The 86,428-nt window shown below is 72.1% G+C and carries 72 protein-coding genes, 2 pseudogenes and 1 riboswitch (1 of these 75 cut by a window edge); of the genes and pseudogenes, 61 read left to right on the top strand and 13 right to left on the bottom strand.

Annotated features, from left to right (window positions below; translation table 11 throughout):
• Positions 1–302 precede the first annotated feature (302 nt).
• From ruvC to relA, 8 genes are all read left to right on the top strand, one after another.
• A complete protein-coding gene (gene ruvC / locus ACH4NX_RS31930) occupies positions 303–869 on the top strand; it encodes a crossover junction endodeoxyribonuclease RuvC (protein ID WP_351394250.1) in 567 nt (188 codons plus the stop codon).
• Positions 866–1,471 (top strand): Holliday junction branch migration protein RuvA, encoded by a 606-nt coding sequence (gene ruvA / locus ACH4NX_RS31925; protein WP_351394253.1) that lies wholly within the window; start codon positions 866–868, stop codon positions 1,469–1,471. The genes ruvC and ruvA overlap by 4 nt, the downstream gene beginning before the upstream one ends.
• 27 nt (positions 1,472–1,498) lie before the next feature.
• Entirely contained in the window at positions 1,499–2,572 is a 1,074-nt protein-coding gene (gene ruvB, locus ACH4NX_RS31920; RefSeq protein WP_351394256.1) for a Holliday junction branch migration DNA helicase RuvB, read from the top strand.
• 175 nt (positions 2,573–2,747) lie between these two features.
• On the top strand, positions 2,748–3,263 hold the full coding sequence (gene yajC, locus ACH4NX_RS31915) for a preprotein translocase subunit YajC (protein WP_351394259.1): 516 nt from the start codon (positions 2,748–2,750) through the stop codon (positions 3,261–3,263).
• A gap of 135 nt (positions 3,264–3,398) precedes the next feature.
• Positions 3,399–5,171 carry a protein translocase subunit SecD gene (gene secD, locus ACH4NX_RS31910; protein ID WP_351394262.1) on the top strand — a complete coding sequence of 591 codons (1,773 nt, stop codon included), beginning with the start codon at positions 3,399–3,401 and terminating at the stop codon, positions 5,169–5,171.
• A 1-nt stretch (position 5,172) separates the two neighbouring features.
• Positions 5,173–6,312: a protein translocase subunit SecF gene (gene secF / locus ACH4NX_RS31905; RefSeq protein ID WP_351394265.1), complete on the top strand. Its 1,140-nt coding sequence runs from the start codon at positions 5,173–5,175 to the stop codon at positions 6,310–6,312.
• Positions 6,309–6,857, top strand: a complete 549-nt coding sequence (locus ACH4NX_RS31900; protein ID WP_398128387.1) for an adenine phosphoribosyltransferase — start codon at positions 6,309–6,311, stop codon at positions 6,855–6,857. Before secF ends, ACH4NX_RS31900 begins: the two co-directional genes overlap by 4 nt.
• A 172-nt stretch (positions 6,858–7,029) precedes the next feature.
• On the top strand, positions 7,030–9,567 hold the full coding sequence (gene relA, locus ACH4NX_RS31895; RefSeq protein WP_398128386.1) for a GTP pyrophosphokinase: 2,538 nt from the start codon (positions 7,030–7,032) through the stop codon (positions 9,565–9,567).
• 127 nt (positions 9,568–9,694) lie between these two features.
• On the opposite strand, the gene ACH4NX_RS31890 is transcribed toward relA, so the two are convergent.
• Positions 9,695–10,924, bottom strand: coding sequence for a DUF349 domain-containing protein (locus ACH4NX_RS31890; RefSeq protein WP_351394274.1), 1,230 nt, complete (start codon positions 10,922–10,924; stop codon positions 9,695–9,697).
• A 134-nt stretch (positions 10,925–11,058) separates the two neighbouring features.
• Positions 11,059–11,889 carry a peptidylprolyl isomerase gene (locus ACH4NX_RS31885; RefSeq protein WP_351394277.1) on the bottom strand — a complete coding sequence of 277 codons (831 nt, stop codon included), beginning with the start codon at positions 11,887–11,889 and terminating at the stop codon, positions 11,059–11,061.
• Positions 11,890–12,072: 183 nt separating this feature from the next.
• Here ACH4NX_RS31885 and ACH4NX_RS31880 point away from each other — a divergent pair, with 183 nt between their 5' ends.
• The 5 genes from ACH4NX_RS31880 to rpsD all read left to right on the top strand — a co-directional run bounded on the left by ACH4NX_RS31880 (position 12,073) and on the right by rpsD (position 17,315).
• Positions 12,073–12,789, top strand: coding sequence for an MBL fold metallo-hydrolase (locus ACH4NX_RS31880; RefSeq protein ID WP_351394279.1), 717 nt, complete (start codon positions 12,073–12,075; stop codon positions 12,787–12,789).
• Positions 12,790–12,802: 13 nt separating this feature from the next.
• Positions 12,803–14,065 (top strand): histidine--tRNA ligase, encoded by a 1,263-nt coding sequence (gene hisS / locus ACH4NX_RS31875; RefSeq protein WP_398128385.1) that lies wholly within the window; start codon positions 12,803–12,805, stop codon positions 14,063–14,065.
• A 204-nt stretch (positions 14,066–14,269) separates the two neighbouring features.
• On the top strand, positions 14,270–14,932 hold the full coding sequence (locus ACH4NX_RS31870) for a vitamin K epoxide reductase family protein (protein ID WP_351394285.1): 663 nt from the start codon (positions 14,270–14,272) through the stop codon (positions 14,930–14,932).
• A gap of 117 nt (positions 14,933–15,049) precedes the next feature.
• Complete coding sequence (locus ACH4NX_RS31865; protein WP_398128384.1) at positions 15,050–16,405, top strand: replication-associated recombination protein A; 1,356 nt, start codon at positions 15,050–15,052, stop codon at positions 16,403–16,405.
• A gap of 295 nt (positions 16,406–16,700) precedes the next feature.
• Positions 16,701–17,315 carry a 30S ribosomal protein S4 gene (gene rpsD, locus ACH4NX_RS31860; RefSeq protein WP_279566393.1) on the top strand — a complete coding sequence of 205 codons (615 nt, stop codon included), beginning with the start codon at positions 16,701–16,703 and terminating at the stop codon, positions 17,313–17,315.
• Positions 17,316–17,361: 46 nt separating this feature from the next.
• Here rpsD and ACH4NX_RS31855 read toward each other — a convergent pair whose 3' ends face one another.
• Positions 17,362–19,548 (bottom strand): regulator, encoded by a 2,187-nt coding sequence (locus tag ACH4NX_RS31855; protein WP_351394292.1) that lies wholly within the window; start codon positions 19,546–19,548, stop codon positions 17,362–17,364.
• A 172-nt stretch (positions 19,549–19,720) separates the two neighbouring features.
• Between ACH4NX_RS31855 and ACH4NX_RS31850 the strand changes: the two genes are divergently transcribed.
• The 13 genes from ACH4NX_RS31850 (at position 19,721) to nusB (ending at position 32,976) form a co-directional block, all read left to right on the top strand.
• Entirely contained in the window at positions 19,721–20,164 is a 444-nt protein-coding gene (locus tag ACH4NX_RS31850; RefSeq protein WP_351394294.1) for a DUF948 domain-containing protein, read from the top strand.
• 7 nt (positions 20,165–20,171) lie between these two features.
• Positions 20,172–20,522 carry a hypothetical protein gene (locus ACH4NX_RS31845; RefSeq protein WP_351394297.1) on the top strand — a complete coding sequence of 117 codons (351 nt, stop codon included), beginning with the start codon at positions 20,172–20,174 and terminating at the stop codon, positions 20,520–20,522.
• Entirely contained in the window at positions 20,522–23,194 is a 2,673-nt protein-coding gene (alaS, locus tag ACH4NX_RS31840; RefSeq protein WP_351394300.1) for an alanine--tRNA ligase, read from the top strand. The genes ACH4NX_RS31845 and alaS overlap by 1 nt, the downstream gene beginning before the upstream one ends.
• Positions 23,195–23,277: 83 nt before the next feature.
• On the top strand, positions 23,278–23,742 hold the full coding sequence (gene ruvX, locus ACH4NX_RS31835; protein ID WP_351394517.1) for a Holliday junction resolvase RuvX: 465 nt from the start codon (positions 23,278–23,280) through the stop codon (positions 23,740–23,742).
• 129 nt (positions 23,743–23,871) lie between these two features.
• Entirely contained in the window at positions 23,872–25,650 is a 1,779-nt protein-coding gene (gene mltG / locus ACH4NX_RS31830) for an endolytic transglycosylase MltG (RefSeq protein ID WP_398128383.1), read from the top strand.
• Positions 25,631–26,470 carry a shikimate dehydrogenase gene (locus ACH4NX_RS31825; RefSeq protein ID WP_398128382.1) on the top strand — a complete coding sequence of 280 codons (840 nt, stop codon included), beginning with the start codon at positions 25,631–25,633 and terminating at the stop codon, positions 26,468–26,470. The genes mltG and ACH4NX_RS31825 overlap by 20 nt, the downstream gene beginning before the upstream one ends.
• Before the next feature lie 208 nt (positions 26,471–26,678).
• Positions 26,679–27,863 carry a chorismate synthase gene (gene aroC, locus ACH4NX_RS31820; RefSeq protein WP_398128381.1) on the top strand — a complete coding sequence of 395 codons (1,185 nt, stop codon included), beginning with the start codon at positions 26,679–26,681 and terminating at the stop codon, positions 27,861–27,863.
• A complete protein-coding gene (locus ACH4NX_RS31815; RefSeq protein ID WP_351394312.1) occupies positions 27,860–28,408 on the top strand; it encodes a shikimate kinase in 549 nt (182 codons plus the stop codon). Before aroC ends, ACH4NX_RS31815 begins: the two co-directional genes overlap by 4 nt.
• Entirely contained in the window at positions 28,408–29,496 is a 1,089-nt protein-coding gene (gene aroB, locus ACH4NX_RS31810) for a 3-dehydroquinate synthase (protein ID WP_398128380.1), read from the top strand. The genes ACH4NX_RS31815 and aroB overlap by 1 nt, the downstream gene beginning before the upstream one ends.
• Positions 29,497–29,694: 198 nt before the next feature.
• Positions 29,695–30,591, top strand: coding sequence for a Pro-rich N-terminal domain-containing protein (locus ACH4NX_RS31805; protein WP_398128379.1), 897 nt, complete (start codon positions 29,695–29,697; stop codon positions 30,589–30,591).
• Between the two features lie 203 nt (positions 30,592–30,794).
• Positions 30,795–31,904, top strand: coding sequence for an aminopeptidase P family protein (locus ACH4NX_RS31800; protein ID WP_351394320.1), 1,110 nt, complete (start codon positions 30,795–30,797; stop codon positions 31,902–31,904).
• A 68-nt stretch (positions 31,905–31,972) separates the two neighbouring features.
• A complete protein-coding gene (efp, locus tag ACH4NX_RS31795; protein WP_351394323.1) occupies positions 31,973–32,539 on the top strand; it encodes an elongation factor P in 567 nt (188 codons plus the stop codon).
• 2 nt (positions 32,540–32,541) lie between these two features.
• Complete coding sequence (gene nusB / locus ACH4NX_RS31790; protein WP_345594773.1) at positions 32,542–32,976, top strand: transcription antitermination factor NusB; 435 nt, start codon at positions 32,542–32,544, stop codon at positions 32,974–32,976.
• A 354-nt stretch (positions 32,977–33,330) separates the two neighbouring features.
• On the opposite strand, the gene bldD is transcribed toward nusB, so the two are convergent.
• A complete protein-coding gene (gene bldD, locus ACH4NX_RS31785) occupies positions 33,331–33,834 on the bottom strand; it encodes a transcriptional regulator BldD (RefSeq protein WP_279565701.1) in 504 nt (167 codons plus the stop codon).
• Between the two features lie 297 nt (positions 33,835–34,131).
• On the opposite strand from bldD, the gene pyrR reads away from it, so the two are divergent.
• The 14 genes from pyrR to ACH4NX_RS31715 all read left to right on the top strand — a co-directional run bounded on the left by pyrR (position 34,132) and on the right by ACH4NX_RS31715 (position 51,159).
• Positions 34,132–34,761 (top strand): bifunctional pyr operon transcriptional regulator/uracil phosphoribosyltransferase PyrR, encoded by a 630-nt coding sequence (pyrR, locus tag ACH4NX_RS31780; protein ID WP_351394328.1) that lies wholly within the window; start codon positions 34,132–34,134, stop codon positions 34,759–34,761.
• 111 nt (positions 34,762–34,872) lie between these two features.
• Positions 34,873–35,853, top strand: coding sequence for an aspartate carbamoyltransferase catalytic subunit (locus ACH4NX_RS31775; protein ID WP_351394331.1), 981 nt, complete (start codon positions 34,873–34,875; stop codon positions 35,851–35,853).
• A 4-nt stretch (positions 35,854–35,857) separates the two neighbouring features.
• Positions 35,858–37,171 (top strand): dihydroorotase, encoded by a 1,314-nt coding sequence (locus ACH4NX_RS31770; protein WP_398128378.1) that lies wholly within the window; start codon positions 35,858–35,860, stop codon positions 37,169–37,171.
• A complete protein-coding gene (locus ACH4NX_RS31765) occupies positions 37,168–37,734 on the top strand; it encodes a hypothetical protein (protein ID WP_351394337.1) in 567 nt (188 codons plus the stop codon). Before ACH4NX_RS31770 ends, ACH4NX_RS31765 begins: the two co-directional genes overlap by 4 nt.
• Positions 37,731–38,888, top strand: a complete 1,158-nt coding sequence (carA, locus tag ACH4NX_RS31760) for a glutamine-hydrolyzing carbamoyl-phosphate synthase small subunit (protein WP_351394340.1) — start codon at positions 37,731–37,733, stop codon at positions 38,886–38,888. The genes ACH4NX_RS31765 and carA overlap by 4 nt, the downstream gene beginning before the upstream one ends.
• Positions 38,881–42,189 (top strand): carbamoyl-phosphate synthase large subunit, encoded by a 3,309-nt coding sequence (carB, locus tag ACH4NX_RS31755; protein WP_398128377.1) that lies wholly within the window; start codon positions 38,881–38,883, stop codon positions 42,187–42,189. The genes carA and carB overlap by 8 nt, the downstream gene beginning before the upstream one ends.
• Before the next feature lie 98 nt (positions 42,190–42,287).
• A complete protein-coding gene (locus ACH4NX_RS31750) occupies positions 42,288–43,394 on the top strand; it encodes a quinone-dependent dihydroorotate dehydrogenase (protein ID WP_398128376.1) in 1,107 nt (368 codons plus the stop codon).
• The gene (pyrF, locus tag ACH4NX_RS31745) at positions 43,391–44,245 is read left to right on the top strand and encodes an orotidine-5'-phosphate decarboxylase (protein ID WP_398128375.1); all 855 of its coding nucleotides are present in this window, start codon (positions 43,391–43,393) and stop codon (positions 44,243–44,245) included. The genes ACH4NX_RS31750 and pyrF overlap by 4 nt, the downstream gene beginning before the upstream one ends.
• A 223-nt stretch (positions 44,246–44,468) precedes the next feature.
• Positions 44,469–44,792, top strand: a complete 324-nt coding sequence (locus ACH4NX_RS31740) for an integration host factor (protein WP_003977346.1) — start codon at positions 44,469–44,471, stop codon at positions 44,790–44,792.
• A gap of 37 nt (positions 44,793–44,829) precedes the next feature.
• Positions 44,830–45,423 carry a guanylate kinase gene (gene gmk, locus ACH4NX_RS31735; protein WP_210961445.1) on the top strand — a complete coding sequence of 198 codons (594 nt, stop codon included), beginning with the start codon at positions 44,830–44,832 and terminating at the stop codon, positions 45,421–45,423.
• 381 nt (positions 45,424–45,804) lie between these two features.
• A complete protein-coding gene (rpoZ, locus tag ACH4NX_RS31730) occupies positions 45,805–46,077 on the top strand; it encodes a DNA-directed RNA polymerase subunit omega (protein ID WP_018570191.1) in 273 nt (90 codons plus the stop codon).
• A 123-nt stretch (positions 46,078–46,200) separates the two neighbouring features.
• On the top strand, positions 46,201–47,403 hold the full coding sequence (gene coaBC / locus ACH4NX_RS31725) for a bifunctional phosphopantothenoylcysteine decarboxylase/phosphopantothenate--cysteine ligase CoaBC (RefSeq protein WP_398128374.1): 1,203 nt from the start codon (positions 46,201–46,203) through the stop codon (positions 47,401–47,403).
• A gap of 240 nt (positions 47,404–47,643) precedes the next feature.
• Complete coding sequence (metK, locus tag ACH4NX_RS31720; RefSeq protein ID WP_398128373.1) at positions 47,644–48,852, top strand: methionine adenosyltransferase; 1,209 nt, start codon at positions 47,644–47,646, stop codon at positions 48,850–48,852.
• Positions 48,853–49,008: 156 nt separating this feature from the next.
• Positions 49,009–51,159 carry a primosomal protein N' gene (locus ACH4NX_RS31715; protein ID WP_398128372.1) on the top strand — a complete coding sequence of 717 codons (2,151 nt, stop codon included), beginning with the start codon at positions 49,009–49,011 and terminating at the stop codon, positions 51,157–51,159.
• A gap of 118 nt (positions 51,160–51,277) precedes the next feature.
• On the opposite strand, the gene ACH4NX_RS31710 is transcribed toward ACH4NX_RS31715, so the two are convergent.
• Positions 51,278–51,829 carry a hypothetical protein gene (locus ACH4NX_RS31710; RefSeq protein WP_351394363.1) on the bottom strand — a complete coding sequence of 184 codons (552 nt, stop codon included), beginning with the start codon at positions 51,827–51,829 and terminating at the stop codon, positions 51,278–51,280.
• A gap of 304 nt (positions 51,830–52,133) precedes the next feature.
• Between ACH4NX_RS31710 and fmt the strand changes: the two genes are divergently transcribed.
• Together fmt and ACH4NX_RS31700 are read left to right on the top strand one after the other, a co-directional pair.
• Positions 52,134–53,066, top strand: coding sequence for a methionyl-tRNA formyltransferase (fmt, locus tag ACH4NX_RS31705; protein ID WP_351394365.1), 933 nt, complete (start codon positions 52,134–52,136; stop codon positions 53,064–53,066).
• A gap of 110 nt (positions 53,067–53,176) precedes the next feature.
• The gene (locus tag ACH4NX_RS31700) at positions 53,177–54,604 is read left to right on the top strand and encodes a transcription antitermination factor NusB (protein ID WP_351394368.1); all 1,428 of its coding nucleotides are present in this window, start codon (positions 53,177–53,179) and stop codon (positions 54,602–54,604) included.
• Positions 54,605–54,728: 124 nt separating this feature from the next.
• Here ACH4NX_RS31700 and ACH4NX_RS31695 read toward each other — a convergent pair whose 3' ends face one another.
• A complete protein-coding gene (locus ACH4NX_RS31695) occupies positions 54,729–55,025 on the bottom strand; it encodes a trypco2 family protein (protein WP_351394371.1) in 297 nt (98 codons plus the stop codon).
• 77 nt (positions 55,026–55,102) lie between these two features.
• On the opposite strand from ACH4NX_RS31695, the gene ACH4NX_RS31690 reads away from it, so the two are divergent.
• The 12 genes from ACH4NX_RS31690 (at position 55,103) to ACH4NX_RS31635 (ending at position 70,879) form a co-directional block, all read left to right on the top strand.
• Complete coding sequence (locus ACH4NX_RS31690; protein WP_398128371.1) at positions 55,103–56,788, top strand: serine protease; 1,686 nt, start codon at positions 55,103–55,105, stop codon at positions 56,786–56,788.
• A 170-nt stretch (positions 56,789–56,958) separates the two neighbouring features.
• Positions 56,959–59,424 carry a tetratricopeptide repeat protein gene (locus tag ACH4NX_RS31685; RefSeq protein WP_398128370.1) on the top strand — a complete coding sequence of 822 codons (2,466 nt, stop codon included), beginning with the start codon at positions 56,959–56,961 and terminating at the stop codon, positions 59,422–59,424.
• Between the two features lie 52 nt (positions 59,425–59,476).
• The gene (locus ACH4NX_RS31680) at positions 59,477–60,946 is read left to right on the top strand and encodes a VWA domain-containing protein (RefSeq protein ID WP_398128369.1); all 1,470 of its coding nucleotides are present in this window, start codon (positions 59,477–59,479) and stop codon (positions 60,944–60,946) included.
• Positions 60,943–61,881 (top strand): hypothetical protein, encoded by a 939-nt coding sequence (locus ACH4NX_RS31675; RefSeq protein ID WP_351394383.1) that lies wholly within the window; start codon positions 60,943–60,945, stop codon positions 61,879–61,881. Before ACH4NX_RS31680 ends, ACH4NX_RS31675 begins: the two co-directional genes overlap by 4 nt.
• Entirely contained in the window at positions 61,878–63,083 is a 1,206-nt protein-coding gene (locus tag ACH4NX_RS31670) for an ABC transporter substrate-binding protein (RefSeq protein WP_398128368.1), read from the top strand. Before ACH4NX_RS31675 ends, ACH4NX_RS31670 begins: the two co-directional genes overlap by 4 nt.
• Before the next feature lie 146 nt (positions 63,084–63,229).
• Positions 63,230–63,916: a ribulose-phosphate 3-epimerase gene (rpe, locus tag ACH4NX_RS31665; RefSeq protein WP_351394389.1), complete on the top strand. Its 687-nt coding sequence runs from the start codon at positions 63,230–63,232 to the stop codon at positions 63,914–63,916.
• Between the two features lie 78 nt (positions 63,917–63,994).
• Positions 63,995–65,038: a sugar-binding domain-containing protein gene (locus ACH4NX_RS31660; RefSeq protein ID WP_351394392.1), complete on the top strand. Its 1,044-nt coding sequence runs from the start codon at positions 63,995–63,997 to the stop codon at positions 65,036–65,038.
• A 56-nt stretch (positions 65,039–65,094) separates the two neighbouring features.
• The gene (locus tag ACH4NX_RS31655) at positions 65,095–65,448 is read left to right on the top strand and encodes a barstar family protein (RefSeq protein ID WP_351394395.1); all 354 of its coding nucleotides are present in this window, start codon (positions 65,095–65,097) and stop codon (positions 65,446–65,448) included.
• A gap of 108 nt (positions 65,449–65,556) precedes the next feature.
• Entirely contained in the window at positions 65,557–66,999 is a 1,443-nt protein-coding gene (locus ACH4NX_RS31650) for a GuaB1 family IMP dehydrogenase-related protein (RefSeq protein WP_351394397.1), read from the top strand.
• A 504-nt stretch (positions 67,000–67,503) separates the two neighbouring features.
• A complete protein-coding gene (locus ACH4NX_RS31645) occupies positions 67,504–68,991 on the top strand; it encodes an amino acid permease (protein WP_398128367.1) in 1,488 nt (495 codons plus the stop codon).
• A gap of 63 nt (positions 68,992–69,054) precedes the next feature.
• Positions 69,055–69,507, top strand: coding sequence for an Lrp/AsnC family transcriptional regulator (locus ACH4NX_RS31640; protein ID WP_003977367.1), 453 nt, complete (start codon positions 69,055–69,057; stop codon positions 69,505–69,507).
• A gap of 139 nt (positions 69,508–69,646) precedes the next feature.
• Positions 69,647–70,879 carry an MFS transporter gene (locus ACH4NX_RS31635; protein ID WP_398128366.1) on the top strand — a complete coding sequence of 411 codons (1,233 nt, stop codon included), beginning with the start codon at positions 69,647–69,649 and terminating at the stop codon, positions 70,877–70,879.
• Here ACH4NX_RS31635 and ACH4NX_RS31630 read toward each other — a convergent pair.
• Positions 70,827–71,372, bottom strand: coding sequence for a Repetin (locus tag ACH4NX_RS31630; protein WP_351394407.1), 546 nt, complete (start codon positions 71,370–71,372; stop codon positions 70,827–70,829). The two genes, ACH4NX_RS31635 and ACH4NX_RS31630, sit on opposite strands and share 53 nt — an antisense overlap.
• A gap of 404 nt (positions 71,373–71,776) precedes the next feature.
• Between ACH4NX_RS31630 and ACH4NX_RS31625 the strand changes: the two genes are divergently transcribed.
• Both ACH4NX_RS31625 and ACH4NX_RS31620 read left to right on the top strand, forming a co-directional pair.
• Positions 71,777–72,565 carry a carbon-nitrogen hydrolase family protein gene (locus ACH4NX_RS31625; RefSeq protein WP_351394410.1) on the top strand — a complete coding sequence of 263 codons (789 nt, stop codon included), beginning with the start codon at positions 71,777–71,779 and terminating at the stop codon, positions 72,563–72,565.
• 49 nt (positions 72,566–72,614) lie between these two features.
• Entirely contained in the window at positions 72,615–74,312 is a 1,698-nt protein-coding gene (locus ACH4NX_RS31620) for an NAD(P)/FAD-dependent oxidoreductase (protein WP_351394413.1), read from the top strand.
• Positions 74,313–74,351: 39 nt separating this feature from the next.
• Here ACH4NX_RS31620 and ACH4NX_RS31615 read toward each other — a convergent pair.
• Positions 74,352–75,270: pseudogene (locus tag ACH4NX_RS31615) on the bottom strand (TIGR03619 family F420-dependent LLM class oxidoreductase); the annotation flags it as partial.
• A 103-nt stretch (positions 75,271–75,373) separates the two neighbouring features.
• A complete protein-coding gene (locus ACH4NX_RS31610; protein WP_351394419.1) occupies positions 75,374–76,069 on the bottom strand; it encodes a DUF5995 family protein in 696 nt (231 codons plus the stop codon).
• Positions 76,070–76,243: 174 nt separating this feature from the next.
• On the opposite strand from ACH4NX_RS31610, the gene ACH4NX_RS31605 reads away from it, so the two are divergent.
• Positions 76,244–77,398, top strand: a complete 1,155-nt coding sequence (locus ACH4NX_RS31605) for a glycoside hydrolase family 6 protein (protein WP_398128439.1) — start codon at positions 76,244–76,246, stop codon at positions 77,396–77,398.
• Here ACH4NX_RS31605 and ACH4NX_RS31600 read toward each other — a convergent pair.
• Entirely contained in the window at positions 77,380–78,792 is a 1,413-nt protein-coding gene (locus ACH4NX_RS31600) for a uracil-xanthine permease family protein (protein WP_398128365.1), read from the bottom strand. The two genes, ACH4NX_RS31605 and ACH4NX_RS31600, sit on opposite strands and share 19 nt — an antisense overlap.
• Before the next feature lie 121 nt (positions 78,793–78,913).
• On the opposite strand from ACH4NX_RS31600, the pseudogene ACH4NX_RS31595 reads away from it, so the two are divergent.
• Positions 78,914–79,252 (top strand): annotated as a pseudogene (locus tag ACH4NX_RS31595) (acyl-CoA thioesterase); the annotation flags it as partial.
• Here the strand turns inward: ACH4NX_RS31595 and ACH4NX_RS31590 are convergent.
• Positions 79,221–80,432, bottom strand: coding sequence for an MFS transporter (locus ACH4NX_RS31590; protein ID WP_351394424.1), 1,212 nt, complete (start codon positions 80,430–80,432; stop codon positions 79,221–79,223). The pseudogene ACH4NX_RS31595 and the gene ACH4NX_RS31590 sit on opposite strands and share 32 nt — an antisense overlap.
• A gap of 133 nt (positions 80,433–80,565) precedes the next feature.
• Between ACH4NX_RS31590 and ACH4NX_RS31585 the strand changes: the two genes are divergently transcribed.
• Positions 80,566–81,777: an ROK family transcriptional regulator gene (locus ACH4NX_RS31585; protein WP_351394427.1), complete on the top strand. Its 1,212-nt coding sequence runs from the start codon at positions 80,566–80,568 to the stop codon at positions 81,775–81,777.
• A gap of 120 nt (positions 81,778–81,897) precedes the next feature.
• Here the strand turns inward: ACH4NX_RS31585 and ACH4NX_RS31580 are convergent, their stop codons facing one another.
• A complete protein-coding gene (locus tag ACH4NX_RS31580) occupies positions 81,898–82,332 on the bottom strand; it encodes a hypothetical protein (RefSeq protein ID WP_351394430.1) in 435 nt (144 codons plus the stop codon).
• 299 nt (positions 82,333–82,631) lie between these two features.
• On the bottom strand, positions 82,632–85,007 hold the full coding sequence (locus ACH4NX_RS31575) for a chitinase C-terminal domain-containing protein (RefSeq protein WP_398128364.1): 2,376 nt from the start codon (positions 85,005–85,007) through the stop codon (positions 82,632–82,634).
• 216 nt (positions 85,008–85,223) lie between these two features.
• Positions 85,224–85,354: riboswitch (FMN riboswitch) on the top strand.
• Positions 85,355–85,505: 151 nt separating this feature from the next.
• Here ACH4NX_RS31575 and ACH4NX_RS31570 point away from each other — a divergent pair.
• Positions 85,506–86,117, top strand: coding sequence for a riboflavin synthase (locus ACH4NX_RS31570; RefSeq protein ID WP_351394436.1), 612 nt, complete (start codon positions 85,506–85,508; stop codon positions 86,115–86,117).
• Positions 86,114–86,428 carry the start of a nicotinamide riboside transporter PnuC gene (locus ACH4NX_RS31565; protein ID WP_398128363.1) on the top strand. It continues 330 nt past the right edge of the window, so the window shows 315 of its 645 coding nt (coding positions 1–315); its start codon is at positions 86,114–86,116; the stop codon falls past the right edge of the window. The genes ACH4NX_RS31570 and ACH4NX_RS31565 overlap by 4 nt, the downstream gene beginning before the upstream one ends.

Below are 86,428 nucleotides of genomic sequence, written 5' to 3'. Positions count from 1 at the left end.
GGCGGGAGACCTCTGCCCGCGGCAGCGATCGGTGACAGCCGCTTCCGTCCCCGCAGGCGCACGCCCGAGGCGCCTGCGAGTCGAACAGTGGCGTGGGGGCCCCCCCCCCCCCCCCCCCCCGGGGGGGGGGGCGCCCCCCCGCCCCCCCCCCCCCCCCCCCCCGCCGCTCCTGTCAGTGGCAGCCGATAGCCTGGCGTACGTCAAAGATCACCGTCCACGGACCGCAACCATCGATTGAGGATCCCGACGGCGATCAGCCAGGTCCGCGAGAGCGGCGGCGGTTCAGCCGCGAAGGGGTGCACGTGCGCGTACTGGGGGTGGACCCGGGACTGACCCGTTGCGGGGTCGGCGTCGTCGAAGGGGTCGCGGGCAGACCGCTCACCATGATCGGGGTCGGCGTCGTCCGTACGTCCGCCGACGCCGACCTCGGCCACCGCCTCGTCGCCGTCGAGCAGGGCATCGAGCAGTGGCTGGACGAGTACCGGCCTCAGTACGTCGCCGTGGAACGCGTCTTCAGCCAGCACAACGTCCGTACGGTGATGGGCACCGCCCAGGCCAGCGCCGTCGCCATCCTGTGCGCGTCCCGGCGGGGCATCCCGGTCGCCCTGCACACCCCCAGCGAGGTCAAGGCCGCCGTCACCGGCAGCGGACGCGCCGACAAGGCGCAGGTCGGTGCCATGGTCACCCGCCTGCTGCGGCTCGCCGCGCCGCCCAGGCCCGCCGACGCGGCGGACGCCCTCGCGCTCGCCATCTGCCACATCTGGCGCGCTCCCGCGCAGAACCGCCTCCAGCAGGCCGTGGCCCTGCACACCTCGAAAGCCCCGCGGACCCCCAAGGCCCCGCCCGCACCGAAAGGCCGTACGGCATGATCGCCTTCGTCAGCGGCACGGTCGCCGCCCTCGCCCCCGACACCGCGGTGGTCGAGGTCGGCGGCGTCGGCATGGCCGTCCAGTGCACGCCGAACACGCTCTCCACCCTCCGCCTCGGCAAGCCCGCCAAGCTCGCCACCTCGCTCGTCGTGCGCGAGGACTCGCTCACTCTGTACGGCTTCGCCGACGACGACGAGCGCCAGGTCTTCGTACTGCTCCAGACGGCCAGTGGCGTCGGCCCCCGGCTGGCCCAGGCCATGCTCGCCGTGCACAGCCCCGACGCCCTGCGCAGAGCCGTCTCCACCGGCGACGAGAAGGCGCTCACCGCCGTCCCCGGCATCGGCAAGAAGGGCGCGCAGAAGCTGCTCCTGGAACTGAGGGACCGCCTCGGCGAGCCGCTCGGGGCGCCCGCCGTCGGCGCGCCGGTCAGCACCGGCTGGCGCGACCAGCTGCACGCGGCCCTGATCGGCCTCGGGTACGCGACCCGCGAGGCCGACGAGGCCGTCTCCGCCGTGACACCCCAGGCCGAGGCCGCCGCGGGGACGCCCCAGGTGGGGCAGCTGCTGAAGGCGGCCCTGCAGACACTGAACCGCGCCCGATAGCCCGTACCGAGAGCCGAGGCACACCTGATGAACTGGGACGACACGACCGACACGGACGCCGCGGGCGAACGGCTGGTGGGTGCGTCCGCCGACGGCGAGGAGCAGGCCGTTGAGGCCGCCCTGCGCCCCAAGGACCTGGGCGAGTTCATCGGCCAGGAGAAGGTCCGCGAGCAGCTCGACCTCGTGCTGCGCGCCGCACGCGCGCGCGGCGCGACCGCCGACCACGTGCTGCTCTCCGGCGCTCCCGGCCTGGGCAAGACCACCCTCTCGATGATCATCGCGGCCGAGATGGAAGCCCCCATCCGCATCACCTCCGGCCCCGCCATCCAGCACGCCGGCGACCTCGCGGCGATCCTCTCCTCCCTCCAGGAGGGCGAGGTCCTCTTCCTCGACGAGATCCACCGCATGTCGCGGCCCGCCGAGGAGATGCTCTACATGGCGATGGAGGACTTCCGCGTCGACGTCATCGTCGGCAAGGGCCCCGGCGCCACCGCCATCCCCCTGGAGCTGCCGCCCTTCACCCTGGTCGGCGCCACCACGCGCGCGGGACTGCTGCCGCCCCCGCTGCGCGACCGCTTCGGCTTCACCGCGCACATGGAGTTCTACGGACCGGCCGAACTGGAACGCGTCATCCACCGCTCGGCGGGTCTGCTCGACGTGGAGATCGACACCGTCGGCGCCGCCGAGATCGCCGGCCGCTCCCGCGGCACACCCCGCATCGCCAACCGTCTGCTGCGCCGGGTCCGTGACTACGCCCAGGTCAAGTCCGACGGTCGGATCACCCAGGAGACCGCCGCGGCGGCCCTCGCGGTCTACGAGGTCGACGAGCGGGGCCTGGACCGCCTGGACCGGGGTGTGCTGGAGGCCCTCCTCAAGCTGTTCGGCGGCGGGCCCGTGGGCCTGTCCACGCTCGCCGTCGCCGTGGGGGAGGAGCGTGAGACAGTGGAAGAGGTCGCCGAACCCTTCCTCGTACGGGAGGGCCTGCTCGCCCGCACCCCACGCGGACGGGTGGCGACCCCCGCCGCATGGGCGCATCTCGGCCTCACCCCGCCGCGTTCGCAGAGTTCGGGAAACGGACAACGGGACTTGTTCGGGGCGTGACGATCCCGTCACGAAGAGGACATTCGCCGGAGCAGGAACCCCGGTGCCACGCTGAGCGTTGTTCCATGCGCGCGGACTCGCTTAGACTCCGCCGATGCCGTCCTTGTCGGCGGCGCACACACCCCCAACCATCAGGCCGCTCACCATCGCGGTCGTGTGAAGGAAGTACCGACCCGTGAGTCTCGTGACCCTCCTCCCGTTCATCGTGCTCATCGGGGCCATGTTCCTGATGACGCGGTCGGCGAAGAAGAAGCAGCAGCAGGCCGCCGACATGCGGAACCAGATGCAGCCCGGTTCGGGCGTCCGCACCATCGGGGGCATGTACGCCACGGTCAAGGAGGTCAGCGAGGACACGGTCCTCCTCGACGCCGGTCCGGGCGTCGAGCTGCTCTTCGCCAAGAACTCCATCGGTGCTGTCCTGACCGACGAGGAGTACAACCGCATCGTCCACGGCATCGAGCACGACCTGAAGTCCGATGCCGACGTCGTCCCGGACGACGCCTCCTCCCTCACCGAAACCGACGCCTCCGCCGCCGACGCCGCCGTCTCCTCCGACGACCGGCCCGTCGACCTCGGCAAGAAGGACGCGGACGACGAGCCGGCCGACGAGCCGACCGCCGACGCCGCGCCCGCCGAGGCGAAGACGGACGAGCAGGCGAAGAAGTCCGACGGCGGTTCCGACGCGAAGTAGCCGCGCCCCGGTGGGCGCGGGCCGTGCCCGCGCCCACCGTGTGCCGCGCGGCGGCTCGCACGGATGCCGACACCAGGTGATGGCCGCCGGTGACGCCTACCCGGCGCGAAGCGGCACGAGAGGGAGTACACAAAGGTGGCAGCACTTAAAAAGGGAAACAACGCGAGCGCCCAGAGTAAGCCCGGGCGCTCGCTGGCCCTGATCGTGATCGCCATCGTGGCGCTCACGGGAGGCATGTTCGCCTCCGGACACACGACTCCGCGTCTCGGCATCGACCTGGCCGGCGGCACGAGCATCACGCTCCGGGCCGTGCCGGAGGCCGGCCAGGAGTCGGCGATCAACAAGACGAACATGGCCACGGCCGTCGAGATCATGGAACGCCGTGTCAACGGGCTCGGTGTCCAGGAGTCCGAGGTTCAGACCCAGGGCGACCGGAACATCATCGTCAACATCCCCAAGGGGACGGACTCCGAGGAAGCCCGGGAGCAGGTGGGCACGACGGCGAAGCTCTACTTCCGCCCGGTCCTCACCACCGAGCTGTCCGGCCCCGCCGCGACGGGCAGCCCCTCGCCGAGCGCCACCGGTGGCGCCACCGACAAGGCCACCGACGGGGCGACCGACAAGGCCACGGACAAGGGCGAGGCGAGTTCGTCGCCGTCCGGCTCCCCCTCGGCGAGCGCCACCACCCAGGGCCGCGCCCTCACCGACGCCCTGAAGGCCGACCCCAGTCCCTCCGCCACGGCACCCGGCGACGCGTCGCCTCCCCCGAGCGCCCCCGCGAACGACGCCGACAGCGAACTCCAGGCCCAGTACGCGGCACTGGACTGCACCGACGAGGCGGCGCGGGCCAAGGTCGGCGAAGGGGCGAAGCCGAGCGACTCGACGCTCGCCTGCGGTCAGAACGCGCAGGGTCAGTGGCAGAAGTACATCCTCGGCCCCGCAGCGGTCGACGGTACGGACGTCGACGAGTCCGAGGCCGTCTACAACACGCAGACCGCCGCCGGCTGGACCGTCACGATGAAGTTCACGGACGGTGGCGCCAAGAAGTTCGCCGACATCACCGGCAAGCTCGCGCAGAACCAGTCCCCGCAGAACCAGTTCGCCATCGTCCTGGACAACGAGGTCGTCTCCGACCCGTACGTGAGCCAGACGCTCACCGGCGGCAACGCGGAGATCTCCGGCAATTTCGACCAGGAAGAGGCCCAGGGCCTCGCCAACATGCTGTCCTACGGCGCCCTGCCGCTGACCTTCGAGGAGGACAGCGTCACCACCGTCACCGCCGCGCTCGGCGGTGAGCAGCTCGAAGCAGGCCTCATCGCAGGCGCGATCGGCCTCGCTCTGGTCATCCTCTACCTGCTGGTCTACTACCGCGGTCTGTCGTTCATCGCCATCGCCTCGCTGTTCGTCTCCGCGGGCCTCACGTACGTGATCATGTCGCTCCTCGGTCCGGCCATCGGCTTCGCGCTGAACCTGCCGGCCGTGTGCGGTGCCATCGTCGCCATCGGCATCACCGCGGACTCGTTCATCGTCTACTTCGAACGCGTCCGCGACGAGATCCGCGAGGGCCGGTCGCTGCGTCCCGCGGTCGAGCGGGGCTGGCCGCGCGCCCGGCGGACCATCCTGGTCTCCGACTTCGTCTCCTTCCTCGCCGCCGCGGTGCTCTTCGCCGTCACGGTCGGCAAGGTGCAGGGCTTCGCGTTCACCCTGGGTCTGACCACGCTGCTCGACGTGGTGGTGGTGTTCCTCTTCACCAAGCCGCTGCTGACGCTGATGGCCCGGCGCAAGTTCTTCGCGAGCGGTCACAAGTGGTCCGGTCTCGATCCGAAGAGCCTGGGTGCCAAGCCGCCGCTGCGCCGCACCCGCCGCCCCGCCCGTCCCGCCGGCCACGTCGACCCGAAGGAGGCGTGAGATGGGGAAGCTCGGCAACCTCGGCGCCCGACTGCACCACGGTGAGATCGGTTACGACTTCGTCAAGAACCGCAAGCTCTGGTACGGCATCTCCATCCTCATCACCATCACGGCCATCGTCGGCCTGGCGGTGCGCGGCCTGCACATGGGCATCGAGTTCCAGGGCGGCGCGGTCTTCACCACCCCGAAGAACATGAGCGCCTCGGTCTCCCAGGCCGAGACCTACGCGGAAGAGGCCTCCGGCCACGACGCGATCGTCCAGAAGCTCGGCGACGGCAGCCTCCGCATCCAGATCTCGGGCACCGACACCGCCAAGTCGGACCAGATCAAGGGCCAGCTCTCGAAGGACCTGGACGTCCCGGCGGAGAAGATCAACGCCGACCTGGTCGGCCCCAGCTGGGGCGACCAGATCGCGAACAAGGCCTGGCAGGGCCTGGGGATCTTCATGGTCCTCGTGGTGATCTACCTGGCGATCGCGTTCGAGTGGCGCATGGCGGCCGCCGCGTTCATCGCCCTGGTCCACGACATCACCATCACCGTCGGTATCTACGCCCTCGTCGGCTTCGAGGTCACACCGGGCACGGTGATCGGTCTGCTGACCATTCTCGGATACTCGCTCTACGACACGGTCGTCGTCTTCGACAGTCTCAAGGAGCAGACCAAGGACATCACGAAACAGACCCGCTGGACCTACGCCGAGATCGCCAACCGGTCGATCAACAGCACCCTGGTCCGCTCCATCAACACCACGGTGGTCGCGCTGCTGCCGGTGGGCGGTCTGCTGTTCATCGGTGGCGGTGTCCTCGGCGCCGGCATGCTCAACGACATCTCGCTGTCGCTGTTCGTCGGTCTCGCCGCGGGCGCGTACTCGTCGATCTTCATCGCCACGCCGCTGGTCGCCGACCTCAAGGAGGCCGAGCCGCAGATGAAGGCGCTCAAGAAGCGCGTCCTCGCCAAGCGTGCCCAGGCCGCGGCGAAGGGCGAGCCGGCGGAGTCCGCCGTCGACGAGGAGCGATACGCCGACGACGAGGCCGACGAGGTCGACGAGGTCGACGACGCGGCCCCCGCGGTCGTCGGCCCCCGCAACCAGCCCGCGTCCCGTACCAGGGGCCGCGGCCGACCCTCGGGGAAGCGCCGATGACCGGGACGACCGACATCACGCGGCTGCTGCTCAGCCGCATCCGGGACGTGGCCGACTACCCGGAGCCCGGAGTGGTGTTCAAGGACATCACCCCACTCCTGGCCGACCCGGCCGCGTTCACCGCCCTGACCGACGCGCTCGCCGAGGTCGCCGAGCACACCGGCGCCACCAAGATCGTCGGCCTGGAGGCCCGCGGCTTCATCCTCGGCGCCCCGGTGGCCCTGCGGGCGGGCCTGGGCTTCATCCCCGTACGCAAGGCGGGCAAGCTCCCCGGAGCCACCCTCAGCCAGGCGTACCACCTGGAGTACGGCTCGGCCGAGATCGAGGTGCACGCCGAGGACCTGGCCGTCGGCGACCGGGTGCTGGTCGTCGACGACGTCCTCGCCACCGGCGGCACCGCCGAGGCCTCGCTGGAGCTCATCCGCCGGGCCGGCGCCGAGGTCGCCGGGCTCGCCGTCCTGATGGAGCTGGGCTTTCTCGGCGGGAGGGCCCGTCTGGAGCCGGCTCTGGCCGGGGCACCGCTGAAGGCGCTGCTCACGGTCTGACAGCTCTCGTCGCACAGCGGAGGCGGGCCCGGAGGAATCCGGCGCCCGCCTCAGGCGTTTCCCGGGTTGACGGCCCTCACAGTGGCCTGAAGGCGATCCTGGGGTGCAGGATCGCTACCATGGGGTTTCCGGAGCCTGACCGGGGGACCCGGATCGCGCACGAGGAGTCCTCTTGCCAGACGAGGCCCAGCCACTGACCGCCGCAAAGCCCGAGTCCGCCTCGGCGCCCGCGGCGAAGCCCGCACCGAGCGCGCCGCAGGCGAAGAACGACACGCGCGGGCCGATCCAGAACGCTCCGGCCGCGCCCGTCGACAAGCCGGCCGAGCGGCAGCCGCGCCCGGAGGCGATCCCGCCCGAGCGCGACCGGAACGCGCCCGTCGTCCGCACGCCGTCCGGCCAGCCCGCCCGCTCCGGCTCCTCCAACCGCGTCCGCGCCCGCCTGGCCCGCCTCGGCGTGCAGCGCGCCAACCCGTACAACCCGGTTCTGGAGCCGCTGCTGCGGATAGTGCGCGGCAACGACCCCAAGATCGAGACGGCGACCCTGCGCCAGATCGAGCGCGCCTACCAGGTCGCCGAACGCTGGCACCGCGGCCAGAAGCGCAAGAGCGGCGACCCGTACATCACGCACCCGCTCGCCGTCACCACCATCCTCGCCGAGCTCGGCATGGACCCGGCCACGCTGATGGCCGGGCTGCTGCACGACACCGTCGAGGACACCGAGTACGGCCTGGAGGACCTGCGCCGCGACTTCGGCGACGTGGTCACCCTCCTCGTCGACGGCGTCACCAAGCTCGACAAGGTCAAGTTCGGTGAGGCCGCGCAGGCCGAGACCGTCCGCAAGATGGTCGTCGCCATGGCCAAGGACCCCCGCGTCCTGGTCATCAAGCTCGCCGACCGCCTGCACAACATGCGCACCATGCGCTACCTCAAGCGCGAGAAGCAGGAGAAGAAGGCCCGCGAGACCCTCGAGATCTACGCGCCGCTGGCCCATCGCCTCGGCATGAACACCATCAAGTGGGAGCTGGAGGACCTCGCCTTCGCGATCCTCTACCCCAAGATGTACGACGAGATCGTCCGCCTGGTCGCCGAGCGCGCTCCCAAGCGCGACGAGTACCTCGCCGTCGTCACCGACGAGGTCCAGCAGGACCTGCGCTCGGCCCGCATCAAGGCGACCGTCACCGGCCGCCCCAAGCACTACTACAGCGTCTACCAGAAGATGATCGTCCGCGGCCGTGACTTCGCGGAGATCTACGACCTGGTGGGCATCCGCGTCCTCGTGGACACCGTCCGCGACTGCTACGCGGCGCTCGGCACCGTGCACGCGCGATGGAACCCGGTCCCCGGCCGGTTCAAGGACTACATCGCGATGCCCAAGTTCAACATGTACCAGTCGCTGCACACGACGGTCATCGGGCCCAACGGCAAGCCGGTCGAGCTGCAGATCCGCACCTTCGACATGCACCGCCGCGCCGAGTACGGCATCGCCGCGCACTGGAAGTACAAGCAGGAGGCCGTCGCCGGCGCCTCCAAGGTCCGCACCGACGCGCCCAGGTCGTCCGGCAAGGGCAAGGACGACCACCTCAACGACATGGCGTGGCTGCGGCAGTTGCTGGACTGGCAGAAGGAGACCGAGGACCCGGGGGAGTTCCTGGAGTCCCTGCGCTTCGACCTCTCCCGCAACGAGGTCTTCGTCTTCACCCCCAAGGGCGACGTCATAGCGCTGCCCGCGAGCGCCACCCCCGTCGACTTCGCGTACGCGGTGCACACCGAGGTCGGCCACCGCACCATAGGAGCACGGGTCAACGGCCGACTCGTCCCGCTGGAGTCCATCCTGGACAACGGCGACCTGGTGGAGGTCTTCACCTCCAAGGCGGCCGGCGCGGGCCCCTCCCGCGACTGGCTCGGCTTCGTGAAGTCGCCGCGCGCCCGCAACAAGATCCGCGCCTGGTTCTCCAAGGAGCGCCGCGACGAGGCGATCGAACAGGGCAAGGACTCCATCGTCCGCGCCATGCGCAAGCAGAACCTGCCGATCCAGCGCATCCTGACCGGCGACTCCCTGGTCACGCTCGCCCACGAGATGCGCTACTCGGACATCTCCGCGCTGTACGCGGCGATCGGCGAGGGCCATGTCTCCGCGCAGAACATCGTGCAGAAGCTGGTGCAGGCGCTCGGCGGGGAGGAGGCCGCCACCGAGGAGATCGACGAGTCGGTCCCGCCGGCCCGCGGCCGCAAACGCAGGACCAACGCCGACCCGGGCGTCGTGGTCAAGGGCGTCGAGGACGTGTGGATCAAGCTGGCCCGCTGCTGTACGCCCGTTCCCGGCGACCCCATCATCGGCTTCGTCACCCGGGGCAGCGGCGTATCCGTTCACCGCAGCGACTGTGTGAACGTGGACTCGCTCTCCCGTGAGCCCGAGCGCATCCTCGAGGTCGAGTGGGCCCCCAGCCAGTCCTCCGTCTTCCTGGTCGCCATCCAGGTCGAGGCGCTGGACCGCTCCCGGCTGCTGTCGGACGTCACGCGCGTGCTGTCCGACCAGCACGTCAACATCCTCTCCGCGGCCGTCCAGACCTCCCGCGACCGCGTCGCCACCTCCCGCTTCACCTTCGAGATGGGCGACCCCAAGCACCTGGGGCACGTCCTGAAGGCCGTACGGGGCGTGGAGGGCGTGTACGACGTGTACCGGGTGACGTCGGCCCGCAGGCCCTCGTAGCGGCCCGCACAGACGCAGCGGCCCGCACCGGCTCCCGTGGTGCGGCGCCGCACGGGCGCACACGAAAGGGGCTCCCCGTACGACGCGTACGGGGGAGCCCCTTTCATGCGTGGGCGTGGGCGGGTGTTCAGCCGCCGAACTCGTGCAGGCCCTTCAGCGCCTGGTCCAGCAGCGCCTGCCGGCCCTCCAGCTCACGCGCCAGCTTGTCGGCCTTGGCGTTGTTGCCCTGGGCGCGTGCCTGCTCGATCTGGGAGCGCAGTTTGTCCACGGCGGCCTGGAGCTGACCGGTCAGCCCCGCGGCACGCGCGCGTGCCTCCGGGTTGGTCCGGCGCCACTCGGTCTCCTCGACCTCCTGGAGTGCCCGCTCGACCGCGTGCATCCGGCCCTCGACCTTCGGCCGGGCGTCGCGCGGCACGTGGCCGATGGCCTCCCAGCGCTCGTTCACCGAGCGGAACGCGGCGCGGGCCGCCTTCAGGTCGGTGACCGGCAGGAGCTTCTCGGCCTCCCCGGCCAGCTCCTCCTTGAGCTTGAGGTTCTCCGTCTGCTCGGCGTCCCGCTCGGCGAAGACCGAGCTGCGGGCGGCGAAGAACACGTCCTGGGCGCCGCGGAAGCGGTTCCACAGGTCGTCCTCGTGCTCGCGCTGGGCGCGGCCGGCGGCCTTCCACTCGGACATCAGGTCGCGGTAGCGGGCGGCCGTCGGCCCCCAGTCCGTCGACTTCGACAGCGCCTCGGCCTCGCCGACCAGCCGTTCCTTGGTGCGGCGGGCTTCCTCGCGCTGCGCGTCCAGCTGCGCGAAGTGCTGCTTGCGGCGCTTGGAGAACGCCGAGCGGGCGTGCGAGAAGCGGTGCCACAGCTCGTCGTCGGACTTGCGGTCCAGACGCGGCAGCCCCTTCCAGGTGTCCACCAGGGACCGCAGCCGCTCACCGGCCGCCCGCCACTGGTCGGACGCCGCCAGCTCCTCGGCCTCGGCGACCAGCGCCTCCTTGGCGCCGCGCGCCTCGTCGGACTGCTTCGCCCGCTGGGCCTTGCGCTCCTCGCGGCGCGTCTCCACCAGCGCGACGAGCTTGTCCAGCCGGGCCCGCAGCGCCTCCAGGTCGCCCACCGCGTGGTGCGCGTCGACCTGCTCCCGCAGGTGCTCCACGGCGGCCATGGCGTCCTTCGCCGACAGGTCGGTGGTCTTCACCCGCTTTTCGAGGAGGCCGATCTCGACAACCAGGCCTTCGTACTTGCGTTCGAAATAGGCCAGCGCCTCCTCGGGGGAGCCTGCCTGCCAGGAGCCGACGACCTTCTCGCCGTCGGCCGTACGCACGTACACGGTCCCCGTCTCGTCGACGCGGCCCCACGGGTCGCTGCTCACAGCGCCTCCTCCACATGATGCCGACGGAGGGCTTCGCTACCCCCGGGCATCGTCCACAGTTTCGTCACGGCCAACATAGGCGACCGGCGGGGGGCCTGTCCGCATCCCGCGCGACCGAACTTCGCTGATGAGGGTCAGGATTTCGTGACGGTGGCCTTGTCGATCACGACCGTCGCGTTGGGTGCTCCGTCGCCCGCACCGGTGCTCTCGCCGACGGCGGCGATCTTCTTCAGCACCGTCATCCCCTCGTCCGAGATGGTGCCGAACGGCGTGTAGCTGGGGGGCAACGGGCTGTTCTGGTACACGAGGAAGAACTGGCTGCCGCCGGAGTCCGGCTGGCCGGTGTTCGCCATCGCGATCGTGCCCGCCGGGTACGTGTTCTCCTTCAGGCTCTCGTCCTTCAGGTTCTCGTCCGGGATGTTGTAGCCGGGACCGCCGTTGCCCTGGCCCGTCGGGTCCCCGCACTGGAGCACGTAGATCCCGTTGGTGGTCAGCCGGTGGCACGGCGTGTGGTCGAAGAAGCCCTTGCCGGCCAGGAAGCCGAACGAGTTGACGGTGTGCGGCGCCGCCTTCGCCTTCAGCGCGATGTCGATGTCGCCGCAGGTCGTGGCCAACTTCATCGTGTACTTCGCCGACTTGTCGATGGTCATCGCAGGTTCCTTCTCCCAGGTCTGCGTCTTGACCTTGCCCTCGGCCGGCTTCTCGCACGGGTCCTTCGGCGGCTCACTGCTCGCCGCGGCGCTCGGGGTGACCTCCGCGCCCGCGTTCGTCTTGCTGTCGTCGTCGTCCCCGAGGACCACGCCGGTCGTGTACAGCGCGACACTGCCGATCAGAATCACGCCGAGCACCGACGCGATCGCGGCGTTGCGCATGCGCGCCTTGCGTCGCGCGGAGGTACGTCGCTGCTGCTGCCGCAAGAACTTCTCCCGGGCGAGCTGACGCCGCCGCTGCTCCTGGGTGACCACCGGGTTCTCTCCTCATGCGTCTTCGTGTGCCGACCGGTACGCGTGGGTGCGATGAGCCGACCGTGGGCGTGTAGCCCCGTACCGTATATGGGTTCGCTGAGGAATCGGCACCGCCGGTAGGCTCTGACCATGGGCGCGGCCCGTTCGCAAGCCCACCCGAACCGACACAAACGAAGGACGATCGTGCTCATTGCCGGGTTCCCCGCCGGGGCCTGGGGGACGAACTGTTATCTCGTCGCCCCCGCCGCCGGTGAGGAGTGCGTGATCATCGACCCTGGCCATCAGGCGGCCCCGGGAGTCGAGGAAGCGATCAGGAAGCATCGGCTCAAGCCCGTCGCCGTCGTCCTCACCCACGGCCACATCGACCATGTGGCCTCGGTCGTCCCGGTCTGCGGCGCACACGACGTGCCGGCCTGGATCCACCCCGACGACCGCTTCATGATGAGCGACCCCGAGAAGGGGATCGGCCGCACCATCGGCATGCCGCTCATGGGCGAGCTGACCGTCGGGGAGCCGGACGACGTCAGGGAGCTGACCGACGGCGCGAAGCTCGAGCTGGCGGGGATGGAACTGACCGTCGCGCACGCCCCGGGCCATACCAAGGGGTCGGTGACCTTCGGCCTGCCCGAGGCGGCGGACATCCCGCCGGTCATGTTCTCGGGCGACCTGCTGTTCGCCGGCTCCATCGGACGTACCGACTTCCCCGGTGGCTCCATGGACGACATGCTCGAATCGCTGGCACGCGTGTGCCTGCCGCTCGACGACTCGACCGTGGTGCTGTCCGGACACGGCCCCCAGACGACCATCGGCCAGGAGCGCGCCACCAACCCGTATCTGCGGCAGGTGGCGGCGGGCCGCCAGGAAAACGGCGCCCCCGAGGCTCCCCGACGAGGAATGTGACGAGAGACCTTCCGTGAGCACCTTCAAGGCCCCCAAGGGCACGTACGACCTGCTGCCGCCCGACTCCGCGAAGTTCCTGGCGGTCCGCGAGGCGATCGCCGCCCCCCTGCGCAACTCCGGTTACGGCTACATCGAGACGCCCGGTTTCGAGAACGTCGAGCTCTTCGCGCGCGGTGTCGGCGAGTCGACCGACATCGTGACCAAGGAGATGTACGTCTTCGAGACCAAGGGCGGCGACCGGCTCGCCCTGCGCCCGGAGACGACGGCCCCCGTGCTGCGCGCGGTCCTGGAGGCCAACCTGCACAAGGCGGGCAACCTGCCGGTGAAGGTCTGGTACTCGGGCTCGCAGTACCGCTACGAGCGCCCCCAGAAGGGCCGTTACCGTCACTTCTCCCAGGTCGGCGCCGAGGCGATCGGCGCCGAGGACCCGGCGCTGGACGCCGAACTGATCATCCTCGCCGACCAGTCGTACCGCGCGCTGGGCCTGCGCGACTTCCGCATCCTGCTCAACAGCCTCGGCGACCAGGAGTGCCGCCCCGTCTACCGGGACGCCCTGCAGGACTTCCTGCGCGGCCTGGACCTGGACGAGGAGACGCTGCGCCGCGCGGAGATCAACCCGCTGCGTGTCCTGGACGACAAGCGCCAGGACGTGCAGAAGCAGCTCACCGGCGCCCCGCTGCTGCGCGACTACCTGTGCGACGCCTGCAAGGCGTACCACGAGGAGGTGCGCGAGCTGATCACGGCGGCGGGCGTGGTCTTCGAGGACGACCCGAAGCTGGTGCGCGGCCTGGACTACTACACCCGCACGACCTTCGAGTTCGTCCACGACGGACTGGGCTCCCAGTCCGCGGTCGGCGGCGGCGGCCGCTACGACGGACTGTCCGAGATGATCGGCGGCCCGTCCCTGCCGTCCGTGGGCTGGGCCCTCGGTGTCGACCGCACCGTCCTCGCCCTGGAGGCGGAGGGCATCGAACTGGATATTCCGTCCGCCACCTCCGTCTTCGCCGTCCCGCTCGGCGAGGAGGCCCGGCGGATCCTGTTCGCCAAGGTCACCGAGCTGCGCAAGAACGGCGTCGCCGCCGACTTCTCCTACGGCGGCAAGGGCCTCAAGGCCGCGATGAAGGCGGCCAACCGCTCCGGTGCCCGCTACGCCCTGGTCCTGGGCGAGCGCGATCTGGCCGAGGGCGTCGTCCAGCTCAAGGACATGGAGTCCGGCGAGCAGGCGGCGATCGGCGTCAACGAGATCGTGGCGGAGCTGGAGTCGAGGCTCGGCTAGCGGGCCTTCCGGCAGGTCCCGTCGGCTCCGGGGGCGCGCGTGTTCGTTCACGTGTGCCCCCGGGGAACGGGAATCGGCCGGAACACAACCCTCCGGAGCGACCACCGGTGCGTTCTTATGTTCATCGAACGGTGGTCATACGGGTCCGTGCGGCACAATGGCCCTGCCCGAAGCAGGTCGGACTCAAGTGACGGAATCGGCGTGATGAGCAAGACGACAGTGAAGGACGTCTCCACCGTGGCAGAGCCCGCGCCGGGACCCACCGCCGGAGCATCGCGCGCCGAGGGCGGCAGCCGTGCCCTCGCCCTGCTGCTGGTGATCACGGGCGCGGCCGGAGTGCTCGCCGCGTGGGTCATCACGCTCGACAAGTTCAAGCTGCTCGAGGCCAAGGTCGCGGGTACGACGTTCACGCCCGGGTGCAGTCTCAACCCCGTCGTCTCCTGCGGCAGCGTCATGGAGAGCGACCAGGCGGCCGTCTTCGGCTTCCCCAACCCGATGCTGGGCCTGGTCACCTACGGCATCGTCGTCTGCGCCGGGATGAGCCTGCTCGCCGGGGCGCGCTTCCCGCGCTGGTACTGGCTCACCTTCAACGCCGGCTGCCTGTTCGGTGTCGGGTTCGTCACCTGGCTGCAGTTCGAGTCCCTGTACCGGATCAACGCGCTGTGCCTGTGGTGCTGCCTGGCCTGGGTCGCCACGATCCTGATGTTCTGGTACGTGACGTCCTTCAACGTCCGCAAGGGATTCCTGCCCGCGCCGGGCTGGCTCAAGGGCTTCTTCGGCGAGTTCACCTGGGTGCTGCCGGTGGTGCACATCGGCATCATCGGCATGCTGGTCCTGACCCGCTGGTGGGACTTCTGGACCAGCTGACGGACAGGCCGGCGGGAGCGGGTCGACGAGGGCCCCCGGTCACCGCGCCCGCCGTGTTGTCAGTGCCGTGCTGTGCCCTCTGGGGATGACCCCCGGACCCCCCGGTAGGGTGCAACCGTGGAGCCCGATCTGTTCACCGCCGCAGCCGAAGAACGCCAGGAGAAGGACCCGACCGGCAGCCCCCTCGCCGTGCGGATGCGCCCGCGCACGCTCGACGAGGTCGTCGGCCAGCAGCACCTGCTCAAGCCCGGATCCCCCCTGCGCCGCCTGGTCGGCGAGGGCGGCTCCGGCCCCGCCGGCCCCTCCTCGGTCATCCTCTGGGGCCCGCCGGGCACCGGCAAGACCACCCTGGCGTACGTCGTCTCCAAGGCCACCAACAAGCGCTTCGTGGAGCTGTCCGCGATCACCGCGGGCGTCAAGGAGGTCCGCGCGGTCATCGACGGCGCCCGCCGCGCGGTCGGAGGGTACGGCAAGGAGACCGTCCTCTTCCTCGACGAGATCCACCGCTTCAGCAAGGCCCAGCAGGACTCCCTGCTCCCGGCCGTCGAGAACCGCTGGGTCACCCTGATCGCCGCCACCACCGAGAACCCGTACTTCTCGATCATCTCCCCCCTGCTCTCCCGCTCCCTCCTGCTCACCCTCGAACCCCTCACCGACGACGACGTCCGCGCCCTGACCCGCCGGGCCCTGACCGACGAGCGGGGCCTGGGAGAGGCCGTCGGCCTGGCCGAGGACACCGAGGAGCACCTGCTGCGCATCGCCGGCGGCGACGCCCGCCGTGCCCTGACCGCGCTGGAGGCCGCCGCCGGGGCCGCGCTGGACAAGGGCGAGACGGAGATCGGCCTGACCACGCTGGAGGAGACGGTCGACCGCGCCGCGGTGAAGTACGACCGCGACGGCGACCAGCACTACGACGTCGCCAGCGCCCTGATCAAGTCCATCCGCGGCTCCGACGTGGACGCCGCCCTCCACTACCTGGCCCGGATGATCGAGGCCGGCGAGGACCCCCGCTTCATCGCCCGCCGCCTGATGATCTCCGCCAGCGAGGACATCGGCCTGGCCGACCCGAACGCCCTGCCGATCGCCGTCGCCGCCGCCCAGGCCGTCGCCATGATCGGCTTCCCCGAGGCGGGCCTCACCCTCAGCCACGCCACCATCGCCCTGGCCCTCGCCCCCAAGTCCAACGCCGCGACCACCGCCATCGGCGCCGCCCTGGACGACGTACGCAAGGGCCACGCCGGACCGGTCCCCCCGCACCTGCGCGACAGCCACTACAAGGGCGCGGGCAAACTCGGCCACGGGCAGGGATACGTGTACCCGCACGACCTGCCGGAGGGCATCGCCGCCCAGCAGTACGCCCCGGACGAGCTGAGGGACCGCGCGTACTACACCCCGACCCGGCACGGCGCCGAGGCCAGATACGCGGACGCGGTGGAGTGGACCCGCGGGCACCTCGGTCGCAAGCGGTCCTGAGCAGCCTGTAGAATCCACCGGAGCGCCGAGTCCCGTGCAGTCAGAACGGGACAACCGGCCGGAACCCCCAGCGGGTTCCAGGAGCGTCGCGCACCGTCGACAGGTGTCGCGGGCAGCCCACCACCACCCGGAGCTCCGGGAGCGGTCGGTGGGCCACTCGCGTGCTGCACGTATGTGCCCAGACCAGGGAGCGGCTGCCCGGCAGGTCCCACGCGGACCAGGCGGGTTTCCCCGGCTGCGGATTGCGACCTCCCTCAACCCTGACAAGCCGGAAACCAGGAAAGAGACACAGACAGTGGCGAACCAGCCCCGTCCCAAGGTCAAGAAGTCGCGTGCCCTCGGCATCGCGCTGACCCCGAAGGCCGTCAAGTACTTCGAGGCCCGCCCCTACCCGCCGGGTGAGCACGGCCGCGGCCGCAAGCAGAACTCGGACTACAAGGTCCGTCTGCTCGAGAAGCAGCGTCTGCGCGCGCAGTACGACCTCAGCGAGCGTCAGCTCGTCCGCGCCTACGAGCGTGCCTCCAAGACCAACATGAAGACCGGCGAGGCCCTGGTCATCGAGCTGGAGCGTCGCCTCGACGCGCTGGTCCTGCGTTCGGGCATCGCCCGCACGATCTACCAGGCCCGCCAGATGGTCGTCCACGGCCACATCCAGGTCAACGGCCAGAAGGTCGACAAGCCGTCCTTCCGTGTCCGTCCGGACGACGTCGTGCAGGTGCGCGAGCGCTCCAAGGAGAAGACGCTCTTCACGATCGCCCGTGAAGGCGGCTTCGCCCCCGACGGCGAGACCCCGCGCTACCTCCAGGTGAACCTGAAGGCCCTGGCCTTCCGCCTGGACCGCGACCCGAACCGCAAGGAAATCCCGGTCATCTGCGACGAGCAGCTCGTCGTCGAGTACTACGCCCGCTGATCCCAGCAGACGCCGCTTCGGCAAGGCGCGGTACCTCCGCGGTACCTCAGCCCGCCGTCTCTCCGCCCTTCCGGGTGGGCGAGGCGGCGGGTTTCGCCGTCCGCGCGCCCGCCGTGGCACGCCGCCCGGCCCCGCGCGGCGCCGGCAGCGAGGCCGGCACCCCGGGCCGCCGCAGCGCCCGCGACACCGCTTCCCCGCGGCCCAGCCGTGCCCCGTGCCGTACGCACTCCTCGTACCGCTCGTCGCCCAGCTGCTCCCGGGCCGCCGCCTCGCACAGCTCGTGCGGCGCGTTGTAGTGCGCCGAGCCGAACAACGGCAGCCCCACCGACGGCCACATCCGCCCCGCCGCGCCCTGCAGCACCGCGGCCTCCGCCGCGTCGCCGTCCGCCACCGTGACCAGGGCCAGCAGCTCCACCGCCAGCACCGAGCCGAGCTGGTCCCGGAACCGGTGGGCACTGGCCAGGCAGTCGGCCAGCAACTCGCGGGCGCGGCCCGGCTCACCCTCGCTCCAGGCCGCGTAGGCCAGCACATACAGGGCGTAGCCCCGGGTCCAGCGCTCGCCGTGGTCCTCGCACACCTGCCGGACGTCCTCGCACAGGCGCACCGCGTCCGGCATGTCACCCTGGAACGCACGCGTCATCGCCAGTTCCACCTGGCCCATCAGAACGTTGCTGTTGAGCTCGCCGATCTCCCGGTAGCGCCGCAACGCGGAACGCAGCAGTGTCTCCGCGCGCGGCATGTCGTCCGTGACCAGGGCCAGACAGCCGGTGCGGTGCTCCGCGTACGCCACCGCCGTGGGATTGGCCGACAGCTCGGCCTCCTCCCGGCACTCCTGGAGCGCCGCCAGCGCGGGCACCATGTCGCCCTGCAGGATCGCCACGTAGGCGAGCACCCACAGCGCCTTCAGCCGGGACTGCTCGCCCGCCGTGCGTTCCGGGTCCAGCCGCACCGCCTGCTCCAGCCAGCGCCGCCCCTCCGAGAGCCGTCCGCAGCCGACCCAGTGGAACCACAGGGCACCCGCCAGATACTGGCCCAGGTGCGCCTCGTCGGGCTCGGTCAGGCAGTGCTCCAGGGCGCTGCGCAGATTCGGCAGCTCCGCGTCCACCCGCGCGGTGACCTGGTGCTGGCGCGGCGAGAACCACTCCAGCTCGCACCAGGTCGCCAGACCCACATACCAGTCCCGGTGCCGCCGCCGCAGCCGCGCCGCGTCGCCGGTCGCCTCCAGCCAGTCGGCGCCGTACGCCCGCACCGTGTCGAGCATCCGGTAGCGCACCCCTGCCGGGGTCTCCTCGCGGGTCAGCACGGACTGCGCGAGCAGCGCGGAGACCACGTCGAGCACGTCGTCGGCCGGCAGCCCGTCGCCGCTGCACACGTACTCGGCGGCCTCCAGGTCGAACGGCCCCGCGAACACCGACAGCCGTGCCCACAGCAGCCGCTCCGGCGGTGTGCACAGCTCGTGGCTCCAGCCGATCGCCGTACGCAGTGTCCGGTGCCGGGGCAGCGCGGTGCGGTCCCCGCCGGTCAGCAGGCGGAAGCGGTCGTCCAGCCGTTGCAGCACCTGCCCCGGCGACAGCGCGCCCAGCCGCCCCGCCGCCAGCTCGATCGCCAGCGGGATCCCGTCCAGGCGCCGGCACAGCTCCCGTACCTCCCCGTGCCCCTCGTCCAGGTCGGCGTCGTACCCGTACGACAGGTGCCGCTGCCCCGCCCGGACGGTCAGCAGCTCCACCGCCTCCTCCGAACTCAGCGGCGCCAGCGGAAGCAGTTGCTCCCCGGCCACGCCCAGCGGTCTGCGTCCGACCGACAGGACCCGCAGCCCCGGGACGCGGCCCAGCAGGTCGGCCACCAGCGCGGCACAGGCGTCCACCACGTGCTCGATCCCGTCGAGGACCAGGAGCAGTTCCCGCTCGGCGAGGTGTGCGAGCAGCGTCTCGCGCGGCAGCCGTCTCGTGTGGTCGGTCAGGCCCAGCGCCTCCACGACCGCGTAGTCGACGAACTCCGCGTCGCGCACCGGCGCCAGTTCCACCCGCCACACCCCGTCCCGAGGTGCGCGCCGTCCGGCCGCCCGCGCCGCCAGCCGCGACTTCCCGACCCCGCCGGTACCGGTCACGGTCACCAGTCGCCCGGAGCCCAGCGCCCGGGCCAGCTCCGCGAGTTCCGTCGCTCTGCCCACGAAGGTGTCGAGCTCCAGCGGGAGGTTGCCCTGCGGGATGCCGTCGCGCCGATGGTCTCGCATGAAACACGGAGCGTACTGAACCGAATTCACTCCGTACAATCGCTTCCCGGGACTTCACCGCGTCGCGCCGCGCGCGGACGGTAATCCGGTACGGAGCCCCGCGCCCGGCGCGATAGGCTCGGTGCACGACTTTCCCGATGTTCAGGCACGTCTTTCAGGGAGCGGGTGCACAGTGTCCGGTGGCGAGGTGGCCGGAATCCTGGTGGCCGTCTTCTGGGCGATCCTGGTCTCCTTCCTCGCCGTCGCACTGGCGAGGCTGGCCCAGACGCTCAGGGCGACCACCAAGCTCGTGGCGGACGTCACCGACCAGGCCGTCCCGCTGCTGTCCGACGCCTCCTCGGCGGTGCGCTCCGCGCAGACCCAGATCGACCGGGTCGACGCGATCGCCTCCGACGTCCAGGAGGTCACGTCGAACGCCTCCGCGCTCTCCACCACCGTGGCCTCGACCTTCGGCGGCCCCCTGGTCAAGGTCGCCGCGTTCGGCTACGGCGTACGGCGGGCACTCGGCGGTCGCAAGGAGGGCGAGCCCGCGGGCCCGGCCAAGCAGCCGCGGCGTACCGTGATCGTCGGCCGTACGATCCCGGGCGCGCGGCGGACGAAGCGGAAGAAGGACTGATCCAGCGATGTTCCGCCGTACGTTCTGGTTCGGCACCGGCGTCGCCGCCGGTGTGTGGGCCACCACCAAGGTCAACCGGAAGCTCAGGCAGCTGACCCCCGAGAGTCTCGCCGCGACCGCGGCCAACAAGGCGCTCGACGCGGGCACCCGGCTCAAGGAGCGCGCGGTGGGTTTCGCGGTCGACGTGCGCGACAACATGGCCCAGCGGGAGGCCGAGCTGGACGACGCGCTCGGGCTGAAGGCCCCCGTCGACGGTGAACTCCCCGCACCCCGGCGGTACACCGCCATCGAGAACCGCAGCAACCCGACGTACGTCGACAGGACGACGTACTCGTACAACCGGAATGAGGACCACTGATGGAGTCGGCCGAGATTCGTCGCCGCTGGTTGAGCTTCTTCGAGGAGCGCGGTCACACCGTCGTCCCTTCGGCGTCGCTCATCGCGGACGACCCGACTCTGCTGCTGGTCCCGGCCGGCATGGTGCCCTTCAAGCCCTACTTCCTGGGTGAGGTCAAGCCGCCCTTCGACCGCGCCACGAGCGTGCAGAAGTGTGTGCGCACGCCGGACATCGAAGAGGTCGGCAAGACCACGCGGCACGGCACGTTCTTCCAGATGTGCGGCAACTTCTCCTTCGGGGACTACTTCAAGGAAGGCGCCATCAAGTACGCCTGGGAGCTGCTCACCAGCCCCCAGGACAAGGGCGGTTACGGCCTCGACCCCGAGCGCCTGTGGATCACCGTGTACAAGGACGACGACGAGGCCGAGCGCATCTGGCACGACGTCGTAGGCGTCCCCTCCGAGCGCATCCAGCGCCTCGGCAAGAAGGACAACTACTGGTCCATGGGCGTCCCCGGCCCCTGCGGCCCGTGCTCCGAGATCAACTACGACCGCGGCCCCGAGTTCGGCGTCGAGGGCGGCCCCGCCGTCAACGACGAGCGGTACGTGGAGATCTGGAACCTCGTCTTCATGCAGTACGAGCGGGGCGAGGGCATCGGCAAGGAGGACTTCGAGATCCTCGGGGACCTGCCGAGCCAGAACATCGACACGGGTCTCGGCCTGGAGCGGCTCGCCATGATTCTGCAGGGCGTGCAGAACATGTACGAGATCGACACCTCCATGGCCGTCATCAGGAAGGCCACCGAGCTGACCGGCGTGGCCTACGGCGACGCCCACGCCTCGGACGTCTCCCTGCGCGTGGTCACCGACCACATGCGCACCTCCGTCATGCTCATCGGCGACGGCGTCACCCCCGGCAACGAGGGCCGCGGCTACGTACTGCGCCGCATCATGCGTCGCGCCGTCCGCAACATGCGGCTGCTCGGTGCCACCGGTCCGGTCGTCAAGGACCTGGTCGACGTCGTGATCGCGATGATGGGGCAGCAGTACCCCGAGCTGATCACCGACCGCGAGCGGATCGAGAAGGTGGCCCTCGCCGAGGAGAACGCCTTCCTGAAGACGCTGAAGGCCGGCACCAACATCCTCGACACCGCCGTCAGCGACACCAAGGCCACCGGCGGCACCGTCCTCGCCGGCGACAAGGCCTTCCTGCTCCACGACACCTGGGGCTTCCCGATCGACCTCACCCTGGAGATGGCCGCCGAGCAGGGGCTGTCCGTGGACGAGGACGGCTTCCGGCGCCTGATGAAGGAGCAGCGGGAGCGCGCCAAGGCCGACGCCCAGGCCAAGAAGACCGGCCACGCCGGTACCGGCGCCTACCGCGAGATCGCCGACAAGGCCGGTGCCACCGACTTCGTCGGCTACAGCGACACCGAGAGCGAGTCCCGGATCGTCGGCATCCTCGTCGACGGCGTCTCCTCCCCGGCCGCCACCGAGGGCGACGAGGTCGAGATCGTCCTCGACCGCACCCCGTTCTACGCCGAGGGCGGCGGCCAGATCGGCGACACCGGCCGGATCAGGGTCGACACCGGTGCCGTCATCGAGATCCGCGACTGCCAGAAGCCGGTGCCGGGCGTGTACGTCCACAAGGGCGTCGTCCAGGTCGGTGAGGTCACCGTCGGTGCCAAGGCCCTGGCCTCCATCGACGACCGGCGCCGCACGGCCATCGCCCGCGCCCACTCGGCCACCCACCTCACCCACCAGGCCCTGCGCGACGCCCTCGGCCCGACGGCCGCCCAGGCCGGTTCCGAGAACCAGCCCGGCCGCTTCCGCTTCGACTTCGGCTCGCCGTCCGCCGTGCCGACGGTCGTGATGACCGATGTCGAGCAGAAGATCAACGAGGTGCTCGCCCGCGACCTCGACGTGCGCGCCGACGTCATGGGCATCGACGAGGCCAAGAAGCAGGGCGCCATCGCCGAGTTCGGCGAGAAGTACGGCGAGCGCGTGCGTGTCGTGACCATCGGCGACTTCTCCAAGGAGCTGTGCGGCGGCACCCACGTGCACAACACCGCCCAGCTCGGCCTGGTCAAGCTGCTCGGCGAGTCGTCCATCGGCTCCGGTGTGCGCCGTATCGAGGCCTTGGTCGGCGTGGACGCCTACAACTTCCTCGCCCGTGAGCACACGGTCGTCGCCCAGCTCCAGGAGCTGATCAAGGGCCGCCCGGAGGAGCTTCCGGAGAAGGTCTCCGCCATGCTCGGCAAGCTCAAGGACGCCGAGAAGGAGATCGAGAAGTTCCGCGCCGAGAAGGTCCTCCAGGCCGCCGGCTCGCTCGCCGACTCCGCCAAGGACGTGCGCGGCGTGGCCCTGGTGACCGGGCAGGTGCCGGACGGCACCACCGCCGACGACCTGCGCAGGCTGGTCCTCGACGTGCGCGGCCGCATCCAGGGCGGCCGGGCCGCGGTCGTCGCCCTGTTCACCACGGTGAACGGCAAGCCCCTCACCGTCATCGCCACCAACGAGGCCGCCCGCGAGCGCGGTCTCAAGGCCGGTGACCTGGTGCGCTCCGCCGCCAAGACGCTCGGCGGTGGCGGTGGCGGCAAGCCGGACGTCGCCCAGGGCGGCGGCCAGAACCCGGCCGCCATCGGTGACGCCGTCGACGCCGTCGAGCGGCTCGTGGCGGACACTGCCAAGTGAGCGACTCGACGAACGGCCGGATCGACGGCCCGACACAGGGGCAGGCGGGGGGCCGGGCGGACGACCGGCCCCAGGGCCCGGTCATGCGCCGCGGCCGCCGGCTGGCGATCGACGTCGGGGACGCCCGTATCGGGGTCGCCTCCTGCGACCCCGACGGAATCCTCGCCACGCCGGTGGAGACCGTCCCCGGACGCGACATCCCGGCGGCCCACCGCCGCCTGCGGCAGCTGGTCGAGGAGTACGAACCGATCGAGGTCGTCGTCGGTCTCCCTCGCTCCCTCAAGGGGGGCGAGGGCCCGGCCGCGGTCAAGGTCAGGGGCTTCGCACAGGAACTGGCCCGCGGTATCGCGCCGTTGCCGGTCAGGCTCGTCGACGAGCGGATGACGACGGTGTCCGCCAGTCAGGGACTGCGCGCCTCGGGAGTGAAGTCGAAGAAGGGCCGTTCCGTCATCGACCAGGCAGCCGCTGTGATCATTCTCCAGCAGGCACTTGAATCCGAACGGGTGTCAGGCAGGGCACCTGGTGAGGGCGTCGAAGCGGTCGTCTGATCGCGGTACGGTAACGTTCCGCGCGATGCGGAGGCATTCGAACAGCCACCGCACAGCAAGAGGCGGAACGGAAGACGGCCCTCCATGACAGGCCGCGTGGACCCGTCGCCTCGCGGCTCTAGGGGATCGATGACTGAGTATGGCCGGGGCCCAGGCTCCGAACCGTGGCATCCGGAGGACCCGTTGTACGGGGACGGCGGATGGGGCGGACAGCAGGCCCACGCGGGTCAGCAGTCCCCCTACGGCGGCCAGCCGCAGCAGTATCCGGAGCAGTCGCAGTCGCAGCAGTACGGCGACTGGGGCAACGGTGGCCAGCCCGCCCATGGTCAGCAGCCGCAGTACGACCAGTACGGTCAGCAGCACCCCGAGCCGCAGTACAGCCAGAATCCGCAGTACGACCAGTACGGTCAGCAGCACCCCGAGCCGCAGTACAGCCAGAACCCGCAGTACGACGAGTACGGCCGGCAGCAGTACGACCAGAGGTACGCGGCCCAGGGACAGCCCCAGCAGGGCTACGACAACGGTGGCTGGGACACCGGAGCGAATCCCCACGCGCAGTACCCCGCCGACCCGTCGGATCCCTACGGCCAGCAGGCCGCCTACGGGCCCGAGCAGCCCGACCTCTACGGCACCCCGGAGGCGTACCCGCCCCCGGAACCGCCGAGCCGTCGGCGCGCCGAGCCCGAACCGCGGAGCACCGACTGGGACCCGGGCCCCGACGAGGGGGAACACGCCTTCTTCGCGGGCGGCGACGCCGACGAGGAAGAGGGCGGCGGCGAGGGCGACAGGGAGCGGGGCGACCGCAAGAGCCGAGGCGGCAAACCCAAGAAGGGCCGCAGCGGAGTCGCGTGCCTCGTGGTCTGCCTGGTGCTGGGCGGCGGCGTGGCGGGGATCGGGTATTTCGGCTTCCAGTTCTACCAGGATCGTTTCGGCGCGGCCCCGGACTACTCGGGTGAGGGCAACGGCGAGCAGGTGACCGTCGCCATCCCCAAGGGCGCGGGCGGCTCGGTCATCGGCCAGGAGCTCAAGCGGAAGGGCGTGGTGAAGAGCGTCGACGCCTTCATCGCCGCTCAGCAGAGCAACCCCCAGGGCAAGAGCATCCAGGACGGCGTGTACACGCTGGAGAAGGAGATGTCGGCCGAGAGCGCCATCGAGATGCTGCTCGATCCCAAGAGCCGCAGCAACCTGATCATCTCCGAGGGCAAACGCAACGCCAACATCTACAAGGACATCGACAAGCGCCTCGAACTGGACGAGGGCACCACCGCCAAGGTCGCCAAGGCCGAGTGGAAGAACCTCGGCCTGCCCGACTGGGCGATGAACCACGAGAACGTCAAGGACCCGCTGGAGGGCTTCCTCTACCCGTCGAGCTACTCGGCGGCCAAGGGCCAGAAGCCCGAGGAAGTGCTGAAGCAGATGGTGGCGCGGGCCACCGAGCGGTACGAGGAGATCGGCCTGGAGGCCAAGGCGGAAGGCCTCGGCCTCGACGGACCGTGGCAGCTGCTCACCGTGGCGAGTCTGGTGCAGGCGGAGGGCAAGACGCACGACGACTTCCGCATGATGTCCGAAGTCGTCTACAACCGGCTCAAGCCCACCAACACCGAGACCAACCAGGAACTGCAGTTCGACTCGACCTTCAACTACCTGATGGGTCAGAGCAAGATCCACATCAGTGAGTCCGAGATCAACAGCAATCCGGACCTGTACAACACCTATACCAACAAGGGGCTGCCGCCCGGACCCATCGGCAACCCCGGCGAAGACGCCCTGAAGGCGGCGCTCGATCCCACGAACGACGGCTGGATGTACTTCGTGGCGACCGACGGCGTCAGCAAGACGGAGTTCGCCAAGACGCACGACGAGTTCCTGAAGCTGAAGGACAAGTTCGATGCCAGCTCGGGCAACTGACCGTCGCCGGGCAGCCGTCCTCGGCTCCCCGATCGCCCACTCCCTCTCCCCGGTCCTGCACCGCACCGCCTACGCGGAGCTGGGCCTGGAGGGCTGGACGTACGACCGCTTCGACGTCGACGAGGAGGCGCTGCCCGGCTTCTTCGGGCAGCTGGGTCCCGAGTGGGCCGGGCTCTCGCTGACCATGCCGCTCAAGCGGGCGGTCATCCCCCTGCTCGACGGGATCAGCGAGACGGCGGCCTCCGTCGACGCGGTGAACACCGTGGTCCTCACCGAGGACGGCCGCAGGACGGGTGACAACACCGACATCCCTGGCATGGTCGACGCCCTGCGCGAGCACGGCGTCGAGAAGGTCGAGACCGCGGCCGTCCTCGGCGCCGGCGCCACCGCCTCCTCCGCGCTGGCCGCGCTGGCCCGTATCTGCACCGGCGAGATCGCCGTCTACGTACGCAGCCGGGCGCGCGCCGCCGAGATGCGGGGCTGGGCCGAGCGGCTGGACGTCGACGTGCGCGTCGCGGACTGGGCGGACGCCGAGGAGGCGCTGCGCGTCCCGCTGGTGGTGGCCACCACCCCGGCCGGTACCACGGACGCCCTCGCCGCCGCCGTCCCGGAGATGCCCGCGACCCTCTTCGACGTGCTCTACGACCCTTGGCCGACCGCACTGGCCGCCCGCTGGTCGGCGTACGGCGGCGCCGTCGTCGGCGGACTCGACCTGCTGCTCCACCAGGCGGTGCTCCAGGTGGAGCAGATGACGGGCCGGTCTCCGGCCCCGCTCGCCGCCATGCGAACGGCCGGGGAGCGAGTCCTCGCGGACCGCTAGCCCCCCTCGGCCCCGGCAGGTGGGCCCCGGGTGTCCGCCTGCGTCCGCGCACCCGTCCGCCAGATGGACCGGCGGCCGGGTCCGGCGCCCGGACGTGGGAGGATCGGAGGTGGCGGACCGGGGCCCGCGCACCCGGACCCGCCGTCGCCGTACGTGGAGAAGACGCGTGCGCAGGGCATATCCGGGGCGCGAGCACTGAGGAGCACCGTTGAGCAGGTTGCGCTGGCTGACCGCGGGGGAGTCCCACGGTCCCGCACTCGTCGCGACGCTGGAGGGTCTGCCCGCCGGCGTGCCGATCACCACGGACATGGTGGCGGACCATCTCGCGAGGCGGCGGCTCGGCTACGGTCGCGGTGCGCGCATGAAGTTCGAGCGGGACGAGGTGACCTTCCTCGGCGGTGTCCGGCACGGGCTCACCCTCGGTTCCCCGGTCGCGGTCATGGTCGGCAACACCGAGTGGCCCAAGTGGGAGCAGGTCATGGCGGCCGACCCGGTGGATCCTGAGGTGCTGGCCGGCCTGGCCCGCAACGCCCCGCTGACCCGCCCCCGTCCCGGCCACGCCGACCTCGCCGGCATGCAGAAGTACGGCTTCGACGAGGCCCGGCCGATCCTGGAGCGCGCCTCCGCGCGGGAGACGGCCGCCCGGGTGGCCCTGGGCGCCGTGGCGCGGTCGTACCTGAAGGAGACGGCCGGCATCGAGATCGTCAGCCACGTCGTCGAACTGGCGGCGGCCAAGGCGCCGTACGGGGTGTACCCGTCCCCCGCCGATGTGGAGAGGCTGGACGCCGACCCGGTGCGCTGCCTGGACGCGGAGGCCTCACAGGCGATGGTCGCGGAGATCGACCAGGCCCACAAGGACGGCGACACCCTCGGTGGCGTGGTCGAGGTGCTGGCGTACGACGTCCCGGTCGGGCTCGGCTCGCACGTGCACTGGGACCGCAGGCTGGACGCCCGGCTGGCCGCCGCCCTCATGGGCATCCAGGCCATCAAGGGCGTGGAGGTCGGCGACGGCTTCGGGCTGGCCCGCGTGCCCGGTTCCCAGGCGCACGACGAGATCCTGGCCGGCCCCGACGGCATCAGGCGCGCCTCGGGCCGCTCCGGTGGCACCGAGGGCGGTCTGAGCACCGGCGAGCTGCTGCGCGTGAGGGCTGCGATGAAGCCCATCGCGACCGTGCCACGGGCGCTGGCGACCGTGGACGTCGCCACCGGAGAGGCCACGCAGGCCCACCACCAGCGCTCCGACGTGTGCGCGGTGCCGGCGGCCGGCATCGTCGCCGAGGCGATGGTGGCCCTGGTGCTGGCGGACGCGGTGGCGGAGAAGTTCGGCGGCGACAGCGTCACCGAGACCCGCCGCAACGTCACCTCGTACCTCGACCACCTGGCCATCCGATGACCGCGGCCCCGCCGATCGTCCTCGTCGGCCCGATGGGCGTCGGCAAGTCGACCGTCGGCCAGCTCCTGGCCGAGCGGCTGGGCGTCGGGTACCGGGACACGGACGACGACATCGTCACCGGTCAGGGGCGCGCCATCGCCGACATCTTCGTCGACGAGGGCGAGGCGGCGTTCCGGGCCCTGGAGAAGCAGGCCGTGCGCCGCGCGCTCGCCGAGCACGACGGCGTCCTCGCCCTCGGCGGCGGCGCGGTCCTGGACGCGGACACCCGCGGCCTGCTCGCCGGGCAGCGCGTCGTCTATCTCTCGATGGAGGTCGAGGAGGCCGTCCGGCGCACCGGTCTGAACGCCGCTCGCCCGCTTCTCGCGGTCAACCCGCGCAGACAGTGGCGCGAGCTGATGGAGGCCCGCCGCCATCTGTACGAGGAGGTGGCCACGGCTGTCGTGACCACCGACGGACGTACGCCAGAAGAGGTCGCCCAAGCCGCCCTGGACGCGTTGGAGTCGACTGTGATTTCCGGGGGCGACCCCGGCCGGAGGACGCTGTAGTGAACGATGTGACGAAGATCCGGATCGACGGCACCGCGGGGTCCGACCCCTACGACGTCCTGGTGGGACGTCAGCTCCTGGGTGAGCTCGGCGCCCTGATCGGCCCGAAGGCCAAGCGGGTCGCGGTGATCCACCCGGAGGCCCTGGCCGAGACCGGCGACGCGCTGCGCGCCGACCTCGCCGAGCAGGGCTACGAGGCGGTCGCCATCCAGGTGCCCAACGCCGAGGAGGCGAAGACCGCGGAGGTCGCCGCCTACTGCTGGAAGGCGCTGGGTCAGTCCGGCTTCACCCGTACCGACGTCGTCGTCGGCGTCGGCGGCGGTGCCAGCACCGACCTGGCCGGTTTCGTGGCCGCCACCTGGCTGCGCGGCGTGCGCTGGATCGCCGTTCCCACCACCGTGCTGGCCATGGTGGACGCGGCCGTCGGCGGCAAGACCGGCATCAACACCGCCGAGGGCAAGAACCTCGTCGGCTCCTTCCACCCGCCCGCCGGTGTCCTGTGCGACCTGGCCGCCCTGGACTCGCTCCCGGTCAACGACTACGTCTCCGGACTCGCCGAGGTCATCAAGGCCGGTTTCATCGCCGACCCGGTGATCCTGGACCTGATCGAGTCCGACCCCCAGGCCGCGCGCACCCCGGCCGGACCGCACACCGCCGAGCTGATCGTGCGCTCCATCAAGGTCAAGGCCGAGGTCGTCTCCGCCGACCTGAAGGAAGCGAATCTGCGCGAGATCCTCAACTACGGCCACACGCTCGGCCACGCCATCGAGAAGAACGAGCGCTACAAGTGGCGGCACGGCGCCGCCGTCTCCGTAGGTATGCACTTCGCCGCCGAACTGGGCCGCCTCGCGGGCCGCCTGGACGACGCCACCGCCGACCGCCACCGCAGCATCCTCGAATCGGTCGGTCTGCCGCTGCACTACCGCCACGACCAGTGGCCCAAGCTCGTCGAGAACATGAAGGTCGACAAGAAGTCCCGCGGCGACCTGCTGCGCTTCATCGTCCTGGACGGCCTCGCCAGGCCCACCGTCCTCGAGGGCCCCGACCCGGCCGTGCTCCTCGCCGCCTACGGCGAGGTGGGCGAGTAGTACCCCGGCGCCCCTTTCCGTCCGATTCGCCTTGCGCGGCGCGCACTTCGGACCGCCCCCGGCCGTTCACCAAACGACGACCGGGGGCGGTACCGTTCGGCTGGGGGTCCTCCCACGCCCTTTAGGCTGTGGGGGACAGCGGGCGGGCACCGGTCCGCTGTCAGCGCCCATCGCCTGTACGAGACGGAGTGGCACCGGATGCAGCACGCAGTGGGTTCTCCGCTGCCGCCGCCCCATCAGCCGGGGCACGGACCGGCCGTCGGCTGGTCCCCGGCCGCACACCCCCCGGGCCCGCACCAGGGCCCCGCCCCCGTACCGCCGCCCGCGGCGGCGGGCTATCCCATGCGGTCCCCACACCCCGCGGCCTCCCAGCAGGCTCCGGGCCCGCACCCGGCCCCGGGCCCGCACCCGGCTCCGCGTCAGGCGGCTCCCGCCCCGCCCCCGCCGGACACCACCGGTCATGTACCGCTGCCGCCCGGCGGCCCCGTGGCCGTGCCCAGCGTGCCCCCCGCCGCGGCCGCCGCGCCCGATCCCACCACGACCACCCTCGCGGTGCTGCTCATCGGCCCCGCGGGAGCCGGCAAGACCAGCGTCGCCAAGTACTGGGCCGACCACCGCGGGGTCCCCACCGCCCACATCAGCCTCGACGACGTCCGCGAATGGGTCCGCTCCGGCTTCGCCGACCCCCAGACCGGGTGGAACGAGCACTCCGAGGCCCAGTACCGCCTGGCCCGCCGCACCTGCGGCTTCTCCGCGCGCAACTTCCTCGCCAACGGCATCTCCTGCATCCTCGACGACGCGGTCTTCCCGGACCGCCCGGTCGTCGGCCTCGGCGGCTGGAAGCGGCACGTCGGCCCCGGCCTGCTCCCGGTCGTCCTCCTGCCGGGCCTGGACATCGTCCTGGAGCGCAACGCCGAACGCAGCGGCAACCGGCGGCTCACCGACGAGGAGGTCGCCCGCATCCACGGCCGTATGGCCGGCTGGTACGGCTCCGGCCTCCCCATCATCGACAACTCGCAGCTCGGCATACCGGAAACGGCCCAGGTCCTGAACGAGGTCCTGACCCGGTCCATAGCAAGCCCACCGAGTTGGTGACACGGGACACCGTGGCGGCGTGGAGCGCGGGGCGGTGTCCACTCGCGGCTCCGCCGAGGGGGCGTGCCCAGCCCCCACTGGCGGTCGGACGCCACGCGACGACAAGCCCCCGTCCCGGCCCGCGCGTCCGGCGTACCCACGCGCACCGCCCACTCGGCGTCTCCCGAGCGGCGCCCCCCGAGTGGAGCTCATACGCTCGGCTCATGTCAGAGGTGTACGCGGCCCGCCGGACGCGCCTACGAGAACGCTGCAACGCGGGCGGCAGCGCGGCGGCGCTCGTCTCCCGGCCCGCCAACGTGCGCTATCTCGCGGGCGCCGCCCCGCACGGCGCCGTGCTGCTGCTGGGCAAGACCGAGGATCTGCTGGTCTGCTCGGGCCCTTGGGACGACCGTCAGTCGGGCGGCGTCCGGCCCGACGACTCCCTGCCGGTGCGGGCGCTGCCCGGACCCGGCGGCGATCCGGCCGTCGCGGCCACCGGCCTCGCCGCGGCCCAGGGCGCCGAGTCCCTCGCCGCCGAGGACCACCACCTCACCGTGGTCCGGCACCGCGCCATGCGCTCGGTCGCACCCCGGCTGCGCCTGGCCGACCTCGGCCAGGCGGTCGAGCAGCTCCGAGTGGTCAAGGACGAGGAGGAGATCTCCTGCCTGCGCATCGGCGCCGAGATCGCCGACCAGGCCCTCGGTGAACTCCTGGAATCCATTCTGGTCGGCCGCACCGAGCGGCACCTCGCCCTGGAGCTGGAGCGCCGGCTGGTCGACCACGGTGCCGACGGCCCCGCCTTCTCCACCTCCGTCGGCACCGGACCGAACTCCGGGCGCCGCGGTCACCGGCCCACCGACCGGCGGGTGGAGGAGGGCGACTTCCTCTCCGTCTGTCTGGGCGCCACCTACCGCGGCTACCGCTGCGAGATCGGCCGCACGTTCGTCATCGGCACCTCGCCGGCCGACTGGCAGATCGAGTTGTACGACCTCGTGTTCTCCGCCCAGCGGGCCGGCCGGGAGGCGCTCGCACCCGGCGCCGCCTGCCGCGATGTGGACCGCGCCGCCCGCCAGGCACTGGACTGCGCCGGGTACGCGGAGAACCTTCCGACCCTCACGGGTCACGGTGTCGGACTGGAAATCGACGAGGACCCGCAGTTGGCTCCCGCGGCCATGGGTAAACTGGACGCTTGTGTGCCGGTCACCGTCGAACCGGGGGTCCACCTCCCGGGCCGGGGCGGGGTCCGGATCGATGACACGCTCGTCGTGCGCCCCGAGGCGGACGGCGGACCCGAGCTACTCACCATCACGACCAAGGAGCTGCTCGCGCTCTAGCCTTCGCGCTGTGCGCATGCCGGCCCCGAGGTCGTCCACGTCAGTCCATTCCAGGAGATTCCGCAACCGTGGCTTCCACGAACGACCTCAAGAACGGCATGGTGCTCAAGCTCGAAGGCGGCCAGCTCTGGTCCGTCGTCGAGTTCCAGCACGTCAAGCCCGGCAAGGGCCCGGCCTTCGTGCGCACCAAGCTGAAGAACGTGCTCTCCGGCAAGACCGTCGACAAGACCTTCAACGCCGGCGTCAAGGTCGAGACGGCCACCGTCGACAAGCGTGACATGCAGTTCTCCTACATGGACGGCGACTACTTCGTCTTCATGGACATGGAGACCTACGACCAGCTGCACGTCGACCGCAAGGCCGTCGGCGACGCCGCCAACTTCCTGGTGGAGGGCTTCACCGCCACCGTCGCGCAGCACGAGGGCGAGGTGCTCTTCGTCGAGCTGCCCGCCGCCGTCGAGCTGACGATCCAGGAGACCGAGCCCGGCGTCCAGGGCGACCGCTCCACCGGTGGCACCAAGCCCGCCACGCTGGAGACCGGCTACCAGATCCAGGTCCCGCTCTTCATCACCACCGGTGAGAAGATCAAGGTCGACACCCGCTCGAGCGACTACCTCGGCCGGGTGAACAGCTAACCGTGGCTGCCCGCAACACGGCCCGCAAGCGCGCCTTCCAGATCCTCTTCGAGAGTGATCAGCGAGGCGCCGACGTCCTGACGGTCCTCGCCGACTGGGTCCGGCACTCCCGGTCCGACACCCGGCAGCCGCCGGTGAGCGAGTACACGATGGAGCTGGTCGAGGGCTACGCCGAGCGCGCGCGGCGCATCGACGAGCTCATCGCCCAGTACTCGGTCGGCTGGACGCTCGACCGCATGCCGGTCGTCGACCGCAACGTCCTTCGTCTGGGCGCGTACGAGCTGATCTGGGTCGACGCGACCCCGGACGCCGTCGTCCTGGACGAGATGGTGCAGCTGGCGAAGGAATTCTCCACGGACGAGTCTCCCGCGTTCGTCAACGGCCTGCTCGGCCGGCTGAAGGAGCTCAAGCCCTCGCTGCGTCGCGACGAGAGCTGAGACTGAGACGGCCCGAGAGCCCGGCAGAGAGAGCCACCACGCCGGAGGGCCCGCAGCGGGTGCGCTGCGGGCCCTCCGGCGCGTCGGTCCGCGTGCCTGCTGGTGCACGAGGCACAGGAAGTGGCACAGAGGCACATGAGAAAGCCGCCGTGGGGGGGGGGGGGGGGGGGGGGGGGGGCCCCCCCCCCGGCGGGGGGGGCCCCGGGGGGGGGGGGGGCCGGGGGGCCGGGGGGGGGGGGCCCCCCGCCCCCCCCCCCCCCCCCACCCCCCCCCCCCCCCCCCGGGGGGGGGCCCCCCCCGGGGGGGCCCCCCCCCCCCCCCCGGGCGCCACGTTTCTGCTGGGGCGGGTGCGCCTCAGGCGTCCTCGTGGGACGCCACCGCGCGGCGCGCGTCCGCGTCCAGGACACCCCAGCTGATCAGCTGCTCGGTGAGGACCGAGGGCGACTGGTCGTAGATGACGGCGAGCGTGCGCAGGTCGTCCTGACGGATCGAGAGCACCTTGCCGTTGTAGTCACCGCGCTGCGACTGGATCGTGGCCGCGTAACGCTGCAGCGGGCCCGCCTTCTCGGCCGGCACCGTGGCCAGCTGCTCCAGGTCCAGGACCAGCTTCGGCGGCGGCTCGGCGGCGCCGCCCGGAGTGGTGCCGGGCAGCAGCTCCTGCACGGGAACGCCGTAGAAGTCCGCCAGCTCGGCGAGGCGCTGCACGGTCACGGCACGGTCGCCGCGCTCGTACGAACCGACCACGACGGCCTTCCAGCGGCCCTGGGACTTCTCCTCGACACCATGGAGGGAAAGGCCCTGCTGGGTGCGGATGGCCCGGAGCTTGGCCCCGAGCTGTTTGGCGTATTCGCTGGACATATGGCTCCCCGGACAAGGTGTCGACGCGACCTGCTGTGTTGCGTGCCGCGCGGCTGGTAACTCACTGTGAGGTTACGCAGCGTTACTCTCCTGCGTCAAGCCGAATGGTCCGCACCGACGCTTCCGTGGTATCCGGGATCCGTTACTCCGAGCGGGTGACGCGGATGCGGCGCGAGGGTGACGGGGGAGTGTCGCGGGTGCCGTCGGAGCGCCTCTGTGAGCCTGATACCGTAGGTGGCGCATATTCGACGTCCTTTAACGTCCGTCCCGTGAGGCGGAGAAGGAGGTCCGTTTCTTATGGACAAGCAGCAGGACGAACAGCACGACGCGCGACCGGACGCGCTCCGGAGCGACCCCCGGGACACGCGGTCCGACGCGCGGCCCGTTCTCGAAGGGCCCGACATCGCGCGGGTCCTGACCCGTATCGCCCACGAGATCGTCGAACGCGCCAAGGGCGCCGACGACGTGGTGCTCCTCGGCATCCCGACCCGGGGCGTCTTCCTCGCCCGCCGGCTCGCCGACAAGCTCGAGCAGATCACCGAGCGCAAGATTCCGGTCGGCTCGCTCGACATCACCATGTACCGCGACGACCTGCGCATGCACCCGCCGCGAGCCCTGGCCCGCACGGAGATCCCCGGTGACGGCATCGACGGCCGCCTGGTCGTCCTCGTCGACGACGTGCTCTTCTCCGGCCGCACCATCCGCGCCGCCCTCGACGCGCTGAACGACATCGGCCGCCCGCGCGCGGTGCAGCTGGCGGTCCTCGTCGACCGGGGCCACCGCGAACTGCCCATCCGCGCCGACTACGTCGGCAAGAACCTCCCCACGTCGCTGCGGGAGACGGTCAAGGTCCAGCTCGCCGAGGAGGACGGTCGCGACACCGTGCTGCTCGGTGCCAAGCCGGCCACCCCGGGCGCCCACCCCTAGCACGCGTACGCGTCCAGCCGTGCCGTACGCCCGCTCGGTGCGCCCGCACGTGCGCCCGGCCGCCCGAATTATCCCGCTCTTCCGCATGAATCGCCTTACGGAGCCTGACAGATGCAGCGTCATCTCATCTCGGCCGCCGACCTCACCCGCGACGACGCCGTCCTGATCCTCGACACCGCCGAGGAGATGGCCCGGGTCGCCGACCGGCCGATCAAGAAACTGCCGACCCTGCGCGGCCGTACCGTCGTCAACCTCTTCTTCGAGGACTCGACGAGGACCCGGATCTCCTTCGAGGCCGCGGAGAAGCGGCTGTCCGCGGACGTCATCAACTTCACCGCCAAGGGATCGAGCGTCTCCAAGGGCGAGTCCCTCAAGGACACCGCCCAGACCCTGGAGGCCATGGGCGTCGACGCCGTCGTCATCCGGCACGGCGCCTCCGGCGCCCCCTACCGCCTGGCCACCTCCGGCTGGATCGACGCCCACGTCATCAACGCCGGCGACGGCACCCACCAGCACCCCACCCAGGCCCTGCTGGACGCCTTCACCATGCGCCGCCGCCTGGTCGGCCGCGACACCGGCCTCGGCAGGGACCTGGACGGGCGCCGGATCACGCTCGTCGGCGACATCCTGCACAGCAGGGTCGCCCGCTCCAACGTCGACCTGCTGCACACCCTGGGTGCCGAGGTGACCCTCGTCGCCCCGCCCACCCTGCTGCCGGTCGGCGTCGAGACCTGGCCCTGCGAGGTCTCCTACGACCTCGACTCGACCCTGACCAAGTCCGACGCGGTGATGCTGCTGCGCGTGCAGCGCGAGCGCATGAACGCCGCGTTCTTCCCGACCGAGCGCGAGTACTCCCGCCGCTACGGCCTCGACGGCGACCGCATGGCGAAGATGCCCGACCACGCCATCGTGATGCACCCCGGCCCGATGGTCCGCGGCATGGAGATCACCGCCGAGGTCGCCGACTCCGACCGCTGCACCGCCGTCGAGCAGGTCACCAACGGCGTCTCCATCCGGATGGCCGTCCTGTACCTGCTGCTCGGCGGCAACGAACCCGCCGTCTCCCACGCCCGCCCCACCGAGGAGAAGTAAGAACATGAGCAAGACCCTGATCCGCGGTGCGAAGGTGCTCGGCGGCGAGCCGCAGGACGTGCTGATCGACGGCACCGTCATCGAGGCGGTCGGCCGGAACCTCTCCGCCGAGGGCGCCGAGGGCGCCGAGGGCGCCGAGGGCGCCGAGGTCGTCGAGGCCGGCGGCAAGGTGCTGCTGCCCGGCCTGGTCGACCTGCACACCCACCTGCGCGAGCCCGGCCGTGAGGACTCCGAGACCGTCCTGACCGGCACCCGCGCGGCGGCGAGCGGCGGCTACACCAACGTCTTCGCCATGGCCAACACCTTCCCGGTCGCCGACACCGCCGGCGTCGTCGAGCAGGTCTGGCGGCTCGGCAAGGAGTCCGGCTACTGCGACGTGCAGCCCATCGGCGCCGTCACCGTCGGCCTGGAGGGCGCCAAGCTCGCCGAGCTGGGCGCCATGCACGAGTCCGCGGCCGGCGTCACCGTCTTCTCCGACGACGGCAAGTGTGTCCACGACGCCGTGATCATGCGCCGCGCCCTGGAGTACGTGAAGGCCTTCAACGGCGTCGTCGCCCAGCACGCCCAGGAGCCCCGGCTCACCGAGGGCGCCCAGATGAACGAGGGCGTCGTCTCCGCCGAGCTGGGTCTCGGCGGCTGGCCCGCCGTCGCCGAGGAGTCGGTCATCGCCCGGGACGTGCTGCTCGCCGAGCACGTCGGCTCCCGCGTCCACATCTGCCACCTGTCGACGGCCGGCAGCGTCGAGATCGTCCGCTGGGCCAAGTCCCGCGGCATCGACGTCACCGCCGAGGTCACCCCGCACCACCTGCTCCTCACCGACGAGCTGGTCCGGTCGTACAACCCGGTCTACAAGGTCAACCCGCCGCTGCGCACGGAGCGCGACGTGATGGCGCTGCGCGAGGCGCTCGCCGACGGCACGATCGACATCGTCGCCACCGACCACGCCCCGCACCCGCACGAGGACAAGGACTGCGAGTGGGCCGCCGCCGCCATGGGAATGGTCGGCCTGGAGACCGCGCTGTCGGTGGTGCAGGAGACCATGGTGGAAACGGGCCTGCTGGACTGGGCCGGCGTCGCCGACCGGATGTCCTCCAAGCCCGCGCAGATCGGACAGGCCACCGGACACGGCCGTCCCGTCTCGGCCGGTGAGCCCGCCAACCTCACCCTCGTCGACACGGAATACCGTGGTCGGGTGGACCCCGCGGGCTTCGCCTCGCGCAGCCGCAACACCCCCTACGAGGGTCGTGAGCTGCCGGGCCGTGTGACACACACGTGGCTGCGGGGCAAGGCCACGCTCGTCGACGGGAAGCTCACGTGACACCTCTCATCCTGCTGGCCGCCGAGAAGGAATCGGCGGAAGTGACCGACTGGGCCGCCCGCATCGGCTGGGTCATCGGCCTCGGCCTGTTCGTCGCCCTCGTCTACTGGCTGATGCGCGAGGGCTGGAAGTGGCGCAGCACCCTCCAGGGCGACCTGCCGGAGCTGCCCACCGCGCCGGACGCCCCCGGCCCGGCGAGACTGAGCCTGAGCGGCCGCTACCACGGCTCCACCACCGCCGGGCAGTGGCTGGACCGCATCGTGGCGCACGGCCTGGGCACCCGCAGCCGGGTCGAGCTGACGCTGACGGACGCGGGACTGGACGTCGTACGCCCCGGCGCGAACGACTTCTTCGTCCCCCTCGCCGCACTGCGCGAGGCCCGGCTCGACAAGGGCATCGCCGGCAAGGTCCTCACCGAGGGCGGCCTGCTGGTCGTCACCTGGGAGCACGGCGACAAGCTGATCGACTCCGGCTTCCGCTCCGACCACGCGGCCGAGCACAACGAGTGGGTCGAAACACTGAACGACATGATCAACAAGACGGAAACGGAAGGCGCACGATGACGACCTCCACCCGGGGAGCTGTGAAGACTCCCGCCGTACTCGTCCTGGAGGACGGCCGGATCTTCCGCGGCCGTGCCTACGGGGCCGTGGGGGCCACGTTCGGCGAAGCCGTGTTCTCCACCGGCATGACCGGCTACCAGGAGACCCTCACCGACCCGTCGTACCACCGCCAGGTCGTCGTGATGACCGCGCCGCACATCGGCAACACGGGCATCAACGACGAGGACATGGAGTCCAAGAAGATCTGGGTCGCCGGCTACGTCGTGCGCGACCCCGCGCGCGTGCCCTCCAGCTGGCGCTCGACGCGCACGCTGGACCAGGAGCTGGCCGCCCAGGACGTCGTCGGCATCTGCGGCATCGACACCCGCGCCCTCACCCGCCACCTGCGCGAGCGCGGCGCCATGCGCGTCGGCATCTTCAGCGGTGAGGCCGTCCAGGACGACGCCACGCTGCTGGCACGCGTCAAGGAAGCCCCCGAGATGACCGGCGCCGACCTCTCCGCCGAGGTCGCCACCACCGAGGCCTACGTCGTCCCGGCGATCGGCGAGAAGAAGTACACCGTCGCCGCGATCGACCTCGGCATCAAGGGCATGACCCCGCACCGCATGGCCGAGCGCGGCATAGAGGTGCACGTGCTGCCCGCCACGGCCACCGTCGAGGACGTCTACGCCGTCAACCCCGACGGGGTGTTCTTCTCCAACGGCCCCGGCGACCCCGCCACCGCCGACCACCCGGTCTCCGTCATGCGGGGCGTCCTGGAGCGCGGCACCCCGCTCTTCGGTATCTGCTTCGGCAACCAGATCCTGGGCCGCGCCCTCGGCTTCGGCACCTTCAAGCTGAAGTACGGCCACCGCGGCATCAACCAGCCGGTGCAGGACCGTACGACCGGCAAGGTCGAGGTCACCGCGCACAACCACGGCTTCGCCGTCGACGCCCCGCTCGACAGGGTCTCCGACACCCCCTACGGCCGCGCCGAGGTCTCCCACGTCTGCCTCAACGACAACGTGGTCGAGGGCCTCCAGCTCCTCGACAGGCCGGCCTTCAGCGTCCAGTACCACCCCGAAGCGGCGGCCGGCCCGCACGACGCCGCCTACCTGTTCGACCGCTTCACGTCTTTGATGAGCACAGTCTCGATGGAGGGCCAGCGTGCCTAAGCGCACCGATATCCAGTCCGTCCTGGTCATCGGCTCCGGCCCGATCGTCATCGGCCAGGCCGCCGAGTTCGACTACTCCGGCACCCAGGCGTGCCGGGTCCTGAAGTCCGAGGGCCTGCGGGTCGTCCTGGTGAACTCCAACCCGGCGACGATCATGACCGACCCGGAGATCGCCGACGCCACCTACGTCGAGCCGATCACCCCCGAGTTCGTCGAGAAGATCATCGCCAAGGAGCGGCCCGACGCGCTGCTGCCCACCCTGGGCGGCCAGACCGCGCTCAACACCGCCATCTCGCTGCACGGCAACGGCGTCCTGGACAAGTACGGCGTCGAACTGATCGGCGCCAATGTCGAGGCCATCAACAAGGGCGAGGACCGCGACCTGTTCAAGGAGGTCGTCGAGGAGGTCCGCAAGAAGATCGGTCACGGCGAGTCCGCCCGGTCCTACATCTGCCACTCCATGGACGACGTCCTCAAGGGCGTCGAGGAGCTCGGCGGCTACCCGGTCGTCGTCCGCCCGTCCTTCACCATGGGCGGCGCCGGCTCCGGCTTCGCCCACGACGAGGAGGAGCTGCGCCGCATCGCCGGTCAGGGCCTCACCCTCTCGCCGACCACCGAGGTGCTCCTGGAGGAGTCCATCCTCGGCTGGAAGGAGTACGAGCTGGAGCTGATGCGCGACAAGAACGACAACGTCGTGGTCGTCTGCTCCATCGAGAACTTCGACCCCATGGGCGTCCACACCGGAGACTCGATCACCGTGGCGCCGGCGATGACGCTGACCGACCGCGAGTACCAGGTGCTCCGCGACGTCGGCATCGCGATCATCCGCGAGGTCGGCGTCGACACCGGCGGCTGCAACATCCAGTTCGCGGTCAACCCCGAGGACGGCCGCGTCATCGTCATCGAGATGAACCCGCGCGTGTCGCGCTCCTCGGCGCTGGCCTCCAAGGCGACCGGCTTCCCGATCGCCAAGATCGCCGCCAAGCTGGCCGTCGGCTACACGCTGGACGAGATCCCGAACGACATCACGCGGGAGACCCCGGCCTCCTTCGAGCCGACTCTCGACTACGTGGTCGTCAAGGCCCCGCGGTTCGCCTTCGAGAAGTTCCCGAGCGCGGACTCCACGCTGACCACCACCATGAAGTCGGTCGGCGAGGCCATGGCCATCGGCCGCAACTTCACCGAGGCCTTCCAGAAGGCGCTGCGCTCGCTGGAGAAGAAGGGCAGCCAGTTCACGTTCGTCGGCGAGCCCGGCGACAAGAAGGCGCTGCTGGAGGAGGCCGTCCGGCCCACCGACGGCCGCATCAACGCCGTCATGCAGGCCATCCGCGCGGGCGCCACCCCCGAGGAGGTCTTCGAGTACACGAAGATCGACCCCTGGTTCGTCGACCAGCTCTTCCTCATCAAGGAGATCGCCGACGAGCTCGCCGAGGCGCCCGAGCTGACCGCCGGCCTGCTCGCCGAGGCCAAGCGGCACGGCTTCTCCGACCAGCAGCTCGGCGAGATCCGCGGCCTGCGCGAGGACGTCGTCCGCGAGGTGCGGCACGCGCTCGGCATCCGCCCGGTCTACAAGACGGTCGACACCTGCGCCGCCGAGTTCGCCGCGAAGACGCCGTACTTCTACTCCTCCTACGACGAGGAGACCGAGGTCGCGCGCCGCGAGAAGCCGGCCGTCATCATCCTGGGCTCCGGCCCCAACCGCATCGGCCAGGGCATCGAGTTCGACTACTCCTGCGTCCACGCCTCCTTCGCGCTCAGTGACGCCGGGTACGAGACCGTGATGGTCAACTGCAACCCGGAGACCGTCTCCACCGACTACGACACCTCCGACCGGCTGTACTTCGAGCCGCTCACGCTGGAGGACGTCCTGGAGATCGTCCACGCGGAGCAGCAGGCCGGCCCGATCGCGGGCGTCATCGTCCAGCTCGGCGGCCAGACCCCGCTGGGCCTGGCCCAGGCGCTCAAGGACAACGGCGTGCCGGTCGTCGGCACCCCGCCCGAGGCCATCCACGCCGCCGAGGACCGGGGCGCCTTCGGCCAGGTCCTCGCGGAGGCCGGTCTGCCCGCCCCCAAGCACGGCACCGCCACCACCTTCGCGGGTGCCAAGGCCATCGCCGACGAGATCGGCTACCCGGTCCTCGTGCGGCCCTCCTACGTCCTCGGCGGACGAGGCATGGAGATCGTCTACGACGAGACCCGCCTGGAGGCGTACATCGCCGAGTCGACCGAGATCAGCCCGTCCCGCCCGGTCCTGGTCGACCGGTTCCTGGACGACGCGATCGAGATCGACGTCGACGCCCTGTACGACGGCGAGGAGCTGTACCTCGGCGGTGTCATGGAGCACATCGAGGAGGCCGGCATCCACTCCGGCGACTCGGCGTGCGCCCTGCCCCCGATCACGCTCGGCGGCTTCGACATCAAGCGGCTGCGCGCCTCGACCGAGGGCATCGCCAAGGGCGTCGGCGTGCGCGGCCTGATCAACATCCAGTTCGCGCTGGCCGGGGACATCCTCTACGTCCTGGAGGCCAACCCGCGCGCCTCGCGCACCGTCCCCTTCACCTCGAAGGCGACCGCGGTGCCGCTGGCCAAGGCCGCCGCCCGCATCTCGCTGGGCGCCACCATCGCCGAACTGCGCGCCGAGGGCCTGCTCCCGGCCGGCGGCGACGGCGGCGAGCTGCCGCTGGACGCGCCGATCTCCGTCAAGGAGGCCGTGATGCCCTGGTCCCGCTTCCGGGACATCCACGGCCGCGGCGTCGACACGGTCCTCGGCCCGGAGATGCGCTCCACCGGCGAGGTCATGGGCATCGACTCGGTCTTCGGCACGGCGTACGCCAAGTCGCAGGCCGGCGCGTACGGGCCGCTGCCGACCAAGGGGCGGGCCTTCATCTCGGTCGCCAACCGGGACAAGCGCTCGATGATCTTCCCGGCCCGTGAGCTGGTCGCCCACGGCTTCGAGCTGATGGCCACCTCCGGCACCGCCGAGGTCCTCAAGCGCAACGGCATCAACGCCACCGTCGTGCGCAAGCAGTCCGAGGGCACCGGCCCGAACGGCGAGAAGACCATCGTCCAGCTGATCCACGACGGCGAGGTCGACCTCATCGTCAACACCCCGTACGGCACCGGCGGCCGCCTCGACGGCTACGACATCCGTACGGCGGCCGTGGCCCGCTCCGTGCCCTGCCTGACGACGGTCCAGGCGCTGGCGGCGGCGGTGCAGGGCATCGACGCCCTCACCCACGGCGACGTGGGAGTGCGCTCACTCCAGGAACACGCCGAATTCCTGATCGCCGCCCGCGACTAGCAGCCCCGAGGGGGACACCGGAAAACGGTGTCCCCCTCTTCATGAGCCCCAGAGAGCATCACAGGGTCTCTGGCGCCACAGAGGCTTCACGAGGACACATGTACAAGATCTTCTTCAAGCTCGTCTTCTCCCGCATGGACCCGGAGCGGGCCCACCACCTCGCCTTCCGCTGGATCCGTCTCGCCGTCCGCGTCCCCGTGCTGCGGACCTTCGTCGCCGCCGCGCTGGCGCCCCGGCACAGGGAACTGCGCACCGAGGCCCTGGGCCTGCGCATGCACGGGCCCTTCGGGCTCGCCGCAGGCTTCGACAAGAACGCGGTCGCCGTCGACGGCATGGCGATGCTCGGCTTCGACCACGTCGAGATCGGTACCGTGACGGGGGAGCCGCAGCCCGGCAACCCCAAGAAGCGGCTGTTCCGGCTGGTGAGCGACCGGGCGCTGATCAACCGCATGGGCTTCAACAACGACGGCTCGCTGGCCGTCGCCGCCCGCCTGGCCTCCCGTACGCCCGTCTTCCGGACCGTCGTCGGCGTCAACATCGGCAAGACGAAGGCCGTCCCGGAGGAGGAGGCCGTCGGCGACTACGTGAAGTCCGCCGAGCGGCTGGCCCCGCACGCCGACTACCTCGTCGTCAACGTCTCCTCCCCGAACACGCCCGGCCTGCGCGACCTCCAGGCCACCGAGGCGCTGCGCCCGCTGCTGACCGCGGTCCGCGAGGCCGCCGACCGCGCGGTCACCGCGCGGCGCGTCCCCCTCCTGGTGAAGATCGCGCCGGACCTCGCCGACGAGGACGTCGACGCCGTCGCCGACCTGGCCGTGGAGCTGGGCCTGGACGGCATCATCGCCACCAACACCACCATCGCGCGCGAGGGACTCGGCCTGACGTCCTCGCCCGTCCTGGTGCGGGAGACCGGCGGACTGTCCGGCGCCCCCCTCAAGGAGCGGTCCCTGGAGGTGCTGCGCCGCCTCTACGCGCGCGTGGGCGACCGGATCACCCTGGTGGGCGTCGGCGGCGTCGAGACCGCGGAGGACGCCTGGCAGCGCATCCTGGCCGGAGCCACGCTGGTCCAGGGCTACAGCGCGTTCATCTACGAGGGGCCCTTCTGGGGCCGCGCCGTCCACAAGGGCCTCGCCGCGCGCCTGCGGCAGAGCCCCTACGCCACCCTCGCCGACGCGGTCGGCGCCGATGTGAGGAAGCCCCGATGACCAGCACGACGGCACTCGAGCCCTTCGGCGCCCGGCTGCGCCGCGCGATGGACGAGCGCGGCCCGCTGTGCGTCGGCATCGACCCGCACGCCTCCCTGCTCGCCGAGTGGGGCCTGGACGACGACGTGGCGGGCCTGGAGCGCTTCAGCCGCACCGTCGTAGAGGCGGTGGCCGACCGGGTCGCCGTCCTCAAGCCGCAGAGCGCCTTCTTCGAGCGCTTCGGATCGCGCGGCGTCGCCGTCCTGGAGAAGTCGGTCGAAGAGGCGCGGGCGGCCGGCGCGCTGGTCGTCATGGACGCCAAGCGCGGGGACATCGGTTCGACCATGGCCGCGTACGCCGAGTCCTTCCTGCGCGAGGGCGCCCCGCTGTTCTCCGACGCCCTCACCGTCTCGCCGTACCTGGGCTACGGCTCCCTGAGGCCCGCCGTCGACATGGCGCGCGAGAGCGGCGCGGGCCTGTTCGTGCTGGCGCTGACCTCCAACCCGGAGGGCGGCGAGGTCCAGCACGCGGTCCGGGCCGACGGGCGCGGCGTCGGGGCGACGATGCTGGCACACCTGGCCGCGGAGAACGCGGGAGAGGCGCCGCTCGGCTCCTTCGGCGCGGTGGTCGGCGCCACCCTCGGTGACCTGTCGTCGTACGACCTGGACATCAACGGCCCGCTCCTGGCTCCGGGCATCGGCGCGCAGGGAGCCACCCCGGCGGATCTGCCGCGGGTCTTCGGCGCCGCGGTGCGCGACGTCGTTCCCAACGTCAGCCGGGGTGTTCTGCGTCACGGCCCCGATCAGGTGGCGTTGCGGAGGGCCGCGGACCGTTTCGCGGAGGAGATCAGGACCGCGGTCACGGCGGCCTGATGCTGAATACATCCTCAAATCAGAGGCATTATGTCCTAAATGCCTGGCCTGGCGGAGGCTGACCAGGACTTTTCCGCTGTTCTCGCTGACTCTGGCGGACATGACCGCTAGTCTCCGACAGGAGTCAACGGGCGAGCGTGTTGCTCGTGGCTCCCCAGGTGTGGGGCGACTAGGTTCCTCACCGGTCCGTATCCGACAGTTCGACATCCGAGGTGACGTAGGCGTGGCTCTTCCGCCCCTTACCCCTGAACAGCGCGCAGCCGCGCTCGAAAAGGCCGCCGCGGCTCGCCGGGAGCGGGCCGAGGTCAAGAATCGACTCAAGCACTCCGGCGCCTCCCTCCACGAGGTCATCAAGCAGGGCCAGGAGAACGACGTCATCGGCAAGATGAAGGTCTCCGCCCTCCTCGAGTCCCTGCCGGGCGTGGGCAAGGTCCGCGCCAAGCAGATCATGGAGCGACTGGGTATCTCCGAGAGCCGCCGTGTGCGTGGGCTCGGTTCCAACCAGATCGCCTCCCTGGAGCGCGAGTTCGGCAGCACCGGCAGCTGAGTCCGGAGCACTCCGGGATTGCTGGAATAATCGCTGCATGGCTGCAACACCCCGGGGGACGTCCCCCGTACCCCCGGACGCACGTCCGCGGCTGACCGTGCTCTCCGGCCCCTCAGGGGTCGGCAAGAGCACGGTCGTCGCCCATATGCGCAAGGAACACCCCGAGGTCTGGCTCTCGGTCTCGGCGACGACCCGCAGGCCCCGCCCCGGCGAGCAGCACGGTGTCCACTACTTCTTCGTCACCGACGAGGAGATGGACAAGCTGATCGCCAACGGCGAGCTGCTGGAGTGGGCCGAGTTCGCCGGCAACCGCTACGGCACGCCGCGCGCGGCCGTACTGGAACGCCTGGAGGCCGGTGAGCCGGTGCTCCTGGAGATCGACCTCCAGGGCGCGCGGCAGGTCCGCGAGTCCATGCCCGAGGCCCAGCTGGTGTTCCTGGCCCCGCCCTCCTGGGAGGAGCTGGTGCGCAGGCTCACCGGCCGGGGCACCGAGCCGCCGGAGGTGATCGAGCGCCGCCTCGCCGCGGCCAAGGTCGAGCTGGCGGCCGAGCCGGAGTTCGACCAGACCCTGGTCAACACCTCCGTCGAGGACGTGGCGCGTGAGCTGCTAGCCTTGACGAACGTCGTGTGATCGCGACCGATCGGTCGGCCGATCACCCGGGTTCCTCGGAGGACGCCCCGACCTTCGGGCCGGGGAGGAACAGGAACCCTGCGCAGCGGGGTAGGAAACGGGATTTCGCCTCCGGGGCGAAACACCGTCCGCCTGACCGGGTAGGCTGAGCACCGTGCGTCGCGAGAACCAAGCGCGTACGTCGTGCTGATCGAGAGCCAGGACAGCACATGCACCTCCGAGCTTTGCTGTACAAACCGGGCTGGTTTCAACCCGGCTGGTGTTGATCGTGGAAGACCTGTCGGTCGCTGACCCGCAGGCGGCGTGAGCCAGGAATCCCCCTGCTTCGGCTGGGGGAGGATTCAATCGACTGAATCTTTCCCATCCATCGGAAGGTAGAGCGTGTCCTCTTCCATCTCCGCGCCCGAGGGCATCATCAACCCGCCGATCGACGAGCTCCTCGAGGCCACGGACTCGAAGTACAGCCTCGTGATCTACGCGGCCAAGCGGGCCCGCCAGATCAACGCGTACTACTCGCAGCTCGGTGAAGGCCTCCTCGAGTACGTCGGTCCCCTCGTCGACACCCACGTCCACGAGAAGCCGCTCTCGATCGCCCTTCGCGAGATCAACGCGGGGCTGCTGACCTCCGAGGCCATCGACGGTCCGGCGCAGTAGTACCGGCAGCAATGGCGGTAGTATCGTCAGCCTGAAGCTGACTTTTCCACAGGCCCGGCAGCGCGACTGCCGGGCCTGTGGTGTGTGATGGGTCGAACGCGTTTTCCGAGTCGGGGAGAGACGGTGGACAAGCCCAAGGTCGTTCTGGGGGTCAGCGGCGGCATCGCCGCGTACAAGGCCTGTGAGCTGCTGCGCAGATTCACGGAGTCGGGGCACGAGGTCCGGGTCGTCCCCACCGCCTCCGCACTGCACTTCGTCGGTGCCGCCACCTGGTCCGCCCTCTCCGGTCACCCCGTGTCGACCGAGGTGTGGGACTACGTCCACGAGGTCCCGCACGTGCGCATCGGCCAGCACGCCGACCTGGTCGTCGTCGCCCCGGCCACCGCGGACATGCTCGCCAGGGCGGCCCACGGCCTCGCCGACGACCTCCTCACCAACACGCTGCTCACGGCCCGCTGCCCGGTCGTCTTCGCCCCCGCCATGCACACCGAGATGTGGGAGCACCCGGCCACCCAGGAGAACGTGGCGACGCTGCGCCGCCGCGGCGCGGTCGTCGTCGAGCCCGCCGTCGGCCGCCTCACCGGCGTCGACACCGGCAAGGGCCGGCTGCCCGACCCGGGCGAGATCTTCGAGGTCTGCCGCCGGGTGCTCGCCCGCGGCGCGGCCGAGCCCGACCTCGCCGGACGGCACGTCGTCGTCAGCGCCGGCGGCACCCGGGAGCCCCTCGACCCGGTCCGCTTCCTCGGCAACCGCTCCTCCGGCAAGCAGGGCTACGCCCTCGCCCGCACCGCCGCCGCCCGGGGCGCCCGCGTCACGCTGGTCGCGGCGAACGCGTCGCTGCCGGACCCGGCCGGCGTCGACGTGGTCCCGGTGGGCACGGCCGTGGAGCTGCGCGAGGCGATGCTGCGCGCCGCGTCGGACGCCGACGCCGTCGTCATGGCCGCCGCGGTCGCGGACTTCCGGCCGGCGACGTACGCCGCCGGGAAGATAAAGAAGAAGGACGACCAGGAGCCCGCCCCGATCACCCTGGTGCGCAACCCGGACATCCTCGCGGAGATCTCCGCGGACCGGGCCCGCTCCGGTCAGGTGGTCGTCGGCTTCGCCGCCGAGACCGACGACGTCCTCGCCAACGGCAGGGCCAAGCTGAAGCGCAAGGGCTGCGACCTCCTCGTGGTCAACGAGGTGGGGGAGCGCAAGACCTTCGGATCCGAGGAGAACGAGGCCGTCGTCCTCGGCGCCGACGGCAGCGAGACCCCGGTGGCACACGGCCCGAAGGAAGCCCTGGCGGAAACCGTGTGGGACCTCGTGGCCGAACGGCTCGGCTGAATGACCCAATCACTCCACCCGGCTCGCGAACCCCGCGCATTCGAGCGTGGCGACCCTGGCCAAGGGCGCTCCGTTGCGGGCAGAATGCCCGTGCCGCAGGTCACAGCCCTCCCGAGAGCTGAGACGGGTGGGCCCGCGGCGGAGCGCGACCGATAAACTGTTCTCGGACGTCGCCGGGTGCAGCTCCCCGTGCCGTCCACCAATGATCAGCCAGCAGCCGCTGCAACCCCAGGGAGCGTTGTGTCCCGTCGCTTGTTCACCTCGGAGTCCGTGACCGAGGGTCACCCCGACAAGATCGCTGACCAGATCAGCGACACCATTCTCGACGCGCTTCTGCGTGAGGACCCGACCTCCCGGGTCGCCGTCGAAACCCTGATCACCACCGGCCTGGTGCACGTGGCCGGTGAGGTCACGACCAAGGCCTACGCGGACATCGCCACGCTGGTCCGCGGCAAGATCCTGGAGATCGGCTACGACTCCTCGAAGAAGGGCTTCGACGGCGCCTCCTGCGGTGTCTCGGTCTCGATCGGCGCGCAGTCCCCGGACATCGCTCAGGGCGTCGACACGGCCTACGAGAACCGGGTCGAGGGCGACGAGGACGAGCTGGACCGGCAGGGCGCGGGCGACCAGGGCCTGATGTTCGGCTACGCGTCCGACGAGACGCCGACCCTGATGCCGCTGCCGGTCTTCCTGGCGCACCGCCTGTCCAAGCGCCTGTCGGACGTCCGCAAGAACGGCACCATCCCCTACCTGCGCCCGGACGGCAAGACCCAGGTCACCATCGAGTACGACGGCGACAAGGCCGTCCGCCTCGACACGGTCGTCGTCTCCTCCCAGCACGCGAGCGACATCGACCTGGAGTCCCTGCTCGCTCCCGACATCAAGGAATTCGTCGTCGAGCCGGAGCTGAAGGCGCTGCTCGAGGACGGCATCAAGCTCGACACGGAGAACTACCGCCTCCTGGTGAACCCGACCGGCCGCTTCGAGATCGGCGGCCCGATGGGCGACGCCGGTCTGACCGGCCGCAAGATCATCATCGACACCTACGGCGGCATGGCCCGCCACGGTGGCGGCGCCTTCTCCGGCAAGGACCCCTCCAAGGTCGACCGCTCCGCCGCCTACGCGATGCGCTGGGTCGCCAAGAACGTCGTCGCCGCGGGCCTCGCCGCCCGCTGCGAGGTCCAGGTCGCCTACGCCATCGGAAAGGCCGAGCCGGTCGGTCTCTTCGTGGAGACCTTCGGCACCGCCAAGGTCGACGCCGAGAAGATCGAGAAGGCGATCGACGAGGTCTTCGACCTGCGTCCGGCCGCCATCATCCGCGACCTCGACCTGCTCCGCCCGATCTACGCCCAGACCGCGGCGTACGGCCACTTCGGCCGTGAGCTGCCCGACTTCACGTGGGAGCGCACCGACCGCGTGGACGCGCTGCGGCAGGCGGCGGGGCTGTAGGGCACCCGAGGTCCCGACGGCACGTCACGAGGCCCGGTGTCCCCGGTGGGGGCGCCGGGCCTCGGCGTGTCCGCGGGCGGGCCGGGCAGGCACGTGGCGCGGCGGTGCGCGCCCGGGCACCGTCGTTTGTCAGTGGTCTTTGGTAGGAATGCAGGCGTGAGCAGCGAGAACGAACCGGCGGAGGGTGGCGCCCAGGACGCGCCGCCCGAGCAGCTCGCGCTCATCCGGGAGAGCGTGCGCAAGGCCAGGACACCACGGGCCAAGCCGCGGACCTGGCGCGGAGCCGCGCTCGCCAAGGAGTTGCCCGTCGCCCGGGTCCTGGTCGACAAGGGCGTCCTCCACCTCGACCGGTACTTCGACTACGCCGTGCCCGAGGAGCTCGACGCCGACGCCCGGCCCGGTGTGCGGGTGCGGGTGCGGTTCGGGGCCGGGCGGCACCGGGTGCGGGACGGGCGGCGCGAGGGCGGGGGGCTCATCGACGGGTTCCTCGTCGAGCGGCTCGCCGAGTCCGACTACGCGGGTCCGCTGGCCGCACTGGCCCAGGTCGTCTCGCCGGAGCGGGTCCTCGACCCGGAGCTGCTGGGGCTCGTGCGGGCGGTCGCCGACCGGTACGCGGGCAGCCTCGCCGACGTGCTCCAGCTCGCCGTACCGCCGCGCAACGCACGCGCCGAGAAGCGGCCCTCACCGGAGCCGCTGCCGGTGCCTGCGGTGCCCGAGCCGGGGTCCTGGACGCGCTACGAGCAGGGGGCAGCGTTCGTGGCGGCGCTCGCCTCGGGGGGCGCGCCGCGTGCGGTGTGGAACGCGTTGCCCGGACCGGGGTGGAGCGAGGAGCTGGCGCGGGCCGTGGCGGCCACGCTGGCCTCCGGCCGGGGCGCGCTCGTCGTCCTGCCGGACGGGCGGGCCGTCGCCCGCGCCGACGCGGCGCTGACCGCCCTGCTGGGCGCGGGACGGCACGCGGTGCTCACCGCCGACGCCGGGCCCGAGAAGCGGTACGCGCAGTGGCTCGCGGTACGCCGGGGAGCCGTACGGGCCGCCATCGGGACCCGGGCCGCCATGTTCGCGCCGGTGCGGGACCTCGGGCTGGTCGCCCTCTGGGACGACGGTGACGACAGTCACAGTGAGCCGCACGCTCCGCAGCCCCACGCGCGCGACGTCCTGCTGCTGCGGGCCGCCCAGGACCGGTGTGCCTTCCTGCTGGGCGGCTGGAACTGCACCGTGGAGGCCGCCCAGCTCGTGGAGACCGGCTGGGCCCGCCCGCTGGCCGCCGCGCGGGAGCAGGTGCGGGCCGCCGCCCCGCTCGTACGGACCGTGGGGGACCAGGACCTCGCCCGGGACGAGGCCGCCCGGGCCGCGCGGCTGCCGACCCTCGCCTGGCAGGTCGTCCGGGACGGGCTGCGCCGGGGGCCGGTGCTCGTACAGGTGCCCCGGCGGGGCTACGTACCGCGGATGGCGTGCGCCGCGTGCCGGACGCCCGCGCGGTGCCGGCACTGCTCCGGGCCGCTGGAGGGACAGGAGTCGGGGTCCGCGCTGCGGTGCGGATGGTGCGGGCTCCAGGAGGGCGGCTGGCACTGCCCGGAGTGCGGGGCCTTCCGGCTGCGCGCGCAGATCGTGGGAGCGCGGCGCACCGCCGAGGAACTGGGGCGTGCCTTCCCGGCGGTGCCGGTGCGCACCTCCGGGCGCGAGCATGTGCTGGACACCGTGTCCGAGGCCCCCGCGCTGGTCGTGAGCACCCCGGGCGCCGAGCCCGTCGCCGAGGGCGGTTACGCGGCCGCGCTGCTGCTCGACGGCTGGGCGATGCTCGGCCGGCCCGACCTGCGCGCCGGCGAGGACGCGCTGCGGCGCTGGCTGGCCGCCGCCGCCCTGGTGCGCCCGCAGAGCGCGGGGGGAACGGTCGTCGCGGTCGCCGAGCCGACCCTGCGGCCGGTGCAGGCGCTGGTGCGCTGGGACCCCGTCGGCCACGCGGTGCGGGAACTGGCCGAGCGGGCCGAACTGGGCTTCCCGCCGGTGTCGCGGATGGCGGCCGTGGCGGGCCCGGCGGAGGCGGTGACCGGGTTCCTGCGCGCCGTGGAACTGCCGCCCGAGGCCGAGGTGCTCGGCCCGGTGCCGTTGCCGGTCACGCCCGCGGGGCGTCCGCGACGGGTGGGCGCGCCGCCGCCGGGGGAGCACTGGGAGCGGGCGCTGGTCCGGGTGCCGCCCGGGCGCGGGGCGGCGCTGGCCGGTGCGCTGAAGGCCGCTCAGGCGGCGCGGACGGCGCGGGGGAGCGACGGCGCGGTGTGGGTGCGGATCGATCCGCCCGACATCGGGTGAAGATCCGCCCGACAGCGGGCGGAGGGGTGCGCGGAGGTGTACACGCGCAAGCCCGCTGTCGTCCCGCTCGTACCGGGAGGACAGCGGGCTGGGGAGTCCTTGTGGTCGGCCGCCGCGGTCAGCCGTTGCGCGGGCCGGGGAAGGCGGTCGGGCGGACGTCGTCGCGCAGGGCCGGGCTGCCCGCCGTCGGCTGGGTCGGCATGGAACGGGCCGCCGGGACCGTGGGCACGACAGGGAGGCCGGAGCCCACATTGACCGGGTGGGTGTCCGTCGGCTCCGGTGCGTGCTCGGAGGCCTCGACGGCGGCCGCGGCCTGGGCCGCGGCGCGGCGCGAGCCGTAGCGGCGGTGCACCGCCTGCTTGGTGACGCCGAGCGCGGAGCCCACCGCGTCCCACGAGAAGCCGAGCGAACGGTCGAAGTCCACGGCTGCCGTGACCAGGGTCTCGACACTGTCCCGCAGTTCCTGGGCGAGGCGGACCGTCGGGGCGGGAGCACGTCCGTAGACGACGAAGCCCGCGGAGGGGCCGGAGCGGCGCGGGCGGTAGACGTTGCCCAGCTGGGCGGTGAGGGTGCGCAGTGCGTCCACCTGCCGGCGGACCCGCTCGATGTCCCGCACCAGCAAGTGCAGGCTGGCCCGAGCCTGGGCGTCGTGGGTTGCGTGGTCGGCCATGAACAAGCCTCTCGAACCGGCGTTGAAAGGAATCGGGCCGCGCGGGCGGCCCGGTGGTCAACTCTTCCTTGACCAACGCGTGGGCGCTCCGCTGGTCACGGGGTGGGGGCGTGCGGGTGTGCGCGTGCGCCCCTCGACCTGCGCCCCTCGGGGTTTCCCGCCCGCGCACACCACAGGTTCGGAGCCGGCCGAGCAGCTGGGCCCTCCCGGGGTGCCGCGCCGTCGGCGGCTTTCCGCCCGGGGCGGGCTCGTAGACTGGTGCGCTGCCCAGCATCCGCCCCCGCCCGAGAGGCCCGTCCCACCCATGAAGCTCGTCTTCGCCGGTACCCCCGAGGTCGCCGTTCCCGCCCTGGACGCCCTGATCGCCTCCGAGCGCCACGAGGTGGCCGCCGTCGTCACACGGCCCGACGCCCCGGCCGGACGCGGGCGCCGGCTGGTCGCCTCTCCCGTGGCCGAGCGGGCACAGGAGGCCGGGATCGAGGTGCTCAGGCCCGCGAAGCCGCGCGACCCCGAGTTCCTGGAGCGGCTGCGCGAGATCGCGCCCGACTGCTGTCCGGTCGTCGCCTACGGAGCCCTGCTGCCCCGCGTCGCCCTGGACGTCCCCGCCCGAGGCTGGGTCAACCTGCACTTCTCGCTGCTGCCCGCCTGGCGCGGCGCCGCCCCCGTGCAGCACGCGCTCATGGCGGGCGACGAGATCACCGGGGCCTCCACCTTCCTGATCGAGGAGGGCCTCGACTCCGGCCCCGTCTACGGGACGGTCACCGAGACCATCCGCCCCACCGACACCAGCGGTGACCTGCTGACCCGGCTCGCCTTCGCCGGCTCCGGGCTGCTCGCCGCCACCATGGACGGCATCGAGGACGGCAGCCTGAAGGCCGCACCGCAGCCGGCCGAGGGTGTCACCCTCGCCCCGAAGATCACCGTCGAGGACGCCCGGGTCGACTGGGCGGCCCCGGCGCTGCGCGTCGACCGGGTGGTGCGCGGCTGCACCCCGGCCCCCGGGGCCTGGACCACCTTCCGGGGTGAGCGGCTCAAGCTCGTGCAGGCCCACCCCGTCGCCGACCGGACGGATCTCGCCCCCGGGCAGCTCGCCGCCGGCAAGAACAACGTGTACGTCGGCACCGGCTCGTACGCGGTCGAGCTGCTGTGGGTGCAGGCCCAGGGCAAGAAGCCGATGCGGGCCGCGGACTGGGCGCGCGGCGCGCGGATCGCCGAGGGCGAGTCGCTCGGCGGCTGACCTGCGCCTCCGCTTCACCGCTCACCGGCCCGGCGTACGCTGGTGAGCGCACTTCACGCGTGGTGAGCGCACTCACGCGTACTTCACCCCACATCCGGAGCACCTTTTTCGTGAGCGAGCAGCCTCGTCGTCCCCGCAAGCCCGGCAAGCCGTACCGCAGGCCCCAGAAGGACCCCGTCCGCCTCCTCGCCTTCGAGGCGCTCAGGGCCGTCGACGAGCGGGACGCGTACGCCAACCTGGTCCTGCCCCCGTTGCTGCGCAAGGCGCGGGAGAAGGAGGGGCCCGAGAAGTTCGACGCCCGGGACGCGGCCCTCGCGACCGAGCTGGTGTACGGGACGCTGCGCCGGCAGGGGACGTACGACGCGGTCATCGCCGACTGCGTCGACCGGCCGCTGCGGGAGGTCGACCCGCCGGTGCTGGACGTGCTCAGCCTCGGTGTCCACCAGCTGCTCGGGACTCGCATCCCGAGCCACGCCGCGGTGTCCGCCTCCGTGGAACTGGCGCGGGTCGTGCTCGGCGACGGGCGGGCCAAGTTCGTCAACGCCGTGCTGCGCAAGGTCGCGCGGGACGATCTCGACGGGTGGCTGGAGCGGGTCGCCCCGCCCTACGACGAGGACCCCGAGGACCACCTCGCCGTCGTGCACTCGCACCCGCGCTGGGTCGTCTCCGCGCTGTGGGACTCGCTCGGCGGCGGCCGGGCCGGCATCGAGGAACTGCTGGCCGCCGACAACGAGCGGCCCGAGGTCACCCTGGTCGCCCGCCCCGGACGGGCCACGGCCGACGAGCTGCTGGGCGAGGAGGCCGCCGTACCGGGCCGCTGGTCGCCGTACGCCGTGCGACTGAGCGAGGGCGGCGAGCCCGGGGCCGTGGAGGCCGTACGGGAGAACCGGGCCGGTGTGCAGGACGAGGGCAGTCAGCTCGTCGCGCTCGCGCTGGCGAACGCGCCCCTGGACGGGCCGGACCGGCGCTGGCTGGACGGATGTGCCGGGCCGGGCGGAAAGGCCGCGCTCCTCGGCGCGCTGGCCGCCGAGCGGGGTGCCTTCTTGCTCGCCTCCGAGAAGCAGCCGCACCGGGCCGGGCTGGTGGCCAGGGCGCTGGACGGGAATCCGGGGCCGTACCAGGTGATCGCGGCCGACGGGACCCGACCGGCGTGGCGGCCGGGCAGCTTCGACCGCGTCCTGGTCGACGTGCCGTGCACCGGGCTCGGCGCCCTGCGCCGCCGCCCCGAGGCGCGCTGGCGGCGCCGTCCCGAGGACCTGGACGGGTTCGCCCCGCTCCAGCGCGGGCTGCTGCGCGGCGCCCTGGAGTCCGTACGGGTCGGCGGCGTCGTCGGCTACGCGACCTGCTCCCCGCACCTGGCGGAGACCCGGGCCGTCGTCGCCGACGTGCTCAAGCAGTTCCCCGACACCGAGATGCTCGACGCCCGGCCGCTGCTGCCCGGCGTACCGGATCTGGGCGACGGGCCCGACATCCAGCTGTGGCCGCACGTGCACGGAACCGACGCCATGTATCTGGCACTGGTCCGCCGGACCGGGTGACGAACGGCGGGTGGCGGGTTACGGACAACGGGGTCGATCGACGGGTGGCGAACGGCGGGTGACGAACGTTGGGCGGCGAACGGCGGGTGGCAGACGGCGGTTTCGCCGGCCACGGGACGGAGGGTCAGCCCCGGTTCACCTTGACACGCTCCCCGCCCGCCAGCTCCGGCGTCAGGTCCACCTGGACCTGATGAGTCGTCTGGTGATCGACGCTGCCGCCGAGTTCGGCCGTCACCACGCCGATCCGGACGCCGCCGCGGCCACTGCCGGCGCGGTGCACCTGCACGGTGAAGGTCAGACTCACGTTCTCCACGGTGAAGCCGAGGGCCCGGCCCGCCGCCTCGGCGCGGGCCTCCTCCAGCTCGCCCCGGACCTGACGGATCACCTCGGCCAGTCCCACGAACCCCGGTTCGTTCGTCAATTCTCCTCCGTACAAGGCTCGTTCACCTCTTGTCGCACCAGTATGCGGCAGGAGCACACGCCCGTATAGTTTTGTCCATGGCTGCTGGCGGGGGAGTCCAGGCCGCCTCGTTGATGCGCACCCCGAGCTGGGCGGTGCGGATCCGGGGAGCGGACGGCGAGATCGCGGGGGCCGGCATTCTGCTGAGCCCCGACCAGGTGCTCACCTGTGCGCACGTGGTGGACCGCGCGGCGGCCACGATCACCGCGGAGTTCGTCGGCGCGGCCGATCGCCGCGTGCCCGCGATCCCCGCCCGAGTGGACGGCGACGCCTACGTGCCGGAAACGCGGGACGCCGACGGCGACCCCAGCGGGGACGTGGCGCTGCTGCGGCTGGAGCGTCCCCGGCCCGCCGAGGAGGCGGTACGGCTCCGCCGGCTGTCCACGTCCAACCGCGACGTGCGGATGTACGGCTTCCCGTACGACCACAACGGCGGCGTCTGGTTCCGGGCCACCGTCGTCGGTGGCTGTGGACGCGACGGACAGGTGCAGCTCAGCCCGGCCAGCCCCGGTGAGCTGGCGAGCGCCGGCTGCAGTGGCGCGGGCGTCGCCGACAGTGTGACCGGCGAGGTCATCGGCATGGTGCTCAGCGGCCAGCAGGACCAGCACGGCAACCGGTTCTCCTTCATGAGTCCCGCCGAGACCATCGCCGGTCACCTGCGCCAGGTGAAAGCCCGCACCTCGGGGCTCAGCGCCGTAGACCCCGAACTGAGGTCCACCGGCGACGACGCCTCTCAGGGCCTGCTCGACGAGCCGTTCGCCCAGCGCCTCGCGGCCTGGCTGCGCGACGACGGCAGCCAGGTGAAGATCAGCGTCGTCCGGCGCGACGACGCCGTGCGCGACGCCACCCTGCGCCGAGCCATCACCCTCGCCGACCGTGAGTTGCGCACCCCGGTCTCCGTCAGCCGCGCCGCCCAGGACCCGCCCGGCACGGTCCCGTCGGCCGGCGGCCACGACCTCGCCGTGCACGCGGGCGGGCGGACCTCCGCCTGGATCGCCGAGCGGATCGCCTTACGCGTGGGGCTGTGGCAGCATGCGGACGAGTCCCCGATCGACCGCATCCGGGCCGCGAAGGCCACCCTCAACCTGGTCGTCGTCGGCGTCGACGAGGCACTCGACCCGCTCGCCCTGCTGGACCTCCTGGACGCACTGCGCGCCGGCGGGAGCCGCCTGCTGCTGGTCTTCCGGACGGCCGGCGACTGCCACCGCCGCGCCCGCGACCAGTTGCTGACCCGGCCCGCGCAGGAGCGCCGCGCCCGGCTCGTCGAGAGGCTGCGGGAGATCACCGGACCGCTCGCCAACGCCCTGCACGAACGCCGCGCGGCCGTGGTGCCTCGGGGCGTGCGGCCCCTCGACGCGGAACTGGTGGCCGCGCACGCCGCACTCGCCGACCTGCTGCGCGCGCCGGAGCCGGCCCACGGCCACGGCCCTGACCCGGCCCGGTACGAGCGGCTGGCCGACCGGGTCGCCGCCCGGCTGGCGACGAGTGTGGAGCGGCTCGACCGGCTCCGCGACCGGCGCGACGAACTCACCGGCCGCCTGCGCAGCTACCACGTTCTGCACCAGCACGCCACGCGCGGCGCGGAGGACCCGGCGGTGGACGCCCTCTACCTCCGGGCCCACGACCTGCTCCGGGCAAGGCCGTGCGACGTGCACGCGGCGGAAGCGGCGGTGGACGCGTACACCCGCCGCGTCGACGACCACGGCGGAGGGGACACGCGATGACGCCGAGACCCAGGACACCGAGAACACCCAAGACACCGAAGACGCCGAAGACACCGAAGGCGCCGGGGAGACCGAGTCCCCCGAGGACGCCCGGACGGTCCCACGGCCCGACGGGAACTCCCGGCACGAGTGCGGCGGCCTGTGTCAGACCCGGCTGCGACGGCCACATCATGGTCACCGGCTTCTGCGACACCTGTTCCCGCCGCCCCCCCACGCCCGAGCCCTCCCCGGCACGGCCCGCCGCCGAGGGGGCCGCCGAGCCGTCGACCGAGCCGGCCGGCCCCGCCGCACCGGCACCTTCCGCACCGTCCGCGCCCCCCGTCCGGCGTGCCGCCGCCGCGCCCGCCGGTGAGCTGGACCGCGACGGGCTGCTGGTCCTGCCCGACCTTCCCTCGCCCGACCCGTCCGAGACCGCCGACACCACCGCCCGTCCCCCCACCGGTGGCCGGCGCTGCGGTGTCGACAACTGCGCCGGCACCATCGGTGTCTCGTACGACGACGGCCCGCCGCCCGACCACGGGTACTGCCCGGTGTGCGGCGCGGAGTACTCCTTCCGGCCGAGACTGCGTCCCGGTGACCGGGTCGGCGGCCACTACGAGGTGCTCGGCTACCTCGCGGTCGGCGGCCACGGCTGGGTCTACCTGGCCGAGGACGCCCGGGTGCCGGGTCTGCACGTCGTCCTCAAGGGAGTGATCAACTCCGGGGACGCCATGGCCCGGCGGGCCGCGGTCGAGGAGCGCCGCTCGCTCACCACGCTGCACCACCGGGACATCGTCCGCATCGTCACCCACGTCCAGCACCAGGCGCCCGGCGACGCCGAACCGACCGGCTACATCGTGATGGAGTACGTCGGCGGCCGTTCCCTCGCCTGGATACGGTTCGCCTCCGAGGAGGAGCTGGCACGGCTGTTCGGCGCCGGCGGATTCGAGTTCGGGCACGTCATCACGTACGGCTGCAAGATCCTCGGCGCCCTGGAGTACCTGCACGACCAAGGCCTGCTCTACTGCGACATGAAGCCCGAGAACGTCATCCACTACGGCCGTGAGATCAAGGTCATCGACCTGGGGGCCATCCGCCGGATCGACGACCGTTCCTCCGGGCTAGTCCACACCCTCGGCTACTCCCCGCCGAAGAAGGAACGCGACGAACGCGGCTTCCACGTCGACAGCGACCTGTACACCGTGGGCCGGACCCTGAAGGTGCTCGCCGAGCGGGCCTCGCCGCCCGCCGGGCTGGCCGCCCGTTCCTTCGACGCGCTGATCCGCCGTGCCACCCACACGGAGCCCGCCGCCCGGTTCCGCTCCGCGGCGGAGATGTCCCGCCAGCTGTGGGAAGTGCTGCGTGAGCACCAGGCGCTCGGCGGGAACGAGCCGTATCCGGAGCGTTCCACGCGGTTCGAGCCGACCGCGGCGGTCTTCGGCGCCGCACTCGGCACCGTCCCGGGACTGGAGAGGTGGACGCGCGGCTTCGGCACGGGGACGCCGGAGCTGCCGGCCGGCGCCCCGGATCCCCGAGCGGCGGCCCGCGCGCTGCCGGTCCCTCTCCCCGACGCCTCGGATCCGGCGGCCGTACTGCTCGGCGGACTCGCCGCCGACACCCCCGACCGCATCGCCGACCGGGCGGAGGACGACCCGGCGCTGCGCACCGTGGAGACCGCGCTGTGGCTGTGCCGCGCCTACCTGGAGGCCGGGGACACCACCCGGGCCGAGGCATGGGTGGCCCGGGCCAAGGGATGGAGCGGCGACTACGACTGGCGGATCTTCTGGCACCAGGGCCTGGTCCGTCTCGTGCACGGCGCGGTGAAGGAGGCGGAGGACGAGTTCGCCGCCGCCTACGCCGCGCTGCCCGGTGAGGCGGCGCCGAAGCTGGCGCTCGGATACTGCGCCGAGTACCTGGCCGCGCGGCCGCGTGAGCCCGAGGCAGCCGAGCGGCCGCGTGAGCCGGACGTACGGGAGGCCCCCGGACGCGAGTCCGTCATGCGCGAGTCCGCCGCACGGAAGGCGGGCCCGGCGGGCGCCGGGGCGGCGCTGGGCCGGATCGCGAGCGCCGAGCGGCAGCGGGCAGGGCGGGCGCAGGCCCGCGAGCTGCAGGCCGAGGAGTACTACGAGGCGGTCCGGCGGCGCGATCCGACCCAGGGCAGCGCCGCCTTCGGACTGGCCCGCATCAGGCTGCGTCGTGGCGGCCGGAGTCAGGCCGTGGCCGTACTGGACGAGGTGCCGACCACCTCCCGGCACTACGACGCCGCGCGCGTCGCGGCGGTGCGGGTGCTGGCCGGCCGGCTGCCCGGCGGGTCCGGGCCGCGGGCCGCCGAGCTGAGCGAGGCCGCGGAACGGCTGACCGGGCTCCAGCTGGACGGCAGCGGTGCCTGGGACCGGCTGGTGACCGAGCTGCGCGAGCACGCGCTCGCCTGCCGTCCGCCCGACGGCTGGGGGAGCGGCTTCCCCGCCGGGGAGCTGTTCGGCCCGCAGGACACCGAGGAGGCACTGCGCGGGCTGCTGTCCCGGTCGCTGAAGCGGCTCGCCGACCAGGCGGGCAGCGCCGGCGAGCGCGGCGACCTGCTGGACCGGGCGTACGCGGTGCTTCCGGAACCGGCCGGACCCCGGGAGCTGCTGCGGGGGTGGCGGCGTACGGCGTGAGCACGCGGCGACGCGAAAGAGCGACGACCAGGCCGAGGGGGGCACGGACAGCGTGGAGACGGGAACGCCCCGGGCGGGCGAGGAGACCGGGCGGATCACCGCCGGACTGAAGATCGACCAGTTGAAGTACCTGTCCAGCGAGGCGGACGACCCGCGGATGCACGCCATCGTCAGCGTGCGCGTGGACGGCACCGGGGGCGTCGGCCGCCCGGACGGCCCGGTGCTGGCGCAGGTCCTCGCGGTGGACTGCTCCAGCTCGATGACCTGGCCGGTGGAGAAGCTGCACGCCGCCCAGCAGGCGGCGGTCGCGGCGATCCGCAGACTGCCGGACGGCACTCCGTTCGCGGTGGTCCGGGGCAGCGAGCGGGCGGACATGGCGTACCCGGACACCCCGCGCATGGCCCAGGCCTCCGCCCGGACCCGGGCGCGGGCGGAGCGGGCGGTGCACGGGCTGGTCGCGGGCGGCGGCACCTGCATCGGCGCCTGGCTGGACCTGAGCCGCCGGCTGCTGACGGAACAGGACGCGCCCATCGGGCACGTGCTGCTGCTCACCGACGGCAAGAACCAGCACGACGAGGAGATGCCGCTCGCACGGGTGCTGGAGGACTGCGCGGGCCGGTTCGTCTGCGACGCCTGGGGCATCGGCGACGGCTGGGACGGCCAGGAACTGCTGCGCATCACCCGCCGCCTGCACGGCAGTGCCTCCTCGGTGCGCGAGGAGGCGGCCCTGCCGGCCGAGTACGAGCGGGTGATGAGCCGGCTCCTCACCAAGACCGTTCCCGAAGTGGCGATCTCCGTGACGCCCATGCCCGGCGGCGCGGTGCGCTATCTCAAGCAGGTCTTCCCCACCGAGGCGGAGCTGACCGCGCAGGAGGGCACCGGCCGGTTCGTCACCCGGGCCTGGGGCGACGAGACCCGCCGCTACCAGCTGTGCCTGTCCGCCGACCCGGCCGGCCGGCCGCACGGGGAGGACCTCCAGCTCGCCGTGGTCGCCGTCGACGTGCCCGGCGGCGAGGTACGGCTGCCACCGCCGCAGCCCTGCCTGGTGCACTGGACCGACAACCCGGCCCTGTCCCGGCACACCGACGCCCAGGTCGACCACTTCGAGCGGCATCGGCGGCTCGGTGAGGCCATCGCCGCCGCCACCGACGCCCACCGGCGCGGACAGCGCGACCTGGCCGAGCAGCAGCTGGGCCGGGCCGCGCGACTCGCCCACGCCATGGGCGCCGCCGAGCAGCTCGGCCGGCTGTCCCGGCTGGTGCGGATCGACGACGCGGAGGCCGGCCGGGTCGCCCTGCTCCCCGAGGTGGCGGCCATCGACTTCCAGCATCTGATCGCCGCGAGCAGCCGCAGCACCTTCGGCCCCGAGTCCGGCCCCGAGTCCGGCTCCGGCGTCGGCGGCGCGGCGGGTGCCGAGCCGGGCGGCGGGGCCACCGTGTCGTGCCCGGCCTGCTCGGCCAAGGCGCCGGTGGCCGCCCGCTTCTGCCCGGCCTGCCGCCACCCCTTCCAGGAGCGGCGGTGAGCACCACCGGCCGGGACCTGACCCGAAGACTCAGGCTGCTGCTGGTCCTCGGGACCGCCACCACCCTCGTGCTGTTCTTCGCCTACCGGGGCGTACACGACGACACCGTGCCACTGTCGACGGCGAGCACGCCCGGCATCCTCGCCGTCGACACCGCGCAGAACGCGATGCGCGAGGCGCACCAGGTGGTCCGCGAGAGCGGGCCCGAAGGCGACATCAGCGGCGAGTTCCACACCCAGATCTCGGTCGCCCAGCAGAGCCTCGCCCTGGCCGCGTCCGAGAACGTCACCGGCCTGGCGGGGCGGCACGACCTGCAGACCGTCACCGGGCTGATCGCCGTCTACTCGGCCTGGGTGGAGCGCCGGGGCCGCGAGCCGGACGACTCACCGCTGCGCGCCGCCTACCTCCACTACGCCGAGAAGGTCCTCGGCACGAGGGCCGAACCGGGAACCGACGGCGACATAGGGAGCCGGCTCGACGCCCTGCGCGCCGAACAGCTGGCCCAGGCCCGGCGGCAGGCCGCCTTCCCCTGGCAGCTGTGGCTGGGCTGGGGCACGGTCGCGGTGCTGTACGCGGTGCTGTGCGGGGCGCTGCTGGAGACCCAGCGGTTCCTCCGGCGCCGCTTCCGGCGGCCCGTGCAGCTGCGGCTGCTGGCCGCCACCGCGGTGTGCGCGCTCGGGGTGCCGCTACTGGCCTGGTACACGGTCTCGGCGCACCGTGCGATGACCGGCTCCCTCGCCGACGTACGGACGCCGCGCGACGACCCGGACACCATCCCCGACGTGGCCGACGAGGTGCAGGGCGCGCTCGCGGACGCCGGGTACTGGGCCTCGCTGTCCGACTGGGTGCTGCTGGGAGGAGCCGTGGTGGTGGCGTTGACGGTGTGGGGACTGTGGCCCCGTATAGCCGAGTACCGGTTCCGGGGGGCGCGATGAGCCGGCCCGGAGGCCGCACGCTCGGCATCCTCGGGGTCTGTCTGGTCCTGCTCGGCGCCGGTGTGTTCGCCGGGGTGCGCTGGGCGCGCGACTGGCAGGGCTCCGTCACCCTGCTCGCCAACTGGAGCGGCGCGGAGCGCGACCAGTTCGAGGAGCACGTCATCGAGCCGTTCGAGGAGAAGTACCGGATCGACGTCGTCTACCAGGGCAGCTCCGCGCTCAGCCAGGTGCTGGCCGCCGACATAGCGGCCGGCAACCCGCCCGACGTGGCGGTGCTGCCCGGGCCCGGCGAACTGCTCGCCTACGCCGCCGAAGGCCGGCTCCATCCGCTGGACGGCCTGTTCGACGCCGGGCACTACGACCGGTTCTGGGCGCCCGAGGTCACCGTGCCGGGGCAGGACGCCCACACGTACTGGCTGCCCGTGAAGACCGGCCTGAAGAGCATGGTGTGGTACGCCGGACAGCCGCCCACGGCGGCATCGGCGAACCGTCCCGGACGCTGGTGCCTCGGCATGGAGTCCGGTGCCACCTCCGGCTGGCCCGGCACCGACTGGGTGGAGGACATCCTGCTCCAGCAGGCCGGGCCGCGGGTGTACGAGGAGTGGGCCAACGGCCGGCTGCCGTGGACCGACGACGCCGTACGCAGGGCCTGGACGACCTGGGCCGACCTGGTCGGCGCGGGCGCCGGCGCGGATGTCGAGCAGGCGCTGACCACCGGGTTCGGGGCGGACTGCGCGCCGGACCGCCTGGAGCACCAGGGATCCTTCCGCGCCGGGCACTGGCAGCGGGCGGGCGGCGACTACGTCCACTTCTCCGAGGTCGTCCCGGGGCCCGGTCCGGACGCCGGCGCCTGGGAGGTCTCCGGCGACCTCGCGGCCCTGCTGGACCCGACCCCGCAGGCGGAGCAGCTGATCCGTTATCTGGCCGACCCCGGCACCGAGCTGCCGGAGTACACGGCGAACAAGGCGGCGGCGGCGGACGGAGAGCGGAGCGCGACCGAGCGGGGGATCGGGGCCGTCCTGCGCGAGCCCGGCCGGGCCCGCTGCTGGGACGCCTCGGACGCGATGCCCCGGACCACCCGGGACGCCTTCCACCAGGCGGTGCTGCGCCTCTTCGCCGCTCCGGACGGGCTCGACGAACGGCTGGCGGAGCTGGAACGCCTTCGCAAGCCGCAGGATCTGCCGGTGTGCGGTGCGGACTGAACGCGTCCCGAGGGCCGCGGGAGCCGTGCCTCCCGCGGCCCTGCCGCATGGTGCGAGCGCCCCCGTGCCGCCCGCGGCCGACGGACCACCGCGTCCACCCGAGGACCGATGCCCCCCACCCCTCGAGGGCATGGCAGTCTTGGGGCATGGCCGCGCAGATCAACCCCAGCATCCTGTCCGCCGACTTCGCCCGCCTCGCGGACGAGGCCGAGGCGGTCGGGGGAGCCGACTGGCTCCACGTCGACGTCATGGACAACCACTTCGTGCCCAACCTCACGCTCGGCGTGCCGGTCGTGGAGTCCCTGGCCAGGGCGACGGACACCCCGCTGGACTGCCACCTGATGATCGAGGCCCCCGACCGCTGGGCCCCGCAGTACGTGGAGGCGGGCGCCGGTTCCGTCACCTTCCACGTCGAGGCGGCCGCCGCTCCGGTGCGCCTCGCGCGGGAGATCCGGGCCAAGGGCGCCCGCGCGTCCATGGCGCTGCGGCCCGCGACGCCCGTCGAACCGTACGAGGATCTGCTCCCCGAACTCGACATGCTGCTGATCATGACGGTTGAACCGGGCTTCGGTGGGCAGGCGTTCCTCGACATCATGCTCCCGAAGATCAGGCGCACCCGTGAGTTGATCAAGAAGCACGGTCTGGAGCTGTGGCTCCAGGTCGACGGCGGGGTGTCGGCATCGACGATCGAGCAGTGCGCCGACGCCGGCGCGGACGTCTTCGTCGCGGGTTCCGCCGTGTACGGGGCGTCCGACCCGGCCGAAGCGGTACGTGCATTGCGCACGCAGGCCGAGGCGGCGACCGCCAAGGCATCCTGGGCGTGCGACCACTGAGGTACGAGAACGTGAACGGCTCCCATCAGGGCTGATCAAGTGCGCCGAATCTGCGAGGATGAACGGCGAATCCAGAGTGTGAACAGCAGTGAGGAGATCGCCGTGTCGGGTATGTCGGCGGGCCGTTCAGCCATGCGGATGGGACCCGCTGAGCTGGTCCAGGCGGCGGCCATGGCCCGCCGCTTCTACCTCGAGGGCAAGTCCAAGATCCAGATCGCGGAGGAGTTCGGCGTCAGCCGCTTCAAGGTGGCCCGGGTTCTTGAGACCGCCCTCGAGAGGGACCTTGTCCGAATCGAGATCCGGGTGCCGGCCGAGCTGGACGCCGAGCGCTCCGACGCCCTGCGGGCCCGCTACGGGCTCAGGCACGCCGTCGTGGTGGAGTCCCCGGCCGACGCCGAGGAGACACCCGATCCGGAGAACCTGGGAGAGGTGGCAGCCGACCTGCTCGGCGAGCTGGTCAACGAGGGCGACGTGCTGGGGCTGGCCTGGGGCCGGTCCACCATCCACATGGCGGCGGCGCTCGACAAGCTGCCGCCGTGCACGGTGGTGCAGCTGACGGGCGTGTACGACGCCGGGACCGCCGAGCGCGGCTCGGTGGAGGCCGTCCGCCGCGCCGCCCAGGTGTCGGGCGGCGACGCCCACCCCATCTACGCGCCGATGCTGCTGCCGGACGCGGCCACCGCGCAGGCGCTGCGCCACCAGACCGGGATCGCCCGGGCCTTCGAGTACTTCGACAAGGTCACGGTCGCCTGTGTCTCCATCGGCTCCTGGGAGCCGGGCATCTCGACGGTGCACGACATGCTCAGCGACGAGGAGCGGGCGCACTACGCCTCGCTCGGTGTCGCCGCCGAGATGTCCGCGCACCTCTTCGACGCCGAGGGGCGCCGGGTCGGGCGGGACCTGGGGGAGCGCTGCATCACGGTCAAGGCCGACCAGCTCCGCCACATCCCCGAGGTCGTGGCGATCGCGGGAGGGGCGCGCAAGGCGGCGGCCATCGACGCGGTGCTGCGCTCCGGGCTGGTCACCAGCCTGGTCACGGACACGTCGGCCGCGGACTACCTGATGACGGTGGGCTCGGCGCCGAAGTCGACGCTCAACCGGACCGACCCGGACGGCGTCTGACGGCCGGTCGGGAGGGTACCGGGGGGAAAAGGTACGGGCGAGGGAAGAGGTGCGAGATGACCGAGGACCCCGCGGGACGGCTCGTGGTCACGCTGGACCTCGACGGGGTCACGGACAAGGCGGCCCTGATGGACCGCTGCGCCCGTGACCTGGCGCTGCCCGACTGGTTCGGCCGCAACTGGGACGCGCTCGCCGACTCCCTCGCCGACCCCTCCGTCTGGCCCGGGGACGCGGTGGAGCGGGGGCTGGTACTCGTCGTACGGGGCTGGCGGGGGTATGCCGAGACGCGGCCGGACGAGTGGGCCGTCGCCGAGGAGGTCTTCGCCGAGGCGACGGACCGCGGTCCGGGGCTCTTCGTGACCCTGGGTCCTGGAGGATCCTCCAAGGAGGTCGCTGACCAGCCTGGATGATCTGCCCGGGGGCTGTGGGGTGTCCGTCGTGGGAGAATGAAGTACGTGCTCTTTCCCCCTGGCTGACCTGTCCGGGGGCCACCTCTGATCGACTGGGATGTGCAGCACGTGCGTTTCCTGAATGACATCCAGCCCTCGTACGACCTGACGTACGACGACGTGTTCATGGTGCCGAGCCGTTCCGCCGTCGGCTCCCGGCAGGGCGTGGACCTCGGTGCCCCGGACGGCACGGGCACCACCATTCCGCTCGTCGTCGCCAACATGACCGCCATCGCGGGGCGCCGCATGGCCGAGACGGTGGCCCGGCGCGGGGGCCTGGTGGTCATCCCGCAGGACATCCCCATCGAGGTCGTCACCGACGTCGTCTCCTGGGTGAAGAGCCGCCACCACGTCCTGGACACCCCGATCGTGCTGGCCCCGCACCAGACCGTCGCCGACGCGCTGTCCCTGCTCCCCAAGCGCGCGCACAACGCCGGTGTCGTCGTCGACGAGGGCAACAGGCCCGTCGGCGTGGTCACCGACACCGACCTGACCGGCGTGGACCGCTTCACCCAGCTCGAGGAGGTCATGTCCAAGGACCTGATCCTCATCGACGCGGACATGGACCCGCGCGAGGCCTTCAACACCCTCGACGCCGCCAACCGCCGCTACGCGCCCGCCGTCGACAAGGACGGCCGCCTCGCCGGCATCCTCACCCGCAAGGGCGCCCTGCGCGCCACCCTGTACACCCCGGCCACGGACGCGCGGGGCCGGCTCCGCATCGCCGCCGCCGTAGGTATCAACGGCGACGTGGCCGGCAAGGCCAAGCAGCTGCTGGACGCGGGCGTGGACACCCTCGTCATCGACACCGCGCACGGCCACCAGGAGTCGATGATCAGCGCAGTCAAGGTGGTGCGCGACCTCGACCCGCGGGTCCCGATCGTCGCGGGCAACATCGTCTCCGCCGAGGGCGTGCGCGACCTGATCGAGGCGGGCGCCGACATCGTCAAGGTCGGCGTCGGCCCCGGCGCGATGTGCACCACCCGGATGATGACCGGCGTCGGCCGGCCGCAGTTCTCCGCGGTCCTGGAGTGCGCCGCCGAGGCGAAGAAGTACGGCAAGCACGTGTGGGCCGACGGCGGCATCCGGCACCCGCGCGACGTGGCGATGGCCCTCGCGGCCGGCGCGTCCAACGTGATGGTCGGCTCCTGGTTCGCCGGGACCTACGAGTCCCCGGGCGACCTCCAGCACGACGCGAACGGCCGCCCCTACAAGGAGTCGTTCGGCATGGCCTCCGCCCGAGCGGTGCGCAACCGCACCTCCGAGGAGTCGGCCTACGACCGGGCCCGCAAGGGGCTCTTCGAGGAGGGCATCTCGACCTCCCGGATGTTCCTCGACCCGACCCGCCCCGGCGTCGAGGACCTGATCGACTCGATCATCGCCGGCGTCCGCTCCTCCTGCACCTACGCCGGTGCCGCCTCCCTGGAGGAGTTCGCCGAGAAGGCCGTCGTCGGCATCCAGAGCGCCGCCGGCTACGCCGAGGGCAAGCCGCTGCACGCCAGCTGGAGCTGATCGAGCCCGAACCCGTTCCGTCAGGTCCTGCTTGACGCCTGTCTGATGCCGAGCAGGACCTGACGCGACGCCGGCCGCCGGACCGCGGAGCGTGGCCGGGGACGGCGGCGACGCGGAGGACGGCCGCCCGCGAACAGCCCGGAGAGACCGGGCCCGAGGCGGCCGGGGTCCGGGCGGTCGCGGCGAACCGGACGGCCGCTGACCAGGAACGATCCGCCGCCCGCCGACCCCCGTACACAAGGCTCCACAGCCGCCGCGCAACGAAAACGCGCCCCGCGCCGGTGAACGCAACGATCGTGTCAGGACGCGCAAGGTTGCTCCATTACCGGGGCACCGCCCCCCTCGTAGTGTTCTGCGCTGTACGTGGCGTGGCGGGGACCCCGCTCGGTGGGTTCCCGCTCTTCCATGGGGGTCGCCCGCCGGTCCCCGCCGCTCCAGAAGCCCGCCGGGGCCCCGCCCGCCCACCACCGGCGGCGCGACCGGCAGCGACAAAGGAGTCAACGCGTGCTCGACCCAGGCGCACCCCCGCACCGCGACGCATCGGCCACCCCCTCGTCCCCGGGCCTGGCCGCGAGCCTCATGCGCCGCAAGCCCGTGGAACGGCTGGTCGCGGAGGGCGGCCAGGGCGAGGGCGGCAGCCTCCGCCGCTCCCTCGGCCTGTGGCAGCTCACGATGATCAGCATCGGCGCCACCCTCGGCACCGGCATCTTCGTCGTCCTCGGTGAAGCCGTCCCCAAGGCCGGCCCGGCCGTCACGCTCTCCTTCGTCATCGCCGGCCTCACCGCGCTCTTCTCGGCCCTCTCCTACGCCGAGCTGGCCGGCACCATCCCGGTCGCCGGATCCTCGTACTCGTACGCCTACGCGACGATGGGCGAGCTGGTCGCCTGGGTCTGCGGCTGGTGCCTGGTCCTGGAGTACGGCGTGTCGGTGGCCGCCGTCGCCGTCGGCTGGGGCGAGTACCTCAACGAACTCCTCGACGGCACCATCGGTGTCACCCTCCCGGCCGCCCTGTCGGCCCCGCCCGGCGACGGCGGCGTCTTCAACCTCCCCGCGCTGATCGTGGTGCTCCTCGCCATGACGTTCCTGCTGGGCGGCGCCCGCGAGTCAGCCCGGGCCAACACGGTCATGGTCGTCGTCAAGATCGCCGCACTGGTGCTGTTCTGCGCGATCGGCGTGCAGGGCTTCCGCTCCGGCAACTACGAGAACTTCATGCCGCTCGGCATGGCAGGGGTCAGCGCGGCCGGCGCGACGCTCTTCTTCTCGTACATCGGCTTCGACGCCGCCTCCACCGCCGGCGAGGAGGCGAAGAACGCCCAGCGAGACCTGCCCCGCGCGATCATGCTCTCCCTCGTCATCGTCACGGTGCTGTACGTCCTCGTCGCGGCCGTCGCCGTCGGCGCCAGGCCCTGGCGGACCTTCACCGACTCCGAGGCCTCGCTCGCCCAGATCATGACCGACGTCACCGGCCAGGACTTCTGGGGCACCCTGCTGGCGTTCTGCGCCGTCGTCGCCATCGCCAGCGTCGTCCTGACCGTGCTCTACGGCCAGACCCGCGTCCTGTTCGCCATGTCCCGCGACGGGCTCGTGCCCAAGGTGTTCTCCCGGGTCCATCCGAAGACCGGCGCGCCCCGTGCCAACACGCTGATCGTGTCCCTGTTCTGCGGCGTCCTCGCCGCCGCCGTCCCGCTCGGCCAGCTGGCCGACGCCACCAGCATCGGCACCCTCTTCGCCTTCGCCCTGGTCAACGTGGCCGTCGTGGTGCTGCGCCGGACCCGTCCGGACATGCGCCGAACCTTCCGGGTGCCGCTGTCGCCGGTCCTGCCGGCCCTGGGCCTCGCCTTCTGCCTCTGGATGATGGGCAGCCTGTCCACCGTCACCTGGGCGGTCTTCGGTGTCTGGATGGCGGTCGGGCTCGTGTTCTACTTCGTGTACGGCCGTCGCCGCTCCCGGCTCGCCGCGCCGGACACCCCGGAAGCCCAGAAGCTCCCGTAGCCACAGAAGCGCCAGAAGTCCCAGAAACCGCAGAAGCTCCAGAAGCGAAGTGAACCACCCGCAGTGCTGAACGATCTCGACGAACGCATCGTGCACGCCCTCGCCGAGGACGCCCGCCGCTCCTACGCGGACATCGGGCAGTCGGTCGGTCTGTCCGCGCCCGCCGTGAAACGGCGCGTGGACCGGCTGCGCGCCACCGGAGCCATCACCGGATTCACCGTACGGGTCGACCCGGCCGCGCTCGGCTGGGAGACCGAGGGGTTCGTCGAGATCTTCTGCCGCCGCAACACCTCGCCGGAGACCATCCAGCGAGGCCTGGAGCGCTACCAGGAGGTCGTGGCCGCGTCCACCGTCACCGGGGACGCGGACGCGGTCGCCCAGGTCTTCGCCTCCGACATGCGGCACTTCGAACGGGTCCTGGAGCGCATCGCCGGGGAGCCGTTCGTCGAGCGGACCAAGTCCGTGCTGGTGCTCTCGCCGCTGCTGCGCCGCTTCTCGTCGGGTTCGCCCACGTAATCCCATGGGCAGGACGGCACCCGACGTCTAGCATCGGTGTCATGACCTGGCGACATTGATCCACCAGCCGTGCCACCTCCCGAGGGCCGCCTCGGACGCCGTACCTCCGGTGTCCGTAACGCCCCCTCGGGAAGGCCTCATGACTCCCACACCCACGTGTGTGCCCGCAGCCGGCTACCGGCGGCTGACGACGACCCTGTACGGCTACTCGTTCCTCGACGAGTTCATCCTGCTCTACCCGGTGTACGCGCTGCTCTTCAGCGGCACCGGCCTGTCCGTCTGGCAGCTGTCCTCCCTGTTCGCCGTCTGGTCGGTCACCGGCGTGCTGCTGGAGATCCCCTCCGGCGCCTGGGCCGACGCCGTCTCCCGGCGGCGCCTGCTGTGGCTCGGCCCGCTGCTGACCGCCGCCGGCTTCGCCCTGTGGGTGCTGATGCCGTCCTACGGCGCCTTCGCGCTGGGCTTCGTGCTGTGGGGAGCCGGGGGAGCGCTCGGATCCGGCGCGCTGGAGGCCCTGGTCCACGACGAACTGGACCGGATCGGCGCCGCCCACCGGTACGCCCGTGTCATGGGCCGGGCCCGCTCGGCCGGGCTGGTGGCCGTGATGGCCGCGATGGGCCTGGCCGGACCCGTGTTCGCCTGGGGCGGCTACGCCGCGGTGGGCGCGGCGAGCATCCTGGTGTGCCTGCTGACGGCGGTCGTCGCGACCCGGTTTCCCGAGCACCGTACGCCGGTGACCGGCGGCGACGGCTGGTCCACGACCCTGCGGGCCGGTCTCGCCGAGGCGCGCGCCGACCGGTCCGTACGCGGCGCGCTGCTCCTGGTCCCGGCCGTGACGGCCGTGTGGGGCGCCCTCGACGAGTACACGCCGCTCCTGGTGCTCGGCACCGGGGTGGCGCAGTCGACCGTGCCCTGGCTGCTCCTGCTGATCTGGGGCGGCGCGACGGCCGGCGGCCTGCTGGCCGGGGCCGGTGAACGCCTGGGCGGGGCCGGTCTCGCCGGTCTGCTCGCGGGCGCCGCCCTCGCACTGGCCGTGGGCGCCGCCGCCGGCACGCCGGCCGGGCTGCTGCTGGTCGCCGTCGCCTTCGGCGGCTTCCAGCTGGCGAGCGTGCTGGCCGACGCCCGGCTCCAGCGGCGCATCGACGCGACGGGCCGGGCGACCCTGACGTCGGTGGCCGGACTCGGCACGGAGCTGGCCACGGTCGCGGTGCTGGGCGGGTACGCCGTGATCGGGACGTCGGCAGGGCACGCCACCGCGTTCGCGTGGTCCGCGGTGCCGTACCTGCTGACGGCGGTGGTACTGGTCGCCGCCCGGACGGGCGCTACAGCTTCGGCCGCCAAGGGACGACCTCGAAGTCGCCGGTCCCCTTCTTGACCTTCTCGAAGGGGGCCGATGCCACGCACCGGGGCAGGTCCCCGCCGTCCGCGGGGCTGCCCGTCGCGGCCCAGCTGTAGCCGAGCCGGTCGTGGCGGCCCCGGTCGTGGACCGTGATGCCGACCCGCCTGCCCTCGGCGCCGGGCAGGTCGGAGTCGGTGATGACGCCGGAGACGACGGCCACGTCACCGCCGGTCAGCAGGCAGTCGACGTCGGCCTTCGCCCGGGCGCCCTCGCCGTTCAGGTAGTGGCTGAACTCGAACGTCCCCGTGGCCTTGAGCGGGTCGTCGTTGTGCTCGGCCGCCAGGTGGGCGTCGAAGGTGAAGGTGATGTCGTCCCCGGCCGACCGGTACAGCTCGGCGCTGCCGGTGAGCGCGGCGGCCTCCCTCGGGGGCCGTTCCTCGTGCGGCCCGGAGGCGACGGCGGCGCCGGTGGTGACGGCGGTGAGCAACAGGGCGACGCAGAGGGCGGCGGTCGTCGTACGGCGTTGCATGGCGGTCCTTCCCGCAGGCGGAATCCAGTGAACCGAACCGAACCGAACCAAGCCGAACCGAACCTGACCCGACCGGGCCGGACGGGCCGGGCCGGGACTGGGCTGGACTGGACTGGACGGATCCGAACGGTCACCACTGTTCCAACGCCGCGCTCCCGCCACATCGCACCCCGGGCGGGAGCGCCCTCCGCCGTGCGGCGGGGGAGGGCGAGCGCGGTCTGCGCCCCGGGAAGGAGCCGGGTGTACGACCCGTGGGCACCGGCGCGCAACGAATCGCCGGGAGGTGGCCGGCGAACGCAACGATCCGCTCACGGGCGCGCAACGGCTCCTTCTTGTCCGGCCGAGTCCGCCGACCGTACCGTCTATCTGGCCCCCGACCCCCCTCCCACCGGTGAGGAACACGCATGCGCACCGCCCTGCTCCAGAGCTCCGGCCGGCCCGGCTCCACCGTCGAGAACCTCGAGGTCCTCGACGAGGCCGCGGGCCGCGCCGCCGCCGCGGGCGCCGGGCTGCTCGTCACCTCCGAGCTGTTCCTGACCGGGTACGCGATCGGCGACGACATCGGCCGCCTCGCCGAGGCCGCCGACGGCGACGCGGCCGACGCGGTCGCGAAGACCGCCACGCGCCACGGCCTCGCCGTCGCCTACGGCTACCCCGAGCGGTCCGGCGAGAGCGTCTTCAACTCCGTGCAGCTGATCTCCGCCGACGGTGCCCGCCTGGCCAACTACCGCAAGACCCACCTCTTCGGCTGCTTCGAGCACGACCACTTCGTCCCCGGCGAGCGGCCGGTCGTGCAGGCCGAGCTGAACGGTCTCACCGTCGGCCTGATGATCTGCTACGACGTCGAGTTCCCGGAGAACGTGCGCGCCCACGCCCTGGCCGGCACCGACCTGCTGCTCGTGCCGACCGCGCAGATGCACCCGTTCCAGTTCGTCGCCGAGTCCGTCGTGCCCGTGCGGGCCTTCGAGAACCAGATGTACGTGGCGTACGTCAACCGCGTCGGCCGGGAGGGCGAGTTCGAGTTCGTCGGGCTGTCCGCCCTCGCCGGGCCCGACGGGACGTCCCGTGCTCGCGCCGGACGCGGTGAGGAACTGGTCCTCGCCGACGCCGACCCGGCCTTCCTCGCCGCCTCCCGCGAGGCCAACCCGTATCTGAGGGACCGCCGCCCCGGCCTCTACGGGACCCTCGCCTGACCCCCACCGCCACCTCCCCCGTTCCACCCGTGCAAGGAGTCCGTACCCCATGACGTCCACCGTGCCCAACGCGATCGAGCACGCAGACGAGCAGCAGCCGCCGATCACCATGTTCGGGCCGGACTTCCCGTACGCGTACGACGACTTCCTCGCCCACCCGGCGGGCCTCGGCCAGATACCGGCGACCGAGCACGGCACCGAGGTCGCGGTCATCGGCGGCGGCCTGTCCGGCATCGTGGCCGCCTACGAGCTGATGAAGATGGGCCTCAAGCCCGTCGTCTACGAGGCCGACCGGATCGGCGGCCGGCTGCGGACCGTCGGCTTCGACGGCTGCGACGAGTCGCTGACCGCCGAGATGGGCGCGATGCGCTTCCCGCCGTCCTCCACCGCCCTCCAGCACTACATCGACCTGGTGGGGCTCAGGACGCGCCCCTTCCCCAACCCCCTCGCCGAGGCGACGCCCTCCACCGTCGTCGACCTCAAGGGCGAGTCGCACTACGCCGAGACGCTCGGCGACCTGCCCCAGGTCTACCGCGACGTCGCCGACGCCTGGGCGAAGTGCCTCGAGGAGGGCGCCGACTTCTCCGACATGAACCGCGCCCTGCGCGAGCGCGACGTCCCGCGCATCCGCGAGATCTGGGCGAAGCTGGTCGAGAAGTTCGACAACCAGACCTTCTACGGCTTCCTCTGCGACTCGGAGGCCTTCAGGTCCTTCCGCCACCGCGAGATCTTCGGCCAGGTCGGCTTCGGCACCGGCGGCTGGGACACCGACTTCCCCAACTCCATCCTGGAGATCCTCCGCGTCGTCTACACGGAGGCCGACGACCACCACCGCGGCATCGTCGGCGGCTCCCAGCAACTGCCGACGAGGCTCTGGGAGCGCGAGCCGGAGAAGACCGTCCACTGGCCGTACCGCACCTCGCTGAAGTCCCTGCACACGGACGGCGAGCCGCGCCCAGCGGTGACCCGGCTCACCCGCACCGCCGGCAACCGCATCACCGTGACCGACGCCGACGGCGACATCCGCACGTACCGGGCGGCGGTCTTCACCGCCCAGTCCTGGATGCTGCTCTCCAAGATCGCGTGCGACGACTCGCTCTTCCCGATCGACCACTGGACCGCGATCGAGCGGACCCACTACATGGAGAGCTCCAAGCTCTTCGTACCGGTGGACCGCCCCTTCTGGCTGGACAAGGACGAGGAGACCGGCCGGGACGTCATGTCGATGACGCTCACCGACCGCATGACCCGCGGCACCTACCTCCTGGACGACGGACCCGACAGGCCCGCCGTCATCTGCCTCTCCTACACCTGGTGCGACGACAGCCTGAAGTGGCTGCCGCTGTCCGCGCACGAGCGGATGGAGGTCATGCTGAAGTCGCTCGGCGAGATCTACCCGAAGGTCGACATCCGCAAGCACGTCATCGGCAACCCGGTGACGGTCTCCTGGGAGAACGAGCCGTACTTCATGGGAGCGTTCAAGGCCAACCTCCCCGGTCACTACCGCTACCAGCGGCGCCTGTTCACCCATTTCGTGCAGGAGGAGCTGCCCGAGGACAAGCGGGGCATCTTCCTCGCCGGCGACGACATCTCCTGGACGGCCGGCTGGGCCGAGGGCGCCGTCCAGACCGCGCTGAACGCGGTCTGGGGCGTCATGCACCACTTCGGCGGCAGGACCGACCCGGCCAACCCCGGCCCGGGCGACGTCTACGACGAGATCGCGCCGGTCGCGCTTCCCGAGGACTGACCTGCCGGCCGGGGCCGATCCGGACGACACCCCTGGCCAGACCCCGGCCGCGCGAGCCTTCTCGTACACCTCGGCGGCCAGATCCTTCAGCTCCCCGGCGTCCCGCGCGGAGCCCTGGAGGTCGATGAGGACCTCGTCGAGGCCGATCTCGGCGTGCGCGGCGAGATCCTCGACGAACCGGTCGACGCCGCCGTGGAAGGAGCGGCGGCCGGCGCCCTCGTGGCCCGACGCACGGTACCGGGCGTTGACCCGCAGCACCGTGCGGATCGGCTCCGTGCGGCCCCGCTCGGCGGCCAGGGCCCGAAGCCGCCGCCACTGTCCGGCCACGGTCTCGGCGCCGACGCCGTTCGGCAGCCGGCCGTCGGCGTGGTCGACCAGCCGGCGCCGGGCCCTCCCGCTGCCCGCCGCCAGCATGATCGGGATCGGCCGGGCGGGCTTGGGGCCGACCACGGCGGACGCGATGCTCGTGACGCACCCTCGTACACCACCGGGTCCGGGCCCCAGACCGCGCGGCACACCTCGATCAGCTCGTCCAGGGCCCGGCCGCGCTCGGCGAACGGACGCCGCCGCGTACTCGTCGTGGGGCCGGGCCCGTGCCGAAACCGGCGACGACCCGGCCGCCGCTCGCCGCGTCGAGCGAGGCAAGCGCCCTGGCCGGCTGGAACGGGACGCGCAGCGGGGCGACCAGGACGCTGCTGCCCAGCTCCGCCCGTTCGGTGGCCGCGGCGGCGAGGGTCAGGGCGACCAGCGGCTCCGCCACGTTCCGGTACTCGTCCGGCCAGGGCACGCCCCCGATGCCGTACAGCCCCTGGGTGGCGGGCTCGGGGAACAGGGCCCGCTCGAAGACCCGCAGGCTCTCGTAGCCCGTCCGTTCCGCCGTGCGGGCCACGTCGGGGACGTCCTTGCCGAGGTCGTACTGCCGCATCTGGGGGAGGCCGAGTCCGAGCCGGGTCGTCACGCCTGGGTGCTCCTTCGCGGTCGGGGTGCGATGCTGCCCAGGGATTCGACGTACAGCGATCTCACGGCGGTTCCGGAAGCGCGCACCGCGCACCGGGTACGGATCAGTCCGGCAGCGGGGTGAGCAGCATGCGCCCCGCGAAGCCCACCGCGGCGTCCAGCCGCTCGGTGAACTCCCCGGCGACATCGGGCAGCCGGCGCAGCGCCCACAGCGCGCGGGCCGCCGTCCAGGTGGCGTCGCGGGCGCGCTCCAGACTCCAGGAGCCGATCAGATGGGTCAGCGGATCGGCGACCTGGAGGACGTCCGGACCCGGCGTCAGCTCGTCGCGGACGCGCTCCTCCAGCGACACGAGGAGATCGCCCACCCGGTCGAACTCGTCCTCCAGCTCGACGGGTTCGCAGCCGAGCGTACGACAGGTGTCCACCACGGCCAGCGCGAGATCGTGGCCGATGTGCGCGTTGATGCCCGCCAGCGCGAACTGCAACGGCCGTACGCCGGGATGGCGGCGGAACTGGAACAGGGGCCGCCAGCACGCGGGCGGACGGTGCCCCTGCTCGAGCGCCTCGACGGCCGTCAGGTAGCGCTCCGCGAACCGCACGTCCAGCGCGATCGCGGCCCGCGCGTCCGTGAAACGACCGCTGTCGATGTGCCGGTCGACCGCCTCGGTGACGGCCAGGTAGACGCGGTTGAAGACCGCCACCCCGTCCCGGGCGGGCAGCGTCGCATCGAGGGCACGCATCCGGGAGAGGACGGTGTCCACCGTTTGGACGTCCGCCGTGACTTGTTCGCAGTACGCCATGGCGGCAGCGTGGCACCTTTAGGCTGGCGGGAGTGCCGGCGGGGCCGACGCTTCCCCAGAACGGGGGAACGCGCCCGTCGTGCGGGGGAGGGGGAACCCTACGTGTCAGGCCTTCGTGCCCGGCGCCTGGCCGCTCGCAGGGCCGAGCGCAGGCGTGCCGCCCGCCGCAGCGCGATGGTCGCGGCGGCGTCCGTCGTGGTCGCGGTGGGCACCGCGACCGGCATGCTGTCCGCGCTCGGCGACGACGGCGGCGGTGTGGACGAGGCCCGTCCCGAGGTGACGCGGTCGCCGCTGTCGCGGTCCCTGCCCGTGGTGCCGTCCCCGTCCGTGTCGGCGACGCCTTCGGTCCCGGCCTCGCCCTCCGCCTCGGCGAAGAGGACGAGCCCCGGCCCGTCGCCGAAGCCGAAGAAGAAGTCAGGGACGTCCGAGAAGCCCGACGCGAGGGAGTCGGGGACCTCCCCGGCCTCCACCCGGCTCTACCGGCACCCCGATTCGCAGGTCCTCGACTGGGTCCGGGCCCACCCCGACGACCCGCGCCAGGACGCCATCCGCTCCCGGATAGCCGACCACCCGGCCGCCGTGTGGTTCGCCGACTACACCCCCGGGACCATCACCTCCCGGGTCCGCGCCGTCACGTCGGGCGGTGCCGAGGCGGGCCGGGTGCCCGTGGTGGTGCCGTACGCGATACCCGACCGGGACTGCGGCGGACACTCCCAGGGCGGGGCGCCCGGCCTCGACGCCTACGACGACTGGATCGACCGCTTCGCCGCCGGGCTCGGCTCCGGTGACGTCATCGTCGTCCTGGAGCCCGACTCGGTCGCCCAGGCGGAGTGCATGTCCGCCGGTGAGCGCGCCGACCGCTTCGCCTCCCTGGCCCGGGCCGGCCGGGTCATGAAGGACGCCAACCCGAACGCCCGGGTCTACTTCGACGCGGGGCACTCCGGCTGGCACGCGCCCGCCAAGCAGGCGGGCTGGCTGAGGCAGGCGGGCGCCGCCTCGGCCGACTCCTCCGACGGCATTTTCAGCAACGTGTCCAACTTCCACACCACCGCCGACGAGGTCGCCTACGACCGCGCGGTCCTCGACGCCCTCGGCGGCCCCGCCGGCCTGGGCGCCGTCATCGACACCAGCCGCAACGGCAACGGCGCCCCGGCCGACGGCGAGTGGTGCGACCCGGCCGGCCGCGAGCTCGGCCGCGCGCCGACCCTGAGCACCGGCATGGGGCGCGTCGACGCCTACCTGTGGGTCAAGCTGCCCGGGGAGTCGGACGGCTGCAAGGGGAAGCCGGGCATGTTCACGCCGTCCTACGCCTACGACTTGGCCCGCTGAGAACCGTCACCGCCGCCCTTCGCCTTCTCGTCGTACGACGACGTGCCCTCGTCCAGCAGCGGCGCCTGCGTCTTGAGGTGGGCCGGGGCGAAGGCCCGCAGCGCGTGGTAGCCGGTGATGACGACCACGGTGCCGAGCGCGATGCCGCTGAGCGAGAAGGTGTCGGTGAACTCCATGCTGACGTTGCCGACGCCGATGATGATGCCCGCGGCGGCCGGCACCAGGTTCAGCGGATTGCGCAGGTCCACCTTGGCGTTGATCCAGATCTGCGCGCCGAGCAGGCCGATCATGCCGTAGAGGATGACCGTGATGCCGCCCAGCACCCCGCCGGGGATCGCGGCCACGACCGCGCCGAACTTCGGGCAGAGGCCGAAGAGCAGGGCGAAGCCCGCGGCGGCCCAGTAGGCGGCCGTCGAGTAGACCCGGGTCGCGGCCATTACGCCGATGTTCTCCGAGTAGGTGGTGTTGGGCGGGCCGCCGACCGCGGTGGACAGCATCGAGCCGACACCGTCCGCGGAGATCGCCGTGCCGAGCTTGTCGTCGAGGTTGTCGCCGGTCATCTCGCCGACCGCCTTGACGTGCCCGGCGTTCTCCGCGACCAGCGCGATGACGACCGGCAGGGCGACCAGGATCGCCGACCACTCGAAGCTCGGCCCGTGGAAGGACGGCAGGCCGATCCAGTCGGCCTGGCCCACGGCGGAGAAGTCCAGCCGCCAGTGGTCGGTGAGCTTGCCGCTGCCGTCCACCGAGTGGATCTTCCCGAAGATCCGGTCGAGGACCCAGGAGAGTACGTAACCGAAGACCAGCCCCAGGAAGATCGCGATCCGGGACCAGAAACCGCGCAGGCAGACCACGGCCAGACCGGTGAACAGCATCACCAGCAGCGCCGTCCACTGGTCCTGCGGCCAGTAGGTGGAGGCGGTGACGGGAGCCAGGTTGAAGCCGATCAGCATCACCACCGCGCCGGTGACGATCGGCGGCATCGCGGCGTGGATGATCCGTGCCCCGAACCGCTGCACCGCGAGCCCCACCAGGAACAGCGCGGCGCCGACGACCAGGACCGCTCCGGTCACCGTGGCGCTGGTGCCGCCCTGGGCCCGGATCACCGCGGCGACACCGACGAAGGACAGCGAGCAGCCGAGGTAGCTGGGCACCCGGCCGCGGGTGGCGAGCAGGAAGATGACGGTCGCCACGCCCGACATCATGATCGCGAGGTTGGGGTCCAGGCCCATCAGGACCGGAGCCACGAAGGACGCCCCGAACATGGCCACCACGTGCTGGGCGCCGAGCCCGGCCGTGCGGGGCCACGAGAGCCGTTCGTCGGGGCGGACCACCGCTCCGGGGGCGGGTACCTTTCCGTCCCCGTGCAGCTTCCAGCGCACGCCGAGGTCCATGGTGAGGTTTCGCTTTCTCTGTACGTGAGGACTGTCCGGACCATTGTCAGGGGTGCGGGGTGGTCCCGTGACCCGCGCCCCCGGCTGACCAGCACCTTCCCGGCCCTCGCCGCCGCGGCCCCTGGTTCTCTCCTCCGGCCGGCTCGTCCCCGTCACCGTCCGCTTCGACGACCTGGACGCGCTCGGCCTGCCGCACGACGCCCGCTGCCCGGTGACGGCCGAACGGGCCCGGGCCGAGCTGTGGACCGAGCACGGCTTCCGGCTCGAGGGCGACTGGGCGCCGGCCGGCGACACCTGCGGCGCGGTCGAGGAACCGACGATCACCTACGAGGCGCCCGTCACCCGGCCGGGCGCGTACGCCCGCGGCACCCGCGCGCTGGTCCGGCTGGACGCCGGGACGCCGCTCCCGGCCCCGTGGAGCGACACCTTCAGGACTGCCGGTCGGGCACCGCTGCGTCCGACGGACCGGTCTTCGGGCGCTCCCGGTCCCCGGCGCGCAGCACCTTCGCGAACACCACCAGGCAGAAGGCCAGCGCGGTCACCAGACCGAACGACACCACCAGGCTGGTCACCTGGGCCAGACCGCCGATCGCGCTCGGGGCGACCAGACCGGAGGTGTACGTGATGGTGGCGACGCCCGCGATGGCCAGGCTGGGGTTGGAGCCCGCGCGGCCGGCCGCGGCGAAGCACAGCGGGATGACGACGGCGATGCCGAGACCCATCAGCGCGAAGCCGGTCATCGCCACCGCCGGATGGCCCCCGGCGACGATGAGCAGACCGCCCAGGGTGGCCAGCACACCGCTCACCCGGACCGTGCGCACCGCGCCGAACCGGTCCACCACCTTGTCCCCGGCGAACCGGGCCAGCGCCATGGTCAGCGTGAAGCCCGTCGTGCACGCCGCCGCCAGGCCGGGCGAGGCCTCCAGCCGGTCCCGCAGGTAGACCGCAGACCAGTCCAGGCTCGCGCCCTCGGCGAACACCGCGCAGAACCCGACCGCGCCGATCAGCAACGCCGACCTGGGCGGCAGCGCGAACCTCGGAGGCGGGTCCTCGTCCTCGGCGGGCTGGAGGTCCAGCACCCGGGCGCAGGCGACCAGGCCCACCAGGGTCAGCACCGCGGCGGCCAGGGCGTGGTGCAGCCGGGCGTCCGCCTCCAGGTGGGCGGCGAGCGTGCCGGCCGCCGAGCCGATCAGGGCGCCCGCGCTCCACATGCCGTGCAGGCCCGACATGATCGATTTGTCGAGCCGGTTCTCGATCTCGACACCGAGCGCGTTCATCGCCACGTCCGACATGCCCGCCGTGGCGCCGTAGACGAACAGGGCGAGGCACAGGGTGAGCAGGCTCGGCGCGAGGGACGGCAGGACGAGCGCCAGCGTCCACAGGGCGAGCAGACCGCGCAGCGCGGTGCGGGCACCGAAACGGTGGCTGACGCGGCCGGCCAGCGGCATGGCGACCGACGCGCCGAGCGCCGGGAAGGCGAGCGCCAGGCCCAACTGGCCCGCGCTCACCCCGGCATGGTCCTGGATCCACGGCACCCGCGTCGCGAACGAGCCGGTGACGGCCCCGTGCACGGCGAAAACGGCCGCCACGGCATACCGGGCGCTCCTCACCTCGCGTTGCTCGTAGACCACTGTGCTCATTCTCGGGCCCTCCGTCGGGTCTTCCGTACTGCCTGCTTTCACTGCGTCGCGTAAACTATCAGGGTCCCTTCCTGATAGATAGGTGATATGATCGGCGCGCACCCCCGCGCCGCCGATCTGGAAGGATCCCGGCATGCCCGCATCCCCGAGCACCGCCCGGGCCATCAACGACCGGCTCGCACTGGACCTGCTCCAGCGGGAGGGCCCGTTGACGGCAGGGCGGTTGAAGCAGCTGACCGGCCTGTCCCGGCCCTCCGTCGCCGACCTGGTCGAACGCCTCACCGTCTCCGGCCTGATCGAGGTGGCGGGGGAGTCGGGCGAGCAGCGCCGCGGGCCGAACGCCAAGCTGTACGGCATCGTCGCCGGGCGCGCCCACCTCGCCGCCCTCGACGTGCGCACCGAGAGCGTCGCCGTACTGGTCTCCGACCTGCTCGGCCGGGTGCTGGCCGAGGCGTCCGTGCCGATCGGCGACAGCACCGGGACGGGCCCCGCGGTGGAACAGGCGGTGAACCTGGTCGAGCGCGCGGCGAAGGAGGCGGGCGCCGAGCGGCTGCACACCGTCGGCATCGGCGTGCCCGGCCTGATCGACCCGGCCGGCGGTGAACTGCGCGACTCCGGCGGCCTGCCCGAGTGGCACCGCCGGCTGATGGCGGCCTTGCGGGAGAGGTACCCCGAGGCGCGGCTCGGGGTCGAGAACGAGACCAACCTCGCCGCCCTGGCCGAGCAGCGCGACGGGGCAGCCCGGGACCGGGACACGTTCGTCCTGCTTTGGCTCGGCCTCGGTATCGGCGCCGCGGTCGTCCTCGACGGCATCCTGCGGCGGGGTGTCTCCGGCGGCGCGGGCGAGATCGGCTTCCTGCCGGTACCGGGCACCTCGGGCCTGCCGTCGGCCACCGACTGCGACGGCGGGTTCCACTCCGTGGCCGGGGCGGCGGCGGTGGCCGCCCTCGCGGCACGGCACGGCGTGACGGCGGTGCCCGAGGGGCCCGAGCCGCATGCCGCCGCGCTGGTACGGGAGGCGGTGCGCCGGTCGTCGACGGACCGGGGAGGCCAACCGGATCAGGCCGCGGAGCGGTTCCTCGACGCGTTCGCCGACCGGGTCGCCGTCGGCGCCGCGGCCGTCGTCTCCGTGCTGGACCCCGGCTGCCTGGTGCTGGCCGGCGAGATCGGCCGGGCCGGCGCCGGCACACTCGCCGCCCGCGTCCAGCACCGCCTCACCCGGATGTCACCGCTCGCCACCGAGGTGCGGCCCAGCACGCTGGGCGGCGGTGCCGTACTGCGCGGGGCCCTGCTCACCGCCCGCGACCGCGCCCAGGACGTGCTGTTCGCCCCGCCGGAGCGGTAGCCCGCCGCGCGCCGGACGCGGCCTCCTCGGCAGCGGGCGGTCGCGTCGCGGGGCGGTACAGGCGGGTGCGGCGGCGCCGCGCGGCGCCGGTGGCCGACCGGCCCTCCCGACGTCCCCCTCTCAGGGCACCGGCCGCCGCGCCGTGTGGCCCGGCTCCCGGAAGGCGTCCCCGTCCGCCGCCATCCACAGCAGCACCGCCGGTAGCAGCACCGCCGCTCCCAGCAGCACCATGAACCCCGCGCCGCTCGCCGCCGACAGCGGCTCCAGATGCCGGGCGTGGAAGAGCAGATGGACGACGGAGGACACCAGGTAGGCCACCAGCGCCGTGACCACCAGCCGCCGTTCCATCGCGGCCACCGCCGCGCACAGCACCACGGCGAGAGCCAGGCTCGCCCCGCCGAAGTCCCGCAGCAGATGCTCGTTGTAAGGCGGCAGATGCGACACCCAGGGCCACTTCCAGAACAGCTCGGGCAGCAGCAGGACCCACAGCCCCAGCGCCACCTGCGCCCCGGCGAGCAGCGCCAGACCCGTCCGCAGCCACGCCCGTCTGCTCATCAGCTCCGCCCCCGCATCCCGCCGTCGAATCGCACCGCCGGACACTCCCTCGACCGTCCTCCCGCCGACCGCCCGCCGGGCACGAGGGGTCCGCCCGCGCGGAACCCCGGGTGAGCCTTCCCCGGGAGCGGCACCTTCACCGGTGGGCCGGGCCGGACGGACGGGGCCGGTGGCGCTCGGACTCCCCGGCGTTCGCGGCCGGCACGCGCCTCACCCTGCCAGAGGTCCGGCAAGGGATGTGGGAGACCCGGCGGCGGGCAAGGGCTTCGTCACCGCCGCCGGGCCGGTCTTGCCGGGGTTCAGCAGGCGCCCAGGTCCTGCCAGACACCCCACTCACCGGTGGTGCCGGGCTCCTCGCCCTTCGTCCACCACTTGGACTTATACGAGTGCCCCTCATGGGACACCGTGCTGCCACTGCCGTACTCCGTGGCCGCCGTCCAGGCCGGGGCCGCGCACTGCCCGGCGCCGTCCGTCGGGCTGGGGCTCGGGCCCGGCGACTGCGTGCCCGTGGGCGTGGGGGTCGGTGCCGGCGTCTGATCCCCGGGGTCCGCCTCGGTCGTGCCCCTGGCCAGGTCACCCGTCAGGGCGTACGTCTTCCCGCCGAAGGAGACCGTCCAGTTCGACGGCGTCGACACCGGCAGGTAGTAGACGAAGTCCACCGTCGTGGACGCGCCCGGCGCCAGCGACTGCCAGGCCGGCAGCTTCAGCGAGACGCGGTGGTAGTCGCCCTTCAGGCCGCCCGCGTTGCCGCCCGTGTGGTCGCTGCGGATCACCGACGTGCCCCAGCCGGACTGGTCCTTGGCGTTGCCGGGCGCGGAGGTGGCGTAGTCGAACCGGAACTCCGTACCGCCGGGCAGCGCCGTCCCGGTGTTGTTGGTGATCTTCAGCTTGGGGCTGATCGGGTAGTTGGAGTCGCCGAGCGGGAACTCCCCGAACTCCACGTCGACGTCGAGCGCCTCGGCCGGCATGTCGATCGTGGCGCGCTGGGCACCGTAGGGGGAGGCGTTCTTGAACGTGTCGTACATCGTGTCGGTCAGCGTCGAGCCGGGCACGTACTGCCCCTTGCCCGCGTCCCAGGCGTAGTCGCCCGCGAGCTCCCACACCATCGTGCCGCCGATGCCCCGGTCGACGACGTAGTCCGCCTTGGCCCGGACCGACTGCTCGTCCTCGGTCGACAGGAAGACCTTCTTCTCGGCGTTCCACAGCCAGGGCGCGACCAGCGTGGAGTCGTACTTGCGGGCGTACGTCCCGGTCAGCTTCGTGTCGGCCGGGAAACCGTAGTCGGTGACGTAGTCGCCGACGACGCCCTTCTCCAGGTTCTTCGCGTGCCACATCGGGTTGGAGCCCGCGGGCGACTCCTCGCCGCTCGTGTCCAGGTCGTGCCAGAGGTTGTCGATGCCGACCGCGCCGTCGCCGCACTTGGTCAGGCCGGAGCCGGCCGGGCAGTCCGTGGAGGGTGCCCTGCCCCAGAGCCCGTCGGTGCCGCCGGTGACGTTCTTGAAGCCCCGCGTGTAGTACGGCAGCCCGATGTTGATGCGCCCGGCCGGCATCGAGCCGCGGAAGTAGTGGTAGGCCCAGTCGGTGTTGAGGTAGCCGATACCGCCGTACTGGGAGGTGGAGTACACGCCCCCGGCGGCGAGCTCGGGGTCCTTGCCGTCGTCGAAGAGGGAGGCGTTCGGGCCGACGTACTCGTTCCAGGCGCCGTGCAGGTCGTACGACATGATGTTGACGTAGTCCAGGTACTTCTGGACCTGGAAGGTCTCCATGCCGCGCAGCAGGTATCCGGAGGACGGCGCGGCGACGGAGAGGAGGTAGTGCCTGCCGTCCGCGGCGCCCGCGCGGTCGAGCTTCTCGCGCAGCGTCTTCATCAGAGCCGCGTAGCCCTTGACCAGCCCGGCCCGGCGGCCGTTCGCGAAGGACCAGTCGAGCGGGTTGCCCGCGTCCTTCATCGTCGTCGGGTACTCGTAGTCGATGTCCACGCCGTTGAAGCCGTACTTCCGGACGAAGTCGACCGCGGAGTCGGCGAAGGTCTCGATGCCCGCCCGGTTGACCGAGCCGTCGGCGTTGGTGGCCATCGAGTAGAAGCCGCCCGAGTCCACGCGCGTGCCGTCGCCGGCGAAGTAGCCGCCCGTCTCCGCCCAGCCGCCCACCGAGATCATCGTCTTGACGTCCGGGTGCTGCTTCTTGAACTTGTTCAGCTGGTTGAAGTGGCCCTTGTAGGGGAGATCCGGGTCCATCCCGGAGCCCTCGACCCCCGGCCACGTCATGCCGGTCGCCGGGTTCTTCTCGCTGTCCGGGCCGACGGAGAGCTTGTTTCCGCCGTCGACGTGGGCGAAGGCGTAGTTGATGTGGGTGATCTTGTCCCACGGGATGTCGGAGGCGAGATAGGCGGGCTTGCCGTCCTTGCCGGTGCGCCAGCTCGTGAAGTAGCCGATCACGCGGCGCGGGTGGTCCGCGCCCATCTTCTCCCGGCCCGCCGAGTCGTAGACCGAGCAGTAGGGGACGTCGACGCCGGGGGTCCGGTAGAGCCCGTCGGGGCGACAGCTCTCCTGGTCGGCGGCTTGCGAGGCGGTCGCCGGAAGGCCGGCGAACAGCAGGCCGGCGACGGCGGCGACAGCCGCGAACAGGGCCGGCCCCGCTCTGCGGCGGGATCTGGAGCGTGACGGGGAAGGCACAGTCGGTTCCTCTCCACGGAAGTTGCGCAGACCCTAGAGAGGACTAGACCAGTGAGTCAATAGGTATGGACCAATCTCAAGATGAGGCGGGAGGTCTCCAGTTGGGGGCGGTCGTGGCACGGCGGGGTCTCCCGCGGCAGCGTTCTGTGAGCCACTCCACACACTCCGTCCGCATGGACTGCGATCAGGCGTGGCACACTGGCCCTGTACCAGAAGCAGCGCACTCCGGGGTCGGTGAAAGTCCGAACCGGCGGTTACAGTCCGCGACCCGGTCGCTTCCAGCGGCCGGTTGACCAGGTGAAATTCCTGGACCGACGGTTAAAGTCCGGATGGGAGGCAGTGCGCGGCGGGCGAGCACACGTGCGCGCCGCCGACCTCTGGGCTCGCCCGTCGCCGGGCGGGTCCCGTGCGGCGTCGTTCCCGGTGTTCTCGCTCGCGACATCTGTCGTTCCCGACAGCCCCGGAGTCCGTGCCCGAAGAGGCAGGAGGACCCGGGAAGTGTTCACCGGAATCGTCGAAGAGCTGGGCGAGATCACCGCCGTCGAGACCCTCGACGACGCCTGCCGCTTCCGCCTGCGCGGCCCCGTGGTCACCCAAGGCGCACGGCACGGCGACTCGATCGCCGTCAACGGCGTCTGCCTGACGGTCGTCGACCACGAGGGCGACGAGTTCACCGCGGACGTGATGGCGGAGACCCTCAACCGCTCCGGCCTGGGCGTCCTCACCACCGGCTCCCGCGTCAACCTGGAGCGGCCCACCGCCGTCGGCGCCCGCCTCGGCGGGCACATCGTGCAGGGCCACGTCGACGGCACCGGCGAGATCCTGGGGCGCGAGCCCTCCGAGCACTGGGAACTCGTGAGGATCTCCCTGCCCGCGGACCTCGCCCGCTACGTCGTGGAGAAGGGCTCCATCACCGTCGACGGCATCAGCCTCACCGTCGTCGACGCCGGCCCCGACTTCTTCACCGTCAGCCTGATCCCCACCACCCTCGCCCTGACCACGCTCGGCCTGAAGCAGCCCGGCGACCCGGTCAACCTCGAGGTGGACGTCATCGCCAAGTACGTCGAGCGCCTGCTCGGCGCCCGGGCCGTCCAGGGAGACAGCAAGTGAACTGGCTCAACTCCGAGGCGTTCACGCTCTTCGACCAGCACATCATGTGGTCGGACATGATCGGCAACGTGATCGGTCTGCTCGGCCTCGCGCTCGGCTGGCGGCGCTCCATCTGGACCTGGCCCGTGCAGTTCGTCTCCGGGCTCATCCTCTTCACGGCCTTCGCCACCGCACACCTCTCCGGCAGCGCGGGCAAGCAGATCGTGGTCATGGTCGTCGCCGCCTGGGGCTTCTGGCAGTGGAACCGCGGCCGGCAGCAGACCCAGGACGGCTCCATCGCCGTCCGGTTCGCCACCTGGCGCGAGCGCGCC

Origin of the sequence: Streptomyces sp. NPDC017225 (genome assembly GCF_044331465.1) — a bacterium.
Lineage (GTDB): Bacteria > Actinomycetota > Actinomycetes > Streptomycetales > Streptomycetaceae > Streptomyces.
Note: the sequence above shows the minus strand (reverse complement) of the source record. Positions and strands in the feature narration are given on the sequence as shown.

Bases quoted from the DNA above. Each gene is read 5' to 3' on its own strand.
- ruvA (WP_351394253.1), top strand. From the start codon at position 866: ATGATCGCCTTCGTCAGCGGCACGGTCGCCGCCCTCGCCCCCGACACC.
- ruvB (WP_351394256.1), top strand. From the start codon at position 1,499: ATGAACTGGGACGACACGACCGACACGGACGCCGCGGGCGAACGGCTG.
- secF (WP_351394265.1), top strand. From the start codon at position 5,173: ATGGGGAAGCTCGGCAACCTCGGCGCCCGACTGCACCACGGTGAGATC.
- ACH4NX_RS31900 (WP_398128387.1), top strand. From the start codon at position 6,309: ATGACCGGGACGACCGACATCACGCGGCTGCTGCTCAGCCGCATCCGG.
- ACH4NX_RS31870 (WP_351394285.1), top strand. From the start codon at position 14,270: ATGAGCAAGACGACAGTGAAGGACGTCTCCACCGTGGCAGAGCCCGCG.
- ACH4NX_RS31855 (WP_351394292.1), bottom strand. From the start codon at position 19,548: ATGCGAGACCATCGGCGCGACGGCATCCCGCAGGGCAACCTCCCGCTG.
- ACH4NX_RS31845 (WP_351394297.1), top strand. From the start codon at position 20,172: ATGTTCCGCCGTACGTTCTGGTTCGGCACCGGCGTCGCCGCCGGTGTG.
- alaS (WP_351394300.1), top strand. From the start codon at position 20,522: ATGGAGTCGGCCGAGATTCGTCGCCGCTGGTTGAGCTTCTTCGAGGAG.
- ruvX (WP_351394517.1), top strand. From the start codon at position 23,278: ATGCGCCGCGGCCGCCGGCTGGCGATCGACGTCGGGGACGCCCGTATC.
- mltG (WP_398128383.1), top strand. From the start codon at position 23,872: ATGACTGAGTATGGCCGGGGCCCAGGCTCCGAACCGTGGCATCCGGAG.
- ACH4NX_RS31825 (WP_398128382.1), top strand. From the start codon at position 25,631: ATGCCAGCTCGGGCAACTGACCGTCGCCGGGCAGCCGTCCTCGGCTCC.
- ACH4NX_RS31815 (WP_351394312.1), top strand. From the start codon at position 27,860: ATGACCGCGGCCCCGCCGATCGTCCTCGTCGGCCCGATGGGCGTCGGC.
- ACH4NX_RS31805 (WP_398128379.1), top strand. From the start codon at position 29,695: ATGCAGCACGCAGTGGGTTCTCCGCTGCCGCCGCCCCATCAGCCGGGG.
- ACH4NX_RS31800 (WP_351394320.1), top strand. From the start codon at position 30,795: ATGTCAGAGGTGTACGCGGCCCGCCGGACGCGCCTACGAGAACGCTGC.
- bldD (WP_279565701.1), bottom strand. From the start codon at position 33,834: ATGTCCAGCGAATACGCCAAACAGCTCGGGGCCAAGCTCCGGGCCATC.
- pyrR (WP_351394328.1), top strand. From the start codon at position 34,132: ATGGACAAGCAGCAGGACGAACAGCACGACGCGCGACCGGACGCGCTC.
- ACH4NX_RS31775 (WP_351394331.1), top strand. From the start codon at position 34,873: ATGCAGCGTCATCTCATCTCGGCCGCCGACCTCACCCGCGACGACGCC.
- ACH4NX_RS31770 (WP_398128378.1), top strand. From the start codon at position 35,858: ATGAGCAAGACCCTGATCCGCGGTGCGAAGGTGCTCGGCGGCGAGCCG.
- carA (WP_351394340.1), top strand. From the start codon at position 37,731: ATGACGACCTCCACCCGGGGAGCTGTGAAGACTCCCGCCGTACTCGTC.
- ACH4NX_RS31750 (WP_398128376.1), top strand. From the start codon at position 42,288: ATGTACAAGATCTTCTTCAAGCTCGTCTTCTCCCGCATGGACCCGGAG.
- pyrF (WP_398128375.1), top strand. From the start codon at position 43,391: ATGACCAGCACGACGGCACTCGAGCCCTTCGGCGCCCGGCTGCGCCGC.
- gmk (WP_210961445.1), top strand. From the start codon at position 44,830: ATGGCTGCAACACCCCGGGGGACGTCCCCCGTACCCCCGGACGCACGT.
- ACH4NX_RS31710 (WP_351394363.1), bottom strand. From the start codon at position 51,829: ATGGCCGACCACGCAACCCACGACGCCCAGGCTCGGGCCAGCCTGCAC.
- fmt (WP_351394365.1), top strand. From the start codon at position 52,134: ATGAAGCTCGTCTTCGCCGGTACCCCCGAGGTCGCCGTTCCCGCCCTG.
- ACH4NX_RS31690 (WP_398128371.1), top strand. From the start codon at position 55,103: ATGGCTGCTGGCGGGGGAGTCCAGGCCGCCTCGTTGATGCGCACCCCG.
- ACH4NX_RS31685 (WP_398128370.1), top strand. From the start codon at position 56,959: ATGGTCACCGGCTTCTGCGACACCTGTTCCCGCCGCCCCCCCACGCCC.
- ACH4NX_RS31670 (WP_398128368.1), top strand. From the start codon at position 61,878: ATGAGCCGGCCCGGAGGCCGCACGCTCGGCATCCTCGGGGTCTGTCTG.
- rpe (WP_351394389.1), top strand. From the start codon at position 63,230: ATGGCCGCGCAGATCAACCCCAGCATCCTGTCCGCCGACTTCGCCCGC.
- ACH4NX_RS31655 (WP_351394395.1), top strand. From the start codon at position 65,095: ATGACCGAGGACCCCGCGGGACGGCTCGTGGTCACGCTGGACCTCGAC.
- ACH4NX_RS31635 (WP_398128366.1), top strand. From the start codon at position 69,647: ATGACTCCCACACCCACGTGTGTGCCCGCAGCCGGCTACCGGCGGCTG.
- ACH4NX_RS31630 (WP_351394407.1), bottom strand. From the start codon at position 71,372: ATGCAACGCCGTACGACGACCGCCGCCCTCTGCGTCGCCCTGTTGCTC.
- ACH4NX_RS31625 (WP_351394410.1), top strand. From the start codon at position 71,777: ATGCGCACCGCCCTGCTCCAGAGCTCCGGCCGGCCCGGCTCCACCGTC.
- ACH4NX_RS31620 (WP_351394413.1), top strand. From the start codon at position 72,615: ATGACGTCCACCGTGCCCAACGCGATCGAGCACGCAGACGAGCAGCAG.
- ACH4NX_RS31610 (WP_351394419.1), bottom strand. From the start codon at position 76,069: ATGGCGTACTGCGAACAAGTCACGGCGGACGTCCAAACGGTGGACACC.
- ACH4NX_RS31605 (WP_398128439.1), top strand. From the start codon at position 76,244: ATGGTCGCGGCGGCGTCCGTCGTGGTCGCGGTGGGCACCGCGACCGGC.
- ACH4NX_RS31600 (WP_398128365.1), bottom strand. From the start codon at position 78,792: ATGGACCTCGGCGTGCGCTGGAAGCTGCACGGGGACGGAAAGGTACCC.
- ACH4NX_RS31590 (WP_351394424.1), bottom strand. From the start codon at position 80,432: ATGAGCACAGTGGTCTACGAGCAACGCGAGGTGAGGAGCGCCCGGTAT.
- ACH4NX_RS31585 (WP_351394427.1), top strand. From the start codon at position 80,566: ATGCCCGCATCCCCGAGCACCGCCCGGGCCATCAACGACCGGCTCGCA.
- ACH4NX_RS31580 (WP_351394430.1), bottom strand. From the start codon at position 82,332: ATGAGCAGACGGGCGTGGCTGCGGACGGGTCTGGCGCTGCTCGCCGGG.